Origin of the sequence: Bacteroides sp., from assembly GCF_028690125.1 — a bacterium.
Classification (GTDB): domain Bacteria; phylum Bacteroidota; class Bacteroidia; order Bacteroidales; family Bacteroidaceae; genus Bacteroides.
Map to the genome: position 1 here is coordinate 1 of NZ_JAQVBV010000019.1, position 96,897 is coordinate 96,897.

Annotated in this window: 107 protein-coding genes, 7 tRNA genes and 4 pseudogenes; 15 read left to right on the forward strand and 103 right to left on the reverse strand. The window is 37.3% G+C overall.

The genetic code is table 11. The features are described from left to right. Positions 1-261: 261 nt before the first annotated feature. From PHO71_RS13145 to PHO71_RS13265, 25 genes are all read right to left on the reverse strand, one after another. Positions 262-1,164, reverse strand: a complete 903-nt coding sequence (locus tag PHO71_RS13145; protein ID WP_300203972.1) for a hypothetical protein — start codon at positions 1,162-1,164, stop codon at positions 262-264. A gap of 4 nt (positions 1,165-1,168) precedes the next feature. Then, a complete protein-coding gene (locus tag PHO71_RS13150) occupies positions 1,169-2,221 on the reverse strand; it encodes a hypothetical protein (protein ID WP_300203974.1) in 1,053 nt (350 codons plus the stop codon). Beyond that, complete coding sequence (locus PHO71_RS13155) at positions 2,205-2,498, reverse strand: hypothetical protein (protein ID WP_300203977.1); 294 nt, start codon at positions 2,496-2,498, stop codon at positions 2,205-2,207. Before PHO71_RS13155 ends, PHO71_RS13150 begins: the two co-directional genes overlap by 17 nt. 24 nt (positions 2,499-2,522) lie before the next feature. Beyond that, complete coding sequence (locus tag PHO71_RS13160; RefSeq protein WP_300203980.1) at positions 2,523-3,674, reverse strand: hypothetical protein; 1,152 nt, start codon at positions 3,672-3,674, stop codon at positions 2,523-2,525. Positions 3,675-3,676: 2 nt separating this feature from the next. After that, positions 3,677-5,254: a hypothetical protein gene (locus tag PHO71_RS13165; RefSeq protein ID WP_300203982.1), complete on the reverse strand. Its 1,578-nt coding sequence runs from the start codon at positions 5,252-5,254 to the stop codon at positions 3,677-3,679. Positions 5,255-5,256: 2 nt separating this feature from the next. Next, positions 5,257-6,828 carry a hypothetical protein gene (locus PHO71_RS13170; RefSeq protein ID WP_300203985.1) on the reverse strand — a complete coding sequence of 524 codons (1,572 nt, stop codon included), beginning with the start codon at positions 6,826-6,828 and terminating at the stop codon, positions 5,257-5,259. A 2-nt stretch (positions 6,829-6,830) separates the two neighbouring features. After that, positions 6,831-8,792, reverse strand: a complete 1,962-nt coding sequence (locus PHO71_RS13175) for a hypothetical protein (protein WP_300203988.1) — start codon at positions 8,790-8,792, stop codon at positions 6,831-6,833. A gap of 421 nt (positions 8,793-9,213) precedes the next feature. Continuing rightward, positions 9,214-10,212: a hypothetical protein gene (locus tag PHO71_RS13180; protein WP_300203991.1), complete on the reverse strand. Its 999-nt coding sequence runs from the start codon at positions 10,210-10,212 to the stop codon at positions 9,214-9,216. Positions 10,213-10,386: 174 nt separating this feature from the next. Further along, on the reverse strand, positions 10,387-10,863 hold the full coding sequence (locus tag PHO71_RS13185; protein WP_300203995.1) for an RNA polymerase sigma factor: 477 nt from the start codon (positions 10,861-10,863) through the stop codon (positions 10,387-10,389). After that, positions 10,853-11,140, reverse strand: coding sequence for a hypothetical protein (locus PHO71_RS13190; RefSeq protein ID WP_300203998.1), 288 nt, complete (start codon positions 11,138-11,140; stop codon positions 10,853-10,855). The genes PHO71_RS13185 and PHO71_RS13190 overlap by 11 nt, the downstream gene beginning before the upstream one ends. 75 nt (positions 11,141-11,215) lie before the next feature. Continuing rightward, positions 11,216-11,803, reverse strand: a complete 588-nt coding sequence (locus PHO71_RS13195) for a hypothetical protein (RefSeq protein WP_300204001.1) — start codon at positions 11,801-11,803, stop codon at positions 11,216-11,218. Continuing rightward, the gene (locus PHO71_RS13200) at positions 11,800-15,708 is read right to left on the reverse strand and encodes a phage tail tape measure protein (protein WP_300204004.1); all 3,909 of its coding nucleotides are present in this window, start codon (positions 15,706-15,708) and stop codon (positions 11,800-11,802) included. The genes PHO71_RS13195 and PHO71_RS13200 overlap by 4 nt, the downstream gene beginning before the upstream one ends. Positions 15,709-15,710: 2 nt before the next feature. Further along, positions 15,711-15,899: a hypothetical protein gene (locus tag PHO71_RS13205; protein ID WP_300204006.1), complete on the reverse strand. Its 189-nt coding sequence runs from the start codon at positions 15,897-15,899 to the stop codon at positions 15,711-15,713. 8 nt (positions 15,900-15,907) lie between these two features. Then, the gene (locus PHO71_RS13210) at positions 15,908-16,429 is read right to left on the reverse strand and encodes a hypothetical protein (RefSeq protein ID WP_300204009.1); all 522 of its coding nucleotides are present in this window, start codon (positions 16,427-16,429) and stop codon (positions 15,908-15,910) included. Positions 16,430-16,477: 48 nt separating this feature from the next. After that, positions 16,478-16,642, reverse strand: coding sequence for a hypothetical protein (locus tag PHO71_RS13215; protein WP_300204012.1), 165 nt, complete (start codon positions 16,640-16,642; stop codon positions 16,478-16,480). Then, the gene (locus PHO71_RS13220) at positions 16,639-17,478 is read right to left on the reverse strand and encodes a hypothetical protein (protein ID WP_300204014.1); all 840 of its coding nucleotides are present in this window, start codon (positions 17,476-17,478) and stop codon (positions 16,639-16,641) included. Before PHO71_RS13220 ends, PHO71_RS13215 begins: the two co-directional genes overlap by 4 nt. Continuing rightward, complete coding sequence (locus PHO71_RS13225; protein ID WP_300204016.1) at positions 17,475-18,044, reverse strand: hypothetical protein; 570 nt, start codon at positions 18,042-18,044, stop codon at positions 17,475-17,477. The genes PHO71_RS13220 and PHO71_RS13225 overlap by 4 nt, the downstream gene beginning before the upstream one ends. Beyond that, positions 18,041-18,568 (reverse strand): hypothetical protein, encoded by a 528-nt coding sequence (locus PHO71_RS13230; protein ID WP_300204019.1) that lies wholly within the window; start codon positions 18,566-18,568, stop codon positions 18,041-18,043. The genes PHO71_RS13225 and PHO71_RS13230 overlap by 4 nt, the downstream gene beginning before the upstream one ends. A gap of 8 nt (positions 18,569-18,576) precedes the next feature. Continuing rightward, on the reverse strand, positions 18,577-18,981 hold the full coding sequence (locus tag PHO71_RS13235) for a hypothetical protein (protein WP_300204020.1): 405 nt from the start codon (positions 18,979-18,981) through the stop codon (positions 18,577-18,579). A 4-nt stretch (positions 18,982-18,985) separates the two neighbouring features. Continuing rightward, positions 18,986-20,563, reverse strand: coding sequence for a phage major capsid protein (locus PHO71_RS13240; protein WP_300204022.1), 1,578 nt, complete (start codon positions 20,561-20,563; stop codon positions 18,986-18,988). A gap of 17 nt (positions 20,564-20,580) precedes the next feature. After that, a complete protein-coding gene (locus PHO71_RS13245; protein ID WP_300204024.1) occupies positions 20,581-21,642 on the reverse strand; it encodes a phage prohead protein in 1,062 nt (353 codons plus the stop codon). After that, positions 21,596-23,035 (reverse strand): phage portal protein, encoded by a 1,440-nt coding sequence (locus tag PHO71_RS13250; protein ID WP_300204027.1) that lies wholly within the window; start codon positions 23,033-23,035, stop codon positions 21,596-21,598. The genes PHO71_RS13245 and PHO71_RS13250 overlap by 47 nt, the downstream gene beginning before the upstream one ends. Before the next feature lie 128 nt (positions 23,036-23,163). Next, a complete protein-coding gene (locus PHO71_RS13255) occupies positions 23,164-25,182 on the reverse strand; it encodes a PBSX family phage terminase large subunit (RefSeq protein WP_300204030.1) in 2,019 nt (672 codons plus the stop codon). A gap of 96 nt (positions 25,183-25,278) precedes the next feature. Further along, positions 25,279-25,812, reverse strand: a complete 534-nt coding sequence (locus PHO71_RS13260) for a terminase small subunit (RefSeq protein ID WP_300204033.1) — start codon at positions 25,810-25,812, stop codon at positions 25,279-25,281. 130 nt (positions 25,813-25,942) lie between these two features. Then, complete coding sequence (locus PHO71_RS13265; protein WP_300204035.1) at positions 25,943-26,710, reverse strand: NAD(P)-dependent oxidoreductase; 768 nt, start codon at positions 26,708-26,710, stop codon at positions 25,943-25,945. A gap of 597 nt (positions 26,711-27,307) precedes the next feature. On the opposite strand from PHO71_RS13265, the gene PHO71_RS13270 reads away from it, so the two are divergent. Then, positions 27,308-27,622 carry a hypothetical protein gene (locus tag PHO71_RS13270; protein ID WP_300204038.1) on the forward strand — a complete coding sequence of 105 codons (315 nt, stop codon included), beginning with the start codon at positions 27,308-27,310 and terminating at the stop codon, positions 27,620-27,622. A 134-nt stretch (positions 27,623-27,756) separates the two neighbouring features. On the opposite strand, the gene PHO71_RS13275 is transcribed toward PHO71_RS13270, so the two are convergent. Beyond that, on the reverse strand, positions 27,757-28,497 hold the full coding sequence (locus PHO71_RS13275) for a hypothetical protein (protein WP_300204041.1): 741 nt from the start codon (positions 28,495-28,497) through the stop codon (positions 27,757-27,759). A 125-nt stretch (positions 28,498-28,622) separates the two neighbouring features. On the opposite strand from PHO71_RS13275, the gene PHO71_RS13280 reads away from it, so the two are divergent. Continuing rightward, positions 28,623-29,744 carry an AbiH family protein gene (locus tag PHO71_RS13280; protein WP_300204044.1) on the forward strand — a complete coding sequence of 374 codons (1,122 nt, stop codon included), beginning with the start codon at positions 28,623-28,625 and terminating at the stop codon, positions 29,742-29,744. Between the two features lie 97 nt (positions 29,745-29,841). On the opposite strand, the gene PHO71_RS13285 is transcribed toward PHO71_RS13280, so the two are convergent. From PHO71_RS13285 to PHO71_RS13515, 48 genes and pseudogenes are all read right to left on the reverse strand, one after another. Further along, entirely contained in the window at positions 29,842-30,345 is a 504-nt protein-coding gene (locus PHO71_RS13285; protein WP_300204047.1) for an ASCH domain-containing protein, read from the reverse strand. A gap of 14 nt (positions 30,346-30,359) precedes the next feature. After that, positions 30,360-30,650: a hypothetical protein gene (locus PHO71_RS13290; protein WP_300204050.1), complete on the reverse strand. Its 291-nt coding sequence runs from the start codon at positions 30,648-30,650 to the stop codon at positions 30,360-30,362. Then, a complete protein-coding gene (locus PHO71_RS13295; RefSeq protein WP_300204053.1) occupies positions 30,650-31,276 on the reverse strand; it encodes a hypothetical protein in 627 nt (208 codons plus the stop codon). The genes PHO71_RS13290 and PHO71_RS13295 overlap by 1 nt, the downstream gene beginning before the upstream one ends. A gap of 2 nt (positions 31,277-31,278) precedes the next feature. Next, positions 31,279-31,680: a hypothetical protein gene (locus tag PHO71_RS13300; RefSeq protein ID WP_300204056.1), complete on the reverse strand. Its 402-nt coding sequence runs from the start codon at positions 31,678-31,680 to the stop codon at positions 31,279-31,281. Positions 31,681-31,682: 2 nt separating this feature from the next. Next, the gene (locus tag PHO71_RS13305) at positions 31,683-31,862 is read right to left on the reverse strand and encodes a hypothetical protein (RefSeq protein WP_300204059.1); all 180 of its coding nucleotides are present in this window, start codon (positions 31,860-31,862) and stop codon (positions 31,683-31,685) included. A gap of 233 nt (positions 31,863-32,095) precedes the next feature. Then, positions 32,096-32,290 (reverse strand): hypothetical protein, encoded by a 195-nt coding sequence (locus PHO71_RS13310; protein ID WP_300204062.1) that lies wholly within the window; start codon positions 32,288-32,290, stop codon positions 32,096-32,098. A 36-nt stretch (positions 32,291-32,326) separates the two neighbouring features. Further along, entirely contained in the window at positions 32,327-32,476 is a 150-nt protein-coding gene (locus tag PHO71_RS13315) for a hypothetical protein (protein WP_300204065.1), read from the reverse strand. A gap of 72 nt (positions 32,477-32,548) precedes the next feature. Continuing rightward, complete coding sequence (locus PHO71_RS13320; protein WP_300204068.1) at positions 32,549-32,833, reverse strand: hypothetical protein; 285 nt, start codon at positions 32,831-32,833, stop codon at positions 32,549-32,551. 80 nt (positions 32,834-32,913) lie between these two features. Then, positions 32,914-33,240, reverse strand: coding sequence for a DUF551 domain-containing protein (locus PHO71_RS13325; protein WP_300204070.1), 327 nt, complete (start codon positions 33,238-33,240; stop codon positions 32,914-32,916). Between the two features lie 3 nt (positions 33,241-33,243). Then, the gene (locus tag PHO71_RS13330; RefSeq protein ID WP_300204073.1) at positions 33,244-33,453 is read right to left on the reverse strand and encodes a hypothetical protein; all 210 of its coding nucleotides are present in this window, start codon (positions 33,451-33,453) and stop codon (positions 33,244-33,246) included. Next, on the reverse strand, positions 33,450-33,665 hold the full coding sequence (locus tag PHO71_RS13335) for a hypothetical protein (protein WP_300204075.1): 216 nt from the start codon (positions 33,663-33,665) through the stop codon (positions 33,450-33,452). Before PHO71_RS13335 ends, PHO71_RS13330 begins: the two co-directional genes overlap by 4 nt. Next, the gene (locus PHO71_RS13340; RefSeq protein WP_300204078.1) at positions 33,662-34,054 is read right to left on the reverse strand and encodes a YopX family protein; all 393 of its coding nucleotides are present in this window, start codon (positions 34,052-34,054) and stop codon (positions 33,662-33,664) included. Before PHO71_RS13340 ends, PHO71_RS13335 begins: the two co-directional genes overlap by 4 nt. 4 nt (positions 34,055-34,058) lie before the next feature. Continuing rightward, a complete protein-coding gene (locus tag PHO71_RS13345; RefSeq protein WP_300204081.1) occupies positions 34,059-34,652 on the reverse strand; it encodes a hypothetical protein in 594 nt (197 codons plus the stop codon). Continuing rightward, entirely contained in the window at positions 34,649-34,978 is a 330-nt protein-coding gene (locus PHO71_RS13350) for a hypothetical protein (protein ID WP_300204084.1), read from the reverse strand. The genes PHO71_RS13345 and PHO71_RS13350 overlap by 4 nt, the downstream gene beginning before the upstream one ends. A gap of 39 nt (positions 34,979-35,017) precedes the next feature. Further along, positions 35,018-35,302, reverse strand: coding sequence for a hypothetical protein (locus PHO71_RS13355; RefSeq protein WP_300204086.1), 285 nt, complete (start codon positions 35,300-35,302; stop codon positions 35,018-35,020). 6 nt (positions 35,303-35,308) lie between these two features. Next, positions 35,309-35,554, reverse strand: a complete 246-nt coding sequence (locus PHO71_RS13360) for a hypothetical protein (RefSeq protein ID WP_300204089.1) — start codon at positions 35,552-35,554, stop codon at positions 35,309-35,311. Between the two features lie 43 nt (positions 35,555-35,597). Next, positions 35,598-35,933, reverse strand: coding sequence for a hypothetical protein (locus PHO71_RS13365; RefSeq protein ID WP_300204092.1), 336 nt, complete (start codon positions 35,931-35,933; stop codon positions 35,598-35,600). After that, on the reverse strand, positions 35,930-36,394 hold the full coding sequence (locus PHO71_RS13370; protein ID WP_300204094.1) for a hypothetical protein: 465 nt from the start codon (positions 36,392-36,394) through the stop codon (positions 35,930-35,932). Before PHO71_RS13370 ends, PHO71_RS13365 begins: the two co-directional genes overlap by 4 nt. Before the next feature lie 2 nt (positions 36,395-36,396). Continuing rightward, positions 36,397-37,170: a DUF3560 domain-containing protein gene (locus tag PHO71_RS13375; protein WP_300204097.1), complete on the reverse strand. Its 774-nt coding sequence runs from the start codon at positions 37,168-37,170 to the stop codon at positions 36,397-36,399. Between the two features lie 69 nt (positions 37,171-37,239). Further along, the gene (locus tag PHO71_RS13380) at positions 37,240-37,788 is read right to left on the reverse strand and encodes a hypothetical protein (RefSeq protein WP_300204100.1); all 549 of its coding nucleotides are present in this window, start codon (positions 37,786-37,788) and stop codon (positions 37,240-37,242) included. Positions 37,789-37,899: 111 nt separating this feature from the next. Next, entirely contained in the window at positions 37,900-38,652 is a 753-nt protein-coding gene (locus PHO71_RS13385; protein ID WP_300204102.1) for a hypothetical protein, read from the reverse strand. Next, on the reverse strand, positions 38,621-39,277 hold the full coding sequence (locus tag PHO71_RS13390) for a ParB N-terminal domain-containing protein (protein WP_300204105.1): 657 nt from the start codon (positions 39,275-39,277) through the stop codon (positions 38,621-38,623). Before PHO71_RS13390 ends, PHO71_RS13385 begins: the two co-directional genes overlap by 32 nt. Positions 39,278-39,333: 56 nt before the next feature. Then, entirely contained in the window at positions 39,334-39,633 is a 300-nt protein-coding gene (locus PHO71_RS13395; protein WP_300204107.1) for a hypothetical protein, read from the reverse strand. Positions 39,634-39,754: 121 nt separating this feature from the next. Then, a complete protein-coding gene (locus PHO71_RS13400) occupies positions 39,755-40,195 on the reverse strand; it encodes a hypothetical protein (protein WP_300204110.1) in 441 nt (146 codons plus the stop codon). Then, positions 40,192-40,959, reverse strand: a complete 768-nt coding sequence (locus PHO71_RS13405) for an HNH endonuclease signature motif containing protein (RefSeq protein WP_300204112.1) — start codon at positions 40,957-40,959, stop codon at positions 40,192-40,194. Before PHO71_RS13405 ends, PHO71_RS13400 begins: the two co-directional genes overlap by 4 nt. A 27-nt stretch (positions 40,960-40,986) precedes the next feature. Beyond that, positions 40,987-42,705 (reverse strand): ParB N-terminal domain-containing protein, encoded by a 1,719-nt coding sequence (locus tag PHO71_RS13410; protein ID WP_300204115.1) that lies wholly within the window; start codon positions 42,703-42,705, stop codon positions 40,987-40,989. A gap of 101 nt (positions 42,706-42,806) precedes the next feature. After that, on the reverse strand, positions 42,807-42,995 hold the full coding sequence (locus tag PHO71_RS13415; protein ID WP_300204263.1) for a hypothetical protein: 189 nt from the start codon (positions 42,993-42,995) through the stop codon (positions 42,807-42,809). 27 nt (positions 42,996-43,022) lie between these two features. After that, positions 43,023-43,577 (reverse strand): annotated as a pseudogene (locus PHO71_RS26225) (DUF6633 family protein); the annotation flags it as partial. Continuing rightward, positions 43,504-44,358, reverse strand: a complete 855-nt coding sequence (locus tag PHO71_RS13420) for a hypothetical protein (protein ID WP_300204118.1) — start codon at positions 44,356-44,358, stop codon at positions 43,504-43,506. The gene PHO71_RS13420 and the pseudogene PHO71_RS26225, both read right to left, overlap by 74 nt. Then, positions 44,355-44,804, reverse strand: a complete 450-nt coding sequence (locus tag PHO71_RS13425; protein WP_300204121.1) for a VRR-NUC domain-containing protein — start codon at positions 44,802-44,804, stop codon at positions 44,355-44,357. The genes PHO71_RS13420 and PHO71_RS13425 overlap by 4 nt, the downstream gene beginning before the upstream one ends. Further along, complete coding sequence (locus PHO71_RS13430; protein WP_300204124.1) at positions 44,797-44,985, reverse strand: hypothetical protein; 189 nt, start codon at positions 44,983-44,985, stop codon at positions 44,797-44,799. The genes PHO71_RS13425 and PHO71_RS13430 overlap by 8 nt, the downstream gene beginning before the upstream one ends. After that, entirely contained in the window at positions 44,982-46,718 is a 1,737-nt protein-coding gene (locus PHO71_RS13435; RefSeq protein WP_300204126.1) for a DEAD/DEAH box helicase, read from the reverse strand. The genes PHO71_RS13430 and PHO71_RS13435 overlap by 4 nt, the downstream gene beginning before the upstream one ends. After that, positions 46,715-47,317: a hypothetical protein gene (locus PHO71_RS13440; RefSeq protein WP_300204129.1), complete on the reverse strand. Its 603-nt coding sequence runs from the start codon at positions 47,315-47,317 to the stop codon at positions 46,715-46,717. Before PHO71_RS13440 ends, PHO71_RS13435 begins: the two co-directional genes overlap by 4 nt. Positions 47,318-47,342: 25 nt before the next feature. After that, entirely contained in the window at positions 47,343-47,762 is a 420-nt protein-coding gene (locus PHO71_RS13445; protein ID WP_300204131.1) for a hypothetical protein, read from the reverse strand. 3 nt (positions 47,763-47,765) lie between these two features. After that, the gene (locus tag PHO71_RS13450) at positions 47,766-48,236 is read right to left on the reverse strand and encodes a single-stranded DNA-binding protein (protein ID WP_300204134.1); all 471 of its coding nucleotides are present in this window, start codon (positions 48,234-48,236) and stop codon (positions 47,766-47,768) included. Beyond that, complete coding sequence (locus PHO71_RS13455; RefSeq protein ID WP_300204137.1) at positions 48,233-49,141, reverse strand: hypothetical protein; 909 nt, start codon at positions 49,139-49,141, stop codon at positions 48,233-48,235. Before PHO71_RS13455 ends, PHO71_RS13450 begins: the two co-directional genes overlap by 4 nt. Continuing rightward, the gene (locus PHO71_RS13460) at positions 49,141-49,752 is read right to left on the reverse strand and encodes an ERF family protein (RefSeq protein WP_300204139.1); all 612 of its coding nucleotides are present in this window, start codon (positions 49,750-49,752) and stop codon (positions 49,141-49,143) included. Before PHO71_RS13460 ends, PHO71_RS13455 begins: the two co-directional genes overlap by 1 nt. Before the next feature lie 102 nt (positions 49,753-49,854). Further along, entirely contained in the window at positions 49,855-50,307 is a 453-nt protein-coding gene (locus PHO71_RS13465) for a zinc-finger-containing protein (RefSeq protein WP_300204142.1), read from the reverse strand. A gap of 14 nt (positions 50,308-50,321) precedes the next feature. Further along, positions 50,322-50,399 (reverse strand) — tRNA-OTHER (locus tag PHO71_RS13470). A gap of 158 nt (positions 50,400-50,557) precedes the next feature. Then, positions 50,558-50,662: transfer RNA gene (locus PHO71_RS13475), tRNA-OTHER, on the reverse strand. Positions 50,663-50,765: 103 nt separating this feature from the next. After that, a tRNA-OTHER gene (locus PHO71_RS13480) sits at positions 50,766-50,875 on the reverse strand. A gap of 446 nt (positions 50,876-51,321) precedes the next feature. Continuing rightward, positions 51,322-51,453: transfer RNA gene (locus PHO71_RS13485), tRNA-OTHER, on the reverse strand. Positions 51,454-51,513: 60 nt separating this feature from the next. Further along, positions 51,514-51,705 carry a hypothetical protein gene (locus PHO71_RS13490; RefSeq protein ID WP_300204145.1) on the reverse strand — a complete coding sequence of 64 codons (192 nt, stop codon included), beginning with the start codon at positions 51,703-51,705 and terminating at the stop codon, positions 51,514-51,516. After that, a complete protein-coding gene (locus PHO71_RS13495) occupies positions 51,702-51,962 on the reverse strand; it encodes a hypothetical protein (RefSeq protein ID WP_300204147.1) in 261 nt (86 codons plus the stop codon). Before PHO71_RS13495 ends, PHO71_RS13490 begins: the two co-directional genes overlap by 4 nt. 18 nt (positions 51,963-51,980) lie before the next feature. Further along, a complete protein-coding gene (locus PHO71_RS13500; RefSeq protein WP_300204149.1) occupies positions 51,981-52,178 on the reverse strand; it encodes a hypothetical protein in 198 nt (65 codons plus the stop codon). A 28-nt stretch (positions 52,179-52,206) separates the two neighbouring features. Then, positions 52,207-52,287 (reverse strand) — tRNA-OTHER (locus PHO71_RS13505). Positions 52,288-52,575: 288 nt separating this feature from the next. Further along, on the reverse strand, positions 52,576-52,881 hold the full coding sequence (locus PHO71_RS13510; RefSeq protein ID WP_300204152.1) for a hypothetical protein: 306 nt from the start codon (positions 52,879-52,881) through the stop codon (positions 52,576-52,578). A gap of 33 nt (positions 52,882-52,914) precedes the next feature. Next, positions 52,915-53,244, reverse strand: coding sequence for a hypothetical protein (locus PHO71_RS13515; RefSeq protein ID WP_300204154.1), 330 nt, complete (start codon positions 53,242-53,244; stop codon positions 52,915-52,917). 157 nt (positions 53,245-53,401) lie between these two features. Here PHO71_RS13515 and PHO71_RS13520 point away from each other — a divergent pair, with 157 nt between their 5' ends. Continuing rightward, a complete protein-coding gene (locus PHO71_RS13520; RefSeq protein WP_300204157.1) occupies positions 53,402-53,743 on the forward strand; it encodes an XRE family transcriptional regulator in 342 nt (113 codons plus the stop codon). 16 nt (positions 53,744-53,759) lie between these two features. Continuing rightward, positions 53,760-54,239, forward strand: a complete 480-nt coding sequence (locus PHO71_RS13525) for a hypothetical protein (RefSeq protein WP_300204160.1) — start codon at positions 53,760-53,762, stop codon at positions 54,237-54,239. Positions 54,240-54,486: 247 nt separating this feature from the next. Here the strand turns inward: PHO71_RS13525 and PHO71_RS13530 are convergent, their stop codons facing one another. The 3 genes from PHO71_RS13530 to PHO71_RS13540 all read right to left on the reverse strand — a co-directional run bounded on the left by PHO71_RS13530 (position 54,487) and on the right by PHO71_RS13540 (position 56,742). Then, positions 54,487-54,855 (reverse strand): hypothetical protein, encoded by a 369-nt coding sequence (locus tag PHO71_RS13530; RefSeq protein ID WP_300204163.1) that lies wholly within the window; start codon positions 54,853-54,855, stop codon positions 54,487-54,489. Between the two features lie 260 nt (positions 54,856-55,115). Further along, on the reverse strand, positions 55,116-55,766 hold the full coding sequence (locus PHO71_RS13535; RefSeq protein ID WP_300204166.1) for a hypothetical protein: 651 nt from the start codon (positions 55,764-55,766) through the stop codon (positions 55,116-55,118). A 202-nt stretch (positions 55,767-55,968) separates the two neighbouring features. Next, positions 55,969-56,742 carry a hypothetical protein gene (locus PHO71_RS13540; protein WP_300204168.1) on the reverse strand — a complete coding sequence of 258 codons (774 nt, stop codon included), beginning with the start codon at positions 56,740-56,742 and terminating at the stop codon, positions 55,969-55,971. Between the two features lie 189 nt (positions 56,743-56,931). On the opposite strand from PHO71_RS13540, the pseudogene PHO71_RS13545 reads away from it, so the two are divergent. After that, a pseudogene (locus tag PHO71_RS13545) lies at positions 56,932-57,156 on the forward strand (IS3 family transposase); the annotation flags it as partial. A gap of 140 nt (positions 57,157-57,296) precedes the next feature. On the opposite strand, the gene PHO71_RS13550 reads toward PHO71_RS13545, so the two are convergent. The 7 genes from PHO71_RS13550 to PHO71_RS13580 all read right to left on the reverse strand — a co-directional run bounded on the left by PHO71_RS13550 (position 57,297) and on the right by PHO71_RS13580 (position 62,669). Beyond that, entirely contained in the window at positions 57,297-58,202 is a 906-nt protein-coding gene (locus tag PHO71_RS13550) for a hypothetical protein (RefSeq protein WP_300204172.1), read from the reverse strand. A gap of 63 nt (positions 58,203-58,265) precedes the next feature. Next, a complete protein-coding gene (locus PHO71_RS13555; protein ID WP_300204174.1) occupies positions 58,266-58,940 on the reverse strand; it encodes a glycosyltransferase family 32 protein in 675 nt (224 codons plus the stop codon). A 20-nt stretch (positions 58,941-58,960) separates the two neighbouring features. Further along, positions 58,961-59,662 (reverse strand): glycosyltransferase family 32 protein, encoded by a 702-nt coding sequence (locus PHO71_RS13560; protein WP_300204177.1) that lies wholly within the window; start codon positions 59,660-59,662, stop codon positions 58,961-58,963. Between the two features lie 30 nt (positions 59,663-59,692). After that, entirely contained in the window at positions 59,693-61,114 is a 1,422-nt protein-coding gene (locus PHO71_RS13565; protein ID WP_300204180.1) for a DUF6734 family protein, read from the reverse strand. Between the two features lie 116 nt (positions 61,115-61,230). Beyond that, complete coding sequence (locus tag PHO71_RS13570) at positions 61,231-61,704, reverse strand: RNA polymerase sigma factor (RefSeq protein ID WP_300204183.1); 474 nt, start codon at positions 61,702-61,704, stop codon at positions 61,231-61,233. Then, on the reverse strand, positions 61,694-61,981 hold the full coding sequence (locus PHO71_RS13575; RefSeq protein WP_300204186.1) for a hypothetical protein: 288 nt from the start codon (positions 61,979-61,981) through the stop codon (positions 61,694-61,696). Before PHO71_RS13575 ends, PHO71_RS13570 begins: the two co-directional genes overlap by 11 nt. Before the next feature lie 85 nt (positions 61,982-62,066). Then, the gene (locus PHO71_RS13580; RefSeq protein ID WP_300204189.1) at positions 62,067-62,669 is read right to left on the reverse strand and encodes a hypothetical protein; all 603 of its coding nucleotides are present in this window, start codon (positions 62,667-62,669) and stop codon (positions 62,067-62,069) included. Positions 62,670-63,486: 817 nt separating this feature from the next. Here PHO71_RS13580 and PHO71_RS13585 point away from each other — a divergent pair. Together PHO71_RS13585 and PHO71_RS13590 are read left to right on the forward strand one after the other, a co-directional pair. Next, entirely contained in the window at positions 63,487-65,613 is a 2,127-nt protein-coding gene (locus tag PHO71_RS13585; protein ID WP_300204192.1) for a cation:proton antiporter, read from the forward strand. 153 nt (positions 65,614-65,766) lie between these two features. Further along, positions 65,767-65,973, forward strand: coding sequence for a hypothetical protein (locus tag PHO71_RS13590; RefSeq protein WP_300204194.1), 207 nt, complete (start codon positions 65,767-65,769; stop codon positions 65,971-65,973). Positions 65,974-66,204: 231 nt separating this feature from the next. On the opposite strand, the pseudogene PHO71_RS13595 reads toward PHO71_RS13590, so the two are convergent. From PHO71_RS13595 to gnd, 5 genes and pseudogenes are all read right to left on the reverse strand, one after another. After that, positions 66,205-66,567, reverse strand: a pseudogene (locus tag PHO71_RS13595) (transposase); the annotation flags it as partial. A gap of 203 nt (positions 66,568-66,770) precedes the next feature. After that, a complete protein-coding gene (locus PHO71_RS13600) occupies positions 66,771-67,724 on the reverse strand; it encodes a Dyp-type peroxidase (RefSeq protein WP_300204199.1) in 954 nt (317 codons plus the stop codon). Between the two features lie 42 nt (positions 67,725-67,766). Beyond that, positions 67,767-68,486 carry a 6-phosphogluconolactonase gene (gene pgl / locus PHO71_RS13605; protein ID WP_300204202.1) on the reverse strand — a complete coding sequence of 240 codons (720 nt, stop codon included), beginning with the start codon at positions 68,484-68,486 and terminating at the stop codon, positions 67,767-67,769. Further along, positions 68,483-69,979, reverse strand: coding sequence for a glucose-6-phosphate dehydrogenase (gene zwf / locus PHO71_RS13610; protein ID WP_300204205.1), 1,497 nt, complete (start codon positions 69,977-69,979; stop codon positions 68,483-68,485). Before zwf ends, pgl begins: the two co-directional genes overlap by 4 nt. A gap of 22 nt (positions 69,980-70,001) precedes the next feature. Then, on the reverse strand, positions 70,002-71,477 hold the full coding sequence (gnd, locus tag PHO71_RS13615) for a decarboxylating NADP(+)-dependent phosphogluconate dehydrogenase (protein WP_300204206.1): 1,476 nt from the start codon (positions 71,475-71,477) through the stop codon (positions 70,002-70,004). Positions 71,478-71,588: 111 nt separating this feature from the next. Here gnd and PHO71_RS13620 point away from each other — a divergent pair, with 111 nt between their 5' ends. The 5 genes from PHO71_RS13620 (at position 71,589) to PHO71_RS13640 (ending at position 77,963) form a co-directional block, all read left to right on the forward strand. Then, positions 71,589-72,761, forward strand: a complete 1,173-nt coding sequence (locus tag PHO71_RS13620) for a dicarboxylate/amino acid:cation symporter (RefSeq protein ID WP_300204208.1) — start codon at positions 71,589-71,591, stop codon at positions 72,759-72,761. A 78-nt stretch (positions 72,762-72,839) separates the two neighbouring features. Next, positions 72,840-73,910: a GDP-mannose 4,6-dehydratase gene (gene gmd / locus PHO71_RS13625; protein WP_300204211.1), complete on the forward strand. Its 1,071-nt coding sequence runs from the start codon at positions 72,840-72,842 to the stop codon at positions 73,908-73,910. A 12-nt stretch (positions 73,911-73,922) separates the two neighbouring features. Beyond that, positions 73,923-74,993: a GDP-L-fucose synthase gene (locus PHO71_RS13630; protein WP_300204214.1), complete on the forward strand. Its 1,071-nt coding sequence runs from the start codon at positions 73,923-73,925 to the stop codon at positions 74,991-74,993. Between the two features lie 158 nt (positions 74,994-75,151). Beyond that, entirely contained in the window at positions 75,152-76,810 is a 1,659-nt protein-coding gene (locus tag PHO71_RS13635) for an AMP-binding protein (protein ID WP_300204217.1), read from the forward strand. A 4-nt stretch (positions 76,811-76,814) separates the two neighbouring features. After that, entirely contained in the window at positions 76,815-77,963 is a 1,149-nt protein-coding gene (locus tag PHO71_RS13640; protein ID WP_300204220.1) for a hypothetical protein, read from the forward strand. 99 nt (positions 77,964-78,062) lie between these two features. Here PHO71_RS13640 and PHO71_RS13645 read toward each other — a convergent pair whose 3' ends face one another. From PHO71_RS13645 to PHO71_RS13655, 3 genes are all read right to left on the reverse strand, one after another. Next, complete coding sequence (locus PHO71_RS13645; protein ID WP_300204223.1) at positions 78,063-80,057, reverse strand: fructose-1,6-bisphosphatase; 1,995 nt, start codon at positions 80,055-80,057, stop codon at positions 78,063-78,065. 51 nt (positions 80,058-80,108) lie between these two features. Further along, complete coding sequence (locus tag PHO71_RS13650) at positions 80,109-81,773, reverse strand: putative transporter (RefSeq protein WP_300204226.1); 1,665 nt, start codon at positions 81,771-81,773, stop codon at positions 80,109-80,111. Positions 81,774-81,919: 146 nt separating this feature from the next. Continuing rightward, positions 81,920-82,366 carry a hypothetical protein gene (locus PHO71_RS13655; protein WP_300204229.1) on the reverse strand — a complete coding sequence of 149 codons (447 nt, stop codon included), beginning with the start codon at positions 82,364-82,366 and terminating at the stop codon, positions 81,920-81,922. Between the two features lie 625 nt (positions 82,367-82,991). On the opposite strand from PHO71_RS13655, the gene PHO71_RS13660 reads away from it, so the two are divergent. From PHO71_RS13660 to PHO71_RS13670, 3 genes are all read left to right on the forward strand, one after another. Then, positions 82,992-83,078: transfer RNA gene (locus PHO71_RS13660), tRNA-Ser, on the forward strand. Positions 83,079-83,240: 162 nt separating this feature from the next. Further along, positions 83,241-83,312 (forward strand) — tRNA-Glu (locus tag PHO71_RS13665). A 79-nt stretch (positions 83,313-83,391) separates the two neighbouring features. Next, the gene (locus PHO71_RS13670) at positions 83,392-84,756 is read left to right on the forward strand and encodes a tyrosine-type recombinase/integrase (RefSeq protein WP_300204231.1); all 1,365 of its coding nucleotides are present in this window, start codon (positions 83,392-83,394) and stop codon (positions 84,754-84,756) included. Positions 84,757-85,143: 387 nt separating this feature from the next. Here PHO71_RS13670 and PHO71_RS13675 read toward each other — a convergent pair whose 3' ends face one another. The 11 genes and pseudogenes from PHO71_RS13675 to PHO71_RS13725 form a co-directional block, all read right to left on the reverse strand. Then, positions 85,144-90,096, reverse strand: coding sequence for a phage tail tape measure protein (locus tag PHO71_RS13675; protein ID WP_300204234.1), 4,953 nt, complete (start codon positions 90,094-90,096; stop codon positions 85,144-85,146). A gap of 146 nt (positions 90,097-90,242) precedes the next feature. Then, the gene (locus tag PHO71_RS13680) at positions 90,243-90,647 is read right to left on the reverse strand and encodes a hypothetical protein (protein ID WP_300204236.1); all 405 of its coding nucleotides are present in this window, start codon (positions 90,645-90,647) and stop codon (positions 90,243-90,245) included. A gap of 71 nt (positions 90,648-90,718) precedes the next feature. Beyond that, on the reverse strand, positions 90,719-90,982 hold the full coding sequence (locus PHO71_RS13685) for a hypothetical protein (protein WP_300204239.1): 264 nt from the start codon (positions 90,980-90,982) through the stop codon (positions 90,719-90,721). Positions 90,983-91,280: 298 nt separating this feature from the next. Beyond that, positions 91,281-91,949, reverse strand: a complete 669-nt coding sequence (locus tag PHO71_RS13690) for a porin family protein (RefSeq protein WP_300204242.1) — start codon at positions 91,947-91,949, stop codon at positions 91,281-91,283. Between the two features lie 379 nt (positions 91,950-92,328). After that, entirely contained in the window at positions 92,329-92,862 is a 534-nt protein-coding gene (locus PHO71_RS13695) for a hypothetical protein (protein ID WP_300204245.1), read from the reverse strand. Between the two features lie 11 nt (positions 92,863-92,873). After that, the gene (locus tag PHO71_RS13700; RefSeq protein WP_300204247.1) at positions 92,874-93,401 is read right to left on the reverse strand and encodes a hypothetical protein; all 528 of its coding nucleotides are present in this window, start codon (positions 93,399-93,401) and stop codon (positions 92,874-92,876) included. 10 nt (positions 93,402-93,411) lie between these two features. Continuing rightward, a complete protein-coding gene (locus PHO71_RS13705; RefSeq protein WP_300204250.1) occupies positions 93,412-93,933 on the reverse strand; it encodes a hypothetical protein in 522 nt (173 codons plus the stop codon). Between the two features lie 188 nt (positions 93,934-94,121). Continuing rightward, positions 94,122-94,976 carry a DNA adenine methylase gene (locus PHO71_RS13710; protein WP_300204253.1) on the reverse strand — a complete coding sequence of 285 codons (855 nt, stop codon included), beginning with the start codon at positions 94,974-94,976 and terminating at the stop codon, positions 94,122-94,124. Positions 94,977-95,074: 98 nt separating this feature from the next. Then, complete coding sequence (locus tag PHO71_RS13715; RefSeq protein ID WP_300204257.1) at positions 95,075-95,719, reverse strand: thymidylate synthase; 645 nt, start codon at positions 95,717-95,719, stop codon at positions 95,075-95,077. A 71-nt stretch (positions 95,720-95,790) separates the two neighbouring features. Next, entirely contained in the window at positions 95,791-96,033 is a 243-nt protein-coding gene (locus PHO71_RS13720; protein ID WP_300204260.1) for a hypothetical protein, read from the reverse strand. A gap of 276 nt (positions 96,034-96,309) precedes the next feature. Beyond that, a pseudogene (locus PHO71_RS13725) lies at positions 96,310-96,897 on the reverse strand (hypothetical protein); the annotation flags it as partial.

Consider the following 96,897-nt stretch of genomic DNA (forward strand, 5'->3'; position numbering starts at 1 on the left):
AGCCATTCCTGAAGGCATCAAACCTTTCGATACATTATCACCTTCAGGCATGGCATTATTAAGAACTTTGATAATTTTATCATCTGTTAATTGAATTGTTTTCATTACCATTATACTTTTGAGGGGCGTTTAAATTACATTAAAAACAGCCCCGATTTAATATTTATTTATTTGCGTATTTTTGTTATATATTATAACCTATTTTTAAAGTTCCATATCATTCATTCGGAACGAATATGAATATCTTTTAATCTTTTCATATCATATTAAACTTTTAAAAGAAATCTGCCCTTCAGCATTGGTTACTTTTTGGAAATCCCCACTATTTACAATTCTCCATTCACAAGTCTCTCCAATGCCAGATGCACTGACACTTGAAACTCCATGAAATACGACAAAGCTATTAAGAGATATCATAACTTTATCCGACGAATCAATTCGCAAACGATATACAGCTCGCCTAAATGTTATTGTAGCATATGATTGTATAGCAAATAAGGATATACGAACAGATACGCCAATGTACTTTTTATCTGTTGGAAGACTTGCATAAGCGTCTACTCCACCTCCTTTATTTACATAAAAAATATAATCAGTACCTTTAGACAAATCAATCTCTAATAATTCATTCATATTGTACATATCGATAGCAGTACATTTGCTCTGATACCCTCCCTTTATTACACCTTCGACTTCGACCTCATTACACTTAAACTTTCCTAAATGAAAATCGAGAAGCATATTCGGTGAAAAATCATCAGTTCCAAACTTCCTATAATCAGATGTGGCATTACCATTAGCATCTACACCCTGCTGAGAAAACTGGAAATCCCCCCAGAACACAGCACTTGCAAACTTTGCAAAATTAGCCATCAGGACTTCTACGAAAGCATACTTCATTTTTGTCATAAGAAGCCAGCGGGCTTTACTACCATTTGCTGCATAATCGTCTTTCGGGTTTATGCCTACTGTAGTTCCTAAAATATTAAGAACATAATATTCCCCATCGCAAAGTACAACCGGAGTAGACAACTCTGTCATGGTATATATCTCATTAATTCTGAATTCACCAGCAGGATATACCAACGGACCGGGCTTGCCTGATTCACCAGCATCACCTTTCCGGTTATAAAAGACTTCTCCTGTTTTACTCGCTATAGGCATATCATCAATCTTTAGTGGTTATAGTCCAGGCGACATTGCCTCCCGCCTGTTGGCACATAGCCTCCGTACAGGTACCCGAAGATGCTGCGGTACTGGCAGTCGATGGATTAAGAATTACTCCAGCAGAATCCATGAACACAAAATAGAAAGTCATGTCCTTAGCCTTAGTTGTTTCTCCACGTTTGACGAGAATTGGAGCATACACTACTGTACCATTTGTACCGGAAGTAATCGTTTCATCTTCAGGAGTCGGATTAGTTAGGATATCGTAAGGATCTGACAAGTCCATGACAGTCTGAGTGTCTAAGCCTATAAGAGTACTATTCTGATACACTTCCACTTTAAATGTTCCCGTAGTATCAACCATACTATCCGTTACCGTCAGAGTCTTACCAGTTTGTCCAGTAAGCACACCCCAAGCATTATTACCCATCTTATACCATTTGTACGTAAGTCCCGATGTTAGTTCAGAAGCTCCCATACGTGCCACTGCAGACAATATTACACTCCCACCCTTTGTCCGGATGGCAAAGTACTTATCATCACCTGCTACAATGGTAACTACCTTTTGATTACCTACTCCCTTAGTCATAGGAATAGAATAGACAAACTGTATTTCGTCGGACACATTACCTGTTGTAACTGTAGCAACTGCCTTAATAGTACAACTCGCACCTGCAGACGCTTTCACCAGATTTTTAAGTATTTGTAATCCGAAATAATTGGTTACTCCAGCCTGATAAGGTACAAACTTGAAATGCCCAGTTTCACCACCTAAGGTATTAGTTGAGACGTTTCCAGTAAACGCAAGCAGCACATCATTGAAGTACCATTTAACCGAGGAAGGCACAACAACACCTTCAGCAACACGAGATGAGGTCAGGATATAGGATAATATAGGCTTCAGGGTGGAAAAATCAGGTGCAATATTAGTCGGTGCACTTGATTCACCATCATATTCCTGATAGAGATCACCCTTATCGCACATGATAGCCGGCATGTACACGCCGGATTTCTGCGAAAATGTTACTTGGCCGACTTTACTTGCTACACTCATTACTTACCTCCTCTCCGTCTATTACATCATCACTTTTATATTCATCTGGAGTATTCACATCCACAGGATTTTCGGGACCATCAATCTCAGCTTTAGCTTCCTGCGGAGTAAGACATATTCCACCTACAGCTTTCGCACGATCGAAAACCGTATCACCTTCGCACTTGGCAACATCAGCCTGCCATAATAGGACATTACCATCTGCTGTTTCGTTGCGCATCTTGGTTAGTCCCAAACTATCCGCTACTTTTTTTGTTACTTTGATATAAAAAGCCATAATCTTGATATTATTAGTTAAACATTATCCATTTTGTCTTACTATGATAAATTCATTGTTTTCTGTCACAATATAGCTACCATCAGAGCTCACAACCGCAACAAATGGGCCTCTGTCTTCAACTTCCAATTTCAGCATCATACCGTCTTTAAATGGTATCGAAGGGGTGTAGCCTGTAGCAACAAGGGCATAGCTCCCAGCACCAATTTTAGTGTACCATTTGCAAATAAATAATTCTGATGGGCTAGGGATATCTCCTACTGTATCACGAATAATAGGCTTAGGATAAATCATATTAGTTCCATCTGATACTTGTTGTGGCACACCTTTCCAATCAATATCAAGAGAAGGTATGCGGCGACGTATTGAGGTAGATACATAACTAATATTCATATCTGGAGTCGAAGCAGGGGAACCTGCTGGGGAATAAGAGGCTTTGCAAACATAAGTAATGCCGGTATCTATTTTGTTACGATCAATCACCATCACATTTTTATTCAGCGAAACAAATTCCCAGTCATTATCTCCGTTACCGTCCGTTATTTGTTCCAATGCACCTGTATCCAAGACACGATACCAGAAGAATCTACATTTATTCGTAGTAGTTACATCAATGTCTCCTACAATCAACCTTGCTGTAATCGTCTGCTGCACAACATCACGACAAGGATTCCAATCCAGAGTAGACGGAGAATCAAGCATTAATACAGGAATAGCATCTGTACCGTCAATTGCACGCAACAATCGGCTATATTGGAAGACATGTGTCTGGCCGGTACGTAAACTATCCACATACTCAGCATAAAACTCAAGCGTAACAGGATTGATTGTAGAAACGTTCTTTTTCACCTGAAGCTTACCTTTTTCTAATCCTGTCTCTGTAATTACATAATTTGCATTAGATGAGGTGATAAGTGCCCTTACTCCGTTTATACGTTCATACCACTTCATATTTATAAGAGAAGCATTTACAGCTCCTACTTTAACAAGCGCATCCGGATCGGTTGCATTACAGCGGGGAAATAACGTCAGAGGGGTGAGCCAATAATCAGGAGTAAATTCATTTTTGTCTGCCTGATAAACTTGCATATCCGGAACACTTCCAACGACCTCTATATCTCCACTGATTTGGAGCGGACGATAACTGATTGATATTTTACGTTGTTTCGATTGCATAATCAAAAGGTTATAAATTCTGTTGTTTCGTAATTCTGTTGTCCGTCACGTAGCAGGACACGTGCTATAAACTTACATCCAGTCAATGTCATATAGCCAGGTCCCAAATCATTAAGCGTAAGCGGTAATGATTTACCCATATCAGCATGAGATACAGACCAAGCGTTATCTTCCGTGACATTACCTGTCTCTCTTGTCCACTCTATGTCTTCATCCAAGATATGAGAGGTTATATCCTGATTATATAAGATGCCGGTAATAGTCAATGTGGTTACAAATTTCTCCGCATCGAAATACCAACCGTTTGAGCTGTTAATGTCAATTGAAAATTCGGGATTTCCCTCAATCATTGCCCAGCCGGTAGTTGCGTATTTAGGTTCTTCAGTTGTTCCAGCTATCAGGCACATCCACTTACAGCCGTAATGGTAGACAGTATCATATATGCCGGTCGTTGATTGGTAAGGTGTATCCGTTGCTTCGGTTGCAGACCACTTGCCACGGTTGTTTTCTGTACGTATAGTTTGCCCTTTGTAGTCGATACGAAATATATCCTGCAATGCAATACCACGACAATAGATGTAGCTATGTCGGTAGTTGATGGGTAAGTTATCAAATAGCAAGAGCTGCTTTAACTTACCGATTATAACTGAATAATTAGACTCTTCAAGAATGGGTTTCGTCACTCCATCCAGCATACAGATACATTTCTCACGACTTGAAATATACCACCAGCCCTGTCGATCTTCATTCACAGGATTACCTCGATGGGTCAGGATCATCAATGGCTCAGGAGGATAGTTCTTACCTCCAGGCACTTCACTATCAGGGTACATAAACGCGTTGATATTGTTAGCAGACGTGTCTACATGAAGAATGCGCAACCATGATGTTCTATGCTCTCCTCCTCCGGCAGCAAGGTTATTCACCGATCCATATACAACATCATTTTCCGCCATTCCGGTAAAATCATTCTCCCACTGCTTACGAAGAGGCAATAAGTATGTACCATCTTCGAGTAGCTTTACACTCTCAATCGTGCCGGCTTCGGAGAATGAATAATCACTCTCCATAGCAGACAAACGATTAAAAATAAGCTCCTGGACCGTCAGCGAGTGCCGCAACTCCATGCGGTCAGCCTGTATTCTACCATCTTTTAGCAGTATGCCCATACCCGCTATGAGTGAATCCATGACTTCGCCAACTTCCAAGCCGCTTTTTGCCTGAATCAAACCATAAGATATTAAACCTCTCAGGAATTTAATTAGTCCCGCAGCTTCATCATCATTAAGTTTGCTCAAAAATCTAGTACCAAAATCCTTTTCAGTTGCCAGAAAAGACAATTTGTAGTGTTCCCGATTGTCTGTTGTAGAGATATCTGGATCATTAATCAGAACATATAATTTAGCCTCACTTTCTACTGAAATAATCTGCAAAGGATAAGGGAAGTATTCTTCTTCATCAGTATTCCGGGCATAAGCCTCAGCTTCCTCTAAAGTAGAGAACTTCTCTGAAGAATCCATCGGGCGATTCGTAGTACGTTTATATTGCAGAGCAAAGCTGCTTCCGTTCATCTTTACCATAGTTATTCTACTTTAAAAGTGAATGTATCAGGATCATTAAGTCCTCCAGTCTTAACAATCCACATCTTATACTCTATAGCTTCACTACCGTTAGCACCTTCAACGGATATAGATATAGGTCCACTAGTAATCTCTGTATCTTCCATGAAGTTACCGGGGTAAGCAATCAGAGATAAATCTTTTATCGTTCCTGAAGGAATACAAATGGCAATCATCTTCCACTGGCCAACATTAAACTTATAAGTGCCTGAACCGTTATACAAACCACTATTCAACAATCCCCTCACATCAGAAGAAGAAACAGGAACCGTATTACATACACCGGCAAACCATTTACGCCGAACGTTCACACTGATGGAATCTTTCAATGTCAATTCAGGCAATTTGCCGTCAGAGCTTGCAGAATATATCACCTCTGCTGTATATGTTTCGTTTTGTAAATACAAACCAGTCAATTGTCGTTTAGCAGTTTGCACTCCTCCGGCTTCTTCCGAGAAAATAAGTTTATTAGATTCTAAGCCGTCATAGAATGATTTTTTCATAATCCCCTGACCATTCCGTGTAGTGGTATAAGTTATATAGCCCTTGGATGTTCCATATTCAACCTCATTAGCAGTAGACAATCTACCGGTCAATCTAGCAGAAGATTGTTTCTCCAACATAGTAACGAAAACGTCTTCATAGGACATTCCTTGTGGAAGGATATCACCGGTTTTAATGTATCCCGTTTGTGGAGAAGTAACAAGTATGTTTCGTGAGAGTCTTAATGAAGCACTATCCTGTTCCCCACCACTAGGTGTACCATCTACATATTGGTTATCAAACTTAATCTTAGTATTATTGAATATGACATGCAGTGATATCTTAAATACATAACTGTTCAACCCTTCTAAGATTTGATTCAATTCAGGCACACTGCTTTCATTCCTTACAAATCGCTTACCGTTAAAGAAAACATAGTTGCAGCTCAATATACGATTTAATAGTTCAGCATACCATACCGGGCAACCTTCTGCATTTCCTAATGTGAAGATCTTCAATGTTGATTCAGAGCTAAATAGTTCAATAACATCGCCATCAGGTCCCATAAACTGCTCATTATTCACTATAAATGACCAGTCGCTATCCTTAAATCCACCGGGAACACGAAAATCAAAAAGATATTGTTTACCTTCAATGATAAAGACACAATCAGTTCTTTGCATATTATCTTTCATAGAATACTGTACAAGGGTAGTTTGAGCTAGTTTTGATTGATCATCTGTTACTTCAAACAGTTCACTCAAATTTCCATTCAATTCTACTTTATAATATCCATTGTCCAAGCCTGTCAAAGTATAGTAATACAATGTAGTAGTGTCATTCATAGCCCAAATATTCCATGCTATTGGTAATCTCACATCTGTCAAAGCATCAATGACATAACCTGATAAATCGTTCTTCTCCGAAACAGTGACTACCTCGATAAGAATCTGATCAGTAGGAGCAAACTTTTGAATATATCTGCTGTACATGCCATATCTATCAGTAGATGGATTGAAGAATAGCGGGGTAAATGGACTTATTCGTAACATGGTTATTCACACTTTGAAACAGATTGGACAATAAGTTTATACTTGGAGCCATCAGCCCTGCCAATACAAACATCTACATTCTCATAATATCCAGCATACAGATATCCCCCCTCTTCCACTGTTATAATACTATCGCTATTTTTAGGGATATCACACTCAGAAGTTTCAACACTCACAATTCCACACGTTGCAAGTCTCTCGTTTATTGTAAAATCGTCTTTTAATGCAATATCATTCACTGCTACATCGCTATTTCCATCAGATGAGGCAAATTTTAGTTTGCCGGCAAAAACACCTAAAAATTTCTTATTCGCTTCAAGCATAGCACGCTGCCAATACATTGAGTTAAACATCATTGTAGAGTTCAGAACACCGGTAACAGTATATCCATTGCGAACCAGAACATATTTATCCGTAGAAGAGTCATATTTAGCACCTACAAAAAACACATCATTATCACTCTTATTATCAGTTGTATCCTTACCTCTTTCTTGAACCAGGAACTCGATACCATATACATCTGCACGATAAGGGCTGATAAGCTCTAGTTTATTGGTAGTGACATTTATTCCGGATGTATATTCTGTAGTGAAGCGAAATTCATCACGACCATTAATATTGTCATATTCCTGTTTTTCATAACCTACGCTAACAGTAGAATAAATCCTACTTTCATCAACTGAATAACTAAAATTCGAGTGATTGACACCTATTTCTTTAACAATATCCTTCGTAAACAGGCTATCCCTATGCACAAAGCGAATAGTGTTACCGTCTATTTTCTGCACAAATCCGAATTCCGATTCCATCCAGTCCATAAACTTCTTGTAAGAAGTATATATTTTAGCTTCAAGTATTCCACGCACACTTTCGGCTGCGAGTATCAAAGCCATATCAAGTCGTTCATCGACACCTGAATTAATCTCACAAAATATTTCTTTTTTTTCTGTATTTATGCTCTTTATCAATCCTTTTAAAAGATTAATCGGAGGAATTACATCGACAGATACCGGCTTATCAATTGAACTATACTTGATAGAGAACTCCTTAAACTTACTTATCTTTAAATATGAGCTGGTATATGGATCTGCGGTAAAATCAATCTTTAGTAAATTACCAGCTCTGGCATAACGGCTTGATACCTTCACTGTACAATTTACATCAAATTCGTTTCCGTTCCCTGAATAAAAGCTGCCAACAGTAGTATTAGCGTGTCCTTCTATAATTACCATCCTTATACTAAAAGCACTATTAGAACTCCGAACAACATGGAAATTCATTTTTACTTCTACTTCAGTGGTAGCATTGAACTTTATTAAACCTCCATAGTTACTGGGATCGAAGTTATCAAGCAATGTAATAACACTACTATTATACATCTCCGATTTATCACCGTCAAGCAAAGGAAAAACGATAGTATTTCCTGTATTCTGACCATTGTAGTTTATTACTACTTCATCATTTTTAGGTGCAACAGGCTCTTTACTTCCAAAATCCTTGTCGTAGGGATAGTATTTCACAGAATTGAATACTGAAATCCTATCATAGTTCAATACTTTATCGCTTTTAACCTCAGATACAGGAATCTCATATTGAGTAGATTTCCTTGCTTTTAAAAGACTATCAATACTATCATCTATAGAATTAACAGACACAACATATCCATCATGAGAAAACGTACTAAAATCTAATTGACAGGTGAATAGTTGATTAGAATATGTATGATTGTTATCTATGCACAATACAGTAATAGTAGCATTGGAATTGAATTCATTCTTAAAATATTCCTCAAGTAGAAGATAAAATGCAAAATCAATAAATTCAAATTTAGATGTGAATGTACGTACTACGCCACCAAGATCCGACCGTTTAAGTGAATACTTTATTTCATCCCAATTCCTTAAACAAGAAATAGGGATATCATATGAGACTCCGGCAACAGTAAGCGCGTATTTGCAAAGCATTTTAAATCTTATTTGAACGTTCACGGGCAAATATAAAGAAAAAGCCAACCGGTATTCCGATTGGCTAAATTCTTGAAATGCTCACCTTGCAAAAACAGGCTATAACTTACTGTTTTTCAGCATTATTTCTAATTCTAAAAATATTAAGGACTTTTCTATATGCCTCAAAGCAAGTGGTCAGTTACCCTTTAAATAAGCATTGAGTGAACTCCGAGCTATACCTAAATGCTTAACTAAATCCATTTGGGTACAACTTTTTTTTCAAGATCTTCAAGTATGGCTTCCCATATCATTATTATATCCTTTTTGATTTCATTGAACGGCGGCAATAGACCCTTATTCAGGGGAAAATGTCTAACCTCTTCACATAATCCATTTTTAAATAGTTCATACTAAATTGACGTAAGATTAATCTAAAAAATTACTGCAAGTATTTTTTAGAAAAATCTTCAAATGTTATAATTGATAAATTATTATGACTAATCTTAGCAGCTTCTAACATCGCCTTATCTGATGTTACAAAGATTACAGGATCATTATCAATTGTTAAATCAGTAACATTAAACATTAAAAGTATATCCCAAATATAATTTTTAATTTTATTTTCAGACATACCATTATTCACCTTTATAATTACTTGTTTAAATAAAGTAATAAATGATGGATACTTATCGCTAATTATTTGAGCGTGTTTAAGTAGTTCCTTGAAAACTATTATAAATTCAGGATGAGCACTTAATAACATTTGAAAATCTTCAAAACTTGAGGCTTGATTACTTTCGAAATATTGCAACAATTGGCGAATTTGAGAATTTATTTTATTTTCATTTAATAGTAAATTATATGTGGTTCTAATTATATAGATAGCCAACAATGTTGTAACCAAATCACTCGCCATAAAACCATTAAAATCACCGGGATAATTATTTTTACGAACCATTTCTAATATCGCCTTAATTTGTTCAACAAATGTATTTTCAACATTATCAATATATTCTTTAATAGTAACACAATCTGTTGAAATAAAGTCCTCTATATTGTCAATTTTGCCATGTGCAATATAAGACGCAGCTGACATTATATTAAAATACATTTGTTCTCTTTCTTCTATTCTTTGATTAAATAAGTCACGGGCAATAATACATTCTGCTACTGACATTAAAGGCATTTTCTTAGAATTACATTGGCATTCCATAGTTAATACCAACGCCTTTATTGTATTGTAAGACACATAATAGTCCTTGTCGTTTTTATCTAAAAGATGATACATTAGCTCCATAACAACGATCGGATTTATCAGCAATTCAATGTTATTATCTTTCATTTTCACAGCATTAATTCTTGCATGATTATCTATCTCATTATGATCTATCCTTGCAATGTATCGTCTTGAGGCATTTGTATCAAATATTACTTTCATAATCAATAAGTGTTTATAAATAAATCATTTTTCCATTAAAACATTGCAAAAATACAAACAATATTGAATATTATTCATCTATATATAAAAAATGAATCATAATCATTTGTTAGCAAACACGCTAAAATATGAGCTTTTTCGCTAGACAACTTACCTCAAAGCTTATTTAACCATTTAATAATCAATTTCTTTACGTATAACATTACGACCATACGCAATTCGACTTTTGACTGTACCTATAGGTATGCCCAGAAGTTTACTTATTTCTTCATATGTATATCCTTTTGCATAATAAATTACACATTCCATACAACACGTCTTATGTGCACACCTATGTATTTTAGAAACTAGATCATGGAATATCAAAGTATTATATGCGTTAAAAGGCGTACTACTTTCATAGAAAGAATCATCATAACTTGTAAAATGGATTAGTGCATTCCTATTATATAGGGTTATGTATGTATTCTGCATAATGGTTATGCACCAAGGTTTTATAGGTCTGGAACTGTCATACTTATCGCGGTTCAGGAGCATTTTAATCACAGTCTCACCAGCTAGGTCCTCAGCATCTTGTTTTGAGAAACAGTATCTTCTGGCTGCACGTAATATCCAGGGATAAATTTCAGAAACAGTCTTTTCAAAGTCCATCGTCAATCCTCCTGCTTAAATGAAGTCTCGGCTTTCCATTGATACACTGTTCTACATATTCGCGATGTCTGACACTTTGTTCATACATCTCCTTTGCAGAATTTTCAATTGAGTCAATAAGATTGCCTACGTCAGGGGGGAATGGCGCAATCATTTTTTTTACTTCAGATAACTCTATCGTTATCTGGTCACACTTAGTCTCTAAAATTTGCAGTTTTGACAATAGATTACTGCATAAATACCGATCTACGCAATAAGAGTTGTTTTTTTTATTCATAAAAAAGGTCGTTTGTGATTCCTAGGCAGGGGAATACTTACGACCTTTGAAAATGTTCGATTGAATTTAAAAAAATTATTTACTGTTTCTCAACTTCATACTAATTTCTATGTCTGCCTGATGAACTATATTGGCATAAACTGCCGCATTTATCGTATTTCCATCAATATTCATTTTAAAATACGTCATAAGAAAAGCAATTTCCGCATCAAAAGAGCTACGAATCTCTTCAGGAGTGTTTTTTTTAGTGCTTCCAATCTCCCCGGCACGTCTTTCTTCATTCCTTTTATGTTCAAAAATGGCAGTATGTAACATATAATCAAGCTTTTCCTTGACTTGTTTATCATCCATATTACGAACATCAACATCCATGATTTGAAAGATGTCACGAACTTCACTATAGCTATTGATTGCAATGAGGTTCTTGCATATTTTAAGAAGTAGCAATTTGGCATTTTCTTTTGTCAGATCCTCTTTATCCATAAGCAAAGCTTTCATTCCTGTAGGGCTAACGATAGACCTGTAATCTATAATGAGTTTGGATGCACGTTCTTTCAATTGTACATCAGAGGCTGATTCACCAGAAGAAAGCAAACAATGATAGTTTCCACATGAGATTTCAATGAAATCATTCAGCGATATCTGGTTCAATCTTTCTATCATGACATTTTCCATCTTTTATAATTCTCGAAATCACGGTTATTAGCATCATCACGTTGTTGTTTTATGCTCTTTGTCAGCAGATAGTTAGTCCTGTCTACTCTCTTTTCCAGCCTAGAATAGTCATTGAATACAATGGTATTTTGTGTTGCTGAGGAAACATATTGAGGTGAGAAAGGTATATTCCAATCAGGAAAATCAAAATCAGAGATATCAACCTTATCCACATCTGGAAAAACATGTGCGCCAGCCGGCAAATCAACCAAAGTTGGAGTATCTGGTGTAATCCAAGCTAATCCGTTATACATAACAACCTCTCTCCTACCGGCATCACCAACCAATGCAGCTCCTCCGCGGTGCCCGACATTATCTTTTGTACCTTCAGCATATGAGGGTATGGGAGTGGCAAGAATAGTAGCGACCTGAACAGCTCCCATCGCTCCAACAATGGCAGCCAGTATAATATTCGGCAAAGCCTCCGTTATTGCAAGTGCGGTTGCAATACCTGCCTGAGCAATACTAGTAGCTTTATTCCACACAGCCTGTTTATGAGCTATTTCTTGTTTCTTCTTTTCTAATTCTGCATTTTTAGCCTCTGTTTGCATTTTAGCAGCACGTTTACGAACTTCACCTTCCTCTTCTGAGATAACTTCTGTATCTATGAGATTCTGAATACGATCAGTATCACGGTCGTAGGCTTCGTCATTCGCGTCCTGCTCATTCTCTATTTTTTCAATCTGGCCATCATAAACAGTACCAATTAAATCACCGATGTTACCGATTGCCTGTGAAGCTGTTTGCAGCCATTTCTTTAGATTCTTCAGGCGTTCTTTCTGTGATTTCTCATCAGCTTTGGTTACTTTTTCAATAGCATCAATCTCAGCTTCGGCTTCCTGTTGGGCAAGATCAGCTTTTAACTTCTGTAATTCCTCAGCTATTTTTGTACGATCACTGGCGCTAAGATTATCAGCATTAAGTTCCAATTCCAAAGCGTCAATAGCGGCTTCAGTTGTTTTACGGGCATAATCAACCTTTAACCGGTATTCTTCTTCAGCATATTCCTGCTGTGATATCATCTTTGAGGCTAGCAGTTTTTTCAATGCAAGCATATCCATGATATGTTCTTCATCACGAATTTTTTGCTCATGTGCCGCATTCTCTGCAATCAATAATATCTGATCAGAAGCATGTTTCTCATATAATTCCTGTTTCTTCTTGGCATACTTAGCATCTATGAGGAAAACATCTTCACCGGTTTTCACAGCAGCATCTATTTCTGTCTCACGTTGAAGTTCAAGTTGATGTATTTTCAAATCCAGTTCCTCCTGAGAACCTTTTTTCACAACAGTAAGAGCATTATCTATATCTCTCTTCTCACGATCGGTATTATATTTGATTGAAAAATCATCTAGTTCTCGTTGCATTTCTTTAGCCAGGTTCTTACGAGTAGCAATTTCCTCTTTGCTGTTACCCTTGATAGCAGCTATTTTCTTTGAATACTCAATGCCAATACGGGCTAGTTCTTTTTCTAGTCCTTCATCCATTAATGCTAATTCTGAATCTTGATAAGCTTGCTTTATTTTCTGCTTTTCTTGCTCTGCCTTCTCTAAAGCATTCTTTTCTTTATCAGTCAGAGGCTTTTTAAATGTGCTTTCCTTATTATCATCCTGATATTCATTAGTTATACCTTTTATTTGCTCGATTCTCTCTTGTAATCCCGATACATAAGCGGTCTGTTCTTCAATGAGATTAAAGGATTCATTAATATCCTTTTTCATTGCATTTGCAGATTTCTGTAGCCCAAATCCCTGTTTCCATAAACTTTGATTATGATACTCAGTCCACTGTCTTTGATTTCTCTTTGTGTAAAGCTGTAATCTCGCTTCTTCTTGGGATAATGATCTTTCAAGTATCTTCAACTGCTGTTCCCTAGCCTTTTCAAATGCCTCAGTACCTTCTACACCCTCTTTACGAAGATGAAAAGCAACAGTATCAATACTTTCCATTTTTGATTTGACCCATTCCTTATCCTGTTTTGCAGCTTCCTGACCGCTTCTTTTAGCATTAGCAAGTCTTTCCTCACCAAGTTCTTCTTCTGTGGCAATAGCTTCACGCATGGAACGGATAAGATCAGTAAATTCACCAATAACTCCAGCAATAGCTCCTGTATTTTTGAGTAAAGTTATCATAAAGGCTTCCCATGCAGAACTAAGGTTAGCCAATCCACCCTTTACGTTATCTTCCATAGTATGAGCCATACCTGCAAGTTCTTCATCTACGCCAGTAATTTGTTCTCTTAATGGAACTATTTTATCGGCAGCGGTTAAGAAAGCATTGAAAGCAGCTACACTACGCTTATCTGTCAGTTCTAAAGTAGAATTTAGATCAACACCTTGATCTTTCAATTTTTGTAATCCGGCAACTAAATCCGGCAAAGTTTTAACAGGTCCACCTAAAGACTTAGCTAAAGCACCGCTACTATCAGCCAAATTCAACAGAATATTACGTGTAGCCGTAGCAGACATAGAGGCATCAAAACCAGCATCAGACAATTTGCCCAGTAATGCCAAAGTATCTTCAATAGTAAAGTTGAACGCTTGTGCTACAGGTCCAACGATAGGCAATGCAGTAGCAAGATAAGAAAATGAAAGAGCACTTCTTCCAGTAGCAACTGCCATAGCAGAAACATAACGTTCGGTTTCCCTTGTATCAGCGTTAAACATACGAAGTGCAGCACCGGATAAAGCGGCTGCATCTGCCAATTCTGCACCTGTTGCCTGAGCAAACCTAAGAACGGATTCAGTGGATTCTAATATTTCTTTCTTTGTAAAACCTAATTTGGCCAACTCTATTTGAAGATCGGCAGCCTCAGCAGCAGTATATTTGGTCGCAGCTCCTAATCTTTTAGAATCAAGAGTTAAATCCTTAATCTTATCAGAAGTTGTACCCAAAATAGCAGCTAGACGACTATTAGCATACTCAAACTCAATAACATCTCCCACACCCTCACGTAGTTTCGTAAATAGGGCAACCACTCCACTAACAACTGCTTGAGCACCAACATAACCGGCAACCCATCCTTTTAAGCCGACACCAACCTGACTCAAACCAGGTGCGAGTTCAGTTTTGAGCATCATCCCTGCATTTTTAGCGATAATACCCATATTTTGCATAGATTTATTGCCGTTTTGCAATTCAATCCAAGCCGCTTTAACTTCTTCTCGATATGCACCAACAGTCATTTTCTGCTGAGTGTACCGATCAGAGTTACGTTTCACATAATCGGTATTTATACCGATCGTAGAATTAAGGCGTGCAAGAGTTCTAATGTAGTTTTCATCTGTATCTTTGAGTTCATCAACAGCTCTTTGAAGTTGTTTATTCACTTCTTTTGCCTGTGAGCGACTATGAACATCTTTATTAGTAAGAGTGATCGCAGCTCGGATGAGTTTTAATCGTTCTTCTTCAGTAAGAATCGCTTTTTTACGAGTAGTGGTACCGGAGTTTTGCGCCTTGGTTAAAGAGACTTCTGCTTTTGCTGCCTTCTCTAACGATGCTGCATTATCTGAATTAGCCTTAGTCAGTTTCTTTATCTCAGCAGAAGATAGTTTCTCTACATTCAATTTTTCTTCTATTCTCTTTGTCACGATCTGGGAAATTTCAGACTGTTTTTTAAGAGCTTCAGTTAATTCGGCAGAAGCTGAATTGGCTGTTTTTGCCTGAGTCTGATAGATGCCATTCAGTTTTTCAAGATCGGCAACTCCATCTACATTTATCTTTAATCCCTTTGCAAGCTCTTGTGCTGCATTGGTGTATGTTGCTCTAACACGATCAATGGTATTATCAAGTTCTACCAATTTTTTCAAATCTTCTTCATCAACGAAGTCTTTCAGTTTTAAATCAGCCATAATTATAAATAATGTCTATATTCCACAATCGTTCCATTTATCTCAACTCCTAACTTATCAAAAGCATATATTCCATCTTCTTTTTGATAAACGACATATATACAGCCATCCAAGACAGCCGCTTTCTTAGCAAGTTCACTGATACGATCCAACTCACACTGTAACTTTCGATTCTCACACATGCACCCCATACGCTCAATTATTTATATCCACATTCACCGAAAAACCGTTCCAGCCAGGGGCGAAGGTGCATAAGGTTAAAATACCCTTTAGCAGTATCACCGACAGAAAGGATCTGTTCACCATATTTCTTTTCGATAGACGGGCCTTCCTTGAAACCATTGGTTCCAAAATGCAGACCATCACTAATGCCTTTAGCAAAAATGCTATCATGGAAAGTACCGGTAATGAAAAGGTTAGGCACTTCGACCGGACGCGGTGGTAAATAGAGCATTTCACCCCTGAGAGGTGGAGTAATCTTCTCTTTCCAATGTTTATAGCGTTCTGCTTGGTTTTGCCACGGTCCGGGCTCATTGAAATAAGGATCACTATCATAATCTGGACTCAATAGATGTTCGTTACCGTCCAGGCCGCTATATAGTTGTTCACGGATGCAATCAATAAGTACACCCTTATTTTCTTCCATGCACTTAACACATTCTTCCTCAAAACCGGAAGCAATGGAATGGATTGCACTATATAACTTATCGAAATCTGCCATATGAGAGAATTAAAAGGGCCGGGCTGCATTTACACCCCAGCCCATCAGTTACTTTGTTTCTTTTGTTATCGTATCATACACATCAGAGAGCTTCTTCCTGCGCTTATCTTCTTTCAAGTTAAGCCAAATCACCTTGATATGTGCATCAATGAACTCTTCCTTCGTCATATCCTTTACTGAGGACTCAACGAACGTAACACCGTCTACTTTCATGCTATCTGCTCAATTCCTTTGATACCTTTTTCAAACAACACAGAAGGAGCTTTCAATGAAGGAAGAGCCCCGGCTTTAGGCACAATGGTAATAATACCATCTGCATAAGTAGCAGATGTCACATTGTTCATGATCTCGGCGGCACCGTCGGCAATAAGACTGCCAAATTCAAATGTACGATCGTAACCACCTACCTTTTCAATGATCTTGTAGGCATTTTCCGTTTTCGCTTTCTCAAACACAATTTCCACAAGTCCTTTAAGGTAGTTTTTCGGGTTAATATCCAACTGGATAAAGTCGAAATTCTTCTGGCTATCCTCAGCGTCCGTATGGCAAAAACTGACAGTCATAGTAGACTTGGCTCCACTAGTTGCAAACGGTGTCACTGTCGGGTAAATGGTAGACATAGGAATACCGGCAAGAATATCGGTACCATCATTATAACCAATCAGCATATTATCATTATTCCAGAAATACACATCCCATTCTTTCCCTGCACACTTCAATAGCTGCATATTAAGAATTTCATCGAAATGTCCTAATGTAAATGTATCGGTCTGTGCATTCAAGCCATTGTATTGGTTTGAGCCATAACCAACAGCACTCACCTGAGGTTCGCCACCATTTTTAGCATATTCCAAGAACGGGAGGATAGGATAAATACGAGTCGGTCGGTCTGCATGACACAATTCAGCAAGGACCTCTCCGGTTATCTCTTCTGGTAGTTTAATGCCATGATCTACAATGATAGCACCTTTAACCTTTCCCCAATCTATTTTACAAGCAGAGCTCCCGGTGTTCATCTGGGCATTCTTGCAAGTTCTAATCTTTCTCATTTTCTTCTACAATTAAGATTATTAATTTTAATTTCCATTGAGCGAATGTTTATAGCGTCGATAGGCTCGCTCACTGCCTCACCGGAGTCCGTATAAGCTCCGTATCTGCCATAAGAGTAATTCTCTGAATAACTATGCTTCACTTTATCAAAATCCCAGTCAAAATGGTTATTCTCCAATAATACATCAATCAAACGATTATAGATTGGCCGGAGAATATTCTTGAAAGACTTTATCTTACGTTCTTCATTATTCCAGTCCTTACGGGAAGAACAAGCTATGATGAGCGAAACCTTAGCCTTTGAAAAATAATCCGGATCACTTCTATCTTCATTGATCGGAGTAAATAGGGCAATAAGAGGGAACTTATTTTCAGATTGGGTACTGGATTTACTATATGTATCAAGCATATCCTTTATGTACTGTCCGTTACCGAAAATAAAATTCATTTGGGGGGATCTTATAACTTTCGTTCCTCCTTTCCCATCAGGATAAAGTATTTCAAGATCCTGAGACAGTTTATTCACTACATCTTGAAAAATGTCTGTTATATCTAAATCTGTCATAGATTGAAAGTATTAATCATGGTCAATAGATTTTTGTCAATCTTCACAGCAAAAGGACAATCATTCGATGAAGCCCACTCTACGAACACCCGGTTTTTCTTAACCATACCATTCCAAGTAGATACCTGTCTCCTGATCGGAGCGATATACTCATTAGCACATTTCAAACGAACCAGCCCAGTTATGGTTGCCTGAGTATTCATATCACGTAAGATGTGAAAGAACACATAGTCGGCGAATGATTCACGAAGTTTGTCACATAAAAGAGCGTATCCGGATTCAGATTCTTTTTCCTCATCTTCTATTGCCTCTTCTTTCTCATGCTCAACGATTTCAAGATAATCAGTAATTGCACGGGAAAGGTCAGAACCAACAGCAGAACGAAGAAATTCAAGCTGAAACGCCTTTATATAACCCCATATAGCTTCATTTACAGCTAGAGAATCATGTGTAGGTATTTCAGCTATCGAAGCATTCTGTATATGCCTTGGTCCTGATATGAAGAATGAAACATTAATCAACATAGCAATAGTTATTTAGTAGTCCTTTTCACGACTTTCTTTTCATCAGTCGGAGGAAGGTTTTTGTTATCAGCTTCGACTACATCAACACCTTTGGAATCTTCTACTGGCAACTCTTTAGAATCACCGGCAGGAAGAATCTTGCTGTCTGTTGTAGCTGAGGCTTCAAGTTCAGCTATTCGAGCTTCCATACTTTCAATGCTTTTATCTTTAGCTTCATTGGATGAAGTCAGTTCGTTGATCTTTTCATCTTTCTCTGCAAGTTTGTCTTCCAATGTTCTCCGAGCATCTTCCTCTGTTATAAGTCCGCATTCAGATATGGGGGTGAATGAAATCACCCCTCTACCAATCCGAATGCGTTGCTCTTTAAGTACATTGGCTACATCCTTGTCGTTTCCTCTAAGTATATAATCCATAGCCTTACACTTTAGTAATCGCTTCTTTTAATTCAGCCAAATCCCCATAAGCAAAAGCCCACGGATTATAAACAGGGAAAATCACCTCTTCACTGGCGATAAGTACAACCTCATTACACAACTTAGTTTCAACATCCTCAGCCCATTCAAGTGCAAGATTCGTATAATCAACAATAGATGCCCCCATGTGCATATCACCAAGAAAATATTTACCGGGCAGCATACCTGTGCTTTCAACAATCGGACGGTTAGCAACATGCTTAACACCATTCACAACCTTGACAATACCAAGATTACGTCCAGTTGTGTCTTTCTCTGATTCCATTGCATTAACATCTGACGGATTAAGCGTAATAGCATTCGGATAGTATTGTGCATAAGTCATCACAGCAAATGCAGTTTTGATAATGTCCTCAGAATTGGGCGCTTCAATACTTTGGAAAAATGAATTATTAACAGTGAATGTCATGTCATCAACGGCTGTTTCTGCGCCGGCAAAGGCTACACCTTTCAGCAATATTTGACGATCGTTCATTTTAATAATCGGATTTGCCTTATTCAAGTCTGTTACAACAACAGCTTTTGCAAATGTGATAACCATTCCATTGAGCATTAAGTCATACGGTTTTGTGAACTCAACAATCGTATCCTTATTGCCGTTGTGTCCTACAACAGACTTCACGCAACCAGCTTCGCCCTTAATAATAGTATCTTTAATGATACTCTCAACCGGAAGAACACCAGTGTGATTAGTAACACCTAATAAATTCTCACCATTACCATCACCAAAGAGCATATTCCAATCTTCTGCCAGCCATACAGCTTCAGGAAGCATATTCAAAATATAACTTCTGATGAAAACACGGCTCTTAAGCATACGTTTAGAAATCCGAATATGTGTACCAAGGCGTTTTGTTCCTGTTTGTACCTCTTTAACCTTGATACTTGATTCGGGTAAACGACCGTTTTCTGTAACATACCGAGCATTTCTATCGAAGTCATAGATCTGAGTGAAAGCAAGCTGTGTATAGGAAGGATCACCCTGCAATGTTGTAATAACATTGCGCATGTGAATCTTCTGATTACTTACCTGGCTGACAATGCGGTTTTGTTGCTGGGTAATCATGAATTCACCGCTGTAGTTATCTGTCATGGAAACAATGTCTTTCAAACTGAAGCCTTCGAAAGAACCTGTCTTGCGACTATGACCGACAGCAAACTCCTTGAATTTATCACTATCAAGCATTTCATTCAACTTTTCATCAAACTTGTTGATAGTATCCATTGACAAGCCCTTTTGCTTCATCTTTTCAAGACTTTCACCAAGGTTCTTTACTTGATCCACAAGTTGCTCGTTGTCTTTAACAAGCTGCTGAAACTGTTCACCATCATAGGATTTCAACATCAAATTAATGTCTCCAAACTGTTTAGTGACATCATCGGGCGTCATTACTCCTTCAAGTGATTTATTAACTACATCGCACATCATACCGGCAATGTTTTCCATAAAGGTTTTCTGTTCTGTAGGCAGACCATCAGTTTTCAGATTAAAATCTGATACTGTAAATTTTCTAATTGGCATAAAATCTAAATTTTAAGTTATTTATTACCGAAACAGCTATTCAAACTTTTGAAATCGAATAAAGTGCTATTATCAGCGGCTTTAGTCATAACTCCATCTTTACCATTTTCTCCGGTATTCTCTTCCAGAGTGTCATTTGACGGCTCTGACTTCCCGGTAGTATCTTCAGGAGTATTTTGTAGAATAGTATTCGAACGATATACTTTTCCCCAACAATGAGGACATCTTACATAATTCATAAGATCTTGCAGACTCTTTTGAGTGAAATCTTGTTCTTTCGACTTTACAGAATCAATTAGAGAAATCACCTGAGTTCTAATCTCAGGAGTCAGTTTCTCCATTTCTTCTCTCACAATGTCCTGAGTTATCCATCTTTGATAATCAGCAGCATAATCGAGCACCTGTTGTGCAAAGGTATGCTCTGTTTCTGCGTCATAATCGAACTGATAACCACAATGAGGACATGAAACAACGGTACCACCGTTGAGGCTTTTTAGCAATAAGTTTAATTCCATATCATAACCCTTTAAACGTTCGTCACTATACCCATGCTGCAAGAACGCTTTCCGGACAAAATCAACAGCTTCCTTTACCTGATCGGCAGTAGCTGATTTGATATTCACAAGAAAAGTCTGAGGATTACTCCCCCAGCCTGTTAATGTGGAATATTCCATCATTCGCCATTCAAGTACTTTACAAGGATCTACTGTATCACGCTTGATTGCCTGAACTCCGATAGAATGTTCCAATGTCCGGCCATGTGCAGCATATAGTTTGTAATCTTCCAAGATATCCAGTGCCATCTGTTTTTTAAGATTCATCTGACCGGCCATAATCAAATTCCCGTCATCTTCTTTTCCACTCAACGGAACTCCTAACAGTTGTTCTACGCGATGATTAAGAAACCAGCGCATTCGAACAATATTCTCCTTTAATGTCTTGTTGAATGATCCAGGCATGGATATGTCTTTCTGTGAGTCCTTCACACCGATACCATTAACCGCAACTGTAACGACACCTTTCTCATCAACATCATTTGCCTTTGTCTTGTATTGAAGGCTTTTGACTTTCTCTTCCATTTTCAACTTCACTTTTTGTGTTAAGACTAAAAATCTGTTTTATTATTTCTCGTTCCTTGTCCGACATCTCAAAAAGCGTTTTGTCGAACATGGGATTTTCAAATTTACTCTCACCGATTTGCGCACGCCAATCATTGTAGGTTATCAGCCCACTCAGAAATTGGTCTTTACACCGGGTATTGATATTGGTTTTTACCTCCTCAGCTTCTTTCAATCCTTCTTGCAGACAATCCACATCGGAGAAATCACAGTCGAGGTAATAACCGCTTGACTCAAGCCCTAAAAACTCTGTAAACTCACGACAGAATTGTTTTGCAAAAGGGATAATGATAGAACTATAGACGCTCTTTTCTGCCGTAGATTGATTACTAAATGTAGCTTGATCTTTACGAGGAACCAATACAGCAGGAATACCATAGGCACCTGCTATACTAATTCCGTCTGCAAGTGTTTCCTCAAAAGGCTGTAACTCAGCAATAGTGAGATTCGTACGTACAAATCCCAATGGTATATCAGATAATCCGTAAGGTAACTGATCTTTACCCACTCCATATTTACCATAATGCTGTTGAAGTATATCTTTTTTCTCATCATCAGTCATCGCTATAGATCCGGTTTCATCCTGTTTCAAATTAATAAGGAATCCTAAGCCACCCCGTTTTACATAGATGACGTTACGTGCTTCATAAACAGCAATAAGGTTTGATATTGGTTTCATCTGTGACATAAGTCGGCTTTGTGATTTCATAAACCCATTTCCAGAGTAATAGCTCACACATCCATCCCTATCATGCCATACTTGATTAACTGCAATACTCATAGTACTTAATGCACCATAATTCAAACGATATCCTCTGATTATTTCTTCCTGGTCAGCTATACCGAATAATGGAATATTACTACCCAAAACAGGAAGAACTTCCATTGCATCAGCAGGTAATTCCCAATAGTTTGAACAATAACGCCATTTCTCAACGTTAGTGAAGTTATCAGACATGGCGGCACGTGTAAAGCTATTACCCAGACACAGCTTATAGACAAAATGCTGATATACATTTTGTTTCCATGTCATTAGACAGTTAGGTCTAAGAAGTATCTGATTCAAATTCTTATTTGCCCAGACTACACTATCATCCTTTACTTTCTTAAATTGGAAGCTTGCACCAGCTATACGAGACGCAATATAGTCGATTGGGAAAAAAACTTCCGGCACAGATTGAAAGAGTGCAAGAAAATTTCGAGAACAAACATATGGTGAAGAAAATAATTCTTCAACGGATATCTTTCTCCCTTCAGGAAGTTTCTTTTCTTCGCCTGTCTCACTTACGTCTTCTACGTTAGCATCTTGTACAGGTTCTTCCTCTGACTTAGATTTCTTACTGAACCAACTCATTTATTTCTTAGTTTGAAACAAATGTAGGGATATGAATAATCGGTTTCTCAAAACACTAAAATCTTGAAAAATCAGAAAGGAGCAAAACACAGCTTAAATCACTATATAACAAGAAATTACATACAAAATTATTCTGGGAACGATTTTATTATGTGATATGCAAGACCACTCAAAATAATACTTGAACTCTTATTATCACTATTAATATTATAGTCCAAAAGATTAGTGATAAAGTCACTATATTCCTGAGATTCCTCTAACTTTTTAGATGAAAGCAAAATATTACTCTTTATAAAATCCGAAGTAGCAGCTATCCGTTTATCCACATCAGTAAACTCTTTCTTTACTCTTACCTCGGTACGATGCATTGTTTCCCTCAATTCCCGTACTGTCTGATAATATGCAGACGAACATTCAAACAAACATGTGTTAGCCTCATGTGACAAACAAGCAGATTTGATTTCTTCAATTGATGATGCCTCTCTAAATATCGCATCAACCAAATGCCACTTATCACCACAACGGAAAGCTTGAACAAAAACGAATGTACCTTCTACGTTTGGCATAACATATACAAGTCGCTGCGTGTACACATTCTGACTTTCCGGATTGAAAAAGCCGAGCATACCCTTACCAGCATACAAATTTCTCTTTCTCCGGTTACTAAACTCTGTGTACTGCTCATTGCAGAGGTCTACAACAACATACCTGAATGTATCAGATAAATGGCCATGTTCCTCATAACTTTGCATGGTGGTTTTATTCTTTACCTTAGTTTTGAGAATAGCACCGTTGGCGTCCTTCTGTACACTCATGTAGTCCTCAATAGATACTGAACATGATTCGTCGATATATATTTCTATGCCAGGAACAATACAATCAAAGATCGCATTGATAAACTCACCGGTCATCGCAACACTAGGATTCTTGTTACCTACCTTATCCTCGATCTCAAATCCTTCTTTCTGTAACGTATCTATAAATAAGTCCATCCATGACCGTTTTTCATCATCAATACTGTTAGCGGCTTTTGTTGAGGCGTCACCATGTACGTAGACTTTATCACTATACTCGATTGATTTCAGATACTTAGCCACAAGCTTAGAAGACTTCTTAACTGTGTTGTTTGGACTTTCACCGCACGTCTCATGGAACTGCCAGACCTTGGTACCGGTAGTGAAATCTACTTGCCAGTACGATACGCTGATATATGGGAGAACGTTATTATCGACTGATATATGAATAGGTAGGCCCGGGACATATTTATGTTCACCTGAATGCTTGCCTCTATTGAACGAGCCGAAAAACTCGCTACCAGTACGAATAACACCCCATTCTCCCAATGCGTACACATTGTAATAATCCGGATCGTGTATTCTATCATATTCAAAGTCGGCAACACATTGCTCATCATAAAATCCGTAGGTACCATCCGGACTGCCAACTACCCAGAAGTTATTCAGATAGGTGGATTGGATAATGACAGCATTTGATTCCTGTTCCTCGATTTGTTTTGTACGAGGATTGAGTATCTGTCTGGGCGCATTCTTCTTTACGGATTTGACCGTAGTCAGTTCTTCTGGTAACTCTTTACCGGAGATTGTTACAGTCATTGGAACATCATGCCATTTATCCTTATCTATAAATTCTTTCTTTATCCAATGGCTTTCACTGATCGGGTTGAAAGTACAAATAATCTGCTGTCCCTTCTTACCACGTAAGCGCTTACGTATCTGTTTGAAGTCCGGATGCTCGAACTCTGACCATTCCTCTAACTGAACACGCTTGTAGTTGGAGATACCCTTTATCTTCTCCGGATCATCAAGACCAGAAAAATCTATCTTAGCTCCATTAACCAGGCATTTGATTGCATTCTGCTGGAACTTGAACAAATGGGATATACCAAGACCGGCCGCAGCGACCTTATAATCTTCATAGATGGTTTTAAGAATAGAAGCTCCTACCTTACGCATGACAAGAGTATTCTCACCATCCTGTAATGTCTGTATCAGTATAGTTTGTGCCACACTATAAGACTTACCGGAAGATGATCCACCATAAAGAATGATAAAACGAATTGTCTCATCATTCAAATATTGCAGCATGTAGAATCCATTAGGATTTATCTTCTTATAGTTTATAACCATCTTCTGACACTTTGCTTTTACTTACAGCTGAGATGACAAGCATTTCAGAATATTATTTTTGTCTTTTTGTAATAGTGAGAATATTCTATCTAAATGCTACTTATCTTCTTCACCGAATCCGATACGTAATTCTCCGATCTTCTTCCCGTCACCACTGTTAAGATTGACATTCTTATCTGCCTCCCATCCATTCCAGGCACCAAGTAACCGGGCGGCATCTGTCTTACCGTTGAACTCATAAGTAACCTCACCTTTCTTATTCTGCATTTTCTTCAACGCATTACGAACACGCTTTGGAAGCTGAGACGGACTCTTCATCTTAACTTTCCCTGTATGTTCATCGACTATATACAAATCACTTGGATCAGCAAGGATGATATCCATGAGTACTTTTTCAACTGTTTCACGCTTAATTTCAGACTCTTTGGCTCTCTTAGTCTTTATTTCATTTATCCTTATAGACACCTTAGTCTCTTTGAGAAGTCTACATGCAGCTACCCAAATACTCTCTGGTTTCATCTTGGAAGCATCATAAGACATTCGATATGCTTCACTAGCATTACCATCAGTGTCTACGTAATAATGGCAGAACTTCTCTTGCTTTAATGTTAATGTTTTCTCTTCACTCATAGCTTCAATTATTAAATTCCTGCGGGGAGAAACGATAAAAGTTACTCAGCCCACAGGAATAAATTAGAATGGTTGTACACTCATAGGATTTCTATTTCTTCGCCCCTGCATTTTTTTGAGGATTATCCTTTCACCGCATGGCGAATATTTTCTTTACTCCGTCCTCGACTGACGTATAGGACAAAGGTACTAAATAGATATTCCGGTTCACCGATTGCTCCAAATTGTCAAAATTGCGTTTTTTGTTAATCAACTCTATTTCAAGAGGTTTATGGTATTTTACTAAAGTTGCAAAATACATAGTAGTCACAGGCTGGACATTACAGATGTTGATTAACTGCCTGTTGGAGCCTATTGCATAGATAAGGCCTTCGACAATATCATCTATGTAAGTAAAGCAACGGATGTTCTGACCGCAATTGTATAGGGACACACTTTCCTTATTTATCAGGAACCAGAGAAGAGTTCTTTTACGTGGGTTTGGTCCGTACACATTGTGCAGCCGACAACCGGTTGCGTTCTTACAATATACTGATGCATACTGCTCATCAAAATATTTGCTTATACCGTAGAGACTCGTAGTATTCTCCGGATTTGCAGTTGATGAGCTGGCATAAACTAACTTTACATGATATTGGTTACAAGCATTGGCAACGCGCATGAAGGTATCAATGTTGTCTTTCCGGATCTGCTCCAAATTTCCATTGAATACACTCGTTTGCGCTGCCAGGTGAAATACACAGTCGATATCACCTGATTTTAAAAGCTCACATACTTTTGAAGCTTCAGTGCCGTTTTTCCGGTCGATACCTATTACCTCAACATCTCTTTTTACTAATTCTTGGCAGAGAGCTTTACCTATAAAACCCTCACTGCCGGTTACTATTACTTTCATCATCACAAAAATTAAGGGCGTATCTAGTTAATGATACGCCCAGGGTTCAACATATTTCTATTGGTATTTTGGAATTAATACTCCATTTTATTGTAGAGTATATTCTTTTCGCTATATCTGCATCAATACTCCATAGGAGTACATTACATATTCAGCTTTCAGTGCCGGAAAAGCAGCGAAACTTAACCCCGCATACAACGAAAGCTGAACTGGGATTCGTATGTTTTGTTTTAAAACAACGATATGCGCACCCGTTCAGTATAAGTTATGTAAGGTTGTTCGCTGCACCTCCGGCCTGTATATTGGATTGGGTGCGTTTTTGTGCCCAATTGGCGTAAAACAGAACGGTATGAGGCACACATCTTATTTCTCTGAAGATACATTCATAGTTGGCATGATTGCCACACTATTGGTTATCATTCTATTCTCTATCATTACTTTCATGTGGTTACATATTGAAAGTCAGAATAAAACGATCTTAGCTCTGAATCAGACAATATCAGAAATGGAAAGATCTAGAACGCAAGAAAAAAACGCTATCCGGAATATGTCTCTGAATGAACTCTTTGACAGATTAGATTCACAGAAAACAACAAGGCCATGAAACAATGTATTTTTGAGCATAGCTGCAACTGTCCTTGTAATGCAGAAAAAGATTTGGAAAGTTCAGATAACGTATATATTTTCCTTCAAGAGCTATATGGAGATTTAGCCATTTTAAGCCGGGAAAAATATAATATTAATGATTTGGAATGCGCATATTGTTTAATTAAATCTGCTTTGGAAACAGTCAAATTGAATAAACAAAAATATAGCAGGCGCAAAATTTATTCATTGACTACTGCTAAAAATCGCATTACCGAATTCTTTTTAGAACAAACTCTTGATCGTATTCGTAATTTTATATATAGCTAATAATACTTTCCCCCTAACCGGGTACCGCCGTTACCTACATTGTTTTAACAGTGAGGAACGGCGGTCATTTTTGGTAATTTCAATATATTAATGAATTAAAACTGTTGTTCGTCCTGCAATTACTTTATTTAGAGCTATTCAATTGCGGTTATTACAATAGGGTAAGGTGTCACATACTTTAACAAAGAAATATATAATTGATGAAATTCACAAATAGTTTCGCTTTTAAAAGGTGTATAGTTATAGTTTTTAGAGTTCACTTGAGTTTTAATCTCATCAATAAAAATGAAGAATAGACATTTTTTTATTTTAGACAAAATAGCTACAAGTTCCTCATCTTCATATATAATAGTAGGAGAGCTAGTTATTTCCTCAATAAATTTAATAGTATTCTCTTTGTTAATTTGAAGATGAATAGTATCAATATACTCTCCAAATGAATACTGACGTTCTCTTATTGTTTCTTCGTATTTACAATAATTAACTCCATCTCCTACACCAATCCTTGTTACTTTATCAAATTCAGCTGACTTTATTTTTTTGTAAAAATCTCCTTCAACTCCTAATGAACATCGTTCTGAAACATAACCAATGATAAGTTGCATCCAATTAGCAATTCTGATTAAGTTTACATGATTTATTTGTCTGACCACTTTTAATTTTCTTTTTCCGGGTACATAAACTAATAAATAATAAAATAAACTACTAAGAAGTACACCTATACTGATATCCAGTATTAAATTATTTATTTGACTTATCTGATGTTGATTGAACGAACATTCAATTAATGGAATCGCCTCAAATACTATTTGCAAAATAAGTATTATAGAAATTGCATTAGCTACAATAAGAATGCAATGTAGTTTCTCTTTCATATTAGTTCTTCGTTTATTCATGATGCAAAGTTATGATTATTATTCAAAGAAAAAATAATTTCTAATAACCATCATAATTATCTAGATCATTTCCTATTATTACAATGTTTCCTTACCTTTGTAACATGGATAAAGACAAGAAAAGAGTACTGATATTAGGTAATGGATTTGACCTTTGCTTAGGTAGAAAGACTTCATACAAGGATTTCTGCGGATCTGAGTTTTGCCCCAAAGACTACCCTGCTTCTTTAATCAAACATCTAAATGACAAATGGAATGATAATTTAGATGTGGTCAAATGGTATGATTTGGAGAATGAATTAAGCTTTTATTATACTAAAATCAAAGAGAATAATGGACACCCATTCGATTTATATGATAGCAAAGAAAGAAAAATTTTAGAAATGATACATGCCTATCGTGGTATTTCCGAATACAATGATTTAATACAAACAAATGCTGAGACTGTTAATAGACTACTAAGGATAGGCGTATTATCCAAGCCTGGACTTTCTTACATAATCTGTTTATCACATGAAGATGTGCTAAACTCTCCAATTGATCGAGACAAAAAAGCTATACAGTTAATTAAAGATGGGTTAATAAAATACCTAATAAAAATCCAAAAAGAAGCCATTAATGAAAACTCAGTAGCAGCTACCGTAGCAAGAACATTTATCCAAAGTAATGTGAATGATGAAATTGTCATATACTCTTTTAACTATACAAGCTTTGGAGCAATAGTTCCAAACTCTAGTTTTGCTATGGAATTTAATGATGCAGTTAAGTATGTACATGGCTCATGTTTAAACGGAAATATCATTTTAGGAACAAAAGATGAATACATAGACAAAAACTATGATTTCATACAAAAATCATTTGATTCTCAATATAATCCTCCTACTATTGTATATGATTTAATGGATGCTGATGATATTACAATATTTGGACATTCATTAGGCATAAATGACAGCCAATATTTTAAAGCCTTTTTTGAAAGGCAATCTTCATCCACTAATCCCCAAAAGAAGAATATTACAATTTTCACTAAAGATGCAAAATCAGAAATTGAGATAAAACGCTCATTACAAGAAATGACAAACTGGAATTTGACATCTTTATATGGATTGAATAATCTCCAAATTATTAAGACTGATGAATGTGCCAATAATCCAACCCAATTAAGAAAATACATCAAAATGTATGTTGATAATGATAAAAAAATTGACAGCATAATTCATAACTAACTATTATGTCACCTATGATCCCCTATTATTATTTATTCCATTTGCAACCGCAGTATGCACATCGGTAATACTCTCCGAAGCTAGTTACTTGTTTCTTCTAATTTATAACCAAATTACATAAGCAGATGTCGTCTTCTGAGTTGATATTAGGATACTCCCAAAATGACAATTTCCCTTTTGTCGGAATAGGTTCAGGGAATAGTATGGGATTAGCTAATACCCAGTTATATATAACTTTCTTTCCAGTAATGCCCTCATGGATCTTAGGGTTCATACCAATAGTATAATTTTCTGTTTTCTCAGCCCAGATGGACGGATGATTAATTACACAATCTATTATCTCAATGCTACCAATAATTGCAGAATTGACAATGCCATCTACACATATTATTTTCCGCTGGAACTCGACAGAGAGACTATCCCATTGAGCTTTTGTAAACACACTATTAGGATTTATCATTTTAACAGGTTTTGCACTCGCATGAATAAGTACACGTTTACCTATATATTTTTTAGGGCATGGCCATGTCCTGTTTTCGATGTCTTTAATACCATGAACAATCAACGAAGCCCACGGCTGTTTTTCTGAAATAGCTTTCATTTCTAAATTGGTTATTAATATCTTTCCAACAATTTTTCAAAAACTCTCTTTTTCTCTATGAACTTATAAGAACCTTTATGTCTCATTTGTTTTTTGTTACGCCCTACTACCATTTGACAACCATTTACACCAACATAGATATATACTCTATTATGTTTTTCATTATCAATCAATGCACGTTCAATAGATAATTTGCAATATCTATAACTGTCATTTTGAACACCTTCATATCCTCTCGACATCAAAAAACTTCCCAAATGATCTGCTTCTTCTATAGAAAAGCATTGTGTGAAAATATTCTTCATTATTTGCCTCCTTTCTGAATCGGACTTAGTTCATTAAAAGTCCAACCTGCTTGTTTTATTTTCTCTAATCCATCAGGTGATATAGCGTAATCTACCGGATGCACAGAGCTATCACCATAACCGCCAGTATAAAACACGCCCTTATGAAGAACACCAAGAGATTGTATTTCTTCCACTTTAGCCGCTGTATTGCGCCATAACCATTCTTTATACTTTGAACCAGATTCTTTATCAATACTAATAAAATACCCTTGTACACCGTAATAATCAAACTCAGAGATATGAATATATTTAGCCTTAATAGCTATTTGAGCTTCTAGCCACTCTTCAGTTCTGAAATTATCCTTCGGTGAAAGATAAACCTGCTCAATACCTAATCCCAAATTCTTATTCTTAACCCTGTCAGTGTCTTTAAACTTAACACCTGACACACTTCGATAAACAGCCTTATCTTTGTACGACCATTGGTTATCTACATGAAACAACTTAGGGTTATCAAGCACAAACTGCATTAAATCCGTTTTGCTTACCTTTAACTCTTTAGCGAGTTCAGGTATAAGGCAATACTTTTTGTTATTTGCCATTTTGAGCAAATCAACTCTTCTTTTGATTTCTGGTATATCCATAATCATTTCTTGTTTAAATAATCATTTTCAGCAAGCCAACAGAGTGTTTCGTATGCGGCATCAAGAAGATTGTCTGAACGAAACACTTCTATTGTTTCATGGCTGTTTACATCTACATACGAAACACATAACCCTGAATAAATAATATTTGGCCTTATATCAAGAAATGAATTGTTCTGTACTATCAGCTTCGGAAACAGTTCAAGTATATCTTGCAAGGTGAATGTTTTTTCTACATACCGATAAGACAAATTGCAGTTGCCATAAGCGTAAAGAAGCCATTCATCTCTATCTTTCATACATACGCCTGACTGCCATGCCATACTTGCACCACTTGTATCTACACCTAAATCTTTAAGGTGCCTCATTTGTTCTATTGAAAGAACTTGCTGTGTCATTCTCATAATCATTCTTTTTCACATACATAACCATTACTACTCATATACTCAGCGATAACATCTTTATCTATGCTGTCAAGAATACTATCTATCTCATTCTCTGATACATCAGCAATCAGATTAACAAATGTCATATTAGGTCTTACCTCTACATTCGTTGCTTTTACGTCTATTGAAATCGTCTTCATGATTACTTGTTGTTAATTCGTTCTTTAAAATCTCTACAATTACCAAAATCAGCGCAAGAGCGAGGGTGCTCAAAAGATTCTGAGCGGTGGTATCTTTTTGTATTTACTTCTTTCAAATGAATAGTTCTCTGCCACATTTCACAAGTGCCATCTTTTCTGCAATGAACACAATTATATTTAGGTTCTGCCATAATCATCTATATTGTGGTAGCCCGAAGGCTACCGGATTAAACCTAATACTTATCAATCAGTTCATCGTAATTCTCTATGTCTTCGATGTTATTTTTATGAATCAAAGTAAGTAAATGAATCATAGTTATCTCAGATGATTCGTTATCACTAATAACCCTGCTTATTGCATCGGCTTCATTTAAGCTAAATTCAGTCTTTAATACAATATCCAATTTTTCTTGCTCTTCTTTTGTCATAATCTTCTATATTATGCAGGGCTTTCGCCCTGCTGGTTAATTCTTTTCATCAATTCCTCTACCCCACATCATAGCAGAGTAAAGAGCATTAGCATATTGTTTGAGTTCTTGGCTGTTTGAAATAAAGTCTACCTTCAACGCTTTCTTCAATGCTTCAGCGTAGAGGTTATTATCTAGTTGTTCCATTGTTAAAAAATTAAGTCCCCACCTTACTGATTACTAATCAATGGGTTAATTAGGTGGGGACTGGGTAAATGATTAATTCAGTGGTTCTCCAATAGGTCTTTTGTCCAAAATGAAAACAGGATGAATATCAAGAACATCAAATCTCTCACAAAGAGCTTTCATGATATTTTTCCCTTTTAATTTCCTTGTACTAACGCCTCCGGGAGAGGTATATGTGCAAAAAGTATTTCCAATCACACGTATTTCTAAAGGTGCTCCCAAATGGCTTAGTTTGTAATCTCCATTTTTACCAAAGTACGCAATAACGAGTTTGCCATCAATTAATGCCTGACAGGCATCTTCTCTTTTAATTTCCATAAATTTTAATTTTATTAGTTTATAGAGAGTAATATCACCCTCTGTACATAACCATCGTATTGTCCGACAGAGGTGGCACTTTATTCTGGTATTGGCATCCAGTGAGTAATAGTTTCCCATGTATGGTATCTTTCTCCCCAAGTATTTGTATCTTCATCAATGAAGCAAACATCACATAACCAGATACCATCCTCTTTATTTTTATTGCGACATCTTACATTAACAAGTTTACCTGAATTAGGCAATCGCTCTTTCACACTGATCCACGGGGATTGCTTGGCTTGCCACTCTGCACCGTATATAAATGCAAACTTTACATCGCAAACAGAGCAGTGTTGCGCTGAATCAAGCAAGTACTTGTTCAGGTTTTCCGCATACTCTCTTTCTGCTTTTTCTAATTCGCTCATGGTTTATTCCTCCTCATAATCTATTACCAATGGGCACGATGCACTGATTTCAGCTATCGTGGTACGTCCATTCATTACTCTGTAAATGTCTACAAACAATTCTTCTGATACCCTCTTGTCCGCACATACAATATGAGTCACACCACCGATTCCAACAGCATATATATTTGCGCCAACTGCGGTAACGATGGCTATTCTTTTGATTTTACTCATTTATTACCCCCTTTCGTTTGTGCTTCATACTCTTCTTTTGAAAGTTCTTTATAGTATAAGATAACTACATCACTCTCCGGTATTAAATTCTCTTTTATAAATTCAGAGACTTCATTAATAAGAAATACATCATCATTTATGAAAAGTGTACGGTTGCCAAACCCTTTGCTATAAGCATACGAAACAAAGTAATACTTCCTTTTTATTCTCATTCTTTACTTCCTTTCAGTAGTTCTGGGTTATCGTGGATGTTGCCGATAATGTAGTATCGATCATTAGTTGCAGATTTTATTGACATCTGAAATACGGCACCGCTTATCACACTTCTTGCATACAATCCGCCTTCAATATATTCAATAACATACGCTGCTACTTTGATTTCGTTATGCTCTCTTCCTATTATATCCCCTTCATATATCTCCTTACCGTTCTTATCGAGTAGTCCGGTGAACTGACCGACTGTATTTACATCTATACTCAGTGGGCAATTTGAACTGATACTGTGTATATGAGGCCTTTTTGAAATAATGTGTAAGTCTCCATATACCCATTCATTATTATCTAAACAGGATGTCTTTCCTCTAAATTTTATAATTCTCATACTCTCAATACTTTTTCCCGTGCATCTTCTCACGGGATTGGTTATACTTCATTTTCTGCTCGATATGCCAGGGCAAATCAATATTCAAGTGCTTGGCAAGACCAAAGATGAATGACAACATATCATTCACGGTTGTGGCAAAGTCATACAGCCCTTCATATCTCGCAGGTAGAGTGGATATCGCATATATGCTCTCCGTGAACGTTTCATCTTTACAGGTTTCTGCCATGTCGCCAATAGAATCATTTATGTCCTTCGTTGCTAGTCCGAGGGTTATTTCTCGAAGTCCGGCAAGGTCGAGCAAGCGGATGACAGCATCGGAAAGCTCATCTTCAACGGTATCTTTGATGTATTTTTCAAAGGCGGAAGCAAAACGTTTGGTTTCTTCCACCAGCGCAGCATACCGATTGTATTCCATTTCAAATTTGCCTTTACCTTTGAAGTGCTTCCCTTTCCTGTCTGCTTCTACCGCTTCCATTAGCTCGGAGATAACAAGGCAAAGACAGTGTTCGTTACTCAGTTCTGTGTCATGGAAGCCATGCTCACAAGCGATTTTATACGCTTTATCACTTAGTTCGTTTAAATTCATTGCTTTCATTCATTTAATTCTTTACTCCAGTCTATCTTCTCGTATGAGTGATGACCTATCCAATCAAAGTCGTCGGAATACGGCCATTCTTCCTTATCGCAATCTTCAGGACACTTATCTGTATGTACATGATAGTTTGCTTTCTCATCAGTCTTAGTGACGACAGACCGATACTGGATTTCTGCAATGTAGTTTTGACCGCAACAGGCTTCATCAGATATTCCTTCTCCATCACCTTCTTTCAGCCAGTCTTCTGCCTCTTTTAGCGTTTCAAACTCTTCATAGTCTCCGTTTGCAGCATCATAAGCTACATAACGGTAATTGTTCTTGCTCATATTTATTTTGTTTTGAACCTTTTCAGGCTACGTTAATATTCAAATTCTCTTTAAATTGAAAATTGCATACGCTAAAGTTCCACCAAGAGATTCAGAAAATATCTTTTGATCTAAAACTTCAGGATCGGGTCTATCTCTGTTTAATTCAACCCATTCTTTTGCCGCAGATTTATACTCTTCTTTATCTCTGAAGGAAAGAACTTTATCAAACAGATTATTCCAAGTATCATTTTCTAAGACAGGAATATGTACCAATTCAGTTATATGCCTTATGTACATTTCTTTGCACCGTGGCGTATTTATTTCTATAAATTCTAATTTCATAATTCATTATTGATTAGGTTTTCGCTTCAACAATTCAAGTACTATTCTTTTCCCCTCTTCCAGCCCATCGGCGTAACCTTTTGCACGTTCACCGGTATTATAGACTATAAAAGAGAGGATCAATAAGAATAATCCAAGAGAACGATGCCAGTAAGGAAGCTGGTTCGTAAACGGTTTAACAGTAATAGATAAGTGACCTGCATATACTAGGCACACCAATAAAATCACACATGAAACAACTGTAGTTTTCATATCAATTCAATTTTTAATTATAAATCAAGTTTAAATCTTCTTTCTAAATCAAAGATTGTTTCTTTCGCTTTGCCCTCTCACTATTTACATCTGACATACACATACGACACCATGACGATAAACATTGGTATTTCTTTCCATGTGAAGTAATCGTATTCGTATAAAACCGATTAAGATAGAAATAGCGTCCACAATGAGTACATTTTTTCATCTCTCTACCATCCGTATCAAACACTCGATTTCGAGGCTTACGACGAATGAGGGTGCATCCCTTACAATAATTATCTTCACCACGATATCGCCGACAATGCGAAAGAGATTTAATTCCACATTTTGCAAATGTTTTGCAATCAACACGTACAAATAAATGCGTACTCATATCCTTCGTTCATTTAGAAACTTGTATAATACACGAGAAATGGCTTCTCTATTCTCTGGCATTAGCCATTCTTTAGCGACATTCCATGCTATACTCATAGATGGATTGAAATTGTCTTTCCTAATGGTATGATGGGATAAACGTCCCTCAGTAGGTTTCAGCCCTTTATCATGCAGCACACATAAACCATTCTCGAAGAAAGCACAATACTCTTTCCCGGCAACAGGCTGAATCATTGGAATAGGAGCATTAATCACTCCTAGAAAAATACCGGCAGCCCAATGAGTCAAAGCCAGTCTATCAGCGTAACCGGCATCAATAATTTTTTCGATATCTTCCGGTGTACCTAGACAAACAGTTTTACACTGATTCTTACATTGACTACACTTACACTCAATAGGGACACGACCTGATGACCTCATTACCCTTTGTAATGAGGTTTTTCTTGATAACTCTCCCATGATTATTCAGATATTGAATTCAAGATCATTTTTGCACGATCAATCTGCCAACGATTGAGATATGATTGCCAACAACCATTAAATCGGGACCACCGAAAAGCATTATGTTTTAATTGTGATCGGATTTCTTCGTCTGGAACACCATCGAAAAACAATTGTAAACGATTCTCTTCGGAGTTCTCAACTATGCGCACACTCTTAATTACATATTCTTTAGTGGCTGTTTCTTTTAACATTTTAGCACGTTCTAGCCTTTGTTTTGCATCACGAATACGTGCACTATTATTGGTCAGTGTGTAAGAGGCAAAACCATACTCACCGTAACAATCAGGCTCAGTAAGTTTAACCGATTTTTCTTCTGAAAAACCTAATGATTGAAGCTGCTCAATCTTTGCAATATCATTTAGCTTCTTACTCCGGACTATCTTATTAGCAGCTTTCATCATCCCTTGAGCTTTCTCTAAAGATTCAACCTTTTCCTGCAGTCGGTCTACCGCATCATCATCTCCTAGATAAATAGAAGTGTTATTTTCAGCAGCTTCGGCTTTGCGCTCAAAGTACTCAGCCTTACGAGAAAGCTCAATACTCTTATCCATCTTCGCACCTATTTTATCACGATATTTACGGTCTGCCAACCCATGAACCGGCTGTCCCATGGGAATAATACTTGCCATCTTTGATGATTGCCGACAAGCAGCATCCGAAGCTTCATAGCTTCTTTTAGCAAGCTCTCTTAATCTATCAACTCTTGCTTCCTGTTTTTCTTTTCTGTTCATAATTTTTTGGTTATTTTGGTTTGACTTATATAAAATTGAAAGACCACAGCCTAAACCGTGGTCTAATCATTACTTCGACTTATCAGTAGGAAGCAAATCATCAAATAAACCGGGAACACGCGGCTTTAATGCTTCGTATTCATCCCGGAAGAATTCTTCTTTGGTCCTTCCCATCTTCTTCCCTTTCCTTGTATGCACATCAAAAGTGTAAGGAGGAATGGGAATAGGATATCGCCTGACATCTTCTATCCATTTTTCAATATCAACATCCTTCCTATCGTAAATGAGGTTCTGTAAATGGTCTGCGTCCCGGTTCTTCCTACATTCGCAAAGGAGAATAACTGCTTTACTTACAAATATCCTTCCTTTCGGTTCAGCAGCACTCTTGTTTACAAGTTCGTGCCCTTGCCATAATGCTTCGACCTCTTTTGTAATGATACCGAAGCAATCTTCTGCACTGATAGTAAACAGGCGCTTCCACACATAGTCGCGGTATCCACTAGCCCAAAGTTCTAATGCAAAGAAACCAGCTACTCCGGTATCAGCTCGCCGAATAGCTTTTTGCATAGCAGAACTCACCTCAAAGAAATCATATCCGCAAACTGTTCTAATAATCATAATTCTAATTTAATGGTTTGACTTTTAGTTTATTACATCAGTAAATTTAGCTAAAAAAGACGGATATAGCAAACAGAATGAACGCCATTTAAACGCCTTTTTTACAGGTTATTAGAACTTGAATTTGCAGGATATGTTATGCTGTACAAGTTGCTTTGTTTTGTCCTTTCCATTATTCGTTGCACTCTTCAGTAATATACTATCACCAAAATTCTTTTTAATGAAAAGGATAGATTTACGCTCTTCTTCCTGATTCCTAATCGAAGCGAGTCCACCGGCATTTACAAAAGTGTTCTTTTGCTCGAAATTATAACGAAGGTCTGTCAATATTCGGCGCTCTTTATACTTCATATAGCAACTTATCCAAAAGTCCTCTTTAAGCCTTATTTCCTCGTTCCACCAAGTATTTTTGTTATAGATTACTCCATAACTGCAACCGGTTATCATCTTTGAAAGAGAAAGAAAACCTGTTTCATCATACATAACAGGCGAGATTCGAGAAGTAAAACCAAAAAGATGAACATCCATCAGACATGCCATTTCATATAATGACTGAATGATGTAGGTGATTCTATCCTTATCTTTCACCCGGCACGGTTCACCCTTCTCAGCATAGATAGCTTTGCAGGCGTGAACATCATCATCGAGCATAAAGATATCACGAAAATGTTTGGCCATCCAATTACGTTTAGGGATCAGCCCTATTACATCATCCGGATGAGTTACTATTTCACATTCAGGATTGAACTGCCGATATAAGTCAGCTTGACTTTCAGCAACGCAAATGATAGGATCATTCACCAACTTCTTAGCGAATACCCTGTCATGACGCTTATGGCTTGGTATTACTATTTTGCAGGACATGGCGAACATCTTTTATATCAATTACATTAGATTTACTTACTTTCCCCGTCTTGTAGGACTTCATGTGCTGCATATCCAGTCTTTCACGAAGCCAGTTACTATCTACCTCATTACTTGAGGTAATGATAAATAACTCATGTTTTTCATCGAACTTAGGTATGAGAGGATAGATAGCCGTATCGTCTGTTATTGTGTCGAAACGCTCTTTAAATTCATCCTCTTTCTTTTCTGGTGCGAACTCAATACCCCAATCCTGTAGTTCAGCTTTATTCCACTCGTTTTCCATAACATCCATGTCGTTCTCACCGAAATTGACGTTATCCTTTGTGGCGTATTCTCTGAGTTTTTTTACCGGGGTATCTGGTGCCAGAACCTTGCATGGTAGTTCTTTGTAACCAAGCTCCTTACAGGCTCGTAAACGAAGGTTTCCACAAACAACAATGTACCGGCCATCATTATATGGAAAAACTATAAGTTCTCGGAGTTCAAGCATTTCAGGGGAATCCTGAATACTTTTTTTCATCGCTTCAAAGCGATAATCACGAAAAAAACGAGGGTTCTTAGGTAGCCCCGTCAATTGCCCTTTATTGAAGTCCATAAGGGCAATAGGAATTGTTTCTATCATACACTAACTATTTAATCAACATCACAAATTCAACAACACACATAGTCAGTAACATTCTAATCGGATTTATCGGGCTTCTCTAATAGTTCTATTGCCTTTCTTATTTCATCTTCGATATCCTTGCATCCATAATGTTTCATAAAAGCAACAGTGATAATAATTATATCAGCAGCTCGTTTTTTGTATTCCGGGTTATTCTGAATGCAATCACTTTGTTGTTCAGATAACTCATCAAATTTTCTCCATGCCGCCGCTATCCTTAAACTAAAAGCCTTTTTAGAAGTATGATTATTCATATGAAATCGGCACTCTATTATTTCCAATATTTTAGAAGCCAATTTATTCAATGTTATCATATCGATCAGGTTAAATTGTTTGACTAATTATAATCTCACACGATTTTATAGAGGTTGATCTCTAATGTGAAACCGATTTATGAATCTTCTATACCTACACATATTCACTAGAGTTTTTCGATTATTTACTTAAAGGATCTGTTGTATCTAAATATTTCCTGTATTCCAATTCAGTTTTTGCAAGGTTAATGACAGTGTTTACACCTTGGAAAACCTGTTTCGCCTGATTTACTTTGGCAGGATCATCTTTTACCTCCTTAATTTGTTTAAGAACCAAATCTCTCAAGTCCTGCAAAATGGTAGGATTTACAGTTGATACTTTATTCAAACGTTCGTTGGCAAGTACGATCACAGTATTGGTAATAGGCCGGAAACGATTCAATTTTGAAGCCAAATCGAACATGCTAAAGATTAGTACCTTTCCATTATTCAGGTAAATTTCTACTTCCGTACCATCATCACCGGTACCATCACAATAGTTGAGAATTACTATCTCTTCATTCTGATATAGAAACGGCTTATTTACCATCTCTTTAAGTCTATCTATTGCACTTTCACTCATAATGATTCATTATTTTTTGTTGCTTTATTAATTTGTCTATTCAGAGCTCCCTTTAGTTTGATAAGATATTGTACCTCCTCAGGATATCGGGCATACATTGAGTTCTCTGTTTTCAATTGCTCGGATCGGCTTACCATATAAAGGTTCTCGATACAAACATTCTGTCTATCACCATCCTTGAACTGAATATTGTAGCCAGGAGGAATTTCACCATTGTGCTCGATCCACACAATGCGGTGTTTCAGTTCAAATACATTAGGTTCTGCTGTCTTAACTTCAATATACTTGTCTTTAGTTATTCGTTCATAGCCAACAGGCTTATGATTTCCGGGAATATTGCCTTTCTTGAAACGTGTAGCTTTCGTTTTTTCAATCTGAGCATCTGACATATATTCTGTTTGCTTACGTCCCTTATTCATTGGTTGGTGTCCTTTGGGAAAGAAACCCTTTGAAGAATGCTCAAAAAAGAACCCTGCCGACTTTCTCAATTTTAGTTTGAAAGCCATTCCGGCAACTGCACTTTCTGTTGAACCAAGCATCGAAGCTATTTCAAGATTGGAATGATCGGGATAAAGAGCTATCAATTTTTGCCTTTTATCCGGGCTCCATACCCTCGCATCAGGTGAACGTTTTAATTTACGAACTAAGGCTTTAGCTTTAATAGCTACAAGCGTTTTACCAAGGCGTCCGGCAAGCTCTTTTAAATCAGCAGTTGGGTACTCACTATCTAGTATAATGAGTTGTTCATCAGTCCAAGTTTTCATAGGCATATCAATAAAGAGAGGAAACCGTTAGGCTTCCTCTGTATTATCGTTTTCAAGCTCTTTCAGTCTCTCATTGAGTTTCTTTTGTTTTCTCTCAAATGAATCTCCAAGTTTCTTACCAAGGGCAAGGTATTCATCCGGGTATTGTTCGCTGAAAAGAATATTCTGGCATTCCTGTAAATAAGGATGAAAATTCACATTATTCGATGATAAGCATTCGGAAATAAAAGCTCTATACCATTGTGTCCTATCTGCTTGATTATTCTTAACATAGTTCACGAAATCGCTTTTTTTATCCCATTTTCCCAATTTTAGATTTTTCAGAAATTCACTATTGCAGCTACTTAGAACCATCACATCAAAAACAAGTTGCTCATTAATGGAAAGCTCTTCCTTACGCTGACAGTATGGCTTTTCCTGTGCCCATTTGCGCATTTCCTCAGCACTTTTTTCGACGACAATTTCTTTGTTTCTCTTTAACTGAGTATTTATCTTTTCGCGTTCTATCTCCTTAGGATCTGCAACAGCAGAAGTACCGGAAGCCATTTCTTTTCTAACATAGTAGAAATTAACTTTAAATTCGGGAGAATAATATCCAAAGAATGAAATACACCGATAAACCTCACCATCTTCAATCATTTTCAAAGTGCGTTCATCATCTTCTGAGTACCAACACTGACCTCTAAATATTTCATCCGGATTAACGATTTCAAATCCAAGTTGCTTAACAGCTTCTAAAGTTTTCTCATGGAAAGCCTTTCTCTCTTCCCCCCAATACGAATCGGGATGTTTAGCTATAACTACTGTTTTTCCGAAAGATAAAGGTTCACCAGCTTTAACAAGATGATCGCTTTCTAATTGGATTTTACGTGCAACATAAGCTATCTGTTTTTTTTCGAAACAAGTAGCATTGATACATCGGGAATCCTTGTTATTCATCTCATAGAACAAACAGCCATGATTACATGTATTATTCTCGCACTGAGAACATGGTTTAAAATTGCCATTCTCCCAATTATCTGAATCATCTTTAATCCAGGCAGCATTACTAAGTTCCATAAAAGAGTTACTTACAAAATCACGGATCATAGCTGTAGTACACTGTTCATCTTCCTCTTCGTGAAACTCTTTTTGTGTATCTTTATCCAACTTAGAAAGAATCATAGCACCGGATAGCGGTATTTCACCATCTCTCACCCGGGCTTGTAGTTCCGGAATAAGATTATTCAATTTGATTCGGTCAAAAACAAAACGGGTAGACTTTCCAAATCGCAATGCGATATCTTCCAAGGTACGCCCTTTCTCTGTTAATGTAGCAAAGGCAAAAGCCTCTTCGATGGGATCGACGTCTTTTCGTTGAAGGTTCTCTGTAATCATTGCATCGAAAGCCTCATCATCTGTCATCTCTCTGACAATGCAGGAGATTGTTTGAAAATTCTCTGACTTTTTGCGATGGGCCTTGATTTTTGCAATGTTCTCTTCATCTTCTTTTGCTTTCAGAAGGGATATCGCTCGAAAACGACGTTCACCACATACAATTTCGTATGAGTATGGCAACGGGGTGACATCCCCTGTTTCCAAATCGGTCACATCTTCGGATTTGGCTACTCTGATGGTAATAGGCTGTAATAAGCCTTGTTTCTCAATGTTACTTGCAAGCTCTTCCAGAGCTGCTACATCAAATGTCTTTCTCGGATTAAGTGGAGAAGGACTAATAAGGTCAATTCTAATGTTTTGTACTTCCATAATTCTAATTATATTGGTTTGACTTTTAATTTATTACATCAGTAAAGTTATCGTAAAATGACAAGTTGTGCAAACAGAAACTTCGCCATTTTAACGCCATTTTATTCAGGTTTAAAGCGAAGTTGTATAAAACCTCGTTTTTCAGTTTCTCGTAACAAAGCAATGTCATCATCCTTTATTTCAGCAGGAGTCTCACCATTAACACTCGTATAATCATCAATGCCGAATTTCTCTCTTATGCGTTTTATGATAGCTTCGTCTTTTGTTACCCAGTAAATTGTGACTTTCATCATTCCATTTCGATTTATAAGATATTGTTCAAGCGTTACACAATGGCTAGCACGTTCTTTTATGCGATTCTCCATACTTAAAGTTTCAAATTCCTGTTCAGCTTTAAGCATGTCCTTCAACCTGTCCCGGCAGAATGTATCAAGTGATTTTAAAATTTGCATGGGATCAACAGAACCGAAAAATTCTTCATACTTACCAGACCGGAGACGACCAAAAAAGCAACATAGTTCAGCAATATTGAGATAGGGATATTCACAGGCTATTTGGTCACTCAAATCATGTAACTGCTCATTTGTAAGTTTCTGTTTAGCCCCAACAAAACCATTCACTTTTAGCAAATGGCATTTCAGCCATTCTCTGGCACCTTCAATTCCATAGGCAAGACTTACATCTCCAAGTCTGGGACACCCATCAATCATAGAAAGTTCGGCAATTGACTTGACAATCATCAACCGAGATTGCAGATCCGGATTATATGTTTCGCAAAATAACGTTGGACTAAACATATCAGCCAGGTTCTTGCTCAATTCCGTGCTCTTCCCTCCATTTACGGTCAAGTTCTTCGAGGTTGCGAGTGACATCAAGCTTTTGGCGGTTACTATCTGAGTCTCTTTCTTGTGTGTCAGTTTCATTTTTCTTTCGATTTGCTTTGATGTGATCCAACAGCCAAAGGTTAGCTTTAGATTCCCAGCGCTCTATTTTCACACCGCTAGCATTCTTCCATCCTATCGAATCAAAGTGGTTGAAAAATATCTCTGCCTGTTCCTGCCAATCTTCCAACCGTTCAGGCGCATTTTGGCTGACGAAGTATTGAATAACCTCGTCAAGCGTAGGAGCTATAATCTCCTTGACAATTCTCTTAGACTTTTCAGGTTGAGCGGAGGGGAAAAGTTCGCCAGGTGTGCTTTCTTTCTTACCCCCTTTAGGGGGTTCTTTCTTTGTCTTATTCTCTGTCTTATATTCTTCTTTAGGGGGTGTGGGGGGCTTTTCTTGTAAAGGTGTACCTAAAGGGTCACCTAAAGGTATCCCTAAAGGGTTACGTAAAGGGTTACGCAAAGGTGGTAGATTTTGCACCCCTTTAGGGCTACCTTTTACGGAATATATAGACTTATTCCCTCTTCCGTTTCCTTGCTTATACTCTATTATACCGGCTTGAACTAATCTATTCCGGGCTACTTTCATGACTTTCTCTGATACTCCCACGTCAGATGATATCTTTGTATCACTACGTGTCCAGTTATCCTCCCAGCCTAAACGATTCGCTGTTTTTAGCAAGTAAAAATAAAGCCTCGTTTCACAGCAAGAAAATTGCCAGCATTCATCAAGTTCCCAAAATCTATTGATAAGTTCAATGTAGGTCATATCAGTTTATAATAATTCCGTAAAATATTGTTTATGTACGGTTGTGGATCAGCTTTCAAGTACTCACAGATTTTACGTATAAATTCAAGTAGTCCATGACAGACAACATACACACTACCATACTTCTCTACAAGCTCCTGCCACTCTTTTTGTACCGGTGATTGCGTTCCAGCTTTCTTTCCTTTAATATATGGAGTTTTCATCTCTATACAAAGGCAACTCTTTCCACCACGAGGAAAAAGCAGAATTAAATCAGCAACACCGGCAATAGCACCTTCATATTTGCGCATTGCACCGCTTTTCTTAGTTCTGAGACCACCATTTGGTATAGCGAAAAGCAAAGGAGCTACATCGGGAAATGTTTCTCTGAACCATGTAACACAAATATGCTGTATCTTGGTTTCAGAATACTTCACCTCAAGTTTATAAATATCTTCCTCAGTCATCTTTCTTGTTTTTATTAGAAATCGCAGCACATTCATTAAGAAGATCTACGATCTGTTTACACCTGTTCTTGCAACCGATAAAGGATATCATTGTCTCCCATTCAGGACCAAACAACATTTCTTTCTTGTATTCCTGAATATGGGTATTCTTCCCTTTTACGACTAAGCGAAATGGTTTCATAATTTATCCCTGAATAAGTCCATTGCAAGATTTACCATATTTTCCTCAACCTGATCATCGGTGCCTGTAACACCGTTAGCTATATTCTTCTTGACTTGAATTACATCATACATATATTTGTCGATAGTATCTTTTCCTAAGAAGTAATAGCAGTTTACGTTATTCTTCTGCCCATTTCTATGCGCACGATCCTCTGCTTGTTCACAATCACTGAAAGTCCAAGGGAACTCAATAAACGCAACCCGGCTGGACGCTGTAAGCGTCAATCCTGTACCTCCAGATTTATAGTTCAGGATGATGAGCGTACAATCAGGATTGTTCTGAAAGGAATCGACAGCAAACTGCTTTTGACTGATACTATCCGAACCGGTTACAGTCACAGCTTTTGGGAATGCTTTTTTGAGTTCAGCAACAACATCTTTGAGGTAAGCAAATACTATCAACTTCTCACCTCCATCTATAACGTCATGGATGAACTCAGACATAGCTTTGATTTTTCCCCTAGCAGAGATTTGTTTTAGTATTCCCATCTGCATCATCACAGCACCATTCATAGACTTCTGTACCTGAGCATCAGAAGCATTCTTGTATTGTTTAAGATACTTCACGATATCATCCTCAGCATTCTTATATTCCTTCATGTTAGTTATATCAACCTGCAGGTATTGACGTGTTTTATCCGGAAGTTGTGAAAGCACTTTTGATTTTTCACGCCGGAAGAAACAACAGTTCCAAAGCCGCCAGTTTAATTCCTTAACATTAGATGCACGTTTTTGACCGTCACAGTATTTCTCGACAAAACGACTATATCCTCCGAAGTCCTCCAATCTGCCTAATATTTTAAGCTGCTGTATCAGGTCTGTATTATTATTGACAACAGGAGTACCCGTAAGTGCAAAAACAAACCTTTTGCCCTTGCAAATACCCTCAACATATTTTCCCTGCTGGGTTTTAGCTGACTTACATTTATGTGCTTCGTCTATGATAACAGATTTGAATAGATGAATACGTTCATCGAACACAATGCTCTTCATCGTGAACTTGCCACACTCATTTACACGCTTAACAAAGAATTTCTTCAAAGATTCATAATTCACTATGAACACTTCACATAACGGGCTTCCATCAGCTTTCTTACACTCATAAAAAGATTGCCAAGACTGCCGGTTGTGATCGTCAAGTATAATAGCGTTAATACCCGCAAACTTTTTAAATTCGCGTTGCCAGTTTACTTTTAAGGCAGCCGGACAAATGACCAATACAGGAAAGGACTCACCATAAATTGTTGCTTCACGATGAGCTTTGACAACAGTACAAATCGCCTGTAACGTTTTGCCTAATCCCGGTTGATCGCCGAAAATACAACGTTTATTATCTATCGCATACTGTACACCTTCCAATTGATACTCGTAGGGCTGAAGTAGCATATAATGTTCACCACTGAACTTCTTCATTTCCGGAAGATCGTAGTTTATATCTTCTGTTACTTCACGTTCACGCACAACAGAACAAAGTTTCATGTAGACTGCCCACTGAGCAAATCGTTTTACGTACCAAGTTGCATCCTGTCCGGCTGGATAACGGGGATCATTGATATAAACAAGCCACGCACGGTCTGCTCCGTCATAGCGTGGCTTGCTTGGTATTCTCTTTATGACCTCAACCAATTGCGGGTGGTAATCAAACTGTACCCTGTACATATTTGGCGTTTTAGTCACATAGATTGGTTTCATGAGGCGTGTTCTAAAACTAACTCTTTGACTTCACAGGGTTGTTCACCCATATCATCCTCTTTATAATCAGAACCTTCAGTTTCATCTGGATTTTTGAAAGGATCTTCACCGTTTTCAAAGTTTATTTCTTTCTGCAATTCCGAACATTTGTTTTCTGTTACATACTGTTCAGCCTCATACAGAAAGTTGTAAACTGCATCCCTAAACTCCTCGCAATGTACATACTGCTCATTATCGGGGTCAAATCCAATGCCAGGCGAGCACAAATTAAGTACCTTGTTTGTCATCAGTGTTCGTTTCCCAGTCAGGACACAGACCTCAAATGAAGAGTCACCACCGATGTTTACACCAGTAACATCGAATTTCTTAAAGAATTCATCTTCAAGGCATGATTCGGAACGTTCCCAATTTATGTACTGAGATTCTTTCTGTTCTGTGATATCCACAATGAATGGGATCAGTTTGCGAAGCGAATACTTCAAATCCGGATGAACGGGATTGATACCTTTGAAAGCGATATCATTCCCTTCCTGATCAGCATAAATAACTTCCAGACAACCTTTCTTGGTCATCTTAGCTTTTGAAATTTTTAAATCCATTTTAATTCTAACTTTTAGTTAATACTTACCTATGTCGGTATTCATTAATAAAATCATTGTAGTACTGGTCAGCAGGTAATGGCAAATTGATTCCAAATTCGGTAGCTGCATCAGCTTGCACCTTATCCAAAAAGGTTTTCATCTGCATGGTATTCAGTTTGGATGTACTACCAACAACCACATCTTCCAAGCCATTAATATACATTCTACGCCGTAAGAACTTCTTGCAGTAAAAGTCGTGCACATCTATCTTATCAGTCCCGGTTTCTCGCTCTATACAGGTAAACCATAGCCACATTAAAGCATTTTGCGATATAGAACGCGGTTCAACTTTCTTATTTATTGAAAGATTATAAGTACCATTGGATAGCGTAGAACAGAGGTAGTCAAATGATTTATCCATTGTGACTACCCCGTCTTTCTTTATTAAAATAGCTTCTGCCATATTTTAAAATGGTAAATCATCAACCGGAGGCGGTGGAGTCTGATACGAAGGAACCTGTTGAGATTCCTGTTGCCGGTTCGATAAATTATTCTGCATAGGCTGTTGTGTAGGAGGTGGCATAGAAGCGGCAGTTTGTTGAGGCTTAGGAGTTAGCATCTCCATGAAATCAACGAATACCTCAGTGATAAAGTGCTTAACACCATTCTTGTCATCATAGCTCCTTGTTCGTATTTTCCCTTCAAGAAACAACTTATCGCCCTTGTGTATATACTTTTCAGCTACCTCAGCAGTTCTATTCCACACTATGATATTGTGCCATTCAGTCCGTTCCGGTACCTGAGTGCCATTCTGCAAAGTGTACGCCTTATCAGTTGTTGCAAATGGAAATGATGCAACTTTTGCTCCATTAGCCAGTGACCTTACATCAGGATCTTTACCTACATGTCCTATAAGAATTACTTTATTTACACTCATTCTTTTTCCTCCCTTATGGTTACGCGAATACTATCCGCTTTAGTTGCTTTCTTCAAATACTTAGCATAGAGCTCAGAGTGCTCAGCTTGAAATTTCTTTGTATCAAAACTATTGCTTTGCGAAGCAGGAGTATAACTGACACGTAGACGACCGGAATCAAACGTTACCACATTGTTTTCCCTCATAGCTATCTTTAGCTTTTCTCTAAACTCCTTCTGAACATCAGATATGTAACTAGCCTGCTCTTCAATATCAATGATAGTATTTACTAATTGAGCGGATATAAGTTGATTTTCAGCAACAGGGATTAGGGTATTAGACCGATACATCTCTCCATTTATCTCACATTCCAATAGCTTCCTTACCTCATCGTCCTGTTTACGTTCAATAGGAATTAGTTCAGATTTGTCACCTCGTAGCCAGATGCCAAACAACTTATCTACCTTTATAAGTGGGTTCTGCATTTCAAATAGATAGGCATAGATTGATAGTTGCCAGCTCAGATACTCTTTGTCTAGATTATATGTAGTTTTAATGTCACCAAGGCTGATTCTATTGTCTTTTTCCCACACACAATCTATGTTTGATGCGAAGTATTCGTTATCGGATACGGTGTATTCATTGGCAAATGCCTTATATCCAGCATTTGTTCTTTCTCTAAGATAATTTTCAGCTTCCACGCTTTCAGGTGTGAAACCTGTAGAATCTACAAATTGACATTGAGCATGAATGCGACTTCCTTTCTCAGCGGCTTTCTTCAATACAAAATCGGGAATATCTTTATACTTATCAGGAAACAGTTGCCGACTAATCATTCCGGTTATTCCCTGTAATTGCTTATCTCCAAGAAAATATGTGTGGTCCTCTTCGTTGAAAACCACACTTGACTTTACTAATTCTATCATTATGCTGGATAAATTGTGCCCATTTTCATACAGGCGTTTCTAAATTCGTTATCATTTTGCATCGCTGTGTATTTATACCACACACTCTCAAGCTCTTTCCGGCTCTTTGCCTCAAGCATTTCAGCAATAGCTTTCTTTAACTGAGCACCTGTAAATACAGGAGCAGTATTCACTGGAGCTTTGTTGGCTGTTGAAGTATTTGCAACAGAAGTAGAGCTATCTTCTTTTTCATGAGTATTTGTTGCGTCACTGTCCTTCGTGTCATCTATGCAGAATAGACCGTTTAGGGCATATTTTCTGGCATAAGAAGATGAGGCACCAGTGATCTGACTACCATCCATTCCCTTTTTCGTCTCTTCTTCTCTGGCAAATGCCGTTACTACTTCTTTCTCACATTTATCGTTGGTTAGAGTAACAGTGGCTTTTACATAAATCCTATCACCAATCTGCATAATCTCATCACTGATAGTAAGATAACATTTAGTATCAGCCAAAATAGGCTTTACAGACTCAAGGATATCCTCGCAACTACGGTATTTATAATTACCGAATCTATTAAATTGCCCTTTGGGAGCTTTCAGCTTTTGCTGAATCGTTACTAATTCTTTCATAATTCTTTTAATTATTGGTTTGACTTTTAATTAATTACACTATAAAGTTATCTTTTATTGACAAGTTTAGCAAACAGAAACTTCGCCATTTTAACGCCTTTTTCAAAGCGGGAAATATGGAGTTTTAGGTTCATTACCAAAGTCCAAATCCAGCCGCCTGTAATCATTGAGCAACTGTTTACTAAAGTAGATAACCCTAGTACATGTTATTTCTGAGAACATACCTATATGAGTGTATTCAGTTGGTAAATCAAGCACATTAGATAACCAGGCGTAAGCCTCTGTTCTCTTCATGTATTCTAATTGCCAAATTTTATCAAAGAACTCATGTGCCTCATGTTTAAGTTTTCTCAGATTTCTTGTAGCAAGACGTCCAAGAGATTTATCCGTTCCTTTATGGACTCCAACATGAGCATTACATGGTCTGCATACATACATCATACCGTATGATGTACCATAAATTTCCACGCTGTCTACAAACTCGGTAGGTTGTCCACAATAAGGGCATATTTTACCTGCGAGGATCATCTTTTGTCGTTCATTTAATTCTATCATAAAAAATCTATTTGTGGACGGTACCGGATTCGAACCAGCCTCTTTACATTGTGCGCACTCAGTAATGTTTCATCCTTTAATACTAACCGTCCAGTTATCCAGCGCAATTATAAGCATTGACTAGATGCGTCAAATATTGCTGGAGGCTCTTTTTGAGTGAACGTAGTGGTCCCAAAGAGTATCCCGAAAAACACCTCACCTATCCCTATGTCATCAGCGTAGTCTATGCAGAATTTAATCAGGATTCTCGTGGAATAACCCGGACTTGAACCGGGATGAGTTGTCAAGCTCGCCACTTCTAAGGGCTGACATCCCTATTTCAGAGTGGTGCGTCTACCAATTTCGCCACTATTCCAAATAAAAAAGGTGCACTATTCTCACGAACCATACACCCGGAAACACAAACATAAACTTTAAGTATAAATTACGACAAATTCAAAAACTCTCACAAGCTGATGTGGAGAAACTCGGAATCGAACCGAGATTTACTGCACTATAATCCTAAACGTCTACAAGGGTGTGCATTTCCCTCTCAGTTTAGAGCGTCTACCAATTCCGCCACTTCTCCGTATTTGCCACACCAACGCTATGATGTGGACTTTACATATATCTAATACTATGAAAAAAACTTGTGTTCACCTTCACAGGCTACTTTGCTCCCGGATAGCCGTTCAAAGCACACCGGGATAGATGTAGAACATTTAAATCAAATAAATAAGGGGCTATCCCTACGGTGTCCTTATCACCGGCATCTTTAGTTAAACATAAATGAGAATAATCTCAGTGAAGGAACCCAGACTCGAACTGGGATGATGAGTAATATTGCCAACCAGCGCATCGGGGAATCGAACCCTCCTGCTTGCAGAATTGAACTCGCGCTTCATACTCTTCATAGACTCCTGCCTAAGCGTCTGCCTGTTCCGCCATTCCTTCAGTTCGTAGCCGGACACTACCGGCTACTTTGATTGATTTATGTTATTCGCCTTCACAGGTTACTTAACTCTAAAAAGAGTGTGCCTAAAAGCGGACTCGAACCGCTGACCTCTGTTTGTGGTGCTCTCCCATTAAGCTAAGAATCAACTTGAGAGACTCGAACTCTCAACCTTCCACCACACACAGTACTCTAACCAACTGAGCTACTCAGGCAAGTGCCCGGCGAACCGGGCTAAACATGACAAACTAAAAAAATTAAGCAACGTCACACCTTCACAGGCTATCTTTATTTTGTTTTTTATCTTCATGGATGAATCTCACAGCCAACAGTGTTACAACTATGAAGAAAATGATATATGACCAGGTAATATCACTTCTCGTCGCCTCGATTCCTCCACCTATGTACATAGCTGCTATCAATGCAACTACTGTAAATATGTTATGAATGATTTTAAGTGTTTTCATTTCTTTCGTTTTTTAGGTTTGATTTTTCTCTCACACCGGCAATGAAGTAATACCTGAGCTGCATTACAATGCCATTTTCCATTTTGAGCATCCGTAGGCTTATCACTTTCAATTTTACCTTCTTCAATAAGGCTAATCAACTTCCTCTCACCTCCTACTATACTGGATGACATATCTTTACCAAATGTTTCATTCGACATTACCCTAACGATATTATCTAGTAGAATTTCTGCAGTTTCACCTCTAACTACTTCCATAGACTTATCTATGATTGTTTACTTAACTCTTGTCACCGTAACAATACCATTATTTCTATCAGACTTAATCCCCCATTTCCTTTCAGGTTCTTTTTCTTTTAACCTATATGATATCAGATTGAGGATATATGCCCTATTAGAGATTGGGAAAATCTCTTTTGCATCCAATTCCATCTCACGAATGATGCACATTATACTTTTCTTTTTCTCTTCCATACAAAAAAAATTAGATGTTAATAAAAAGAAGTGATGAACGGACTTGAACCGCTGACCTCATGAATAAAATAAGAAAAATCATGTGCTCTACCAACTGAGCTACATCACCTTTATATATGTTCTCAAAAAAATCATATACTCACCGAAAACCTCTGCTGTTCGGTTGCAGGGCAATTTTTGAACCTCGCTTTTATTGCTATTTACGGTTCTACTCCGGTGTACCAAACCACCGTCTTACTACAGCCCACTATCTACTCTCGCGAGCTTCGTATTCCTGCTACGTAAGCCATATATGTTTTCCAGAATGTCAAAGAACTCTTCTCTGTGTGCCCACGGATGTAATCAAATACATAGGTCTGAGCCTTCCGGGGCTTGGTTTGGTTTGACTTAGTGAGGGCTAATTTTTAACACTGTTTACAACACAATCCGTTAAAACTGCAATAGATTTCAATTTATCCAAAATTGAACAATTCTTCTCTTTTTCTAAACTCCACCACCCTCTGTACATTTCTGTTGATTCTTTCTGTACATTCACTTCATTCTTCAATGATCCATTCTCTACACGTAGTTCTCCAATGATTTTCTCATCCTCAAAAACTTTCGCTTTTAATTCTTCTCCATTAATAGTACTCTTATCAAGATTAGCAGATAGTTCTTCTACTTTCTCAATTAACTGTGATTTCGTCATTACTTGTAAGTCCATAATTGATTTGATTTTATGATTGATTTGATTGATTTACTTAGTCACATACCCCATAGCCAAATTTCCACAAGGATCACTGTAAAGGTCGGAAAGAGAGAGGTTCTTATTTGGGAAACGAGATGCACCACTTTCGCGGAATCTGATCTCTTCTTTGTATTCATCCATTGCGATGCGTGCAGCACTCCAAGCCTCTTTTAAAGCATTTGAAAAGGTTTTTAGATAGTGACCATTCCATTTCATTTCAGCATAAGCACGCTGCATTATAGCTTTTAAATTATACTTGCTATCCACGATTAATCTATAATCTCTCTTTTTGGGATTATTTTTTTGTTGTTTCTGTTGGATATCTGCTATTTTATTCATACTTTTGGAGTATTGATTGATTGATGATGCAAATGTAATCACAAATGAGATATTTAGCAATCTAAATACCTTTTTTGTTATCTCATTTGTGATATTTTAACATTGTGATTGATTTGATATGATTAGTAGAATTAGAGCTATCATCAGCTATTACCACATGACAGACAGAGCTTTTGCTATTAAATGCGGTATAAAACAAAACACTTTTAGTAATCAGCTAAATGGTGCAAGAGAATTAAGTTTAGTAACGATAAATGCAATACTTATCTCGTTTGAAGACATCTCTTCAGAATGGTTACTTAGAGGAAAAGGAGAAATGCTACTATCAGCAATAAAGCCTGATGTAAACATCGAACGTATGGAACGTTTGGTAGACACAATAGCTACTCTTCAAGGCGCTTTAAACGAACAAATGAAAACAAACGTATTGCTTACTGAAGAACTTAAAAAGGCAAGAGGTGAATCAGCTATGCTAAAGAATGAACGAAATATAGGATAGATAAATAAATACAATTATGAATGCATCCATTCTTATCAAGATCATTGTAGGATTAGCAATAATAGCATTGATATTCACAAATAAGATTGTTCCATATTTAAGGGATAAATTATTCATGAATGTTTCTAAAAGTGGATATTTAACAACCATCTTAGTAATTACAGTTGTATCTGTATTTGGAGTAGCATTCAATAGATATCAAAATAATGAGCGAAAATATGCTGCCGAAGATAATGAAAAAGCCAAAAAGGAAAGACTGATAGTAAAAGCTTTTGAGATATCCCAAAACGAGCTAAAGAAACAATTAAAATCTCCATCCACCGCGAAATTTGCGACAGAATTCGATGAAGAATCAAAATATAAGATAAATGATGACGAATCTGTAATCATCAGATCTTATGTTGATGCTCAAAACTCATTTGGTGCTACTGTACGAACGCACTTCAAATGTACAGTAGATAAAGATGGAAATGTGAATGATCTTACTACATGGTAAAACTCAATAAATTAATTATTATGATATTTAATAGTACTTAAAAGTTTTAATGGTCGAATAATGGTCGAACCATAAAAAAAAGCATGGCTATTACATTGACATCCAAAATATAAGACTAGAATTTTACAAATATGTCTAGTTTAGTTTTTGTGTTGAAGGGCTTCTACCTCGGAGGAGGATTAGAAGTCCTCTCTTTATTCATGATAATCAACTAGTTACAAATTATATCGAACTTTTTTCATATTCATTAGTACCTATAATTGAGAGTTAAAACGTCACTTTTGACGCTATTTTCTTGTCCAATTCTTGTCCAAAACACAGTTTTTGTTGCTGTATTCTTGTCCGAGTGTTGGGTAAACGTTACAGTCTTATTTTCTTCATCAATAACAGGGACAAAGCCAAATTCTGTCTCCATCCATTCCGTAAATTTATTATATGAGGAATAAAGTTTGGCATCTGATATATTTCTAATACTTTCAGCAGCAAGAATCAAGCAGTTATCAAGCCTATAGTCAATGCCTGATGTTATAATCCCGGTAATATCCTCTTGCCCCTCATTCATACTTTTAAGCAAACTGCTCAATACCGTTGCAGGCTTAATAACATCAATATTCACAGCATTATTATTACGCTCTTTCCATTTTACAGATACAGATTTCTCAGTAAATAAAACAGTGTAATTATCTTTTTTTGAGTAAATACCAAGAGAAAGAACATCTTTCGCATTTAAAGAAAGTGTCGTCTCAACATTTATCTTTGTATGATCAATACCATCATTTTCCCATTTCAGGTCATTAATCCTGACTCCATTTTTAAATAGGATTATTCTAGTATCATCTGATGCATCGACATAAGCCAGAAAATCGAGATTTATACTTAAATCAAATGTCGCGTTTTTTTGGCTTTCAGGAAACCGGTGGTAACTGAAACATCTCCGGGATTCACATCTGACAACTCAAATGAATCATTAGTGTATATTTCTGAACTAGTTATATATAAGGGAATAACTCTATAGCCTACACCATCAAAAGATAGAATAACGTCACTGCTATCTTCAACTGAATTGCCTACAACAACCCAGTTAACGGTATTAAGCATATCCAATCTGTCATAGTAAAGAAGATAGTTCTCTTTAATTTCATCCACAGCATATTCATATTGAGTACCCTTCCTAGCCTTTATCAATGCTGAAATACTACCATCAATTGCATTCATGGAAATAACCTTACCTTCTTTTTTCAGTGAAGAAAAATCAAGAGGACAGCTAAAACGTATCTCATATGTATGAATGTTCGTTATAGTATAAACCTCGATTATTGCAGAAGATGACAGGTAGTTGTCGCAGTATTCAGCGAATAACAGCTCATATGCTTGATTGATAAAATCAAATTTAGAAGTAAATTTTCGCGTAGTAGCACCATAATCGGATCGATTGATAGAATAGCTGATATCTTGCCAATTTCTTATATCTGAATTGGATAATTCATAAATTGTATCACCTATTATAAGATTGAATTTGCAGAGCATATGTATAGTCATTAAACGTTCACGGGCAAATATAAAGAAAAAGCCAACCGGTATTCCGATTGGCTAAATTCTTGAAAGTTACTCATTCTTAATTCAACACTTAACTACTTGTATTTCAACAAAATTAGTTATATATCAAATTAATCTGTTTTTCAATATCCTACAAATTTATATTTATTAAATCTTTATTCTATTAAATGGTTCACATTCTCTTTTCTTTTCTCTGACGTATAGTTACCTCCTCTTGGCTAAACATTTCAGGAGTGTAGATTTGTGGTTGATAACGTATTTCTTCCTGTTTTTTAAACTTCCCATCCGGCATTATCTGATATTTAGTATCCACACGTTGTCCTCTTAGATTGTCAGGGTATATAAAATCTTTCTTTATACTATCAAACTGAAAAATATAATTATAATCAGAGAAATCCAACCTTTGAACATTAACCGTAAAATCTTTATTAATTTGTGCTTCCATAGTTACAGCTGTTTCTCCCTGATATTCATAGATAGGGATATAGTCGATAATAGTTCCGGGAAAACTGAATGTGACCAGCCAACTTTTACTCATATCATGGCAAGCAGAGAAAGTCTTGACAATTCCTAAGATATATTTCCCATTAGTGTCCTTAATGAGAGAGAGGACTGATACAACCGGAGGCTTCTTATCTCTTTTATCAAGATTGGCATAAAATGGAGAATTGTTTATTTTATAGGATGATCCTTGAGTTACTGCTCTTGTTTGTTCAAATTCATCACGGGAGATACTATTGGTATCTTGATAAACAAAAAAAGAAATATCATAATTAATAGGTAGTTTTAGAAATTGGTTCATTGAAAAGAAATTGAATACTCTTTGCAAAGACTTCTCTTTTATATCCGAGGCCTTTATTAAGTCAGTGATTTTATAACTATTTTGGCTATATAAAAATAGTCCATTCGTTATTATTAGCATTATCAAGCTTAATACTTTTTTCATTTTTGATTGATATTTATTATAAAAATAGTGTTTAAAATTAGTAATCGTATGATTAATTACATCTTCATGGCATTAAAGATTATAAAATACAATATTAATCAAACGATTACCAATAAACAAATATAGCATTTTCTTTTGTATTACACTATTTTTTGCAGAAAATATTCCTCTGAAGTTTAAAAATATCAATTAGAAAGCAAAAATGGCAAAGGGAATTGTTTGGACAACTCCGTCATGGAAAGTTTCTTTGGACTGATGAAATCTGAACTCCTATATACAAGAGAATTTAAATCCATGCAGGAATTTTAAAAAAAACTTGATGAATATATTGATTGGTACAATAATAAAAGAATAAAGTCCCAGTTAAATATAAAGAGTCCGGTACAATACCGGACTCTTTATATTACTGGTTAATGTCTAACCTGTCCAACTTTTGGGGTGCCAGTTCATTTTGACACCCCCTCATTATTTTGAGAATTTATAACGTTATTATTTAACATCTAACTTTTTTAGGGGCAGCACATTTTGACACCACACCCTCATCATTCCTTTGGCTATAAAGAGGTCGTTTTATATTTCCCCCCATCGTTAGGGCGTACATGAGTTACTGTATAATACCATCGGTTAGGTTTGGTACTTCCTTCCAATTTTGGCTTATCGGTTCTATAGTAAAGGCGATTAATGTTACTACATCCGTCATCAGCTTTACTAGCTGCATTATCCATAAATGTATAGTAGTATTGGTTTCTCGAGGTATCATATCCTCTTCCTGTAATCACTATAAAATGGTCTGTACCATCAGAATTTGCATTCGAATCGGGATCATAATCAACTCCGACTATGATAACTCTTCTAGCATTGAGATGTTTGTCAATACATTCGATAGCATTTTTGTAATTTTCTGCCGGATTATCTCCCCAATTAGTTAAGAACCCTTTTGAACTATCCACCAATCTAAAGACGTTATCACTCTTCCCATAATTAGATTGTCCATATTTCGCCAGTGTTTGTTCACAAAGTACACGACAATTAGCACCTTCTACCCAACCCACAAACTTGGTTTTATCCATTAATTCTATAGGAGCTTTAGAAGTAGGATTAGATCCATCTCCACCGCTAGTTCCACCGCCACCGCTGGTTCCACTTCCCCAGTAACCGCTTCCCGATCCACTTCCCCAGTAACCACTTCCAAAACCACTACCATATTCATCAAATCCACTACCAAATTCGTCACAAGATCCTGCCCCACTACCATAAATAGTCGTTTCTGGTGCTGTCCATCCCCAACCACATACATAGACAGCGTCTTTTAAAGCTCCTTGCTCGCAGAGTTTCAAAAAGACTGCTTCTGACATACAATCATTTGGCCCTGTACCTGTTCCTGAATTGTAACTTGATACCAAGAGAGCTTGATTGATTCCTTTTAATTTCAATTTTTCTGTTTTACTTTTCTTTTCCATTTTACGTAAATTTTATTGTTTTATATACACGTTCTCTGACTTGAAAAACACCTGTTTCTAAGTTCAGATACTTTTTCTCCATGTTCCGGCGTGCAGATGGGCTGCGTAATCTCCAAAATGGCATGAAACCTCATTGTGATATGGCTGCTTACACCTCTTATCAGTATTTCTTAATAATGTTATGTCTGAATACATACTATAGTTATCCCAATAAATATCTGTCATTAATCCAGGACCTGTTATATCTAATATCTCCTGTTGAGATTTCAAGACTACCATAGCTCTTTTAGCCATCTCATCCATCATTTTGAGTAAAAAAGGATGTTTAGGCATTCCACCGAACATATAATTGGCTATTCGAAGTTGATACCTTAGATTCAAAGCTTCTTGTTCTGATTGACAGACCGTTTTCTCTTCACCTAAAATCAAACTGTATTTCCTCAACTCATCAAGCGGCTTTAGACTTAACATGTCTAAATCCATATAGAAACCTCCAAAGAGGTATACAAGAACTATTCTTAAAAAGTCTGCTTTTTGCACATTATAACAGAACGAGTTATAGATATTGATGTATTCGGGTAGATATTGGGTTAAAATATTTTCAGCATCATCCTTATTGTATAATCGAATATTCCATCCTAGATGGTTTTCTTGTATTTTTTGTTTGCATTTCTCAAATAGTTCGGGAAATGGTTCATCTTTACGAAGAAAGATTAAATGTATATTCTTGGGAATCATTATTTATTTTCTTTATGAGGTTATTTACCAAACCAAGTACCATAGAAATAGTGTATAGCATGAGCCTGATTAATGCGCTCTTCCATTTCTTTAGAAATTTGGTTGTTTTTAATTCTGTCTACTTCTCCTTGTACGATAGGATATATCGTTTTTGATTCGAGGATACGTACATTCTCTTCTTGTGGGAATGCATCATATGCGTGTGTCAGTAAAAAAGGTCCTGTGGAGTTCAATATATCAAAACCATTATTCACTACTCTTCCTCCCGGATAATTTATCAATCTTTCAGTTACAAAATTGATAAAATCATTATTGGGTGTTGATGCCATGAAAGCGTTGCAAATAATATGTTTGAGACCAAAACGTTTAGCATGCCAGTCAGGTTCTTTTCCTGCGATGAAATCTGCTCCTTTTAATAAAAACTCAATATTTTCGAGGCATTCAAAATCCATGTCTACATATAGTCCTCCATAAACCTTTAAGAGAAGATAGCGTATTGCGTCTGCTCTTTGTATATTACAAGGGTATGCATCATACTTCTCCGTAAATTCAGGGAAATGTTCGCAAACAAATTCTCTATTCATTTCGTCTGTCCATAGAATGTATTCCCAATCTGGTAAAAACTCTTTCCACGTTTGTGATAATTGATCAAAAGGAGAAAGAATATCTTCATTCTTCCATGTTTGATGGATAATTCGGGGTATTTTTAAAATGTCTTCCATACTTTTTCTGAATTATGTTTTATATTTAAATTAATTGATGTATATTAAACCATTGTAAAATAGAGATTCTAATTCTATCAGAATTAATTTGTAGATTTCTTCTTTATCTTTGTTGATTGTAGATGAAAAACAGGGTAATAGTTCATCGAACAAACTTTTGAATGATTTCTTTTCTTCTAACAGTATCAATATGTTGCGGCATAAGTCGTTAATGATAAACTCTTTAACTCCTTCATAGAGCAAGCATGGAATACATGCTACATCATAGTGTTCTAAATTGATATCTTTATTTATACGTTCTTTAAGTATACCTTTGGCTTCTACTGGCCAATGCTCTGGAATTTCATAAATTGATAGATGGGGATTCCTCCTGATTATAAATGAATATTGCTCCTCTTTTCCTGCGTTTAGAAAAATAGGGTAGGCAGATAAACGTTCTTCTAAATTATATAAATAGTTGTTAGATAGCTTTTCCCATTCTTCAGATAAAGAAAGGAGAAAATCCTGATAGGATGCAATGCACAACTGTATACTCAAATCTGGTAAAACAGCATGCTTAGTCTCGTTTTGCATCCGCTTATGATTATGTCTAAACAACTCTATTATCCTCTTATAATAATCAGGGTACTTATTCAATAAAGTTTTACCAAGAAGTTCACATATCCGCAGGTTCCTCTTATGCCCACCCAAAATATGCATTAATTTCGTATTATTATATGAATAAAAATCACAGAATTCCTTATAACAATACCCATTATCACGTACACTGTGATCAAGTATAGTCCTCACAGATTTGTTGTGCATTTTGGTAATGGCATAAAACAGTATTTGTTCAAAGAGAATATTATTATTAATATTTATCCGGTGGCTATCCATGTCGTTCAAGTGATTGCTCTCAATAATATGAAAAGCAATTTGACAATATTCCTTTATGAAATCTAAATCATTACCACCAAGAACTCCCGCATTATAGGAACCTATAGAATCTTTGTCCAGTTCCTCTTTCAGATTGCTTGGTAGTGAAATACCTCTTTGGAGAACATCATTCATCATATTCTTATAATAACTGCTCCCTATTTCCAAGTTTTGAGCAATCAATCCGCTCTTTTCGACTTCGCAACTTAATCTCTCAGGCAAATAAACATCTCCATCCACATGGATAAAAGGTTCTTTTTGAAGCGAGTAAGTTATAACTTTGGGATATGCCCAATGAGGCTCCGGGCAAAGTAAATTATCATATTTAATAATCACATCCTTATATGGGAGCCCCAATAACTCGGCAAATACTTTGCATCCATTCGAATCTGTATACAATACAACATTTTCATAATGTTCTTTTAAACTAAGGCAACTTAATGCCCAAGACATTAAATGATATTGTGGATTAACCCATCCAAAGCTATTCTCCAGCAAAGACTTATTACATGTCCAAAAAGTTTGTACTACTTTCATATCTTTATTTTTTTAATAAAAACAATATGTATATAATGATTAATTTCATATTTTTAAAGACACACTACAAACGGATATATTTTTCAAATATCAGTTTTCAAACTATTTCTAGTAGATTATAAATTAAGTTCCTTATATAATTTCTTACGGTCATAAGAAATGCGACTTTTAACAGTTCCTATAGGAATATTAAGAAATTCACTTATTTCCTTATAGGAATAACCTTTAGAAAAATAGATCATACAATCTATACATTTTGTCTTTTCAAAACATCGCCGAATACCTGCCAGTACTTCATGGAATAAAGTTAAGTCTGAAGCATTACATGATGAGATATTTTCCATCGCCATATCATAACATACAAAATTTATGATGGATTTTCGGTTATACATTGTAATGTATAAATTCTCCATGATTACCACACACCATGGTTTCAGAGATCTGCTACAATCAAATTTATCACGATTGATCAGTAATCGATATACAGTATCACCCGCTAAATCTTCTGCATCTTCTCGAGTTCTGCAATATTTTCTTGCCATACGCAATATCCAGGGATATATTTCAGACAGTTCCTTATCAAAGTCCATCGCCAATCCTCCTGGTTAAGTGCATACAAGGCTTTCCATTTATACACTGTTCCACATACCGCCGATGTGCAACGCTCTGATCATACAAATCTTTTGCTGAATGTTCTATCGAATCAATAAGAATGCCCACTTCAGGGGGAAAGGAAGCAATCAAATTCTTTACTTCAGATAATTCTTCGGTTATCCGGTCGCATTTAATCTCTAGTTTTTCAAGTTTTGATAACAAATTACTGCATAAACTACAATTTAAGCAATACAAATCTCTTTTTTTATTCATGACAAAGGTTGTTGTGTTTTTTATTGGAGACTACTAACTACCTTTAAATTTGTTCGATTTACTTATAAAAAAAATCGAACCGTTTTCAAAATGTAATAAAAATATATGTTTTTCTTTTTCTAATAGATATTTTTATATACGCCTGGTGAACAATATTAGCATATACAGCAGAATTTGTATAATGTGAATCAATATTTATCTTGAAAAATGTCATTAAGAAAGCAATTTCAGAATCAAAAGAAGCTTGTATCTCTTCAGGGGTACTTCTTTTAAAATCTCCAATCTCCCCAGAACGTCTTTCCTCATTCCTTTTATGCTCGAAAATGGCAGTATGCAACATATTATCCAGCTTTTCCCTGACTTGATTATCATCCAACTTATATATATCAACATCCATAATTCGAAAAATGTCACGAACTTCACTATAGCTATTGATTACAATGAGATTCTTGCATATATTCAAAAGTAACAATTTGGTATTTTCTTTCGTCAGATCCTCTTTATCCATAAGCAAAGCTTTCATTCCTATAGGGCTAACGATAGACCTGTAATCTATAATGAGCTTGGATGCACGTTCTTTCAATTGTACATCAGAGGCTGTTTCACTATGAGAAAGCAGACAATGATAGTTTCCACATGAAATTTCAATAAAATCATTCAGCGATATCTGGTTTAATCTTTCTATCATGACATTTTCCATCTTTTATAATTCTCGAAATCACGGTTATTAGCATCATCACAGTTACTATTTTATGCTCTTTTTCAATCTAGAATAATCATTGAATATAATTGTATTTTCTACAGAAGCTGAAACATTTTGAGGTGAGAATGGAATAAAAACTTATTAAATCAATTAAATATAGCTAATCTATTCATTACAATCGTTCCTGCAAAAGTTTTAGCTGATGAAAAACATAAAATAAGAATTGCAATATCACACAACTGGGATACACGATACATACCAACCGATTTAGTTATAGACTTAATTAATAAACTCAAGAATAGGAAAGTGGTTAAGCGAACAGATAAAAAGAAATCATGAGACTAAACTCAAAAGTGCACTATGCATCTTGTCCTACTATAGGTGGTTCTTTTCTAACTAAATAGAAGAAGAACCACTAAAATCAGGACGATACAATGAATGATGCGGAAAGGTGGAGTATGTTAATACACTCACCTACTCTCAATTAGTTAAAGTAACAACTATTACATACTAATTTTCTCAAAAGATTTATATACAAAGGACTATTCACACCCTAAATAAATTTCAAACCTCTTTCATTTTTCTTATATCATACATAGTTAAGTACACTCCATAAAAGATTCAATTTATATATGTTTTCTTATTCCATAAAACACCCCACATACTATTATCCTGAAAATAGAAATACTCATTACTCACAATTGAATTTATAAAAATGAACTTTTGATCTAATAGTAAGTTTGCTAGGAATGGAATAATCTTTTTTGTTATTTTGCATACAAAATTGAAAACTGATTAAAAGATGGATTGGATTAGCATTAATTTGAATTTTCCTATAACCAACCCTACATGGATATTTTTCCTTGTACTCATTATTATATTATTTGCTCCCATATTGCTAAACAAACTTCATATTCCACATATCATCGGTATGATATTAGCAGGATTAATTATTGGCGAACATGGTTTTAATATCTTAACCCGCGATAACAGTTTTGAATTATTTGGAAAGGTAGGACTCTACTACATAATGTTTTTAGCGGGATTAGACATGAATATGGAAGATTTTAAAGAAAATCGAAGCAAAGCACTTGTATTGGGAATATTAGCTTTTATAGTTCCAATTACAATAGGTTTCGTAGCAAACATAACATATCTGAGATATAGTGTTATCACTTCTATTTTACTAGCAAGTATGTATGCATCACATACATTAGTTACATATCCAATCATCACACGGTATGGTATGTCACGCCATCGTAGTGTAAGTATTGCTGTAGGAGGTACAGCAGTAACAGACACACTTACATTATTAGTATTAGCTGTAATAAGTGGGTTGTATAAAGGAGAATCAGGAGAATTATTTTGGATTTGGCTTGTATTAAAGGTCCTCTTTTTAGGAACACTCATTACATTTTTCTTTCCATATATCGGTCGTTGGTTCTTCCGTAGATATAATGACAATGTTATGCAATTCATATTCGTACTTGCCATAGTATTCTTAGGTGCAGGATTAATGGAATTCATAGGAATGGAAGGTATTCTTGGCGCTTTCTTGGTTGGACTTGTACTGAACCGTCTTATTCCTGATATCTCTCCATTGATGAATCGTCTAAAATTTGTAGGCAATGCGCTCTTCATCCCCTACTTTTTGATTGGAGTAGGAATGTTAATAAATATACATGTAATTTTTGGGCATGGAGAAGTGCTAAAAGTAGCAACTATAATGATTATTATGGCTTTGACAGGAAAATGGATTGCATGTTGGCTAACACAAAAAATCTATAAAATGTCAAATATTGAAAGAGATTTAATGTATGGTCTAAGTAATGCACAAGCTGCTGCCACTCTAGCAGCCGTTTTAATCGGTTATAATATTATTCTGCCTAATGGCGAACGCCTATTAAATGACGATGTATTGAATGGAACTATACTATTAATCCTTATTACATGCATAGTCAGTTCATTAATAACTGAACACACAATACATAAAATTACAATGGATGGATTTCAAATCGAAAAGGATAATTTTATAGACACTGAAAAAATACTGATTCCCATTGCTAACCCAAATACAATTGAGAATTTAGTAAATCTTTCAATTATGATATGCAATCCCAAATTAAAAGATAATCTCCATACATTAAATGTTATTAATGATGATAATACTTCTGAAAAGCTGAAACAAAGAAGTAAGCACTTCTTAGACCAAGCTGTTTCAACAGCACAAATCGCAAATATGCCCATGAAAAGAATCAGCCGATATGATTTTGATATTGCTTCTGGGATAATCCATGCCATTAAGGAATATCAGATAACAAGTGTTATCATAGGTCTACATCATAAACTAAATGTAACAGATTCATTCTTCGGAATGATCACAGAAAATTTATTAAAAAATCTACATTATGAAATCATGATAGCTAGATTTTTAGTGCCGATCAATACACTAAAAAAAATCATTATTGCAGTTCCTCCAAAAGCAGAATATGAATCAGGTTTTTCTAAATGGGTAGAGCATTTTTGTAGAATGAGTAATACTTTAAAATGTCGAGTACATTTTTTTGCAAACTCAGAAACAACCTTGTGCATACAAACATTAATAAAAAAGAAACACGGACAAACTTTAACTGACTTTTCTTCTTTAGACAATTGGGATGACTTGCTAATAATCACACAGCAAGTGAGTTATGATCATTTATTAGTTATTATAAGTGCACATCATGGGACACTATCGCACGATAATTCTTTTGATTTACTCTCTAAACAGTTAGAGAAATATTTTTCAAATAATAGCTTCGTCATTGTATATCCTAACCAACAAGAGAAAGTACAATATACCCCATTTCCGTCTAACTTAAATAATAATGAGCCACAACATTATGAAAAAATCGGTAAACGGTTTTATAAATGGATTACAAAAGAATAATATAGAGATTTTACATATAAGTTGCTTTTTACATAATACATTATCCCATTCTCTAAAACATTATGCCTACGAAATAAATCAACTATATAAATATGCTAATCCATTCAATTTATATAAGTTGTTTTTGTACTTTTGCATTGAAAAGTCTCAAGAATGGAATACAACGTAGAAGAACTTAAAAATGCATTGATAGAAAAATGCAGAAATGAAAGCATAATATATGCTATGGTAGCAGTAAATCGAAACACAAAAGAGATTATTCTACCTAAATCCCTACAAGATGTATTGGATAATCCCAATTATTATGTATGCACTTGTAGAAAAGTAGAAGAAAACTACCAAATAAAAGAGGAGAAATAATGTTTTTTCACATTATATATTCTTTTTATGTTTTTTCCTATAAATTTATATTTAAATATTTACATTAATTATACAAGTAATATTATTTATATACATCTGATGTTTAAAATGTCTACAAAACTGTCCTCAAAGAAACCTCACAATTTTATAAATAATCTTTTAAAATCAAATAAGTAGAACACAAAAATTAATTATTAATGCGAATCAGCAGTTGAATACTGATTCTTTGTTTTAAAAAATTAGATAAATGAATGCGATGGCAATTTTCCCCATCGTATATACTAAAAGTCCAGATGTAGATCTGACTTTCATCGCTCTTTGAATATTTATTTTTTCATTCAGCCAGTTGAAAAATGATTCTATAGGCTGTCTGACCTTAGACACAGCTGTCGAAAATAAGTCTCCTTCCACTTTCTCTCTTTGGGTAATTACTGGCAACTCACCTTTAATTGCTTTCACGGGAGTGAGCATCGTTAGTTCTTGTTGTTGCTTCTTTTCTTCCCGGAATGAGAAGTCTGAATAGATTTTATCAAGAAAGATGTCTCTGTTTATCAGACTATCAGTAGCTTCTCTTTTGAGTACTGTCAGATCATCAACAAGTGGTTTCAACTACTGATTCACATTAGTAATATCTCATTTAATTAAATTCACTTTTAGTTCTTTATATCTAGTATTGATCGCTATATTTAATCCTTTGAATGAGTAATCATCATTACTATATTAATCTCTATTAGAATAACTATAGTTATAATCTTTCCAATTGTTATTTTTGTAAAATTACAATATTCATAAAATTTTCATTCATCACCAAGTTTCCCTAGCAAATCATACGAAGGCACAAAAAAAAGAGTTCCTGTTATTGGTGTACTAAAGTCCAAAAGGCGATCAGTATTACCAACTGGATTTCCAATAAACATATTTTCCAACATTTGATGTGTAGTACTGAAAGTACTAGCATAACCAATAAAATAAGTACCATATTCTCCTCTTGAGGTGTTAGCAAATGGCATATTTGCCCTTACAATTTTCAAATCATCCCCAATATTAGTGACAGCATTATGTGCATTTTTAGGTTTCTCTTCATCAGAAAGTTCGACATCATTAAACTTATGACGACCAATCACTTTTTCTTGCTCTTCAACCGAAAGCGAGTTCCACGCTACCATGTTATGGATATATTTTTGCACAAAAGCATAGCTCCCACCTTTAAAATTAGGATCTTCTTCACCAATCACTGCAAAAAAGTAGGGGTTTTCATCAATAGCTGGATTTTCTGTACCATCCACAAAGCCTATAATAGCCTTACCATCCAAATATCTAAAACCATGTGTTTCATCAATTGGCTCAACTACTCCTTTAAGTTTTTCATCTATAATAGAAGCAAATTCAAAACACAACCCCATCTGTCCGGATCGAATATGAAATAGCAAATCACCATGAGTGGATACCGCTGTATATCTATCTCCCTTTATTTCTTGAAAAGGAACCAACTCTTTTGGTTTTTCCCTCTCTGGGAAAAGATAACTCCATGCATCAGCTCCAAAACCCATAGTACAACTGAACTGCACATCTGGAAAACGATTACGCATACTACGAATCAATGCGGAAAAATTAGTACATACATCTTTTACTTTGTCAATAGTAGCTGGCAACTGTTTCAGTCCATAAACAATAAATATAGCATTCTCTCCTTGTTTTTCTACAACATCTTGCGGAAAGTTACTGCTAAACGGGCATTGATTAGGATTCATATTAATCATTATTTAATTTTAGTCATTATAATCTTATCCGTTTTACTTCTCAGAAGGGTTCAAAATTGCTACTTCATCAAGAAATAATTCTACGTTTTTTGCATGATGAGCGACATAAGCGGCTGGACTTACATCTCCCGAATAGCATATTTCATTCACTACTTCTGCTTTTGATCCTCCAGTAATCAGAAAAATAGTCCAACGAGCATTTATAATGACATTTCCAGTCATTGCTATTCTCTTTTGACCATTAATGGGATTAACAGTAGTAACATAAGCGGCATCAGCATTTAGAAATTTCTCTTGTCCTGGAAAAATTGAAGAAGTATGTCCATCCACTCCTGCCCCAAGCAGTATAATGTCAAATTCCGGAAACCCATCTTTATCAGGTACTAACTGCTCCACTAATTCAGAATAACGTTTGGCCTCTTTATTAGGTGACTTCATTTCTCCATAAATACGAAATACATTTTCATAAGGAATAGGAACCAGACTTAGTAGAAGAGAACAAATCATTCCATAATTACTGTCTGAATCTGTAGGAGGTACACATCGTTCATCCACCCAAAATATCCTCATTCGCTCCCAAGGCGTAACATTTGAATATTCATTCGCCCAAATATCGAACATCAATGCCGGAGTTTGCCCTCCACTCAATCCAATATTGAATGTTTTTACAGGTTCTTCATTCATAATGTTTATTATATGAAGTATTAACTTACGTGAAGCCTCAACTGACGAAGGATAGATAGATAGTTTCATAATTCACAATATTGTTCTGTATGTTTCAAATTTTTACAAGGATTTGTCCATTCGGCACCATGTTCATGCATCATAGCTTCACTTTCTAAAGGTCCCCATGTACCTGCAGGATAGCCATAAAGCGGTGCATTAGGGTTATCCTTCCAATAATGAAGTACTGGATCGAAGAAACGCCATGAAGCTTCTACTGCATCACTACGCGTAAATAAAGTCGCATCTCCTTGAATACAATCATCTATTAAGCGGGCATAAGCATCACCGCCAGGTACCCCGCCTAACTCAGCATAACTGAAATCCATCGTCACTTGACGGACCTCAAAACCGGCTCCGGGAACTTTCATTCCTATTTTGAGTACTATGCCTTCATTAGGTTGCAAACGAAGAATCAATTTATTAGCACGCGGACAGTTACCACCAGAACAACGAAACATTTGATGAGGTGTTTCACGAAAGTGAACAACAATTTCTGTTACCTTTGTAGGCATTTGCTTACCAGTACGAATATAAAATGGTACTCCACTCCAACGCCAATTACTGATACTCAGCTTCATTGCAATATAAGTTTCCGTACGCGAATCAGAAGTTACCCCTTTCTCTTCACGATATCCTTTTTTATTACCAGAAGCAGTATATTGTCCACGAATAATATGTTCATTAAGGTCGATTTCATTTAAGGGGGTCAATGATTCGTAGACTTTCACTACTTCATTGCGAAAATTATCAGCATTAAAAATAGCAGGAGGTTCCATAGCAGTCAATGCTACTAATTGGATTAAGTGATTTTGTACCATATCGCGTAAAGCACCAGCGGTTTCATAAAATCCTCCACGCTGTTCTATTCCAAGATTTTCTACAGCCGTAACCTCTACATAATCAATATAGTTACGATTCCATAATGGCTCAAAAATACCATTAGCAAAACGGAAAGCAAGTAGATTTTGCGCCGTTTCCTTACCCAAGAAATGATCAATACGGTAAATCTGATGTTCATCAAAAACAGAAGCATAAATACGATTCAATTCTTGTGCCGATTCTAGATTATAGCCAAAGGGCTTCTCTACAATAATACGTGAATGGGAAGTATTCAATCCTGCTGCTTTCAAATGTAAAGGTACAATTCCGTAAAGGGAAGGTGGTGTAGCTAAATAGAACAACAAATTATCAGGATTTATATCATTTGTCACTTCTACCAGACGTTGGCGAAGTAATGGATATCCTTCTGCTTTAGCCGGATCCATTGGCAAATAATATAAATGAGTAAGAAATGAAGTCATAAGCTCCATATTCTGTTCTTCAGACTCCACAAAACGTTGTAATTCTTCAAGGATATAAGATCTGTAACTCTCATCAGAATAGACTGTACGCCCAATACCCAAAATAGTAAATCCTCCAGTAAGCCTCTTATCCCTAAATAATGAATACAATGCAGGCATCAGTTTCCTTTTTGTCAAATCTCCTGAAGCCCCAAAAATAATCATTGCAAATTTATCCATACCTTAACTAATTCTTTAAACTTTATACATTATATGTTCCAGACTTTGTATCACCTCCGCGTCCTGTCCAATTCTCATGAAAGAACTGCCCTCGAAGTTCATCTTTGCGTTCAAAAGTATGCGCACCAAAATAGTCACGCTGCGCCTGTATCAGATTAGCCGGCAAATTAGCAGAGGTCAGAGAATAAAAATAATTCAAGGCCGAAGAGAATGCTGGTACAGGTAGTTCTTCTCTCATTGCTTCTGCTACAAGATTTTTCCATCCAGGAACTAAAGTTTTAATTTCTTCGTGAAAATATGGAGCTAACAACAAATGCTCTGGTTTATTTGCAACTTCAAAAGCAGCAGCTATATCGTTGAGGAAAATACTGCGAATGATGCATCCTCCACGCCACATTCGGGCAATAGAAGCGAGATTTAATTGCCAGTTGAAAGCATCAGAAGCACGCTGCAAAACAGCAAAGCCTTGTGCATATGAAACAAGTTTAGATGCATAGAGTGCAGAAAACAGTTCTTTTACCAATTCAACTTTATTATATACTGGCAGAGTATGCGAATGTGGAAACTGCCTGGAAGCCAAACGACGTAAATCTTTCTGTGCCGAAAGACTACGTTCGAAAACTGCTGTAGCAATTAACCCCAATGGCATACTAAGCTCCATTGCATTAATGACCGACCATTTGCCTGTTCCTTTTTGCCCGGCCGCATCCAATATTTTATCAATAAGATAGCCTCCTACCTTATCTTTATGTCTCAGAATATTAGATGTAATTTCAATAAGATAACTACGAAGTTTTCCTTCATTCCAATGTTCAAAGACATCTGCCATTTCTTCATTAGTTAAATCAAGCAAGTTCTTCATCACCCAATAGGCTTCTGCAATAAGTTGCATATCTCCGTATTCAATTCCATTATGAATCATTTTTACAAAATGTCCTGACCCAGCAGGTCCTACCCATTCGCAGCAAGGAGTACCATCCGGGGCTTTTGCTGCGATGCTCTGTAAAATAGGTTTCACTTCCAACCAAGCTTTTTCTGAACCACCAGGCATAATAGAAGCTCCATTTAAAGCCCCTTCTTCACCTCCAGATACACCACTACCAACAAACAGAAAACCTTTTGATTCAGCAAGCTTAACACGGCGATTAGTATCTTCAAAATTAGAATTTCCTCCATCAATAAGAATATCTCCGGAAGAAAGTAACGGGAAAAGTTGTTCCATGAGTTCATCAACAGGATTACCAGCACGAACCATCATCATAATTTTACGAGGAATCGCAATAGATTCAACAAATGCTTTTAAATCTGTAAATCCTTCAATATTTTTACCTTTAGCACGTCCATTAATAAAATGGTCTACAACTCCTTCCTCTACTCCCGGGACAGTACGGTTATAAACCGAAACATACCATCCTTTACCCTCCATGTTCAAGGCAAGATTCTCACCCATCACAGCCAAACCTATTAATCCAATATCTGTTTTATTCTGATTTGCCATAACTTATATAATTTAAATATATTGTTTATGTAAATAACAATTCATAAGAATATTTGTTCGCAATTTTTAGATTTAAATATTACTTTTGTAATCCATAAAAAATATCCCAGAATGAAGAAATTTAAAATAGGTTTATTACCACGTATAATTATTGCAATTATATTAGGCATTGCCGTTGGTACTATTTTTCCAACACCGTTAGTACGTATATTTGTTACCTTTAATAGTATTTTTAGTGAATTCCTTAATTTTTCGATTCCACTAATTATTTTAGGGCTGGTCACCATAGCAATTGCTGATATTGGGAAAGGTGCAGGCAAAATGCTACTTATTACAGCTCTGATAGCTTATGGAGCTACCTTATTTTCAGGCTTCCTCTCCTATTTTACCGGTGTCACGGTATTTCCTTCACTTATCGAGACAGGTATACCACTCGAGGAAGTAAGCGAAGCTCAGGGTATTATTCCTTACTTTTCAGTTTCCATTCCACCGTTAATGAATGTAATGACAGCATTGATCCTTGCCTTTACACTTGGGTTAGGCCTTGCCTCATTAAATAGTGATACATTAAAAAATGTAGCACGAGATTTTCAAGAAATCATCGTACGTATGATTAGTGCAGTAATATTGCCGCTACTGCCACTTTATATTTTCGGAATTTTCTTAAACATGACCCATTCCGGTCAAGTATATTCTATTTTGATGGTTTTTATTAAAATTATCGGAGTAATATTTATACTACACATCTTTTTATTAATTTTCCAATATTCCATTGCTGCACTCCTTGTTCAAAGAAATCCATTCAAATTATTGGGGAAAATGATGCCAGCTTACTTTACAGCATTAGGAACGCAATCTTCCGCAGCTACTATTCCTGTTACATTAGAACAAACAAAGAAAAACGGTGTATCTGCCGACATTGCCGGATTTGTAATTCCACTTTGTGCAACTATTCATTTATCCGGCAGTACACTAAAAATTGTTGCCTGCGCTCTTGCATTAATGATCATGCAAGGTATCCCCTTTGACTTTCCCTTATTTGCCGGATTCATTTTTATGCTAGGAATTACGATGGTTGCGGCCCCTGGTGTTCCCGGAGGAGCGATTATGGCTTCATTAGGTATTCTACAATCGATGTTGGGATTCGACGAATCAGCTCAGGCACTGATGATTGCACTCTACATTGCCATGGATAGTTTCGGTACCGCATGCAACGTAACTGGTGATGGTGCTATTGCATTGATAATCGATAAAATCATGGGAAAGAATAACACAAAAAAATAAAATCGAATGAGTTTTTTGCGTATATAGCAAAAATTGCCGACATTTGTATCCGTATTTTCAAATAAAAACATATAGTGTATGAAAAAAGCCCTTATATCAGGCATCACCGGTCAAGATGGTTCCTACCTTGCCGAGTTTCTTTTACAAAAAGGTTATGAAGTACATGGCATCCTTCGCCGTTCTTCTTCTTTCAATACTGGTCGTATCGAACATTTATATTTTGACGAATGGGTACGTGATATGAAACAAAAGCGTACCATTAATTTACATTATGGTGATATGACTGATTCCAGTTCTCTTATCCGTATCATCCAACAGGTACAACCGGACGAGATATACAACCTTGCTGCTCAAAGTCATGTAAAAGTCTCATTCGATGTTCCTGAATATACAGCCGAAGCTGATGCTATTGGTACACTACGTATGCTTGAAGCAGTACGCATTTTGGGATTGGAAAAGAAAACTCGTATCTATCAAGCGTCTACTTCCGAATTATTCGGTAAAGTACAGGAAGTTCCGCAAAAAGAAACAACTCCATTTTACCCGCGTAGCCCGTATGGCGTAGCAAAACAATACGGTTTCTGGATTACTAAAAATTATCGTGAAAGTTATGGAATGTTTGCAGTAAACGGCATATTGTTCAATCATGAGAGCGAACGTCGTGGAGAAACATTCGTAACACGTAAAATTACATTAGCAGCTGCACGTATTTCCCAAGGAGAACAGGATAAATTATATTTAGGTAATTTGGATGCACGTCGCGACTGGGGTTATGCTAAAGATTATGTAGAATGTATGTGGCTAATTCTCCAACACGACACTCCCGAGGATTTTGTAATTGCTACGGGAGAAATGCATACTGTACGTGAATTTGCAACACTCGCCTTTAAGGAAGTAGGTATCGAACTCAAATGGGAAGGTGAAGGTGGAGATGAAAAAGGCATTGACATAACTACAGGAAACATTCTAGTAGAAGTTGATTCTAAATATTTCCGTCCAGCAGAAGTGGAACAATTATTAGGCGATCCAACAAAAGCCAGAACATTATTAGGTTGGAATCCTTGCAAGACATCATTTGAAGAATTGGTAAGCATCATGACGCGCCACGATATGGAAAAAGTGAAACGTATGATTGGCACCAAGCATTAATACTATTTTAATATGGAAAAGAATGCAAAAATATACATAGCAGGACATCATGGACTAGTAGGCTCTGCTATTTGGAAAAATTTGCAAGACAAAGGATATACGAATCTTATAGGTCGTGACCACAAAGAACTTGATCTTTTAGACGGTATTGCCGTCCGTCAATTCTTCGACAATGAACAGCCGGAATACGTATTTCTTGCTGCTGCCTTTGTAGGTGGTATTATGGCAAATAGTATTTACCGTGCAGACTTTATCTATAACAACCTACAGATTCAACAGAATGTAATTGGAGAAAGTTTCCGTCATAACGTAAAAAAGCTTTTATTCCTCGGCAGTACATGTATATATCCTCGTGATGCTGAGCAACCGATGAAAGAAGATGTATTATTAACATCTCCACTTGAATACACAAATGAGCCGTATGCGATTGCCAAAATAGCAGGATTGAAAATGTGTGAAAGTTTCAATATACAATACGACACCAATTACATTGCAGTAATGCCAACTAACTTGTATGGTCCCAACGATAACTTCGATCTGGAACGCAGTCATGTACTACCCGCCATGATTCGTAAGATTCATCTGGCACATTGCCTCAAAGAAGGTAATTGGGAAGCTGTCCGCAAAGATATGAATCTACGTCCCGTAGAAGGATTCAATGGTGACAGCCTGAAAGAAGAAATTCTTGCTATACTCCACAAATATGGTATCAGTGAAACTGAAGTAATACTTTGGGGTACAGGTACACCTTTACGAGAATTTCTTTGGAGTGAGGAAATGGCTGACGCCAGTGTATTCGTCATGGAACATGTAGATTTCAAAAACACTTATAAAGAAGGTGATAAAGATATCCGCAACTGTCATATCAATATTGGAACCGGAAAAGAAATCTCAATTCATCAATTAGCTGAACGAATAGTTGAAACTGTTGGTTATCAAGGTAAATTAACCTTCGACAGCAGTAAACCAGATGGTACAATGCGTAAACTAACCGATCCCTCCAAACTCCATGCATTAGGTTGGCATCACAAAATTGAAATAGAAGAAGGTGTACAGAAAATGTACGAATGGTACTTAAAATAAATAAAAGATGAAGAATTGATCTATGCTTTTACAGCTTAGTAATTCTTCATCTTTTTTATAAAGAATGATAATCCTAGTAACTTTCCTCTTCTTAAAAATTCTTCATTCTTAATTTAATTACTATATTTGCACAATTTAATACCAAATGTGCAAAAACAATGGAACAAAGTTTTATAGCTTACATTGAAAATAGTATAAAAAACAATTGGGACTTGGATGCCTTGACAGATTACAAGGGTGCCACCCTACAGTATAAAGACGTAGCTCGCAAAATCGAAAAACTCCATATTATTTTTGAAGAAAGTGGAATCCGCAAAGGAGATAAAATAGCTGTTTGCGGAAGAAACAGTTCTCATTGGGGAGTTACTTTTCTGGCTACATTAACTTATGGAGCAGTTATCGTCCCCATTCTTCATGAATTTAAGGCGGATAATGTGCATAATATCGTCAATCACTCCGAAGCTAAGTTATTATTTGTCGGAGATATGGTCTGGGAAAACCTGAATGAGACGGCAATGCCATTATTGGAAGGAATTCTGATGATGAATGACTTTACTTTATTAGTTTCACGTAGTGAACGTCTGACACATGCACGAGAACATCTGAACGAATTATTTGGAAGAAAATATCCTAAAAATTTCCGTACTGAACATATTGAATATCATAAAGACCAACCTGAAGAATTGGCTGTCATCAATTATACTTCCGGAACAACCAGTTATTCAAAAGGAGTTATGCTTCCCTATCGCAGTCTATGGTCGAATACAAAATTTGCATTTGAAGCACTACCTCTGCAAGCTGGCGACAAAGTCGTATCCATGTTGCCAATGGCACATATGTACGGTTTAGCTTTTGAGTTTTTATACGAATTTGCTGTAGGATGCCAGATTTACTTCCTCACCCGGATGCCTAGTCCCAAAATCATATTCCAAGCCTTTGCAGATGTAAAGCCAAGACTTATTGTTGCCGTTCCATTAATTATTGAAAAGATCATCAAAAAAAGCGTGCTTCCGAAATTGGAAACACCAACTATGAGATTATTGATGAAAGTTCCTTTCATTAATGATAAAATCAAGGCGACCGTCCGCGAAGAAATGATCAAAGGTTTTGGAGGAAATTTTGCCGCTGTCATTGTGGGTGGTGCTGCTTTCAATCAGGAAGTTGAACAATTCCTGAGAATGATCGACTTCCCCTATACGGTAGGTTATGGTATGACAGAATGTGGTCCGATTATATGTTATGAAGATTGGACGAAATTCAAACCGGGTTCCTGTGGAAAAGCAGCTCAGCGCATGGATGTACAAATCCTTTCTTGCGACCCTGAAAATATCGTTGGTGAAATCGTATGTAAAGGTCCGAATGTAATGCTAGGATATTATAAAAATGAAGAAGCGACTCGCCAAGTAATAGATAAAGACGGTTGGTTACATACAGGTGACCTCGCATTAATGGATGCCGAAGGCAATGTTACCATCAAGGGACGAAGCAAGAATATGTTACTCAGTGCCAGTGGCCAAAACATCTACCCTGAGGAGATTGAAGATAAACTGAACAACCTGCCTTATGTGGCTGAAAGCATTATTGTACAGCAAAATGAGAAATTAGTCGGATTGGTTTATCCGGACTTTGACGAAGCATTCGCCAATGGTTTAAAGAATGATGATGTCGAGCGCGTAATGGAAGAAAACAGAGTAGCATTAAATGAGACATTACCGGCTTACAGCCAAATATTTAAAATGAAAATATATCCTGAAGAATTTGAAAAAACTCCCAAAAAGAGTATCAAACGTTACTTATACCAAGAAGCTAAAGGATAATAATATGAAAATAAAAAAAACAATATGTACGGCAGCTATTTTAATGGCTGCCGTTTGTTTACCGGCACAGAATAAGTGTGCAGGTATTAATCTCTCCATTTGGAAAGGTGTTAGTACACAACCTCTTGACAGTACACAGACTACCTTTGTAAACATAGGTTTTCTATCGACGATGAACCGTCTCAATGGTATAGGAATAAACGCTTTAGGAGGAGTGACTCGTAAAGACATGAACGGCATACAAGTTTCCGGACTAGCTAACGTAGTTGGTAGCAGTATGCGAGGGCTCCAATTGTCCGGAATCAGTAATATCAGTGGAAACAACCTAATAGGATTTTCCACTGCCGGATTAGTTAATATTACAGGTAATGGTGCAAAGGGTGTTGTTATATCAGGTCTAACCAGTATTGGAGGAGATAACACAACAGGACTAATGGCCAGTGGTTTCATGAATGTAACAGGAAATACAGCTTCAGGATTGCAATTCTCCGGGTTGGCAAATATTACCGGAGAAAGTTTTAGTGGAATGATGGCTTCGGGGCTCTTGAATGTGACTGGTAAAGACATGAATGGACTACAAATGGCAGGTATCGCTAATATTGCGGCTAACACATTAAATGGCATGCAAATAGGATTATGCAATTATGCTACACAAGCCCATGGAATCCAGCTGGGTTTAATCAACTATTACCGAAAATCAATGAAAGGCTTTCAGCTTGGTTTAATAAATGCTAATCCTGACACGAAAGTTCAGATGTTAGTATATGGCGGAAACACTACGCTTGGCAACATAGGAGTACGTTTAAAAAATGAGTTATTCTACACGATTCTAGGACTCGGAACATACAATATGAATCTAAATGACAAGTTTTCGGCAACCGCCTCCTATCGCGCCGGTCTATCTCTGTGCGTTTACAAAGGACTTTCTATCAGCGGAGATTTGGGATACGAACACATTGAAGCTTTCAAAAACAAAGATGAAATAATCTCCAGACGCCTCTACGCTTTACAAACACGTATTAATGTAGAATATCAATTCACTAAGAAATTCGGAATCTTCGCAACGGGAGGTTATGGTTGGACACGTTATTACAATAACTCCCATAACTTTGACAAAAGAGCTATTGTTGAAGCAGGAGTTATTATCTTCTAAAATATTATTTGCAACATAATGATCATATACTCCTATGATAAATTTACTATAATCTATAGTGTCACTATTTCATTAGGATAACGACACTATAGATTATTTTCAGACTTTTTCTTTGATTAAACCAATACGATAAGCAACAAGCAGTTTCTTCAAATCTTGAATCTGTGTAATTAGTTCCTTACCTTTATCAGTGTCCTTTACCATCATTCGCTGAGAATTAAATTCTAAAACGAAATTAGTAGATTTAATATCAAGTGCTTCCTCAATAGCTTTTTGCCTTGATTCAAACGGTTCATGTTGCACTAATTGGAGACCATGAGAATGATATACAAGCGTATATCCGGCTATTCCAGTTTCAGGCTGATAAGCTTTTGAAAATCCACCATCAATAACAAAGAGTTTGCCATTGGCTTTGATTGGTTGTTCCCCTTGAGTCGTTCTCACAGGCACATGACCATTAATAATATGAGAATGAGGTCCCAATGCTCCAAACTCACACAAAATCTTATCGCAGATATCTTCCTGGTTACGCAATGTATAATAATATCCCTTCTTCTCTTTATGTAATTCCTTATCTTCCAAAAAATAACGTTCAAAAGTAGCCATTTTATCCTTGTCAAACAAAGGAGCCTCTGGTCCACACCACATATACCAAATATAATCCAATGCAAAAGATTTATCATCTTCACCTTCTTCATCAAAGTAAGCAGTACGGATTAATTGATCTGCCTTATCCAGCAACTTACGTCCCCAATACTCCTTACCACGTATTTTAATATGCTTGAAACTGCCATCCTCATTTAAAGGAACAGAGGCATGATACAAAAGATTAGAGTTGCATACCAAATACATTCCACCATAGGTAAATAAGCAACGCATATGCTTTTTCAGTTTTTCACTATTCATAAACGAATAGTGAATCTTATCAACCAACTCACGCTCTTCTTCAGTCAAGCGATAAGGATCAGCAGGGTCTATCGTTGGGAAATTCGTGTCACGTAAAGCATATTCCTTTCCTTCATACACAAAAATTCCCCGCTCAAAATCTATTTTATCCAGCAGTTTCCGGTTTGCCATACGAAATTCCGGACGACGATCAATGATCTCAGCTTCCAATTTAAATTGAATAATTGTGATCGCCTTATGCATCTGAGTAATCAGGCGCAAAGTTTTCTCATTATAGTGAGTATCTGCATAATTCATCTTCGGCATAAAAATAGAACACGGATCATCACCATAAGTATCCATGGCAAAAGTAGCCAATGGAAGAAGATTTATTCCGTAACCATCTTCAAGAGTAGACAAATTACCATAACGCATTGACATACGGATCACATTTGCAATGCAACTGTCATTGCCCGAAGCAGCACCCATCCACAAAATATCATGATTTCCCCACTGTATATCAAAATTATGATAATTACACAAAGTGTCCATGATAATATGCGCTCCCGGTCCGCGATCATAGATATCTCCTACGATATGAAGAGAATCAATAGTCAGACGTTGGATCAGGTTACACATGGCAATAATAAAAGCATCTGCCCGTTTTGTAGAGATGATTGTGCTAATAATCACATTAATATAGGCATGCTTATTCGGTTCGATAGAAGACTCGTGCAATAATTCCTGAATGATATAAGAAAAATCAGCAGGCAATGATTTACGAACCTTTGAACGAGTATATTTTGAAGAGACATTCTGACAAACCTTCACCAATTGATTTAAAGTAATCAGATACCAATCATCGAGATCTTTCTCACAAACCTTCACCAACTGAAGTTTTTCCTCCGGATAATAAATCAACGTACAAATCTCCTTCTTTTCCGATTCACGCAACGTATTACCAAAAATCTCATTTACTTTACGTTTCACCGCCCCCGAAGCATTCTTCAATACATGCTGAAAGGCTTCATATTCTCCATGCAAATCGGTCAGAAAATGTTCAGTTCCTTTAGGCAAATTCAAAATAGCCTCCAGATTGATTACCTCCGTACTCGCATCCGCAATAGTAGGAAAACTGCGAGAAAGTAGTTGTAAGTAACGAAGATCGGTCACAATACTTTCAGGAGTTATATTACTTTGAGCAGTCATTTCATTTATAGTTTTATAATTTATTATTATTGTACTCCTTATTACTTATCCTCAGCCAAGTAAGAACATCAAAAGGACTTGAGCAATGATAACTCTTAAAAACATACACAATGGATACACAGTTGCATATGCTACTGAGGGATTATCTCCCGGTATCGTATCATTGACATAGTTCAGAGCCATCGGATTAGCCATACTACCACATAACATACCAGATACTGTACCAAAATCAATCTTCATTATTTTAAAGGCAATAATCCCAATTATGACAGTCGGAATAATTGTCAGACCAGCACCTAAGGCAATCCACAGTAATCCTTCTGAACGAAATACTGTATCAAAGAAATGCGCTCCGGCATCCAGTCCCAAACAAGCCAGATACATAGAAAGTCCCAATGCACGTAACATTAAATTTGCACTAAGTGTGGTATATGTAATCATATGTATCCGAGGTCCAAAAGTACCTAGAAGGATACCTACAATAATCGGTCCTCCGGCCAATCCTAACTTCACCGGAGTACTAATACCCGGAACAGAAAAAGGAATCGCTCCTAAAGCCAAACCGAGTACGATACCAATAAACACTACAACAAGATTTGGTTCTTTCAAACTCTTAATGGCATTTCCCAAAACTTTCTCTACATTTTGGATTGCTGCCGCCTCTCCTACCACAGTCAAGCGGTCTCCTAATTGAAGTATCAACTCAGGAGTAGCTAGCAACTGTACACCTGAACGATAAACTCGGCTGATATTAATACCATAATGATTTCTCAATCGAAGTGATCCCAACTTTTTCCCATTCAATTCCGGACGGGTCACCACAATACGTTGTGATATCAATTCACTGTCAATCGCATTCCAATCAATATCCTCTTTGTTCCAATCCGTATTTTCCTGTTCACCAAAAAGCACAGTTAAAGCTAATACATCTTTTTCCGAAGTAATAACAAGCAAACGGTCCCCTTCTTTCAATACCTTTTCGGAAGTAGGAATGCTGACATGCCCGTCCCGCCACAATCGGGAAATAACAAACTTAGGATAACTCATATGAGCTATATCCTTGATACTTTTATTGAAAATAGCCGGATTATGTACTTGAAACGCTGCAATATAAGTTTTGTTCGCAACATCCTTCTCTTTTACTTCCAAATCTTCTTTTCGAACAAGGACTTTACGGATCAATAACACGGCAAGAATCACGCCAATAACTCCTATAGGATAAGCTACTGCACATCCCAATGCAGGAGTACTACTATCCATTCCTATCTGCTTTAACGTCTGTTGTGCAGCTCCTAATGCAGGAGTATTCGTTGTAGCTCCACAAAGAATACCTACCATATCAGGCAGTGATATCCCTGTTGTATAACTAGCAAACACAGTAAGCAAAGTTCCTAACAAAACCACTCCTAATGCCAACATATTCAGCGTTACTCCTCCTTTTCGGAAAGAACTGAAAAAGCCGGGACCAACTTGAAGACCGAGAGAATAAACGAAGATAACCAATCCAAAACTTTCTGCATAATTTAACATCTGCGGATCAACAGAAAGCCCGAAATGCCCTGCCAGAATACCCATAAAAAAAACAAAAGTGACTCCTAGAGAAACTCCCCAGAAATGCACTCTTCCCAAGCCTAAACCAATGGCAGAAATTAATGAAAGTACAACAACTGCCTGTAAAGCAGAATGTTCGAGAAATAGACTATATAACCAATCCATGAATTAAATGTACTAATAGGGCGCAAAGATAAAAACTATTTAGTCCTATTCAAAACTTTTAAGCTTTCATTTCGCGTCCCAATCATACCCTTGGCATCTAAATTTCATCCAGACTTTACATCCCATTCTTACCTTACCAAGCCAACCTATCTTTTACCCTGATATTCTACAAAATTATTTCGTCCATCCAAATAACCACTCAATCTGTTACCCCCAATATATACATCATCTAAAAAAGAAACATCACCCGGTCCATAATCCATACGAATGGAAGTCTGTGCATAGTTTTCCCAACTCCAACGGAATCTGTACTCAAAAGTTTCCACATACCCATCCGGGTATTCTACCCGAATATAATCAACCCCTGTACGATCCAAATAAAAATCCAGTTCTTGACAACAATAGTTACCTTCTACATCCCGGTAAAAACTCACCCAGGTTCGGCTAGTTAAATCAACAGAACGATTATAGTAACCATTTCCAATATTATCATCATCATAAAAACTATCAATTTCAATCTCACATGAAGTCAAATTGACCATCAATACAGCTACCAAAGCTAACTTTAGGTATTTTAATAGATTCGTTTTCATATTCCTTTATTTTTTAGTTGTTCCTGAATTTTTATTTTTCTTGATAGAACAAAAGTAAAAAATTAATTTTCCTCTTGAAATTGAATTGTCCTACTTATTTAGAGGAATTCACCTCCATAATTAGGTAAATTCCCTTTTACTTGTTTCAATATAATTAAATGCAGCAGACATCCTCCAACATTGCAGAAATCATAAAGTAAATGTTATAAAAAAAGATTTCATACCTCAGAAACTTAATAAAGATTGAATAAGCATTAATACGCCTAATTAATGTTATAAAATTGTTCTTTTTGGCTTATTTATTTGCAAATTTCACAAAACGCAGTACCTTTGTAACGTGTTTTTCATAGTATTAGATTTAAGGTTAACAAAAAGATTGGCTGTCTGGGATAGATAGCCTTTTTTTATGCCCTTTTTCAAAGAAATTATGTGATTTCCCAAATTCTCCTTTTTCATTAATAAAAGTATCAAAGACGATCAAAAAAAAACATTCGTTTAACATTTGAAACATAGCCGTTTAACTCATTTCTCAAAAAATAGGTAAAAAAAATATTGCTAAAAGATTTGCGTAGTCCAAAAGTTCCCCCTATATTTGCACCGCATTTGAGAGAGAATGCGGGTTGAAGGAAGTTTGGGTGAGTGGCTGAAACCACCAGTTTGCTAAACTGACGTACGGGTAACTGTACCGGGGGTTCGAATCCCCCAGCTTCCGCTAAAATCGGCTTAATTAACTGATTATTAGTTAATTAAGCCGATTCAAATTGAAAGCGTAACGGATAATGTAACAAATTTGTAGGAAAGTAGTAGTATATTAAATACACATTTTCAATTAACAATACATTAACATATTGCTTTTAATATAAATTAACTATTTGGTGGGTTCGTCTAACGGTTAGGACACGTGCCTCTCACGCACGTAATACGAGTTCGATTCTCGTACTCACTACTTACTCTTCTATCACCTATCACTTAATGATATTTAGTTTTTGGATATTTCTATTTAATTCTAATAAATTAGTAATATCATGGAAACAGAGAAAAAAGCATTTATAAAAAATGCGGCATCACAAAAATCATCAATACGAAATGAGAATGGTATAATTTCTTATAAAAAAGGAAAAATACCTTATGTCCCTTGTTCATTAATAAAAAACAATGGCAAGCACGGGTGGTATATTGAATTCAAATATATCAATCCTAAAACAGGAGAACTAACTCGTGGCGTTCGCCGAGTAAAAAAAGAATTTAATCTTTGCGAGACTGAAAAACAAGCTGAAGCATTAATAAAAGAACGCATCATCAACCCACTAAATAAACAATTAGAAAGTGGATGGACTCCTAAAGGAGATTTAATAGAAGATAATCCCAAAGAAGAAAACATATCTCACTTACTTATTTTATTTATGCAAGATAAGCAGGATTTAAGAAGAGATACAATAAGAGTTTATAGGTCAGCAACAAAATATCTAAGTGAATTTCTGAAAACATCAGGCCTTACAAAATTAAATGTAAAGGATTTTGGAGAATATCAAGCTATGCAGCTCCGTAAATTCGCAAAGAAAAAGGGATTAGAAGGAGTAACCTTCAATAATTACAGAAGAATGTGGGGAAACTTTTTTGGATGGATCGCAAAATCAGAAAGAATTAATTTGCCATACAACCCTATCACATACTATATAGAAAAAGAAAAAGAAAATTACTCTCCAAGAGATACTGTATCACACGATAAAGATTTGGATATACAGAGATGGTGTGAAAATAATGATCCTGTATTATTATTACTTATTAGTTTAATCAGTGGCCCTTCATTTCTGAGAATACAAGAGATATTAAGATTGAAGGTAGGAGATATTGATTTTAAAGAAAATCGAATAAAAATTGACCAATGGCAATCAAAAACTAAAAGTTCTATCAAGATTCTTGGAGAAGATAGTAAAAAACTTATGTTAGAATTGGGTATAGACCAACTTCCTGCCAACTTTTTTATGATAGGTAAAGAACAATCTAGATTCGGAAAACTACTTGTCGGAAAAGCATCAAAAAATTCTATATATAGCAAAGAAGATAAAAAGAAGATGGCTTCTATCAATAATAAATCGTTTCGGGAAATTGAAACTGAACTTTCCAGAGATGGTTATCTATTAACTAGAGATGTCGATAAAAATTGGGAAAAGCTAAGAGAAGCAGTAAATTTACCCAAATCCTGCCAGTTATATTCTTATAGACATAGAGCGATTAGTGATCTATATGCTATTGGGTATTCACGGGATCAAATAACACAATTGACCGGACATGTTTCAGATGCGTTTTGGCACTATGTCTCTTCTGCCGCAAAAGGAAGTGTCGCTGAAATGATAGCCCAAAAATGTATTTCCGTCATATCGAAATAGTGTATAAAATTTTCTTAAACAGAAAAGTGTAGAGACAAAGAAATCTAAGAAAAAACACTAATTACTTGGGAAATTGGACAAACAGACAAAAAAAGTAAAAACACGCATCAGCTACTATTTAATAAGTTGATTATTAACTAATTGGATTTTTGTCCATATATGAGGGATGTTAGACAAAAACGGGGTATAAACCCCGTTTTTCTTTGTCCGAACTTTACTATTTTTGTCTGCGTACCCCAAAAACTTTCTTTTTTCACTGTGTTTAAAGCCAAATTTTAAATTTCATGGCATTACCTTAAAATGTAAATGTACATAATTTACACCTCATAATGTGTATGATATGATATAGTGGACGACCTTCTTGCGCAGTAACTAAACGATTTAATACTACTTTAACAAACGATTGAGTTTATCACTGGTATTATTCTTTTTAGCAAAAGACAAGCCATCAATTACTTCTTCTATCAATCCACCTTTTCCGTTTTTATTGATTACGGCAGGTATGGGGTGAGTCAGCTTATCGGCAAGGGTAGCACTTACTTGGTTACTGGTGTGAATAACCTTGCCCAGTTCCGATAGTGTAGGTGCAAGAGTTTGCATGATAGAAGAAGCCAACTTTTCTATTAACTCATCCCCATTACTCCTGTAGCCATCCATGCCGAAACCTCCGGCAACGTCTTGCACATTACCTCGATCGTATGCCCTATAAGACATACCACTTCGGTTCTTATCGAAATTGACAATGGCAGCAAGCAGATCGGGACGGCTCATCATCATGGCAGAGGTGGTTTTACTACCGATGATAATTTCAGGTCCCTTCTCGGCAATAATGGACGGTTGTCCATTCACCATTGCAGTGATGGGGTTATTCACAATTCCTGTTTTTAGCTCATCAATATTGGTAGCTTGATAAACCTGACCATCATCCCCTAATACGGGGAACGATTTACCATCTAATACACCAGAAAAACGCTGAACGTTACCACAATCGTAAGTAAGCATACCTGTGGCTAACTTAGTAGAAGTAGATACCCCCACTGCTGCTTCCTTTCCCCCGAAAAGAGAAGAAACACCACTCATTGCGGTAGATAAAAGCCCTCCAAGTAAAGCTGTAATAACCGCCACTAATGGAATACCCCACCAACCCAGTTCTCCGATAGTTTTTGAAGCACCAGAGGCGATGCCAAGTGGAACTTCTGCCGCCGTTTCAGTAGCTTGTGTGCCAACGTTTTCAGCCGCTTGAGTTTTTTTAGCGGTACCTACTTGCTGACCTATGTCAATCACGGCCTTTCCAATGGCTCCGCCACCTTCGGTTACAATCTGTTCTTGTACGCTTTGAGATTCCTCCTCAACCAATGCTTCCTCAGATGCCCCCTCTTTCTTGATAGATATTTTATCCTTTATAAAGTCACGGGTACGCTTGGTCGCAGCTTTTGCCATCGTTTTTTCTACCCGTTCTACTTTTTTATTTCCTTTCTTATCAACATCATTTATTTCTTCATTAGAATCTTCCTCGGTATCTACCATTGCTTTTCGCAGCAGAGCGTGTTCTATCTTCTGTTTCACCCACTGCATAATCAGTTTATTGGTAGCCTCTCCGGTACTTCGGACAAAGTTTTCCAAAGCCTTCTGCCTTTCGTCCAAAGAGCCGAATATACCTGCGCCAAACTCATTCCCAAAGGTTTCGATTGAACCGGTATAATCCTTCAACTGCTCCATCTTTTCCTTTACCTGCTCTACCATTTTTTCAGATAGTGCGGCTACGGCTTCCTGCACCTTGAGTTGTTGCTGTTCGGTATCGTACCCGTTCGTTTTCAGATATTCATAATAGGCTACGGCTGCTTCCAGACGATGCGTGTACATGAGTACTTCTTGGTCAATTACCATAGTATCGGTTCCCAATCCCAATGATTGAACGCTCTTCGACATATCGACCATCCGTTCGTCTTTCGTGCCCGTTTCTTTCTGCGTTTTGAAGGCATCGCTTCGGGAATATCGTTCGCTGGCTATTTTTAGTTGTCGGTCGCGCGCTTTCTTTTCGGATTCAGTGATGGCATCGTTGTACTCTATCGTTTTATAATATAGAGCCTTGTAGTTATCATCGGTCAGATTCAGCATTTGCACACCGAAAACTTCGGTATCCGAAATCATGTTACGGAAAGTAGCCATGCCATTTTCGCTATTTATATCAATAGAGAAAAGATTGGTTCCCATGCCACGGAGTGCCTTCATACCCGCTTCGGCTGCGGCATTTGCATCTTTGAAACCACTATTCACATCCTCCTTAAATGAGGTGAAGAACAACCCAAGACGCTCTAACTCATTTTGGTATTGGTTGGTTACTTTTCCCGTGAAATCGTACTCCAACAATATCTTTTCTATCTCTTTGCGTAGGTCGATGGCATGTTTCTGAAGTTTCAGTTTATCCTCTTCCAACTTAGACCAGATACCATCGTCTTCGGCTTCGCCAAACTGCCGGAGTTTGCGGCCGATCTCCCCTAAATCCTTATCCAGCAAATTAAGTAAAACCCTTTGAGAGTCTTCCGATTTAGATAAATTCTCGGATTGCATCTTTTGAAGATTGCCGCCCCAATCCTCGTCTTTGTCCCCATGAAGCTTTTTCCTGGCTTCGATGCGAGATTGTAAGTGCCGAAGTTCGATGTTATCAAGTTCCTGTTCTCTCTGCTCGGTGGTTATTTTCTTGTCAATATAAGAATCATTCACGACTTGCGCCTGCTGCTTGTAATATACCTCGATGGCAGACATCGCCGCTTGATACTCACCTTTTGCCAGACGCAAGGCTTCCTTTCTCTTTTTCTCTTTTTCCGATTCCTTTTCGTCTTCAATGATGGTATGTGTTTGTGGTTCCTCCGTCTCCAAATAATCGCCAATCAATGGATCGTACTTCTTGCCGATATCCTTCATTGCTTTCTGCTGATTATAGTAGTTAGCAACATACCCCTTCATGTTGTTTTGAATATCCTTCCATTGGTTAGAGAGAGGACCACCATTCTTTACCAAGTCGAAAGACTTTCCACCTTTATAATACAGGTCTTTCCAGACGGCTTCTACGGCATTGTTGTAGGAATATCCTGCATCGCGGTACCGGGCAGCCGCTTCGGTGATGTAATTTATATCGAGATTGCCAAGTTTGCCTATGTCCGCTTTGTTGTAGACTTCCTGGATGTTGCTCAAGTTGTCTGCCATTCGATTGGTGTACTGCGTGCCAACTTCATCCATGGCGGCGTTCTTCGCCTTGTAAGCGATGCTTTTCCGCAACTCATCGTTTACGCGACTTTGCGCTTTCTCTATATCTTCCAGGCTGGTTTTCTCTGTAATCAAGAAAGGAAGATACTTAGAGTAGTTTTTGTTGATGGCTATGATAGCATCGGTGTGTTCCTTTGTTCCCTTAGTTGTATTCTTCAATCGGGCAAAAAGTTGGTTCACCTCAATAGATGCAGCACTCGAAGTTCTGGTGTAATCACGGAAACTCTTATTCAGATTGTTGGAAGACAACGTTGCGTCGTCTGCTTCTTTTTTGAATGAACGAATACTCATTACAACAGTGAGTAAGATGCTGGCAATGCCAATAAACACATTGCTCTTCATTGCCAGATTAAGCAACTTCCAAGCGCGTGTCATACCGTTTACTCCGGCAGTGGCTGCCGTCATGCTGGTAAACATCCCTTTCAGAACGCCACCCAATCCAACGAATCCCGGAATGAGTTGTGAACGGATGACCTGTGTCAGCATAATCCACCCTTTGATAGACAGGAACACGCCTAATGCCGGAGCCAAAGCAACCAAAGCTTTGACTGCAGCCATTAGTAAAGTAAATACCACCTTTACTTCCCATATCAACAGTTTATTGGTCTGCAACTCCTTAGACAAATCAAAAAAGTCCTGTGCCAGGTCTTTCACAACCCCTGTATTCGACTGATTGATAAACATCTTTTCCCACGAGTTCTTCATGCGCTCCATGATGGCGGCGGCATTCTCGTTCTTGATGTTATATTCCGACGTAACGCTGGTAGCTTCCTCAAAACCCTGCTTACTGATAGCCAAAGAAGACTCTACCAAGTCGATATTACTTGCCAGCGTAGCGAGCGAAGCCGTAAGACGAGCACCGTCCGAACCCATGTCTTTCATCAACGGGGCAATCTGCGAAAGTCCGCCCTTCTCGCCCAATGCCCGGAGCACCATTACGGCAGCTTCGGCCGTCTTACCCCCTTCGAGCATCTTATGAAGCCCATCGGCACTGATTCCCGCTGCTTGCGCCACAGTTCTATAGTGTGTCTGCAACTGAACAATGAACTTATTCATGGCAGTGGCTGCTACTTCTACTTCCTGACCGGTGGCATCGGCTGCACTACCAAAACCAAGTAATTCTGACATCGTAAGATGCGCCTGGCTGGCAATACCCGAAAGACGTTTGGCATAATCCGTCATATATGAAGCCGTACTCGTGGTGCTCTGCGACAAAAGGTTCATGGCACTACCCGTAGCGAGTAGCGATTTCTCCACGCCCATCTTCTTAATCAGCCCCATCACTTCGTTCATCTTCATCAACTGGGTAATTGCCTCGGTACCGCCGAGGTCTTCCCCAAGTGCCACGTTTATCTGGTCGGCAGCTTTAACGAACTGTTCGATACCCTCCGAACCATATTTTGCGCCAATACCAAGCTTACCTGCTTCATAGGCCAATTTATGGATGTCTTCTACCGAAGAGCGACTATCGATTTTCATCAAGCTATCCGAAAGTTGATTGATAGATTCGGCACTCAGTCCGGATGTTTTTTGAATATCAGCCAGCGAATCACTGAATTTCAGATTATTGGCAAACAGACGGGTAATTTGCGATGAAATCAGGTTGAAACCACCGTAAACGCTGACGTATGCCATGAATCTCTTTATCACCGACTTGATGGCTCCATCTTGTCGGTGCCATTGCCCGGTCATCCGCCCTATTTGATTGTCTATGGCTTGATATTGTGCGGAGAGTTCCCGGAAACGTGGATCGTTTTCGGTCATGTTATTCATCTGCTTGCGGCACTCCTTCAATGCACGTTGCAGCTTGCCTAATGTAATTCCGGAAAGATTTTCTACAATCTCTTTTAGGTTGATATACGCACTTCGATTGGCACGTATGGCACTTTCCATACTTTTCAATTCTGCTGCTTTCTTTGCAAAATCATCGGAGCCTTGAAGCCCTTGCTGCTCCATCGCTTCAAGTTCCTCACGGGTTTGTTTGGCTTGCCGCTGCAATGCAGTCATTAGGTTTACAGCCTGCTTGCCGTCCATCGTAATGATGACGTGCGCCGTACTGGTATTTCTTGCCATCTGTCGGTTGGGTTTAGGTTATACTTCTCTGTTTGAAGCAAAATTACCGACCGCCTCCGGCGAAGTGGGGACATACAGAAAAAGGGCAAGTAACCATCACGGCCACTCACCCTTACTCGATTTAGTAAAAATGTAAAAAATGTATCTTAATTGCTCATTGTCAAATCTCTGGAGAAGTTTTCCACGGCTTCGGCAGCGTCGTCGATGAACTTCAATGAAAGAGGAACGAACTTGCCATTGATAGTAACCTCTATGCGGTCGCTAATAACGCCGTTTCCAGGAAAGAAAACCATAAACTTAATTTCCACCACCTCGTCCTGCTCGTCGTCGTCCGGCATAGGAACGCAGTATTTCATCTCTCTGAAATGTGGGAAGGTGGCATTGCTTGCCAATACTTTAGCGTCTTTGGTGAATAGTTTGAGTACATTGGCAAAGATTCCCATGTGGACAGTACTCATCGACAGGCTTTCGTCGCCGGTACATACGTCTACTACGTCACCCATGGTTTTATCTTCATTCACGGCAGCCGTCATCAAAAGGTCACACCCCATGAAGTTATCACTGTATGGTCCAAAGGTATAACGGGCTTCACGAATATGGCTGATGGTCTTTATTGTCTTTTTCATTTCAGACCTCCTTTCTTACAAATAAGTATGGTAGCAATAAACCATACCAGACAAATCAATGCTGCTATTGCACCGGCAGACGGTGTAAAAATTAGGAATACAAATGCAATAACAGCATGGGTGATTCGCAACGCATTAGCATTGCTCACGGACTGCTCTGCAAAATAACTGAGGATTAAGTTTTCGCTACGGAGCCACGACTTTAGTGCGCTCTTCGCTCCCGATTGTTTCGGAAGGGCGATGGAAGTTGTTGTTTTCATACGATGAACTGTTTGACTTTATAGTCGAGAACCGCCCGACCAGCAGAAACGCAAGAACGGCTGCGCTTTCCCGTGTCGTCAAACAGTTCATCGTAACTCCGGAGAGCAATCGAAGAATGGGAAAGGCAGCCGCCTATATTTTACAATCATCTAACTATTAATAGAAAGACGACATAAGGGCATAAAAAAAGCCCATCAAGTAGTGAGCATTATCCGTAGCTCATTCCGGTATCGTTAAGCGATAAACTGTTTGACTTTGCAAATATGGAAGAAATATTCGATATAGCCAAACTTTTAATTAGAAATTATATCCTACATTTACGGCAAACGTCCTGTTTTTCATTTCCGCCAAGGGTACTTTACAGAAATTAGCAAACCCATAATGATACTGCACGCCTAACATGACTTTGTTCAAGCGAATGCCTGTACCGAAGGACACGCCATAATCTACTGACTTATTAATGGTACCGCTGGTTTCCTCTTTATTGTCTACACGCCAAGTTCGCTGATTTAACTCCTTTTGCCCTTCTTCTCCGTCCGAATAATAGGTTCCTTCGGAAGTACCCCCGATATACGAAATGTATGGACCGGCTTGCACATCAATACTCAATTTTTTGGTCAGTACAAATTGATAATTGAGCAATATGGGAACTTGAATAACAATAGGAGTAAATGTATAATCATCTTTCTCTTTTATATTGCTGTATACTATAGTGCCGGATGATTTTCCGTACATACCGACATTGATTCCCGGAGTAAAAGTTAAGTGCTCTACTAATGGAATATAGAATACGCCGCCGATGTTGAATCCAACCTTGTCCTCCATCTTACATTCCTCAACAGCATAACTGGAAACGTTGGCACCCAAGCGTAATCCGAAAGTGATTCGTTTGTCTGATGTCTGTGCAAATGCACTTGAACAGACTGATAAAAAGCATATCAGCCCCAAAATAGTTTTCTTTAGCATAACTTTATTTGTTTTGGTGAAACGTCACAAAGTTACTCATTCCATTTCAATAGAAGAATGAAACACGGAAAGAATACTACAAAGCGAGGTATTTTGCTCAAAGGTTACTTGAAAACTCTACTGCCATCCTGCGAAACGGCAACTGAGAGACTTTTGTTTCGCAGTTGCCATTCCGGCGTAAGCCTACTGCCGTTTTTAGGTCATCCTACTGCGACCGAAAAGGGAAAGATATATTGAAACCATTCCATCACACCTTATACTTAACGGGAAATAAGCCTACGAAAACAAGAAACGTGCCGAATATCGGATATAAAAGCCGAAATTCGACACGTGAGTTTGTTCCTTTACTATAGTATTTGTCCCGGATGAAAAGGCAGAATCACCCGTTATTGTCGAACGAGCCTTCCAACCCACGAACAACGATGGCTTGCGTTTCAAACAAGTATCTGTTGGCAAAATACTTACAAAGTCGGGTTGTCTGATGCCGAAACTCCATTGCGATGGCAGGGCGTTGTGTACTTCCTTGCTGCGCGTTCCACTCCATATAGCGAATGTCATGGTCGGCACTCAATGTCCGGTTTACTTTGCTGATAGGTCGCCCACGCCCCACGCCCATATCGACGAAATTCAGATAGTAGTTGTAGAAGAAATCGACGCGCGCCTCCCGAACGCCAATATCGAACGCCTGAACGGCATCTTGTATCTGGAAGTAAAAAGAGTCGTATCCGGCTCCGGTGCTTCGCCAAGTGTTTCCGCTCTTACGGGCGTTTTCTTCCAAATAGCCGGGATATACTTCGTCTGGGAAAATGCCCTGCGTGCGGAAGTTCCGGTGTATAGCCAATAAGGTATCGTAACACCACATATATAGCTTCTGTCCGGCAGGAATAGGTTTGTGATATCCGGGGATTGGCATAGTGGCGTGGATTAAATGTTAGGGGTTACTTCATCGTAAGGAACCATCTCAAACTGTCCATCGAAAAAGCGACCGACAACGATAATCTTCTGTTCGTCGCCCACTCCACGGGCGGATGCCACCACGAAATCAAAGGGTTGCACCATAGGAGCTTCCACTTCGTCCACATTCACTTGTGCGCGAGCATTGGCGCGGATGCTACGTTCTTCGGCTGCCGTCAATGCAGCATACTTTTTTCGCGCCTCCCTGACGGCTTTCACTTCTACTTCAAGGAAGTACTTATCCCAAGCCTTGCGACTGGACTCGTAAGTGAACCACATTTGTAGGTTGTTCAGGAAATTGGTCCACTTCTCGGTGTTCCGGATAAAGAGTACCGCCAAATCAAGGCTGATAACGACTTGATGCAACTTTTCATCCATATAAATCTGTCCTGCGGTTTGCAGTTTCTCAATGCTCTTCATTACCGACATTAAGGCGATGTTCTCCTTCTCCTGCAAGGGAGTGACGGGCTGGGGTTGTTTCTTTCGGAATGGGTTCATAATCTATTTTTTATTTATAATCTTCTTTACTCACGCACAACTGCCTTGGAATAACGTGTTCAATCACCAATTCCGTAGGCCACCATCCGTTAAACTTCTGCGGCACACTGATAATGGACGCCGTATTGAAGTCCATCCCTTCAAGGTCAGTGTTTTTATTCTTAGTCTTATCGTTGAACATATAGGCTATAAGCTTCTGAATCAGCTCCACACCTTCGTACTTGGCATTGGCAGCCGCTACTTCGTCGGTCGGACTATTCTGAAGTACACTACCAGCCTGCTTCACAAAAAAGAATATACGGTGCGTATATCGCATAAACTTCGGATTGTTGGCTACCATTTCGCCGTCAATCTGAGTCACTACCGCCATACTGGGCGATTTGGCATGAGCAAGACTGGACGCAAAATCGTCCAACCGGGTGATGCTATCCATACGATAGAATGCTTTGTCTTTACTTCCCCGTTCGGGGTTGTGGCTGATGGGTTTAAACTTCTGCGCCCATGCTTCACAGTAATCGTCTATTCTGAACATGACTATATTCTATTATTATATGTACAAAGATAAAATATTCCAAAAAGGATATGGGGACAAGATAACTAATTGCGGAAAATACTAAGCATAGCCATTCATTCATAACTATACTCAGTATTTATATTCCTCATCAGACTTATACTCAACGACACTAAGCAGTAATTCTTTTAGAAAGAACTACAATCGTATTATGCAGCTAACTTTATCTCTATATTGGGATTTGTGTACAACATTATATCTGTATATTTTGTGTTGTAATTTATATGTGAATTGCATTCCACTTTTCTGCATTTCTTAAATGGATTGCCTATAGATGGATTCTTTCCTATCCAGTCGCACAGCTCAAGAATAGAAGATTTGTTTGAAGTAAAGTAAACAAATGAAGAATCCTCCAACACATTCAGCACATCCAGATAATTAGCCAATTTCCAACACATTTTGTACGTGCCAACATCTGTGCTTAGATATGGAGGATCAATCAGAAATACCACACCGGGAATATCCTTATACCGATTGAACACCTCTTTGTAATCTTCGCTGGTAATAGTTAGTCCTTCCAGATAGTCTTTCGGCTCAGGATAAGCAGAAGTGCGAATTCTGTTGTAGATAGTTTCTTTCTTCATTCCCTCTAAACTAAGCTTATATTTCATGGAAAACAACAAAGATGAAGAAAGGGTTATATAATCCACATATCCATTTTCTTTCTCTTCATTACGAATACGTTCAAACACTTTATCCCGTGTTTCACCTGTAACAGCTTTTAATCTCTTACACCCTTCTAAAATATGGCGTAAGTCTGATAATAAAGTATTGGTAGCAGGAATATTCCCCAACCGTTCACGATAGTTATCAAAGTCATTATACACCACAGTGGCATCGGGGCGGACACATTTAGTTATATGTGACAGAAGCCCAGACCCACCAAAGATATCCACAAACACTGTACTATCTGAGAACTGATCCAACACTCTGATAAACTCCTTTGCGAACATACGCTTTTGCCCCACAAATGGTAGTGGGGCGGACAAATACATCTTTCTCATTTTAATTCGTTTTAAAAATGGGTGCAAAGTTCATCAATGTTCATGTAAATATGTACTGAGCCCGTACTATTCCCACTGAAACGATTCTACAGTGCTAATTATACATTAAGTCCAAAGCGTACAGTCTCATCCCCATCTAATAACATACGAGTACCATGGATGTTGTTCTCGTAAATATGCACATTAGCAAGGTATAGAGTAATGGATTTTAGTGGCATTTCAATCTGCCTTGCCATCAAGTAAAGATGGTAAATATCAGAAGGCAATCCAAGATTGGCATCGCTACTTCTCTGATAAGCTGACAGCACCAATCCACCATCATCCAATTGAAATTGCACCAAACTTAGACAAGGTGCCTGGTTACTTTCGGCACCGGTTTCGCCTAAGAACAACACGTAATTCTTACTACTTCGTTTCTCCCTATTAATACGTTCTATAAGTGGAGGAAGCTTCTCGAAGTAAGTAGGATAACTGTTCACAAGAATGGAACCACAATAATCCCACCAACTGATCCCTGCTTCACGGTACTTTTCTACGCTACGTTCTCCTTGCATAAATAATTGCAGCTCACTTTTGAGTTTTTTTCTGGCAATATTATGCCCCTCGAATATGTCAAGTAGATCAATCGGTGCAAGGTATAGTTGCTCATTAAGAAGATACGTTATATTCCCCTTCTTGTTGGTTTGCGTTTTCCCTGAAGTGAGAATTTTGTCCAAAATGCAATAATACTTGTTCATAACCATTATTCTCTTTTAAGTTTGACATGCAATAAAGATAATAAGCAATGATAGTGATTGCAATACAAAAAAAACATTCATACTGAAAAAGGGCTGCAGTCGCTCTTGAAATGTTTCACCAGTGTATATACTTTACGTTCACTCACAGAATACTTCTCGGCAAGCACAGCCACTATATATGAAACTTTTTCACCCTTATTCAACAACTGCACATAGTCGGTATATAAATCAATATACACAGCATCTTCGAGGCGTATTCCAACCTCTAATAACTTTTTCAACAAATCCCTGTTAAAGATTAGTATCTCAATTACTTTCATACAACAAATAAATTATATCTTTGCATCGCCAATCATTTAATAAACGACAAAAAACCATAGTGCAACAGAGGGTATTTGCCCCCGGTCGTGCACTTTGGTGTACTTGTTGTTCTAAGTGATTGGCGTTACTTTAACAGGCCGGGGGCTATTTTACATCCATCCCCGAAAGATTCTCATAATTATTTCATCTTCATTTTTCTATCACCTATTCAAACACAATCATCGAGTAATGACTGATGGGTTTAAACTTCTGCGCCCATGCTTCGCAGTAATCGTCTATTCTGAACATGACTGTTGTTTTTTATAATGATCTTCCCAAAGTAGGGCAATTTTAGCGAGAGGACGGGGACATAAAAATACACTTGGAACATACCATTCGCCCAATAGCTTCCATTCAGCAGCTTTATATTTATCCAAGCGATCTTGGTCCTTCTGTGAAAGTGGGCGATTCAGTCGGGAAACATCCATATTGTCCCGCAAATCGCATAGCTTAACAGTGATAGCCACCGGATTCTCGCTTAACACTATTTTATCAATATAAATCGCATAATCTTCCATTCGATTCCGAGTAAGCAATTGCAATGCTTCCACAACCATTGAGCTAAATCCCGCTTCCCGAAGATCATCGAAGGTCATATCGGTATCCTCCACTACATCGTGAAGGACAGCCACAATACCAGTAGTCAATACCAAGTCTTTGCTTAGTTTCGACATCTCATGTTGAGCTTTAACCATCACCCGGAGCGGATGAAGTATGTAAGGTTGCCCACCCTTGTCTTTTTGCCCTGCATGCTTTTCGGTAGCTAAGGCAATGGCTTTCTCTAATAATTCCTGTTCGTCAATCATTTCTTTCTGTTTTTTCAG

Coding starts and splice junctions, on each gene's coding strand:
- PHO71_RS13145 (WP_300203972.1), bottom strand. CDS start 1,164: ATGCCTATAGCGAGTAAAACAGGAGAAGTCTTTTATAACCGGAAAGGT.
- PHO71_RS13150 (WP_300203974.1), bottom strand. CDS start 2,221: ATGAGTGTAGCAAGTAAAGTCGGCCAAGTAACATTTTCGCAGAAATCC.
- PHO71_RS13155 (WP_300203977.1), bottom strand. CDS start 2,498: ATGGCTTTTTATATCAAAGTAACAAAAAAAGTAGCGGATAGTTTGGGA.
- PHO71_RS13160 (WP_300203980.1), bottom strand. CDS start 3,674: ATGCAATCGAAACAACGTAAAATATCAATCAGTTATCGTCCGCTCCAA.
- PHO71_RS13165 (WP_300203982.1), bottom strand. CDS start 5,254: ATGGTAAAGATGAACGGAAGCAGCTTTGCTCTGCAATATAAACGTACT.
- PHO71_RS13170 (WP_300203985.1), bottom strand. CDS start 6,828: ATGTTACGAATAAGTCCATTTACCCCGCTATTCTTCAATCCATCTACT.
- PHO71_RS13175 (WP_300203988.1), bottom strand. CDS start 8,792: ATGCTTTGCAAATACGCGCTTACTGTTGCCGGAGTCTCATATGATATC.
- PHO71_RS13180 (WP_300203991.1), bottom strand. CDS start 10,212: ATGAAAGTAATATTTGATACAAATGCCTCAAGACGATACATTGCAAGG.
- PHO71_RS13185 (WP_300203995.1), bottom strand. CDS start 10,863: ATGGACTTTGAAAAGACTGTTTCTGAAATTTATCCCTGGATATTACGT.
- PHO71_RS13190 (WP_300203998.1), bottom strand. CDS start 11,140: ATGAATAAAAAAAACAACTCTTATTGCGTAGATCGGTATTTATGCAGT.
- PHO71_RS13195 (WP_300204001.1), bottom strand. CDS start 11,803: ATGATAGAAAGATTGAACCAGATATCGCTGAATGATTTCATTGAAATC.
- PHO71_RS13200 (WP_300204004.1), bottom strand. CDS start 15,708: ATGGCTGATTTAAAACTGAAAGACTTCGTTGATGAAGAAGATTTGAAA.
- PHO71_RS13205 (WP_300204006.1), bottom strand. CDS start 15,899: ATGGGGTGCATGTGTGAGAATCGAAAGTTACAGTGTGAGTTGGATCGT.
- PHO71_RS13210 (WP_300204009.1), bottom strand. CDS start 16,429: ATGGCAGATTTCGATAAGTTATATAGTGCAATCCATTCCATTGCTTCC.
- PHO71_RS13215 (WP_300204012.1), bottom strand. CDS start 16,642: ATGAAAGTAGACGGTGTTACGTTCGTTGAGTCCTCAGTAAAGGATATG.
- PHO71_RS13220 (WP_300204014.1), bottom strand. CDS start 17,478: ATGAGAAAGATTAGAACTTGCAAGAATGCCCAGATGAACACCGGGAGC.
- PHO71_RS13225 (WP_300204016.1), bottom strand. CDS start 18,044: ATGACAGATTTAGATATAACAGACATTTTTCAAGATGTAGTGAATAAA.
- PHO71_RS13230 (WP_300204019.1), bottom strand. CDS start 18,568: ATGTTGATTAATGTTTCATTCTTCATATCAGGACCAAGGCATATACAG.
- PHO71_RS13235 (WP_300204020.1), bottom strand. CDS start 18,981: ATGGATTATATACTTAGAGGAAACGACAAGGATGTAGCCAATGTACTT.
- PHO71_RS13240 (WP_300204022.1), bottom strand. CDS start 20,563: ATGCCAATTAGAAAATTTACAGTATCAGATTTTAATCTGAAAACTGAT.
- PHO71_RS13245 (WP_300204024.1), bottom strand. CDS start 21,642: ATGGAAGAGAAAGTCAAAAGCCTTCAATACAAGACAAAGGCAAATGAT.
- PHO71_RS13250 (WP_300204027.1), bottom strand. CDS start 23,035: ATGAGTTGGTTCAGTAAGAAATCTAAGTCAGAGGAAGAACCTGTACAA.
- PHO71_RS13255 (WP_300204030.1), bottom strand. CDS start 25,182: ATGGTTATAAACTATAAGAAGATAAATCCTAATGGATTCTACATGCTG.
- PHO71_RS13260 (WP_300204033.1), bottom strand. CDS start 25,812: ATGAGTGAAGAGAAAACATTAACATTAAAGCAAGAGAAGTTCTGCCAT.
- PHO71_RS13265 (WP_300204035.1), bottom strand. CDS start 26,710: ATGATGAAAGTAATAGTAACCGGCAGTGAGGGTTTTATAGGTAAAGCT.
- PHO71_RS13270 (WP_300204038.1), top strand. CDS start 27,308: ATGAAACAATGTATTTTTGAGCATAGCTGCAACTGTCCTTGTAATGCA.
- PHO71_RS13275 (WP_300204041.1), bottom strand. CDS start 28,497: ATGAAAGAGAAACTACATTGCATTCTTATTGTAGCTAATGCAATTTCT.
- PHO71_RS13280 (WP_300204044.1), top strand. CDS start 28,623: ATGGATAAAGACAAGAAAAGAGTACTGATATTAGGTAATGGATTTGAC.
- PHO71_RS13285 (WP_300204047.1), bottom strand. CDS start 30,345: ATGAAAGCTATTTCAGAAAAACAGCCGTGGGCTTCGTTGATTGTTCAT.
- PHO71_RS13290 (WP_300204050.1), bottom strand. CDS start 30,650: ATGAAGAATATTTTCACACAATGCTTTTCTATAGAAGAAGCAGATCAT.
- PHO71_RS13295 (WP_300204053.1), bottom strand. CDS start 31,276: ATGGATATACCAGAAATCAAAAGAAGAGTTGATTTGCTCAAAATGGCA.
- PHO71_RS13300 (WP_300204056.1), bottom strand. CDS start 31,680: ATGAGAATGACACAGCAAGTTCTTTCAATAGAACAAATGAGGCACCTT.
- PHO71_RS13305 (WP_300204059.1), bottom strand. CDS start 31,862: ATGAAGACGATTTCAATAGACGTAAAAGCAACGAATGTAGAGGTAAGA.
- PHO71_RS13310 (WP_300204062.1), bottom strand. CDS start 32,290: ATGACAAAAGAAGAGCAAGAAAAATTGGATATTGTATTAAAGACTGAA.
- PHO71_RS13315 (WP_300204065.1), bottom strand. CDS start 32,476: ATGGAACAACTAGATAATAACCTCTACGCTGAAGCATTGAAGAAAGCG.
- PHO71_RS13320 (WP_300204068.1), bottom strand. CDS start 32,833: ATGGAAATTAAAAGAGAAGATGCCTGTCAGGCATTAATTGATGGCAAA.
- PHO71_RS13325 (WP_300204070.1), bottom strand. CDS start 33,240: ATGAGCGAATTAGAAAAAGCAGAAAGAGAGTATGCGGAAAACCTGAAC.
- PHO71_RS13330 (WP_300204073.1), bottom strand. CDS start 33,453: ATGAGTAAAATCAAAAGAATAGCCATCGTTACCGCAGTTGGCGCAAAT.
- PHO71_RS13335 (WP_300204075.1), bottom strand. CDS start 33,665: ATGAGAATAAAAAGGAAGTATTACTTTGTTTCGTATGCTTATAGCAAA.
- PHO71_RS13340 (WP_300204078.1), bottom strand. CDS start 34,054: ATGAGAATTATAAAATTTAGAGGAAAGACATCCTGTTTAGATAATAAT.
- PHO71_RS13345 (WP_300204081.1), bottom strand. CDS start 34,652: ATGAAAGCAATGAATTTAAACGAACTAAGTGATAAAGCGTATAAAATC.
- PHO71_RS13350 (WP_300204084.1), bottom strand. CDS start 34,978: ATGAGCAAGAACAATTACCGTTATGTAGCTTATGATGCTGCAAACGGA.
- PHO71_RS13355 (WP_300204086.1), bottom strand. CDS start 35,302: ATGAAATTAGAATTTATAGAAATAAATACGCCACGGTGCAAAGAAATG.
- PHO71_RS13360 (WP_300204089.1), bottom strand. CDS start 35,554: ATGAAAACTACAGTTGTTTCATGTGTGATTTTATTGGTGTGCCTAGTA.
- PHO71_RS13365 (WP_300204092.1), bottom strand. CDS start 35,933: ATGAGTACGCATTTATTTGTACGTGTTGATTGCAAAACATTTGCAAAA.
- PHO71_RS13370 (WP_300204094.1), bottom strand. CDS start 36,394: ATGGGAGAGTTATCAAGAAAAACCTCATTACAAAGGGTAATGAGGTCA.
- PHO71_RS13375 (WP_300204097.1), bottom strand. CDS start 37,170: ATGAACAGAAAAGAAAAACAGGAAGCAAGAGTTGATAGATTAAGAGAG.
- PHO71_RS13380 (WP_300204100.1), bottom strand. CDS start 37,788: ATGATTATTAGAACAGTTTGCGGATATGATTTCTTTGAGGTGAGTTCT.
- PHO71_RS13385 (WP_300204102.1), bottom strand. CDS start 38,652: ATGTCCTGCAAAATAGTAATACCAAGCCATAAGCGTCATGACAGGGTA.
- PHO71_RS13390 (WP_300204105.1), bottom strand. CDS start 39,277: ATGATAGAAACAATTCCTATTGCCCTTATGGACTTCAATAAAGGGCAA.
- PHO71_RS13395 (WP_300204107.1), bottom strand. CDS start 39,633: ATGATAACATTGAATAAATTGGCTTCTAAAATATTGGAAATAATAGAG.
- PHO71_RS13400 (WP_300204110.1), bottom strand. CDS start 40,195: ATGAGTGAAAGTGCAATAGATAGACTTAAAGAGATGGTAAATAAGCCG.
- PHO71_RS13405 (WP_300204112.1), bottom strand. CDS start 40,959: ATGAAAACTTGGACTGATGAACAACTCATTATACTAGATAGTGAGTAC.
- PHO71_RS13410 (WP_300204115.1), bottom strand. CDS start 42,705: ATGGAAGTACAAAACATTAGAATTGACCTTATTAGTCCTTCTCCACTT.
- PHO71_RS13415 (WP_300204263.1), bottom strand. CDS start 42,995: ATGAAAGTCACAATTTACTGGGTAACAAAAGACGAAGCTATCATAAAA.
- PHO71_RS13420 (WP_300204118.1), bottom strand. CDS start 44,358: ATGACCTACATTGAACTTATCAATAGATTTTGGGAACTTGATGAATGC.
- PHO71_RS13425 (WP_300204121.1), bottom strand. CDS start 44,804: ATGACTGAGGAAGATATTTATAAACTTGAGGTGAAGTATTCTGAAACC.
- PHO71_RS13430 (WP_300204124.1), bottom strand. CDS start 44,985: ATGAAACCATTTCGCTTAGTCGTAAAAGGGAAGAATACCCATATTCAG.
- PHO71_RS13435 (WP_300204126.1), bottom strand. CDS start 46,718: ATGAAACCAATCTATGTGACTAAAACGCCAAATATGTACAGGGTACAG.
- PHO71_RS13440 (WP_300204129.1), bottom strand. CDS start 47,317: ATGGATTTAAAAATTTCAAAAGCTAAGATGACCAAGAAAGGTTGTCTG.
- PHO71_RS13445 (WP_300204131.1), bottom strand. CDS start 47,762: ATGGCAGAAGCTATTTTAATAAAGAAAGACGGGGTAGTCACAATGGAT.
- PHO71_RS13450 (WP_300204134.1), bottom strand. CDS start 48,236: ATGAGTGTAAATAAAGTAATTCTTATAGGACATGTAGGTAAAGATCCT.
- PHO71_RS13455 (WP_300204137.1), bottom strand. CDS start 49,141: ATGATAGAATTAGTAAAGTCAAGTGTGGTTTTCAACGAAGAGGACCAC.
- PHO71_RS13460 (WP_300204139.1), bottom strand. CDS start 49,752: ATGAAAGAATTAGTAACGATTCAGCAAAAGCTGAAAGCTCCCAAAGGG.
- PHO71_RS13465 (WP_300204142.1), bottom strand. CDS start 50,307: ATGATAGAATTAAATGAACGACAAAAGATGATCCTCGCAGGTAAAATA.
- PHO71_RS13490 (WP_300204145.1), bottom strand. CDS start 51,705: ATGAAAACACTTAAAATCATTCATAACATATTTACAGTAGTTGCATTG.
- PHO71_RS13495 (WP_300204147.1), bottom strand. CDS start 51,962: ATGGAAGTAGTTAGAGGTGAAACTGCAGAAATTCTACTAGATAATATC.
- PHO71_RS13500 (WP_300204149.1), bottom strand. CDS start 52,178: ATGGAAGAGAAAAAGAAAAGTATAATGTGCATCATTCGTGAGATGGAA.
- PHO71_RS13510 (WP_300204152.1), bottom strand. CDS start 52,881: ATGGACTTACAAGTAATGACGAAATCACAGTTAATTGAGAAAGTAGAA.
- PHO71_RS13515 (WP_300204154.1), bottom strand. CDS start 53,244: ATGAATAAAATAGCAGATATCCAACAGAAACAACAAAAAAATAATCCC.
- PHO71_RS13520 (WP_300204157.1), top strand. CDS start 53,402: ATGACAGACAGAGCTTTTGCTATTAAATGCGGTATAAAACAAAACACT.
- PHO71_RS13525 (WP_300204160.1), top strand. CDS start 53,760: ATGAATGCATCCATTCTTATCAAGATCATTGTAGGATTAGCAATAATA.
- PHO71_RS13535 (WP_300204166.1), bottom strand. CDS start 55,766: ATGCTCTGCAAATTCAATCTTATAATAGGTGATACAATTTATGAATTA.
- PHO71_RS13540 (WP_300204168.1), bottom strand. CDS start 56,742: ATGAAAAAAGTATTAAGCTTGATAATGCTAATAATAACGAATGGACTA.
- PHO71_RS13550 (WP_300204172.1), bottom strand. CDS start 58,202: ATGGAAAAGAAAAGTAAAACAGAAAAATTGAAATTAAAAGGAATCAAT.
- PHO71_RS13555 (WP_300204174.1), bottom strand. CDS start 58,940: ATGATTCCCAAGAATATACATTTAATCTTTCTTCGTAAAGATGAACCA.
- PHO71_RS13560 (WP_300204177.1), bottom strand. CDS start 59,662: ATGGAAGACATTTTAAAAATACCCCGAATTATCCATCAAACATGGAAG.
- PHO71_RS13565 (WP_300204180.1), bottom strand. CDS start 61,114: ATGAAAGTAGTACAAACTTTTTGGACATGTAATAAGTCTTTGCTGGAG.
- PHO71_RS13570 (WP_300204183.1), bottom strand. CDS start 61,704: ATGGACTTTGATAAGGAACTGTCTGAAATATATCCCTGGATATTGCGT.
- PHO71_RS13575 (WP_300204186.1), bottom strand. CDS start 61,981: ATGAATAAAAAAAGAGATTTGTATTGCTTAAATTGTAGTTTATGCAGT.
- PHO71_RS13580 (WP_300204189.1), bottom strand. CDS start 62,669: ATGATAGAAAGATTAAACCAGATATCGCTGAATGATTTTATTGAAATT.
- PHO71_RS13585 (WP_300204192.1), top strand. CDS start 63,487: ATGGATTGGATTAGCATTAATTTGAATTTTCCTATAACCAACCCTACA.
- PHO71_RS13590 (WP_300204194.1), top strand. CDS start 65,767: ATGGAATACAACGTAGAAGAACTTAAAAATGCATTGATAGAAAAATGC.
- PHO71_RS13600 (WP_300204199.1), bottom strand. CDS start 67,724: ATGAATCCTAATCAATGCCCGTTTAGCAGTAACTTTCCGCAAGATGTT.
- pgl (WP_300204202.1), bottom strand. CDS start 68,486: ATGAAACTATCTATCTATCCTTCGTCAGTTGAGGCTTCACGTAAGTTA.
- zwf (WP_300204205.1), bottom strand. CDS start 69,979: ATGGATAAATTTGCAATGATTATTTTTGGGGCTTCAGGAGATTTGACA.
- gnd (WP_300204206.1), bottom strand. CDS start 71,477: ATGGCAAATCAGAATAAAACAGATATTGGATTAATAGGTTTGGCTGTG.
- PHO71_RS13620 (WP_300204208.1), top strand. CDS start 71,589: ATGAAGAAATTTAAAATAGGTTTATTACCACGTATAATTATTGCAATT.
- gmd (WP_300204211.1), top strand. CDS start 72,840: ATGAAAAAAGCCCTTATATCAGGCATCACCGGTCAAGATGGTTCCTAC.
- PHO71_RS13630 (WP_300204214.1), top strand. CDS start 73,923: ATGGAAAAGAATGCAAAAATATACATAGCAGGACATCATGGACTAGTA.
- PHO71_RS13635 (WP_300204217.1), top strand. CDS start 75,152: ATGGAACAAAGTTTTATAGCTTACATTGAAAATAGTATAAAAAACAAT.
- PHO71_RS13640 (WP_300204220.1), top strand. CDS start 76,815: ATGAAAATAAAAAAAACAATATGTACGGCAGCTATTTTAATGGCTGCC.
- PHO71_RS13645 (WP_300204223.1), bottom strand. CDS start 80,057: ATGACTGCTCAAAGTAATATAACTCCTGAAAGTATTGTGACCGATCTT.
- PHO71_RS13650 (WP_300204226.1), bottom strand. CDS start 81,773: ATGGATTGGTTATATAGTCTATTTCTCGAACATTCTGCTTTACAGGCA.
- PHO71_RS13655 (WP_300204229.1), bottom strand. CDS start 82,366: ATGAAAACGAATCTATTAAAATACCTAAAGTTAGCTTTGGTAGCTGTA.
- PHO71_RS13670 (WP_300204231.1), top strand. CDS start 83,392: ATGGAAACAGAGAAAAAAGCATTTATAAAAAATGCGGCATCACAAAAA.
- PHO71_RS13675 (WP_300204234.1), bottom strand. CDS start 90,096: ATGGCAAGAAATACCAGTACGGCGCACGTCATCATTACGATGGACGGC.
- PHO71_RS13680 (WP_300204236.1), bottom strand. CDS start 90,647: ATGGGGTGTGACCTTTTGATGACGGCTGCCGTGAATGAAGATAAAACC.
- PHO71_RS13685 (WP_300204239.1), bottom strand. CDS start 90,982: ATGAAAACAACAACTTCCATCGCCCTTCCGAAACAATCGGGAGCGAAG.
- PHO71_RS13690 (WP_300204242.1), bottom strand. CDS start 91,949: ATGCTAAAGAAAACTATTTTGGGGCTGATATGCTTTTTATCAGTCTGT.
- PHO71_RS13695 (WP_300204245.1), bottom strand. CDS start 92,862: ATGCCAATCCCCGGATATCACAAACCTATTCCTGCCGGACAGAAGCTA.
- PHO71_RS13700 (WP_300204247.1), bottom strand. CDS start 93,401: ATGAACCCATTCCGAAAGAAACAACCCCAGCCCGTCACTCCCTTGCAG.
- PHO71_RS13705 (WP_300204250.1), bottom strand. CDS start 93,933: ATGTTCAGAATAGACGATTACTGTGAAGCATGGGCGCAGAAGTTTAAA.
- PHO71_RS13710 (WP_300204253.1), bottom strand. CDS start 94,976: ATGAGAAAGATGTATTTGTCCGCCCCACTACCATTTGTGGGGCAAAAG.
- PHO71_RS13715 (WP_300204257.1), bottom strand. CDS start 95,719: ATGGTTATGAACAAGTATTATTGCATTTTGGACAAAATTCTCACTTCA.
- PHO71_RS13720 (WP_300204260.1), bottom strand. CDS start 96,033: ATGAAAGTAATTGAGATACTAATCTTTAACAGGGATTTGTTGAAAAAG.